Consider the following 115,343-nt stretch of genomic DNA (forward strand, 5'->3'; position numbering starts at 1 on the left):
GCGTTGGCTGCTCCCGTTTTATATGCTGGCAGCGGTATATTTTCTGCCACCGGTCGCAGGGCTTGATGGCAGTCTTATATGGCGTTTTATCAGCGAGGATATCTGGCCCCACGGTCTTAGACAGTGGCAACTCGGTGATTTGGGGTTAGGGGCAGCCCTGGTCGATACCCTGGGCTGGCTTCAAGGATTAATCCTGTCTCAGGCATTGCCGGGTATTATGGCAACGCTTGTACTTGCTTTGGGGGCGCTGGGGCTAACGCATTTGCTGGTGTGTTTTTTATTGCCCCTGGCTTATAAGCCCTTATCCGGCCGACTGGTGTCTGGCGCCAGCACGCTGTCGCTGCTGTTGATGCGTTCTATACCGGAATACATCCTGGCCTTTGTGTTTATGCTGCTGCTTGGCCCGTCGATGTTGCCCGCGATGTTGGCTTTGGCGCTGCACAATGCGGGGCTGATTTTATTTTTGACCGCGAGAAGCGCCAACCGCATGCCGCCGCGCGACGAAGATAAGGGCGGGCTCGATGGTTTTGGTTATCGGGTATTGCCTGCCATTTATCCGGGGATGATGGCGCTGCTGTTTTATCGATTTGAAGTGATCCTGCGGGAAACGGCCATTCTCGGCATGTTGGGTGTGGCAACACTTGGTTTTTATATTGACAGTAACTTTTCTGAAATTCGTTTTGCCGGAGCCATGGTGCTGATGGGAATAACAGCCATGGTGAATGTGTTGGTGGACGCCGCTGCCCGCCGGGCTCTGGGACAGGGGCGCCATAAAACTGAGCGATGCTGAGGCTGGTAAAGGGAAACTGAAACAGGATTAAGGGATTAGGGGAGGGGAATGACACGTCAGGAAAAATCGTCACTCCCGTTACCGAATTGACACGTTAACCGACAGGTCAAACTTTCTCCCTCCTTGAACGGATAGAGCCTGACGATAAGTCCCCTTTAAGTGACTAACGGTACAAGGTGCGCTGTCGTTTTTTAGCAATCAGCCCTTCAACGCTCCACACAGCAACGCCAACAAACAGGATCACCGCCGACATGATCGCAAGAAGGCGCAGCCAGGGGGCATCTGCCGCCAAACGCAGGCTGACATAATCAAAGGTTGCAACGCCCCACACCAACACCAGTGCCGCTGCCAACAGCAGTTGCAAAGCTCTCAAAGCCATCACCCGACCAAAGCACAGTAGCGGTGCCAGGGCAAAAGCGGCCGCAGCCAGATGATTTCCGTAACGTAAAAAGTGGGCGCCGGTTAATAAACAGGCCATTACAATCAGTATGATACGCCACCACATGGGATCACCTTTACAAATCAGTATGGAGTGTGACGCAAGCTTAACCCCATCCCTGTAAGGCGTCTTTAAGCTGCATCACATATCCATGATTTAAGCTGTTGCAAGTTTGCCGCTAGTTTGCGAGCAGCGCCTTAAGCTCATCTTTTTGGGCTTGACTGAGATTGGCATCCCCCAGCAAATCTTTCAGCATCTTGAAGCGTATTGCGCCTTCGTCCACAGAGAAATGGCGTAGCTCCACGGTGTTCTCATCTCCGGCGGCCTGATGCAGCACTATGGTACGGTGGCCATCGCCATCAAGCTCAATCTGCTGCACGCTGGACATGACAAGCGCCTCAATTTCTTCCCCCATTTTGGCGATATCGTCACCCATTTCTGTGAGTGCATGGCTGCGTGCTGTCATTTCATGCTCGCGGCTTTTGAGGGCCAAGGTGAGTGTCTTAAGTCGCTCACGCCCTTCATTGTCTATCACCCGGATCTTGCCATCGTTCAGCGACTTCAGCGTTTTGATGATGTCGGCCCGGGTATCGTCATCGAGCGAGGCAAGCTTGTTGTCTATCAGGGCTTCATCCTTGAGCTCATCGCCCTTGAGGGTAAAGCTGGTTTCCTCGCCGTCTTTCATGACACTGACAAAAACCTGATCAGGATGGGACTTTTTGATTTCGATTCTGTGGTGCATTACCTCAGACGCCTTGGCTGGTGTGGCCGTTTCCGGTTCGTCGGGAATACTGCTCGGTGCCGCCATGGCAGTAAAACACAGGGCTACTGTGAACGCAGTGAGCAGGCTCAGGGGGCGAAGGGCAGGTTTGTTCATTGCAAATTTCCTTATGATGCTATCAAGACGAGGTTGTGTATGGGGCTGGAGCCGGCTGCCTGTGAGGTTTCTGATCCAGTTCTGACCCATTGTTCCCTGATTAAGGCGAGAGTCATGCCAATCTGAATAAACCTCGTAAAATCATTGGTTTTATTCGAACTTTGTGTGTTCGTCCCCCAGTCAATTCCCCGATATGGGGAGCTGGGTTTACCCATATCGGGAAATGCCATCTGCCCGGAGCCGATAGCTGGACGTAACCGGCTCGCTGTATTAACTTATTTCATGATTTATATAGAAAAATATTTCGTCTCAGGTCACCGATAGAGCTCAGTAAAGCTGGCATCGAATTTGAATTGTTGAATTGGTTGTGCTTGATAAATCCGATACCCGTTTTCAACTCGTTATAGGGGGCGTATTTGCCCGGGGGTTAGTCAATGTCGATTCGACATTATTTATTTCTACTGTTTGGTGGCCTGATATTGCTGCTTGGACTGAGCCAGCTACTGATTGGTGAGGCCCTGAAACGGCAACTGGAGTCTGACTTGAGTGAGGACTCGGTGGCGCTGTCCCGTCAGTTGGTGGACATAGTCGTTGAGGATCTGGATGAAAACCTGCGATTTGTTACCAAAGCGCCTGAAGTGGCCGCGATTCCGGAAGAGGCTGAGCTTGCACTGACCATTGAGGACATTCGCCGACACGTGCCTTCTGAGGCGCAGCTCATTGAAATGCACCAGCATGAGCTCGAACGGGCCATGGCCGAGGTTGAGGCCATGATGGCAGAGCAGGAAAAAAATGAGGTGGCCGAGCAGCATCGCCAGCAAATACTGGCATCATTGAGTCGCGAGCTTGAGAAACTGGCCCGCACCCGTGAAAGCCTCGCCAAGGAATATCAGCAGGCACTGCACAAGTCTCTGAGCACCATAGAAATTCGCCCGGCAGTGCAAAATAGTGGCAAGGTCACCATCATACGTCAGCTGGACGGCGGCCGGGTAGAGCGCAAAAATATCGAGTTCAATCAAAGTAATGTGTCCGAGGCGCTGACACGTTTCCGGGAATGGATGTTTGCCCTTATCCTCACCAGCAGTTTCTTTGGGCTGGTGTTTGTGTATTGGCTGAGTCGTCGTGTCAGCGGCCCACTGAGCGAGCTCGCTGCGGGTCATCGTAAATTGGGCGAGGGACAGCTCGGTTACCGGGTGACCCCAAGGGGGGTGGATGAAATCAAAACCATGCTCGAAGGCTTTAATGCCATGAGTGAAAAACTGGCGCAGCTCAGTGCCCGTGAACAGCAAATGGCCAGTCAGCAGCACCTGGTGGAGCTTGGCGAAATCACCCGCGGTATCGCCCACAGTCTGCGTAATCCGCTGCATACCCTGGGGCTGCTTGCCGAAAACCAGAGTCACACTGACGATGCGGCGGCAAGAGCCGTGCAGCTTGGGCAAATACAGCAAAAAATTGCGATGATGGACAAGCACATACAATCCTTGCTGACCCTGTCATCCAACGAAGTGGACCGCAGCCGTCCCATTCCGGTCAATGCAGTGGTGCAGGACATCCTGCTGGAACTCTCGGTGGCAGGACTCAAGCCGCAACTCCATTTAACCGGGTTTGACCTGGAACACTGGTTGCCTGGTATGGAGTCGGAAATCCGCAGTATCCTGCATGCGGTTATCATTAATGCAGTAGAAGCCCAGGCTGACAGCGATACACCTTGGCTTGGCATTGATATGAAAGCAGCGCAGGGGGAGTTGCTCGTCACAGTAACAGACAAGGGTGTCGGTATGGATGAGCGCTTGATTGAACGGCTCGGCCAGCCCCATGTCACCACCAAACCCGAGGGCACGGGAATGGGGCTTTACATTGCCAGTAGGCTCTTGGCGAGCCATTATGGCGGCAGCCTGCACTTTGTGCGCCTCGATGAAGGCGGCAGCCGGGTTGTGGTGCATTTTAAACAGCAGGAGGCTTGATGGCGCTCAGTATTTTGGTGGTAGAGGATGAGCCCGGCCAGCGTGAGCTCATCGTGGGTATGCTCAAGACCGAAGGCTATCGACTGCGTGAGGCTGATTGTGTCGAGGCGGCCATCGTATCCATCAAGGCGGATACCCCGGATCTGGTGTTTTCAGACTGGAAGCTGGGGCAGCTCAGCGGTATGGATTTACTCAACTACGTTAAACGCGAGTTTCCCGACGTCGGCTTTATCATGGCCACCGCTTACGGCACCATCACCCATGCCGTGGATGCCATTCAGGCCGGGGCGGATGATTATCTCACCAAGCCCTATCAGCGCCAGGCGCTGCTGCTTGCCATCTCCAAGGTGGCGCGCTCACAAGCGCTCAGGAAAGAAAACAAGGCGCTGAGTCTGGCATTGTCAGAGCAGCAATCCCTGGTGGGGCTGGTGGGGAAGGCGCCCTGTATGCAAGGGGTGTTTGACCGTATAAGTCGCATCAGCGGCACGGATGCCACTGTGCTTATTGGCGGCGAGAGTGGTACCGGCAAGGAGCTGGCTGCCCGGGCGTTGCATCAACTGTCCCGCCGCGCGCACATGCCGTTTATTGCTATTAACTGTGGTGCCATCCCCGAAAACATCGCTGAAGCCGAGCTGTTTGGTGCCGAGAAGGGCGCCTTTACCGGCGCCACCGCGCTGAAGCTTGGCAAGCTGGAGGCGGCCCATGGCGGCACAGTATTTTTAGATGAAATCGGTGAGCTGCCTTTGCTTCAGCAAACCAAGCTGCTGCGATTTTTGCAGGAAGGTACCATCACCCGCGTGGGCGCCCAAAAAGAGTTGCAGCTGGATGTGAGGGTCATTGCCGCCACCCACAGGGACTTGCGTCTCGAAGTCGCCGAGGCCCGTTTTCGGGAAGATTTATTTTATCGTTTGAACGTGGTGCCTGTGCTGATGCCGCCGCTTCGGGAGCGCCGTGAGGACATAGGCCGTCTGGTGGAGCATTTCCTGAAACTCCATGCCAGTCAGTACGGATTTGACCAACCTAAAATCAGCCCCACTGCCTTGCGGTTTTTACTGGACTACCGCTGGCCGGGGAATGTGCGTGAACTGTCCAATCGTATCGAGCGCTTTGTGCTGCTTGGCGATGAAGCGGAATTAATGCAGGTAAGCGAGCATGCGTCCAAAGAACCGGGGCTGCAGCTGCCCGATGAAGGTATCGAGTGGGAGGCCTTTGAGGCCCGCTGTTTGTCTCAGGCTATGGCCCGCTTCGATGGTAACCGCACCAAGGCCGCTAAATGGCTGGGCATGAGCTATAAAGCCTTTTTGTACCGCCTGGAAAAGCACCGCCTGGTGTAGTGTCTGATGAGAATGCGCGAGACGGGTTAGCTTACACCCGGCTCGCTTCTCAAAGATACGTTTCGGTTCGGGAACTATGAATCCTGGCATCGGAAAACGAAAGCAGCTGTGCCGTGTTACCCCCAATATTCGGTGGCCAGTCCGTAGAGAATGGCCACGCTCACCATCAAAAAGAGCACTCCTGTTACCAGGTCAATAATCGGCCCCATTCGCACCAGCGTGCGTTGACTGCTGCCTTTGGTGAGCAGCACGGCGAGCAGACCAAACCAGGCGAAGGACAGGGTAAACATCAGCACCAACAACGCGATGCGGGTAGGGCCGTTTACGTCGGGGCCCACCATGGCAGAAAACAAGGTCAGGAAAAATACCAACGCCTTTGGATTCAATAAATTGGTGTAAAGTCCCAGGCGAAAGCCCTTTGCTGTGCTCAGCACCGGGTCTGGGTTATGTGGCACATCCGTTGGCGTTGATTCCGCCGAAAATGGCAGCTCCCTTCGCAATAAAAATTGCTTTCGCACCGACATCAACGCGCCCATCCCCATATATCCCAGGTAACTGGCGCCCAGCGCCTGCACAGTCCCAAACAGCCAGGGGGTAGTGTGGATAAGCAAGCTGAGGCCGGTGAGGCTGGCAAGGGTATGGGCCAAAATGGCCGCAGCAATGCCCAATGCGGTCATGATGGCAACCGTGCGGGTTTGATAGCGAGATACCTTGAGCATAATGGCAAAGTCCGGCCCCGGGCTTGCCAGTGCGATGGTATGAATGACGGCAATGCTGCCAAGCAGGGTAAAGTCCAACATCCGTTAATTCCTGATAGCGCGACGATAGGCGCTGGGTGACGTTAAAAAGGCCATGCGAAAGTGGCGAGTAAAGTGGCTAAGGTCGCTGAAGCCATGCTGATGGGCAATGTCGGTCAGCGAATTACCATCATTTTGCATCAGACTTTTTTTGGCCCGCTCAAGCCTTAGTCTTAGTTGCCATTGATGGGGACTGAGCCCGGTTTGAGCCCTGAAATGGCGTAGTAACCGGTAGCGACCGAGCCCTGTTGCATCCCCGAGAAGCTCAAGTGTCACCGGCTCTGGGGTGTCGGCCATCAGTGATTTTGCAAGACGAATTTCGCGGCTTAATCCGGCTTTGACAGTGCCTGTGTTGGTGACTTTTTCAGACTTGGAGCATTGTCCCAGCAGGCGTTGAAAGAAGTCCAGCAATGCGGTTTCTTCCAACAGGGGATTTTCGGCTTGATAAAGCAGCCGATGCAGGGACACAAAGGCCTGATAAAGCGCCATATCTTTACGCTTTGGCTGACAAAATCCACCAAAGCTTATGCCAAGCTCTGCGGCAAACCGGTCCAGATGCCATTGGGGCAGGGACAACACCAGCACTTCATAGCCCGTGTCTGTCGCCGCAATCCCATCGTGGCATTCGTCCGGGCTTAAGGTCGACAAATCCCCCCGGCAAAGGGTGTGTCCGGTACCCTTGTGATTGAACGCCTGAGCCCCGCGGATAACTGCGCCCAGGTGCAGGTCTTCATGGACATGACGACCAAAGTCAAAGCGTTGATAAGAGGCGCGACTGAGCTCAGCACCTGCCAGCGACTGACTTTGCCTGAAATCAATAATTTCCTGTTGCATCTGCCACCTGATATGAAACAATTTACCCCAGTTTACGGGGCGGTCCCGGCCGCGCGCTAGAAAAATATTGCAGCGGAGCCGGGCTTGGTTTGCGACAGCGGAGAGAAGTGTGAAAGGACAAATTTTGCGTGAAATGCGGGTACTCAAAGCCATTACGCCAGACTTTGAAGTGCAGCGCCGGGTAGCTTTTATCAAGGCCAAGCTGCGCGAAGCCCACAGCAAAACCCTGGTGTTGGGAATAAGTGGCGGGGTGGACTCATCGGTGGCCGGTCGTTTGTGTCAACTGGCAGTCAATGAGCTCAACCAGGAAACCGACAGCCAGCAATACCGTTTTATCGCGGTCCGTTTACCGTACCTGGTGCAAAAAGATGAGCACGAAGCGCAAATGGCCTGTGAATTTATTCAGCCGAGCAAACTGGTCACTGTGAACGTAGGCAGCGGCAGCGATGGCATACACACCGAAACCCTGACAGGGTTTAAAGCTGCGGGTCTTGAATTGCCTGAAGCCAGCAAGGTGGATTTTGTCAAAGGCAACGTCAAAGCCAGAATGCGCATGATTGCCCAGTATGAAATCGCCGGTCTCACCGGCGGCCTGGTGGTGGGAACTGACCACAGCGCCGAAAACATCACTGGTTTTTATACCAAGTGGGGTGATGGTGCCTGCGATCTGGCACCGCTCTTTGGCCTCAATAAGCGTCAGGTAAGACAGATTGCACGGTATCTCGGCGCTCCTGATGTGCTGGTGGTTAAGGCTCCCACTGCTGATCTGGAATGCCATCGTCCGGGTCTGGAAGACGAAGTGGCACTGGGACTGACCTACGACCAGATTGACGACTTTCTTGAAGGTAAAGAGGTGCCCAGGTCGGCGGAAGACAAGCTGATTGGTATTTATAAGGCTACCCAGCACAAGCGTCAGCCCATTCCTACCATCTACGACTGATGAAAAAAGCCGGCGTTTGCCGGCTTTTTTTTCTGGCATAAGGAAATCCGCCCATGAAAACCTTACTGCTGAGCACGTCAAAGCACTTTTTAATTGCCGTGGTTTACGGGACTTTGGGTGTGTGTATTACGGCCTTGGGATTTGGAGTGTGGTTTCTCAATAGCCGTCCTGACTTGGATATATGGCATACCACAGACTTACAGCATCGCTTTACCCGTCAGTCTGAGGTACGGGATTTTGCCGGATATCTGGCCCTTGAGGCGGCACTCAAGCAGGAAATCGGCACCCGTATTTATGCCAAAACAGCGGGGTTGGACTCGCCGGTGAACCGTTATGTAAAGGGGAGTTTATCTGCGCCCAGCCATTGGTCCCAGGATTGGAACTGGAGCTACGAGTGGCCGAATGCCGACGCCGATTATGGCGTACTACTGCTTCATGGCATGTCCGACTCTCCTTATGCCTTATCGAACCTCGCAGAAGATCTGAAACCTAATGCACATGTATTGGGTCTGCGATTGCCGGGCCATGGCACCTTGCCCTCGGGGTTAGTGCGGCTGGAGTGGCAGGATATGAGTGCGGCCGTCGCAATCGCGATACGCCACCTTAAAGCAGTGCTTGGTGAGCGGCCACTGTATATCGTGGGATTTTCCACCGGTGCTGCGTTGGCGCTGCATCACGAACTTGAGCGCATCGGGGCGGGTAAGACGCCAGACAGTGAGGCCATGGTCTTTTTGTCGCCTGCCATCGGGCTTGCGCCTGTGGCGCGCGGCGCATATTGGCAGGCACGTCTTGGTGAGTGGCTTGGACTGGAGAAGCTTGCCTGGAATGCGCTGGGGAGCGAGTACGACCCCTTCAAGTACGTGTCGTTTGCGGTAAATGCGGGGGATGTGGTGTATCGGCTGGCTCAGGAGAATCAGCGGCAACTGCAATTGTTAAGCCCCAGTCAAAAGGCTTTGCTGCCAACGCTACTGACCTTTCAATCAATGGCAGATGACACAGTGTCCAGTCGTGCCGTGGTTGAGTCGTTATATCTGAAATTAACTGAGTCCAGGCATCAGTTGGTGTTATACGATGTTAACCGTAGTCCAATAAATCAGCCGCTTACCCAGTGGGACCCAAGACCTGAGCTTGAGCGTTTGTACCGCTCGCCAGGTATGCAGGTCAGAGTCGGTGTGGTACAAAACCGAACCCTGGTCGATGGCAGTCATCCACTCTCGGTTGAGTTTAAACCTTTGGTGCCCCAGGGAGAGGCGATACCGCTGTCGCAGAGTTGGCCGATGAACGTGTACTCCCTATCCCACGTAGCGCTGCCATTTTCAAAGTCCGACAGCCTTTATGGCCAGGGCGTAGTGCCACACAAGGACAGGATCCAGATAGGTGCGGCGGCATCACGGGGTGAGCGAGGCATTTTTGCCGTCAGCGCTGATGAGATGCTGCGCCAGAAATGGAATCCGTTTTACGAATTTCAGTTATCAATAATCAATGATTTATTTAATGATCCTCTGCGGTCGAGCGAAGTAGGGAAAGCGCCTTAGCAGCGAGATTGTGAAAGACCACATCACCGGGATAAGTTGGGACGTTCAGTAACAAGGCCACAGCACATGACGCTGTGGCCTTTTAGTTATCAGCAGGTCTATGGCTTATGGTCCATGACCTGTTGTCTCGGTATTTCGTCATTAATCAGGGTACAGACCACCCGATTACGGCCCTCGGCTTTAGCCTGATAGAGGTTATCATCGGCGACTTTGAGCCAGGCTTCAAGAGTGTCGGAGAAGCTGGCATTGGCCACCGCGGCGCCGACCGAAACAGACAGGTGAATGGGCTCTTGGGCGCCGGGCAGAACCACAGGATGCCTTGCCAACTGCTCCCGCAGCAGGTTGAGGTGATGCTCAATCTTCAGTGCATTGGTCATTGGCAGGATCAGTAAAAATTCTTCTCCGCCATAACGGGCAACCAGATCAGAATCCCGTTTAAAGTGTTGTGTAAGCAGAATGGCTACCTGACGCAGACACTCATCCCCGGCCAGATGCCCGTGATTATCATTGATGGCTTTAAAAAAATCGAGATCCAGGATCACCACCGCGATGGCTTCACCACTGCGCTCACACATGGCTTGTAAAGGTGCAAATCCTGCCGTTGTATAGCGCCGGTTATATAAACCCGTCAGGGGGTCGCGCTCGGCAAGTGCCTGCAGTTTCTGATTGGCTTTTTCAAGTTCAAAGGTGCGAAAGGCAACCTTTTCTTCCAGCTCCAACTGATAGCTCAGCAATTGCTGCTGACTCGCTTTCAGGCTCTGATAGAGCGTCTGTACTTCGGCCGGGGCATCGGCGGGCAGTGGCTTGGATTGCTTACCGGGACTATTGAATTCATGGGCAATGGTTTCAAGGGGGCTGGTCAGCATCCGGCTTATCAAACGGGCCAGATAGAAGCTGAATCCCATGCTGATAATGAGCAGTATACAGGTGCGTAAAAACTGTGTTTCGGCCATTTGCATCAGTGGTGCGAAGGGCGTTAAGACCATGAGGCGCCAACCATTCGCCAATGGCTCCTGAGCATAGATATACTCGGGGTTGGGATTGGTTAAATCATGCAGGTTAATCAACTGCAAACTGGTGCGGTACTCAAGGCCACTCTCGGCGGACGCGAACTCGCTCAGTGCCGTAATATTCAGTGGCGCCGATGCATAAATCACCCGGTTGTTTTCGTCGGTGAGCAGCAGGTATTGTTCTGAATGATGGCGGTTTTGCTTGTCGATAAGCACAAATCGATTTAAATCAAGGGAGCCTTCCAGAATGCCTGACGGATGGCTCGGACGGCCTTGGCTGTATATTGGGGCACTGACAGCGACTATGGGGTCGCTGCCAAAACCCCGGCCCATAAATACCGGCGAAACAAAGGGAGTCTGGTTATAAAAGGCTTCCTTAAAGTAGTGGCGGTCGGCCACGCTGTATTCACCTTTTTTAATCGCTTCATCCATCATGCGTGCGGCTGGGCTCGCGGCCACGATATGGCCTCGTTCATTGGCAATCAACATGGTTAAAAAAGCAGGGTAACCATGGTTGAATAGAGTGAGCCAATGTTGCTGTTTCTCCGAGCCGCCATCCATCATCGACAGCCATTGGGCGCCCTGAGCGATGGCCCTCTGATGCTCCTGCAGGTAATCGAAGGTGAATTGCGACAAATGTAACGCATTGTTCTGGAGGTTCTTTTTGATCAGCAGCTGCTGGCGCTCAATAAAAAACTGATTGAACAACAGGGCGGCGATCAGCATTGCCAGAGAAATAAACAGAGTAAAGCTGTAGGTTAACTTATCGCTGAAACGTTCTGGAGTCTTCGGATGACTGATACCGCTCAGCGTCAGTTTAGGTAACATCAACAGCAACACGGCGCCCAAACCAATGTAAAACAAACCGTTGATTGCTTGTTTAAAGGCGATGAAGGGCAGGTGACTTACAGGCAACGAAGTTAACGTGAGGCCGTAAAGGTAAAACAGTGGGGTACCAATCAGCAGCCAGAAACCCACACCGGCATAAAGGGAGTAAATACCGCGTCTCGTGGCCATGGCCAACACCAGGGCCTCGAGGGGGAAGAGGACAAATACATGTGTAGTCCCCCAAATCATAAACAAGCCTGCTGCGCAGGACAGAGCCACGGCGACGGCATAGCGCGGTCCCAATACTACCGCGGCAATCACATAGGCAGCATTACCCAAAATCAGCTGTACATTGGCAAACAGGGGCAGCGGATATAGGTTCAGTAAGAAGCCGCAAAAAGCCAATATGATCGCAGTGCGTGGCGGCGATGCTGAAAAAAAATATGACAAGAATGATTCTCCAAAATCCGCCTGTATTATCGCCTTTACTTTAGAGTGTTAACGCTTTGTTCACAATCATTGGCAGCGTAAACCTATGAAAGTGAGGTTAAAATCGATGTTAGATAGGATGCTGATTAAATTGGAGAGAACGCTAAATGCAAAAAGGCCCAGCATTGCTGCTGAGCTTTTTTGTTGAATTTGGTCGGTATGAGAGGATTCGATGGTCCGACACTCGGCCGATGGCCCCTGACACCCCATTCGCTTTGGTTTCAATATGATGTCGAGAGCATCATTAAAGCAAAAAAGCCCAGCATTGCTGCTGAGCTTTTTTGTTGAATTTGGTCGGTATGAGAGGATTCGATGGTCCGACATTCGGCCGATGGCCCCTGACACCCCATCCGCTTTGGTTTCAATATGACGTCGAGAGCAGCACTAAAACAAAAAGGCCCAGCGTTGCTGCTGAGCCTTTTTGTTGAATTTGGTCGGTATGAGAGGATTCGATGGTCCGACACTCGGCCGATGGCCCCTGACACCCCATCCGCTTTGGTGTCAATATGACGTCAAGAGCATCATTAAAGCAAAAAAGCCCAGCATTGCTGCTGAGCTTTTTTGTTGAATTTGGTCGGTATGAGAGGATTCGATGGTCCGACACTCGGCCGATGGCCCCTGACACCCCATCCGCTTTGGTGTCAATATGACGTCAAGAGCATCATTAAAGCAAAAAAGCCCAGCGTTGCTGCTGAGCCTTTTTGTTGAATTTGGTCGGTATGAGAGGATTCGATGGTCCGACACTCGGCCGATGGCCCCTGACACCCCATCCGCTTTGGTGTCAATATGACGTCGAGAGCAGCACTAAAACAAAAAGGCCCAGCATTGCTGCTGAGCTTTTTTGTTGAATTTGGTCGGTATGAGAGGATTCGATGGTCCGACACTCGGTCGATGGCCCCTGACACCCCATCCGCTTTGGTTTCAATATGACGTCGAGAGCAGCACTAAAACAAAAAGGCCCAGCGTTGCTGCTGAGCCTTTTTGTTGAATTTGGTCGGTATGAGAGGATTCGATGGTCCGACACTCGGCCGATGGCCGCTGACACCCCATCCGCTTTGGTTTCAATATGACGTCGAGAGCAGCACTAAAGCAAAAAAGCCCAGCATTGCTGCTGAGCTTTTTTGTTGAATTTGGTCGGTATGAGAGGATTCGAACCTCCGACCCCTGACACCCCATGACAGTGCGCTACCGGGCTGCGCTACATACCGAATGTTTTGAGCGGCTTGCGCAGTTCTATGCCGTCTCAACGAGGCGAACTTTATCAAGAGCCGCCAAGCAGTGCAAGCCTTGATGACAACTATTTGGTTTGACTGCTTAGTTTGTGTCCTGCGCTGTCGTTTTGTCATCAATTACCGAGCAAAAGCCAGTTTTACTGGTGATAAAGTCGCCTGCCTTCACGCATAACCTGGATAAGATCCGGGGCACTTAATTTTTTGTTTAATCGGGTTTTAAAATCACTGCTGTAGATATCGTATTTGCCATGGCGGTCGATTACCGTGATTTCATCATCCTGATAAATGGCGAAGAATCGGTTATCACCCACATACACCCAGGGCTGCTCGCTTGGCATCAGCAGTTGGCGTCCTGCGCTGTAGTCTGTAATGGGATTGGTGCAGCCCAGCACCCGAGTCATCAGGGTGGGGGCCAGACCATGATGGCTGGTGGTGTAGTTAACCTGGGCCTGCTCACCGCCCGGCCAGTGAATAATCAAAGGCACGCGAACGCTTTGGGGGGACAAATCCCGTCTGGCTTCCGCCTCATTGCTGGTGAAGGCCTTGCCACTGGTTCCGGTGATTATCACCAGGGTATCGGCAGGCAGATGATTGATAAGGCTTTTAAGTTCGCTATCAATAAAATGCAGCGATTGACGGTATTGGCTGAAGAGCACCCGCTGAGCCGGTGCCATACCCTGAGGTGCCTTGATGGTTTCAATACCTGCAAAGCCCACCGGGGTGTCGTAAGTTTCCGGCGCGCCCAGATTCACCAGAGCAAACCAGGGCGACGTTTGTTGCTTGCGCCATTCCTCAAAGGCTTCACGGCTTTGAATATCGGCCAGCGCACGGGATTCACTGTCATCCATCAGGGCGGCGTCGAAGTCGTTAAAGAGTGCCAGTGGACGTGGGTTGATTTCATTTGAGGCAGGGCCAAAGCGCTTGAGGGCGTAGCCCGAGGTGACAAACCCCTGAGTTAACAAAGGTGATATGGTTTGGAAGTCGGGTGCTGCCATGTAACTGCCCTGAAGACCATAAAACAGGGAGAACATGCCGCTTTGGAACTGATTGCCACCGCTTAAATGTTTATCAAAGAGTTGATTATCAGTGCCGTAGTTGCTCAAAAATGGCATGGTTTGCGGATTAAGCATATCGGCCCTGAGGGCATCGACGGCCACAATCAGCACATTGGGCTTGTTTTGAGGTTTACAGCTTAAGGCATCAAGCGAATAACCCAGTTGCTGCTGCTCACCGAGTTTGGAGAGCCCGCCAGCGGAATCCAGCCCGTGTGACTCCATAAAGCTTTTTGCCGTAGCCGGATAAAACAGTGGATAAGCATCATCGTAGCGGGTGATGTCTTTCACCTTGGCGGCGTCGGCCCAAATGTGCACCAGATGACTGGCGATAAAACAGCTGCCCAATACCGCCGCTACTTTGCCACCGATGCGCCATTTTTCAATTTTTACAATGCGTTTCCACAGGAAATTGGCCGCTGTCAGCTCAAGCGCCAAAATCCCTATGGGCGTTACTATGTAGGAGGTGCCGCTGAGCAGTGAAGGCAAATCGGCCCAGGCCACATCGAAGGCAAAGGGTGACAGGTGCACGCCGTAATCGTCGTACACTATGGTGTCATAGAGCAGAATACACAGGCCCAGTGTGGCCACAGTAGCTGCCAGCCCCCTCAAAATTTTTGAGTAGGGCAGCAGCAGGGTGACGGGAAAAATCAGCAGCAGATAGAGTAAAAAGGCGAGAAAGGAAAACTGGCCTATGCTCGCCAATGCGAGATAGCCCCAGCCGGTCAGGGTCTCGGGAAGACCAACGGTTTCCAGATAACGACTGCCAACAATCAGTGCCAGAAAGCCATTGAACAGGGCAAACCAGTGGCCCCAGTTAACCAGTCGTGACACCTTGTCACGCTCCAGTTGTTGTTTCCTCTCAACCATTCCGTTCGCTCTTATACTTGGGACAGGTTAACACCTTGGTATCTTAAGCACTTTTCCCGTGTGGGTGCCAGCTTTATCAGGCTTTTGACACTGACTGATTCAGTGCCTTGGCAAACTGCTCGGCCACAGCGGCGCGGCTGGCAACAGGCACCTTGGTTTCCAGCAGGTGGCTGACGCAGTTGCCCAGTACCATCAGGCCAAGGTCGGTAGGTGCCTGATGTTTTTCCAGCACGGCCAGTACTTCTGCAATCAGGGTTTCCACTTGGGTATTGGTGTATTTAGATTGAATAGCCATAGTCAAAAAATGTTTCACAAAGGATTGGGTTAGCGGCATATAATACCGGATTTCCACGGCTATCACTATCAAGGCGTATGACGATTAAAGTAGAACAGGCAATCATCCATGAAATCGCCCAAACCCATGAGGGCCAGCTCAGCTGCCGTCTTCGCCCACAGCCACTGCTGAACAGTCAGGCGGTTGAGCTGATGCTGGAAGAGCTGCATCAGTCTTACACCAGCAAATCAGGCAAGGGATTCGGCTTTTTTGGCACCCATGGCAATGACGGCGAAGCCAACCCGGCCTTTGCAAACTGTCTGAAGGACTACCTCGATGGTGGCCTTGGCTTCGTTGAATTCACTGGCGTTGCCAGCAAGTTGCTGCAGGATGAACTCGGCAAATATGATTTCAGCCAGGGCGGTTTTTTACTGCTTGCATGCTACAGCCATATGGCAAGTGATTATTTGTTCGTCGCGCTGCTCAGTGCCAAGTCTTCCATGACGGTATTGGATGACATGGAGCTGACCCAGGTGAATCATCTGGACTTGAACAACATCCAGCTTGCCGCCCGCATCGATTTGACCGAATGGCAGGCCGATAAAGAAAGCCGTAAGTACATCTCCTTTATTCGCGGCCGTGCCGGACGCAAGGTGGCAGATTTCTTCCTCGACTTTATGGGCTGTGTCGAGGGCATTAATCCCAAGGCACAAAACAAGAGCCTGATGATTGCGGTTGAAGACTTTGTGGCCGGAAGCGAGCTGACCAAGGATGAGCGCCAGGCCTGTCGCGACAAGGTGTTCGAGTATTGCTCTGAGCGTTTCGACGCAGGTGCCGAAGTAGACATTAAAGATCTCGCCGATGAACTGGCTGACTCGGGCATGGACTCGTTTTATGATTTTGCCACCACAGGCAACTACGATCTGGAAGAAGAGTTCCCGGTAGACAAGTCTACGTTAAGGCAGCTTAAAAAATTCTCTGGTACCGGCGGCGGTGTTACCATCAGTTTCGATGGTCATCATCTGGGCGAGCGGGTGATTTATGACCCCATCTCAGACACCCTGCTGATTAAAGGTGTACCTGCCAACCTGAAAGATCAGCTCCATCGTCGCCTAAAGGGCGAATAAGCGCTAAAAGGCACTAAAGAAAGGCGACCCAGATGGTCGCCTTTTTATCTTAGCCTGATCTCAGTTCGTCTTGTTTGCTGCTTGTTGCCCGCATTTTACGTGCAGTTAAATTCAGATTACCTGCACCTTGGCAGTAAATCTGCTGTATTGCCCATGGCGGTTCTGTTGCTGGGCACTATACATCTGCTGTTTCGGCTTGCTGAAGGCCGACCCAACTGAACGAGCGCTCAATAAAGACCATGGCGTCCCGATTGACGCATTCACCGTGGGCGAGTATCAGCTGTTCAGGCTGCCAGCGGCGAAACTGCGCCACCGCTTCTTTCGCCTTGTGCCGTCCATTCATAAAAGATAAGCGCCAATCCAGCGGTGTTTTACCGTTTGGCGCCAGAATGCCTGTTATTCGGGCAAGTGGTCGCTGCCATGCATTGAAATGCCCCGGACTGAAATTTTCAATCAAATCGGTGACAATGAGAGTGCGTGAGCTTTTGTGAAAGAACACGGCTTCCTCCATCACTGGCGATCCTTTAAAAATGCATTGATCGATTTCACTTAGCCACTCGGCAGGTGCCTTGTCATTGAGGTCTGCATCAAAGTGCAGATGGCGGCATTTATTGGCTACGCCCGGGGCGGCAAAGGCCGTGGCCTCTGGCCAGCGAGTCTGCCAGGCGGCAATGTAGAGATGATGCAGTTTGTTGGGGGCAATCAGATAGGCCACTTCACCCAGTGCATTCACTTGACGGACCAACTCATCATTGAGCTCAATGGGGGAGTGCACCCAGAGCTTGTCATTTTTAAGCCGTACTATGGTCATGCGGGTGGTATAGGGCATGCCATAAAAGGACACCGCAGGACCATCAAACACAAAAATGTTGGCGCCGAAACTTTTCATGTCATCTCCTTTGACTGCATGGGATAGCCATCGGGATTGTACGCCGACCCGGGTAGAAGGGGCATAGGTGAATAGTGCGAGCTGTGGCCTTAGCATGCTGCAGAAGTACAAGCCGTTGGCGAGCGGCGTAAATTTAGCCCTGTTCAAGCCATTGAGACTCGCCGGGGGCGGATGAATTGTTTAGAATTGCAATTTGAGTGACCGCCTTTCGGCTCTTGCCCGTCAGGTGATGTTGCGGCCCGGCCGCTAATCAAGGCAGACTGTTTCTCTGCCCGGGAGTGTTATGCAACTTTTTGTTAAAGATTTAACCGTGCTCGATTTCTCCTACCTTTGCGCCAAGCGCGGCATGGTGGGAGAGAGCTGGATAGTGGATGTGGTCCTCGAAGGTGGACTGGACAGTCAAAACATGGTGCTGGATTTTGCCAAGGTAAAACGCACAATTAAAGACACCATCGACAGAGTGGCCGACCACCGGCTGCTTATCCCAACGGCCTCATCCAATGTACGCTGGCAGCAGCAGGGCGACAGAGTATGGATGGACTTCCACAGTGACGTTGGCAACATACATCTTGCCTGCCCAAGTCAGGCTTTTGCGCTGATTCCTGCGGAACATGTCGACTTTGAAGCCGTGAATGCCTTCCTCCGTAAGGCCCTGCGTGAAGCGCTGCCGGACAACGTCGATGGTATTCACCTTACCCTCAGAACCGAGTCCCTGAGTGGCCCCTTTTACCATTACAGTCATGGTCTTAAAAAGCACGATGGCAATTGCCAGCGTATCGCCCATGGCCATCGCAGCCCGGTGCAGATATTCGAAAATGGTGAAAGTGCCCCCGACTGGGATGCCTACTGGGCCAAGCGCTGGAAAGACATCTACCTGGGTACCGAAGAAGACGTAGTACCCGTGGCCGAGCTAGAGCTGTCGGCCCAATGCCGCATCGATGACAACTCCCACATAGGATTTCGTTACGAGGCGCCCCAGGGGGATTTCCAGCTTGCCATGCCCAGGGCGATTTGCGACATCATTCCCCACGATACAACGGTAGAGCTGCTGGCCGACTTTATGGCCAAGACTCTCGCTGATAAGGTGCCCGGCAGCCACTTTAAAGTCATTGCCTACGAAGGCATTGGCAAAGGTGCCATCGCCGCGGCTGAAATAGCCTCTAGTTGAACCAGTTAACCCAGTAAGATAAAGGATGTGCCGAATGATGAAGCCCTGGATTGCTGCCCTTTTACTGACACTCACCCCTGGCGCAATGGCGCAGATAGAGCTCAGTGGCAAGATGGAGCAGGGCTCGCTTATTCGTGGTAAGGTGCCCGCAGGCAGCAATGTCAGTTTGAACGGCAAGCCGTTGAGAGTGACCCCAGAGGGCGATTTCGCCTTTGGAATTGAGCGTGAAGGCGAGCTTAAGCAAACGCTCGATGTCGTATATCCCGATGGACTCACGGAGTTCAGGCCGCTGACCTTCGCCAAACGGGAATACCGGATTTCTGAAGTAAATGGGATCAGCCAAAAGATCATGAAGCCCGACCCCAAGGCGCAGGAGCGCGCAGCCAAAGACAGCGCCATGACCAAGGCCGCGCGGGCGACTGACTCGGATATCACCGCCTTTGCCAAGCCTTTTATCTGGCCTTTAACCGGCCGTATCTCGGGGGGCTATGGCAGTCAGCGGGTCTACAATGGCGTGCCCGGTAATCCGCACTTTGGGGTGGACGTGGCGGCCAAAACCGGCACTGTGGTGGTGGCGCCCGCAGATGGTGTGGTGACGCTGGCGGTACCGGACATGTTCTACTCAGGCGGCACCCTGATTATCGACCATGGCTATGGCGTAAGCTCGAGCTTCCTGCATTTGTCCAAGCTTTACTTGAATGTGGGGGACAGGGTAAAGCAGGGCGACAAGATTGCCGAAGTCGGTGCCACCGGACGTGCCAATGGCCCGCACCTTGATTGGCGCCTCAACTGGTATCAGATGCGCCTCGATCCGGCTAGTCTGGTGCCATCCATGAAAGAGGTGCTGGCCAGGAAGGACCCCGACAGGGCGGGTAAACAGTAAAGGTTATCGATGCGATAAAAAAACGCCGCAAATGAGTTGCGGCGTTTTTTATTGTCACTCTAAAACCACCTCCTATGGAGGTGGTGATCGTTCTAGTGGGGCTTTGCCCGTAGAATGCCCATGCTAAATACTCCCTCGGTTTGTTACCAGCAAATCAAGGAGTAAGTAGCATGAGCAGATATGAATCCGCGTCTCACGTGTTCTATCGCTGTCAGTATCACCTCGTTTGGACACCGAAGTACAGGTACAAAATCCTAAAAGGTAATCTTGGCAAAGAGCTTTATCGAAGTATCTATGTTTACTGCAACATGAAGAAATGCAGAGTCGTAGAACTGAATGTGCAGGAAGATCATGTTCATCTAGTAGTCAGAACTCCACCGAGTCTAAGCGTGTCGGACTTAATGGGTTTTGTAAAAGGAAGAACGGCAATCAGAATGTTTGCGAAATTTCCGTATTTGAGAAAGCAAAAGCTCTGGGGGAATCACTTTTGGCAAAGACGCTATTTTGTTGACTCGGTAGGAGCGAATGAAGAGATAATCCGCAGATATGTACGGCACCAAGAAAAGACAGCCAAAGAAGAAGAGAAACGGCAGATAGCATTGGGGCTAGAAGGTTAGTTTTTAAGCCCCCTTTTAGGGGGCCGTGTCAAAGCCACCTGCTATGCAGGTGGATTTTTACTTAACTGAATAGATGGCGGCTGTTGACCTTACTGCTGTGTCTGCATCCGTTGATGTAGAGTCGATACAAAGCACGGACTTTGCCTTGCATAAACACCAGCTAAATTGCTTTAAAAACAACAATAAAAGGCCAGTCTCCATCAATTTCATATCGCACTTCGCCGAAAAGGCAAGAACCAGAATGCTTTATGCTCATCATCTGCTCTTAACTTGTCTGACACCTTTACTGTGGATCAAGCCAAGGGCTGTAGCACGGCTCGCTGCTGACCGACTTGTTCCGACATCCGTTAAGAGAGCCGATACTCATAAAATACCTGGCTGTTTTCACCCTGGGATTGGGCGGTAAAGCCCAACTTTTCAAGCAATTTTGCTGATGCCGTATTGGTCTGCTCAACGCCGCCAACAAGGGTTAACCATGACTCTTTGTTGGCCGCTGCGCGAATGAATCCCTGCAGTAATTCAGTGGCCAGGCCTTTGCCCCAATACTCCTGTGCCAGCAAATAGCCGATGTGGGCATGGTGTTCGTTCTCTACGTGGATAAAGAGGAAACCTATTATTTCGCGCGTTTGGGCGTTGATCTGGAGTAACCGGCTGTCTCGCAACGTACGTTCAAGCCACATACTTGCCGAACCGGGAGATGCGACGCCGTGGAAGTAGGGGGGAAGATTTTCAACTACTGCCGGGGTTAAAATTGCGGGCACTCGCTCCAGTAAGTCGGAGCGTTCAGACCAAGCAACGCCATTGGTGATTTCAATCACGCTCAGTCTTTGAGTCTCAAAGGATATTGTCATGTTAACTGCCTGATTGGATGTAGATAATCACCCTGCAAAAACCGGATGATAATCGATTATGACCGATTATGATTGAGCCACGCTGGCTTTGCATCGTTTTGCATCGTTTTGCATCGTTTTGCATCGCTTTGCATCGGCTCCCGCAAGTGCCCTTATACCAGAATTGGGTCAGAGTGATGGATGGGGCCAGAGTCCTGAGTTGGGCATGGTTCGCCGGGAAATTGAGGTACGCAGCCAGAGTAACTGACTTAAGCGCTTTGGGCTGGACGTTTCTCAAAACCAATCACTTTGATGCAGCTTATGGCGTTGGCGGTTTGCCTCTATGTGCAGCTTATTTACCTCATTAAGTGCAAGAGGCATGAGAGGTATAACCCGCTTCAGTTGAGGGGAGTTTACTCCCTGGGAAAGGCATGTTTATCCGCTGCTCACCCGCTGAGAGGGTAAAAAAAGGCGCCGGGGGGCGCCTTTTTAACGGGTCACTGGCATTTGCAGACAGTGATTACTTGGTCAGGTCGATACGATACACAGCATAACCCAGCTCGTCTTTGCCGACCTTGGTCATGGGGCGCTGTTTGTTTTGCTCGATAAAGGCATCGGCCTTGCCGCTGTCCTGGGTTTCGAAACGCACATCCAGCGTCACAGCGCTATTGATGGTCACAAAATCCCAGTTGTAGTCGGCGGTAGGGTTAACCATGCCGTCGTACTTGCCGGTGGTTTCATTGTATTTTGACTCGGCGGTGATGTAGGCAGCCAGTGCTTCACGGTTGGTATCTGGCAGCTCCAGCACCACGTGGTCACTGCCGGTACCGGCAAACTTGCCACCGAAGGCGCGGTAGTTGTTGGAGGCAACAATGAACTCTTTGGTCAGCAGCTCTTCGCCACTGTATACCTTGCCATCGCTGTCTTTAAAGGCCAGATCCACAATACGATTGGCGTTTTCATTCACCACTTTGCAGTCACGGTCGAACTTGCTCGGTTGGGTGACGTCAATCTTGTAGGTCATGCCGTCCAGCACATCGAAGTTGTAGGTAGGGTGACCTGCCCAGTTGATGAGGAACTGCGGCTCGCTCTTGTTTGGGTCAATTTGGTTGAACTGATTGGCTGAGCACTCGAGCCAGTCTTTCAGCTCGGCGCCTGTCGCTTTTACCGCCACCATGGTGTTGGGGTAGAGGTAAAGGTCGGCGGCATTTTTAAAGGTTAACGCGCCCTTGTCCACCTGCACGTACTGGTCGGCATCTGAGGTAGTACCGTGGCGGCCACCGGCCTTGAAGGGGGCCGAGGCCGAAATAACCGGTAAGTGCGCGAGAGATGAGGGCAGCTTGGCCTTCACGTTGGCAATTTGCGCATCAGACACGATTTGCACCGTTGGGTCGTCCTGCACCAGGGTGAGGAAGCTGTACATGTCGGCGGCGGCCACACCAATGGGTTCATCCACAAAGGCGAGGGTGCCCTGATGCTCAAGCTCCACGGCATCGTGGATGTCTTTGTCGGCATCCACCAGTGGCGCCTTGTTGGCACCGTCATAGATGGGGCGTGCTTCAGTCTTTACATCGAGCACTGCCCACTTGCCGTCTTTGCGGGCCAGTTTGAAGTCGACCACACCAAGGTTATCGCCCCAGCGGCCGGGCATTACGGCGGCCACGCCGTTCAGCAGGCCTTTTTCAACGTCGGTATTGGGCAGGTCACTGTAACGTGCATCCGGGAAGATGGAGTGGCTGTGGCCAAACATGATGGCATTGATGCCCTCTACGCGGGTGAGGGCATAGGTGGCGTTTTCAGCCATGGGATCGCCCGGGTTTTCCACCGAGCCAATACCTGAGTGAGGAATAGCGATAATAATATCGGCCCCTTTGGCTTTCATTTCAGGCACGTACTTTTGCGCTGTTTCAAGGATGTCAGCAGGCTCAACCTTGCCGGTGAGGTTTTGTTTGTCCCACAGCATGATTTGCGGTGGTACAAAGCCGATATAGCCGATTTTAATGACGTGTTTATCGCCGTTTTGGTCGATAACTTCTTTTTCTTCAATCAGGTAAGGGGTGAACAGGTGCTCGCCCTTTTTGATGCCTTTCCAGCAGCCGTTATCGTCGGCGCAGTAGACGTTGGCGTTGATGTACGGGAACTCGGCACCGGCCAGGGATTTTTCGAGGAAATCCAGGCCATAGTTAAATTCATGGTTGCCGATGTTACCCACGCTGTATCCCAGCAGATTCATAGCCTTGTAAGCCGGGTGCACGGCGCCTTCGGCAATGCCGATTTTAGCCATATAGTCGCCCATGGGGCTGCCCTGCAGCAGGTCGCCGTTGTCTACCAGTACGTGGTTGGGGGCTTCATGGGCGGCAGCCTTGATAAGGCTGGCGGTGCGGGCCAGGCCTATGGTTGGATCTTCTTTGCCGCTGTAGTAGTTGAAGTCCATGATGTTGGTGTGCAGATCCGTGGTCTCCATCACCCGCAGGTCTACCAGCACCTCTTTTTCCACGTCGTTATTATCAGAGCCGCAGGCGCTGACGCCCAATGCAGCGGCAATGGTTACCGCCAACAGATGTTTTTGATTCATATCCGTATCTCTTGAAATGTTAACCCCGGGCGCGCCTCTGTGGGCACGCTCCATCATCCAACCCAGCGCAACGGCGTTGGGGTCGGGAAGAGTATCAGCTCTAGAGCTTGCAAAAATGTGACCGAAGCGTAGAAAGGGCGTATCAAATTGTGTCTTGTCTCACGGGTGCCGGTTTTCTGAACATATAACGATGGGCTTGGCGCAATCAGCGGTGAATAAAAAAGCGCCCCGGAGGGCGCTTTTAGTATGAGATTCAAACAACTGCCATTACAGCAGGCCGCGGCTCTTGAGCAGTGGCTCGATGCTGGCTTCCTTGCCACGGAATTCGCGGTACAGCTTCATCGGATCTTCGCTGCCGCCCTGAGACAGTACAGTGGCGCGAAATGCGTTGGCGGTATCCTGGTTGAAGATGCCCTTTTCGCGGAAGGCCTCAAAAGCATCCGCGCCGAGGATATCGGCCCAGATGTAGCCATAGTAACCGGCTGAGTAACCACCGGAGAAGATATGGCTGAAGTAGGTTGAGCGGTAACGCGGCGCAATTTCGTCAATCAGGCCCATCTTTTTGAGGCTGGCGGCTTCGAAAGCGGCGGCATCCTGCACTTCGCTGGTCTCAAGGGTGTGCCAGTCGAGGTCCAACTTGGTGGCGGCAAGGTATTCAACGGTGGCAAAGCCCTGATTGAACTTACTGGCGGCCTGGATTTTCTTGACCAGTTCATCGGGGATGACTTCACCGGTTTTGTAGTGTTTGGCAAACTGAGCCAGCACATCTGGCTGAGTCATCCAGTTTTCGGTCACCTGGGATGGAAACTCCACATAGTCCCTTGGTACCGAGGTGCCTGATTGAGCCTCGTACTCAACATTCGACAGCATACCGTGCAGGGCATGGCCAAACTCGTGGAACAGGGTGCTGGCTTCATCGAAGGTCAGCAGCGAAGGTTCAGACGCGGTTGGGCGCGGGTAGTTGAGCACGTTAACGATAATAGGCACCACACGCTCATCACCCAGGCCGCTCTGTGAGCGGTAAGCGTTCATCCAGGCGCCGCCACGCTTGGAGTCGCGGACGTAGTAGTCGCCAAGGAAAATGGCCAGCAGCTTACCGTCTTTATCGAACACTTCCCAGGTACGCACATCTTCATGGTACTTGGGCAGGTCATTACGTTCTTTAAATGTGAGGCCAAACAGTCGGTTGGCGGTATAGAACACGCCTTCGATGGTGGCATCGAGTGAGAAGTAGGGGCGGGTATCCTGTTCGTTAAAGCTGTACTTGGCGACGCGGATTTTGTCGGCGTAGTAATCCCAGTCCCATGGCGCCAGCTTGAAGTTACCACCTTCAGCATCAATCAGCTTTTGCATCTCTGCTACTTCAGACTTGGCCTGATTGATGGCAGCAGGCCATACCTTATCCAGCAGGGCGTAAACGTTGTCCGGGTTTTTCGCCGTGTTTTCTTCCAGCACGTAGTGGGCGTGGGTTTTATACCCCAGAAGCTGTGCACGCTCGGCGCGCAGGGCGGCAATTTCGGCCAGCGCCTTTTTGTTGTCGCGGGCATCGTTGTGATTGGCGCGCTCAACATAGGCTGTGTACAGCTGCTGGCGCAGTTCGCGGTTGTCGGCGTAGGTCAAAAACGGCGTGATGGATGGGCGTGAGGTGGTGAACACCCATTTGCCTTCTTTACCACGGCTCTTGGCGGTAGCGGCAGCCACATCAATCACACTCTGTGGCAGACCGGATAAATCGTCTTTGTTTTCCACCACCAGTTCAAAACTGTTGGTTTCGGCGAGGACATTGTCACCAAACTCCAGACTCAACTTGCCAATTTTTTCGTTCAGCTCACGCAGCTTGGCTTTGCCGGCCTCATCAAGGTTGGCACCGCCGCGGCTGAAGGCCTTGTAGGTGTCTTCCAGAAGGCGACTTTGGGCAGTATTCAGCCCAAGGGTTTCACGCTGCTCATACACGGCTTTTACCCGGGCAAACAGCTTGTCGTTGAGGAAGATATCGTCTCTGGCGGACGACAGCATGGGCGATACTTCCTTGGAGATTGCCTGCAGGCCGGGGGTGGTGTCGGCGGAGGTCAGGTTATAAAACACCGCAGAGACGCGTTTGATGAGTTTGCCGCTTTGCTCCATGGCTTCGATGGTGTTGGCGAAAGAGGGCGCGTCGGGATTGTCGATAATCGCCTGAATTTCAGCCTGTTGACGCTTGATGCCCTCTTCATAGGCAGGCAGGTAATGCGCCTCTTCGATTTTCTCGAAGGCCGGGATGTCCTGATAGGTATTGTAGGGTTCGAAGAAGGGGTTGACTGCGGTAATGGCTGCCTGCTCAGAACCCCCGGTGGTGGCTTCAACGACGGTAGCAGGCGTATTGGCGACCTCGGTCTGTTTGTTTTCGTCGTTGCCGCAGGCCGTGAGGCCCAGAGCCAGCGTCATGGCCACAACAAGCGGCTTGAGGGTTTGTCCCTTCATGGATCGTTTCCTGTATCGAGTGTGTGTGAGATGGCGGCGTGCTGTATGTTTGAATTTTGCGCCTAAGCAGTAAGATATTACCGTTTCAGGCGGCCGCCATCGGGCGTCAGCCCCTTGTGTAACATGTCAGCTTCTGGTCGCCAAGACCCTCGGCAAATTTGTTGTAACAAACCATGAGTAAATGGTTAATTCCTGTGCCTTGGGTGTGGCACACTGAGCCATCTACGCCGTTGGCGGGGCGAGCCGCGTGGCTCCTTTTTTAAAACCAAAAACCATCAATGCCGACAATGAACATGACAATGAAACCTGCCAATCCCTTTACTCTCAGCCGTCTGTCCGCCCTTATTCCCTTATTGCTCACTATCCCCGGCTGGGCCGCAGCGCCTTCACCGGATGCCCAAAGAGTGGCCGCGTATGCGGCGTCGCATTTCCAGCAGGCTCAAATCGATACCTTGAAAACCCTGGTCGGCTACGATACCCGTGCCCGTGACGGCCTGACGCCGGATACCGATCCTGTGTTTGCCGATTTTAAGCGGGCACTCGGGGTAAAAGCCCGGATGCTGGGGCTTGATGTGGAGGACAACGGCTACGTGATGCTGATAAGCCTGTCCCCGGAAGGCGCCGGGACAGATGTGAAAAAGGTTGGGGTGATCACCCACGGTGATGTGCAGCCTGCCGACCCCAGTCTGTGGCCCCAAAGCCCCTATGAATTGACCGAAACGGCCGATGGCAGGTTGGTAGGCCGCGGCGCGGAAGATGACAAAGGGCCTATCGCTACGGCGCTTTATGCCATGAAAGCCATCAAAGACAGCGGTATTGTGCTTAAGCGGCGCATCGAGCTGCTGGTCTACATGGCTGAAGAGTCGGACTGGGAGCCCTTGAAGGACTTTTTGAAAACATATGAGCCTGCCGATATCAATATCACCCTGGATGCCGAGTATCCCGTGGTGACGGGGGAGAAGGGGTGGAGTCAAATCAAGCTCAGCCTGCCCCGCGTCATGGTGAAAGTGGGCGCAGATACGCCGGTGCTAACATATTTCTCTGGCGGCAGCTTTGCCAGCCAAATTCCCCAGCAGGCCAGCGCCGTGATTCAAAACACCAATCCTGAACTGGTAGCCGCGCTCAAAGCCCGAGCCAAGACGTTGCCTATCAAGACTGACTTCATTGATGAGCCGCAAGGGCTCACAATCCATGCCACGGGCAAGGCGGCACATTCGTCCACACCGGAAGATGGCATCAATGCCGTGGCTTACCTCGCCGAGCTTCTCTCACCCACCGCAGATGGCGGCATCCCCGAGTGGCCCATGACCACGGCAGCGGTGACGGTGGATTTTTTACATTCGCTGGTGGGCACAGGGCTTTATGGAGAGCGCTTTGGCAAGCTTGGCTACAGCGATGAGTTTATGGGGCCCATGACACTGGCACCTACTCTTATCACCGAGGGTAAAGAGGGGACAGACGTGACCCTTAATCTGCGCCGTCCGGTGGGGCGCACCCCTGAAGCGCTGGATAAGCTGGCGATTGCAGCGATTCATGGCTGGCAGGATGCCAGGGGGACCCAGGTGGCTGATATAGAGACTTACTGGGGCACTCCCATGCTGATTGACGATGCTCCCCATCTGGAGACGCTGCTTGGGGTGTTTGGCCATTACACCAACACAGCGGGCCCCAAACCCATCGCCATTGGTGGCTCGACCAATGCCAAACTCTTCCCCAATGCCTTAAGCTTTGGCCCAGCCATGCCCGGGATGGAGTACACGGGGCACAGCGAGTACGAATTTATCACCAGGGATCAGCTTAAGCTGAACCTGGAAATGTACACAGCCGCGCTGGTGGAGTTGGCGATGCGCGAGTAATACAGCCTGCCGGTTTTCAGGAAGTAAAAAAGCGCCTCAAAGGCGCTTTTTTATTAAAGGTGCGATTCAACGCGCTTCAGTCCGCGTGTTTTAACGTACGTCAGTAACCCAGGGTTTCGCTGGCGCTTTGACGTGTGTCTGAGGCGCCATAGATGCCTTCTTCAGTCACCACAATTGACTGGGTCGAGCCCATGGCATGTTTGACGTTGACCTTGTGGCCCATGGATTCAAGCAGACGCCGGGTATCCACATTCAGGCTGCGCTCGGTGCGGATTTCATCGGGATACCACTGATGATGAATCCGCGGCGCAATGCTGGCCTCGGCGATGTTCAGGTCGTAATCCACCACGTTCATAATGATTTGCAGCACAGTATTGATGATACGTGAACCACCGGGGCTGCCTGTAACGATAAAGGGCTTGCCGTCTTTCATCACTATGGTGGGGCTCATGGATGACAGCGGCCGCTTTTGTGGTTCAACCGCATTGGCATCGCCACCGAGCAATCCGTAACCATTGGGACTGCCGGGTTTGGCGGCAAAATCATCCATCTCGTTGTTGAGGAGGATGCCGGTACCCCTGGCTACCATGCCTGAGCCGTAGCTGAAGTTCAGGGTATAGGTGTTCGATACCGCATTGCCCCATTTATCGACCACCGAATAGTGGGTAGTCTGGTCGCTCTCATAGGGGGCAAGTTTTCCGGGTTTGATGTCATCGGACGGGGTCGCCTTATTGGCCGCTATGGTCTTGGCAATCGCATCGCCATAGGCCTTGCTGGTCAGCGCCTGGACCGGCACGTTCACAAAGTCAGGGTCGCCCAGATACTCACTGCGATCGGCATAGGCGCGCTTCATGGTTTCGGCCATAAAGTGAATGCTTTGGGCACTGTTATGGCCAAGCTCGCCCATGGGGAAGTGCTCAAGCACATTGAGCATTTGAATGATGTGAATGCCACCTGAGCTTGGCGGTGGCATGGAGACGACTTCCAGCCCTCGGTAATTGCCACGCACCGGCTCGCGCTCCATCACCTTGTAGGCTTTTAGGTCGTCCAGGGTCATGATGCCACCGGCCTCCTGTACCGCAGCCACCAGTTTTTCGGCGGTTTCTCCTTCATAAAAGCCTTTGCTACCGGCCTTGCTGATGCGTTTTAAGCTCTCGGCCAAATCTTTTTGTACCAGACGCTGACCCACTGTTAGGTTTTGCCCCTCGTTGGGGTAAAAAACCTCTGCAGAAGTGGGCCATCTGGCAATCCAGTTTTGCAGTCCTGCCAAGGAGCTCGCCAGCTCGGCGGTGACTTCCACACCGTCTTGGGCGAGCTGTATCGCAGGGGCAATAACCTCCGAAAGGCTCATGGTGCCGTATTTTTTCAGTGCCAGTTCCATGCCCATTACTGTGCCGGGTACGCCCACAGCAAGCCCATGGCTGCGGCTCAACTCATCCACGGCATTGCCGGCTTCATCGAGGAACATATCGCGTTTTGAGGCTTTTGGAGCCGTTTCACGGTAATCGATGGCGATGGTTTTATTGTCTTTGGCCAGATGCACCAGCATAAAACCGCCGCCGCCGAGATTGCCGGCCCGGGGGAGGGTTACCGCCAGGGCAAAACCTACGGCAACAGCCGCATCCACGGCATTGCCGCCTTTTTTGAGGATATCCACGCCGATGCGGGTGGCCAGCGCTTCCTGACTTGAGACCATACCGTACTTGCCAAATATTGGCTGGGCGGTGGCCATTTCACTGAAGATGGCACTGTCATCCAAGGTGGGCTTGGTGGGCAGTTTGGCCTCTGCGGTAAATGTCGCTGCAAAGGGCAGGGCGATGGCAAGGGCGAGTGTCAGCCCTTTTAAGGTAAAGGCACCGGGCCGTGGTTTCATGTTGGATCCCCCAAAAACGTGTTCTTTGTGTTGTATTTTTTACATTTTATGAAGTTGTCACTGTGCCTGCTGCGGTTTGGCTTTGCAACGGTTTTTGTCTTCTTTCCCATGGCGAAAGCGGTCCAATCAGTCGCCAAAGGCAAGCCAAATACCCACAAACGCCATCAGGCTACCGGCAATTCGGTTAAGTAGTGTTAAGTTGTCGCCTCGGCTCAGCAGGGCTTTAAGACTCTTGCCGCCGCTGGCGTACAGCATTAAACAGGCAAACTCGGTGATAAGAATAATGGACAGCAGCGCCATTAACTGGGGTGCCATTGGGCGCTCTACACTGATAAAAGGCGGCAGCAGTGACACCATAAAGGCCCAGCCTTTGGGATTGGCCACGGCGGTCAAAAAGCCCTGACTGATAAGCGCCATGGGATGTGGGCTGGGGCCGGGCTCATTACTCAGCGCAAATTTACCGCGGGAGCGCCACAGATTAATGCCAAGGTAGACCAGATAAGCGCCACCTACGTATTTGAGGGCAGCAAAAAGTTGCGGGTAGTTGAGCATGATGGCGGCAACGCCGAGCACGGCCGCCAGTGCCACCAGGCCCACACCGACCAGTTCGCCCGCCATCATCCAAAGGCTTTTACGCACACCAATACTCATGCCCAGAGTCATGGCCAGTGTCATACACATGCCGGGGGTGATGGAGACAAATAAAAAGGTGGGAATAAATACGGCTAACAGGGTGAAGTCTGGCATGGATTCGAATTCTGATTTCAGGCAAAAATGCTCGGGCTAAGCAGTGTAATTGAAGCCAAGTGTAAGACACAAGTCACAATAAGGGCCGGGGACGCCAGGCAATGGTTTCAGTTCTCAGGTAAGCAAAAAGGCCGCACAGGGCGGCCTTTTTATATATAAAACCTTGGCAACGAGGATGATTTAAAGCACGCCGCGGCGGACCTGATCGCGCTCGATAGATTCAAACAGCGCCTTGAAGTTACCTTCACCGAAACCCAGGTTGTTCTTACGCTGGATGATTTCGATAAAGATAGGACCAAACAGGTTCTTGGTGAAAATCTGCAGCAGGTAGCCGTTTTCATCGCCATCCACCAGAATTTGGTGATGCTTGATGCGCTCACGGTCTTCGGTCACCTGGGGCAGTTTTTCGAAGATGGTGTCGTAGTATTCAGGGATAATGTCCAGTGTCGCAATGGACGAGCCTTCCATTGCATCCAGCGAGGCAACTATGTCACGGCTGCGGAACGCCAGGTGCTGAACGCCCGGGCCATTGTATTCACGCAGGTATTCGTCAATCTGGTTACGATCGTCGCCTTTACCTTCGTTGATAGGGATACAGAAGCTGCCATCCGGTGAACGCAGCGCGTAAGAAATCAGTGCAGTCTGGGAGCCCTTGATGTCGAAGTAGCGCACTTCGGTAAAGCCAAAAACGTCTTTATAGAAGTTTGACCACTGTTCCATGGTGCCCTTGTAGACGTTGTTGGTCAGATGGTCGACTTCCATAAAGCCTTTTTCCTGCACAATCACAGGCTCATCCAGATCAACAAAATCGGTGGCGTAGATGTTGTCATCACCGAAACGGTCGATGAAGTAAATCAGGCTGTCACCAATGCCGTAAATGGCTGGGTAGGGCAGGTCTTTCACGTCATCCGGGGCGGCCTTGGCGCCACGTTCAACCGCGTGCTTGTAGGCATATTCGGCATCTTCCACGCGCCAGCCCATGGAGGTGATGGCCGGGCCGTGAGACTTGGCAAAACCGGCCGAGAAACCGGCGCGGTCACGGTTCATCAAAAAGTTGATGTCGTTTTGCTGGTAGTAGTAGATGTCTTTTTCCTTGTGCTTTTTCAGCATGGAAAAGCCAAAGTCCAGAAAAACCTTGTGCATGAAGTCGTTATCTGGGGTGGCAAACTCGGTAAATTCGATGCCGAGCAGGCCCAGTGGATTGGTTTCGCTTGCCATTGTCTTGTCCTCTTTCAATGGATTGCTGCCTGGAATTGTTGTGATTAGTCTTCGAGCCAGGAGCGGTTGTAATCGGGTGCCATGCAGTTTTTCACGTGTTCGGTCAGCTGCAGTGGCGCAAAGGTGTCTACCATCACGGCGTACTCGTAGGTGTCCTTCTTGCCTATGGAGGCCTCGGTGCGGCCGGGTTGCGGGCCGTGGGCCACGCCTTTCTGGTGCAGGGTGATGTAACCGGCTTCAATGCCGGTGCGGCTCATAAAATCACCGTCGACGTAATAGAGCACTTCGTCACTGTCGATGTTGTTATGGTAGTACGGGGCCGGGATCGCCTGCGGGTGGAAATCATAGGGGCGCGGTACAAAGTTGCAGATAACGAAGTTTCTGGCCACAAACAGCAGGTGATCCGACGGCGGCAGGTGGATTTTACCCACCTTGGGCGCGTATTCGGTGATGTTGAAGGCCCAGGGATAGACAAAACCGTCCCAGCCCACCAAATCAAAGGGATGCCACTCCAGCTGAGTCAGTTGGTACTTATCGCCAAACTTACACACCAGCGGGAAGTTTCCGCGCTCAACCACGGCGTCTTTTAGCTCGGGGACGCGGATATCGCGCTCGCAGTAAGGGGCAGATTCCAGTAGCTGACCGTATTCGTTACGGAAATGCTTAGGGATCTCCACCATGGTGAAAGATTCAATCACGAACAGGCGTACATTGCTGTAATCGTTGAACTTCAGCTGATAAGTCGTGCCGCGCGGAATGACCAGATAGTCCCACTTCTTGACTTCAAGCTCGCCGTATTCAGACAAGAGCACGCCGTCGCCTTCGTGTACAAACACCACTTCATCGGCATAGGCGTTACGGTAAAACTCGTCGGTGTCGGCAGTCACCTTGGCGGTGTAGAGCGCGACATCTGCGTTAAAGAAAATCTTGTTGCGGGCAGAGAAGAAATTGCCTTCACCATCGGCCAGACGTGAGTCCAGCTTATAGTTCTGTACCAGCGAATCGACCCAGGTGTCGCCGTGGGTCAGTGACATAGGGGCCACTTCCAGCGCCTTGGTGGGCATATTGTGGTGGTACTTATTGGAATAGATGTTCGAAAACCCGTGGGTAGAGAACAGCTCTTCGCGGTAAAGCTCTCCATTTTCCTTGGCAAACGCGATATGGCGCTTGTGCGGGATCTGACCTTGCTTCACATAAAATGGCATTTGTTTTTATCCTCTATTGGGCTCGCAGTGGCCCATTTACCCGCCGAATTGGCGCTATATGTGATCTGGGTATCAATTTAGTTGCCGACTTGTACAAAAAAAAGAATAATTAATCGGTAATCATCATCTAAAAATTAGATGGTAAAGGTGGCGTTACGTTTTTGTTCATTGTCTGACCCGGGAGAGCGCCGATGCGCATCGATGTGGATGCCTTTAAGGTATTGGAAGTGCTGGTAGAAGAGGGCAGCTTTGCCAAGGCGGCGGAGCGGCTGCACAAGGCCCAGTCGGCGGTGAGTTACCAGATTAAAAAGCTTGAGCAGCATCTCGGCGTTAGCCTGTTATCCCGGGAGCAATACCGCGCAGAGCTCACCGCCGAAGGGCGGGTAATCCTCGCGGAAGGCCAGCGGCTGTTGTCGCACCTCGCCAATATCGAGCACCTGGCGAGCCGTTTCAGTGAGGGGTGGGAGCCCAAGCTGGAGCTGGTAATTGATGGCGCCTTGCCCATGGAGCCGATCATGACGGCGCTTAAACGTATGGCCGAGCATCAAATTCCCACCAAAATTCAGCTCAATATGGAGTTCCTTGGCGGGGTGCAGCACAGATTCGAGCGCGACAATGCCGATTTGATGCTGGTAAAAGACTATCGCACCGGCCCCTATTATTATGCCAAGCCATTGCCCGCCATCACCAGCGTGTTGCTGGCGGCCCCTCATCATCCGCTGGCGGGGCGTAAAGCCCTTACCCTCACCGAGCTGCAGCAACACGTAGAGCTGACCATTGAAGACTCATCGCCGGTCAAAACCTACCGTGATGAGCTGCAGTTTGGCGGTGACAAGGTATTTTATCTCTCTGGTTTTATTATGAAAAAGAACGCGCTGTTAAAAGGATTGGGTTTTGGTTGGATGCCCGACTTTTTGGTGCGCGATGAGCTTAAAGCGGGTCTGCTTACTGAAATCGACTTTGTGGGCGGTAGCCGTTACACCTTCGTGCCGCAGTTGGTCTCTACGCTGGAACGCCCCCTGGGCCGCGCCGGCAGGCTATTTACAGAACTGATATTGGAAGAATTTGCCAAAGAACCCATGGGGATACCAGAGGGGCTGGGTTAACACCTTACTTGAGTTGTTGACACAGTTGTTTACATTTCGGCTCTGACAAATGACATATTATGTCGTATGTTGAGCCACATCCGTAAAACGTCAGATGGGGAAAAGGATGATGAGACGTTGTCACGAAGTGGACTATGAAATTCGCGGCGAAAGCATGCAGCTGGTGGAAGTGGAGCTGGATCCCGGTGAAACCGTAATTGCCGAGGCCGGTGCCATGACTTACATGGAAGAGGGCATTCAGTTTGAGGCCCGCATGGGTGATGGCTCCCAGCCCGAATCCGGCTTTTTCGGCGCCCTGATGGGCGCTGGCAAGCGTATGCTTACCGGTGAGAGCCTGTTTATGACCCACTTTACCAACCAGGGGCATGGTAAGCGTAGGGTGGCGTTTTCAGCACCTTACCCCGGTACCTTGCTGGCGCTGGATATGGCCGAGCTTGGCGGCGAGCTGATTTTGCAAAAAGACAGTTTCCTCGCAGCAGCCTTGGGAACCCAAATCACCATGACCTTTAACAAGCGCCTGGGTACCGGTTTCTTTGGAGGTGAAGGTTTTATCATGCAAAAGCTCAAGGGTGATGGCATGGCCTTTGTTCACGCCGGTGGCACCCTTATCAAGAAGGAACTCAAGGGCGAGACGTTGCGGGTGGATACCGGCTGTTTGGTGGGCTTTACCCCCGGCATCGATTACGACATTCAGCGGGCCGGCTCGCTTAAGTCCATGGTATTTGGTGGTGAAGGTCTGTTTTTGGCTACCCTCAGTGGTCATGGCACTGTGTGGCTGCAAAGCCTGCCATTCTCCCGTATGGCCGATCGTATTATCGCCCATGCGCCGTCGGCGGGTGGTTCCAGCCGTGGTGAAGGTTCGGTGCTTGGCGGCCTTGGCCGCATGCTGGATGGCGATTGATAAATTAGGCTGGCAGTATCTTTGCCTGCCACAGCTGACATTAATCATAAAAAGGGAGCCTTTGGCTCCCTTTTTTACATCACAATGATGAACAGCAATATTACTCGTTGATAATATCGATAATTTTGCGGGTCTTATCGTGAATTTTAAACAAAGAATCATCGATACGTATGGTCACTTCACCGCCAATTCCGATAGGGCCAACCCGCACACCGCGTTCGTAAATGTCCAGATCCAGAATATCGCCGCGATGATACTTTTTCTGCCAACCAGGGGGCAGAGGTTCACCCTTGGCGACCTTCTTTTGCAGACCGGGCGGCAAGTCCTTCCCATCTGAGCGGTATTCATTGTAGGACTTGTCTTTATGATCCTTGTGCTCTTTATGGTCCTTGTCGTTTTTGGCCGTCGCACCTGTGCTGAGTGCTGTCGCCAGCATCAAAAACATCCATTTGTTTTTCATTGGACTCTCCTGAACCTCATTCGAGGTACGCGTTAAAGGGATTCACCAGCCATCTGGTGGATGAGTTGCCAATGGATTTCATCCACTGGCTGTATACTTAACCGCGATCCTTTTTGTACCAACAGCATATCGGTCAACCCTGGGTGACTCTTGATGGCTGTGAGGGTCACAGGTTTTGTAAATTCTTTCACAAAACGTATATCCAGTTGAAGCCAGCGGGGCGAATCAGGACTGGATTTGGGATCAAAATAATCCGACTCAGGATCCCAGGCACTGCTATCAGGGTAGACGTCGCTGGCGATTTCGGCGACGCCGACAATGGCAGGAACCTTGCAGCTGGAATGGTAGAAAAATACCCTGTCACCAACCTTCATGGCATCCCGCATAAAGTTGCGGGCCTGATAATTGCGGATCCCATGCCAGCCTTCTGTTTGCTGTGGCCTGGCGGCCAGATCTCGGATGCTGAATTCATCAGGCTCCGATTTCATTAACCAGTAGTTCATTGCACTTCCACTTTATTGCAAGAGTTGCCAGTGTAAGGCCAACTTGGCGCGCTGCAAAGGGCGGCAGCAATTCCCCGAATACAACGCGGGCAATCTTTCCACGCCTCGACTAGCTGTCTCATGCTCCGGCTGATGACGTTGCTATACTTGATTCTGAGTTTATTCAGAGGCTGCCCATATCGCCAAGACACACGTTATGCTGCCAAGACGACTGCTATCAAGTCCAATGCACTTGTTCAGGCCAATGTGGCTGGTGTTGATCCTGTCACTTGCCGGATTTGGCGTTGCCAACGGGGTAAACGCCACGGTCGTCAGGCTCACATCACTTAACTGGCCACCTTATTCGGGGCAAGGCCTGCCATCCGAAGGTGCTGCTGTGGCTGTGGCAAAGGCCGCTTTTGCCGCTATGGGTTATCAACTTGAGGTGGACTTTTATCCGTGGAGTCGGGCGGTGAAACTGGCCCACCAAAGCAATACACCCTACGTTGGGTATTTCCCCGAATACTACTTCGACACAGTGCAATTTGTGTTTTCCCATCCCATGGGCATGAGTCCATTGGGACTGCTTGAGCACAAGAGCCGTCCCATCAGTTGGGTGTCGGTTAAGGATCTTCGCAACTACCGGCTGGGGGTTGTACAGGATTATGTGAATACCGAAGAACTGGACAGGGCCATCGCCGATGACCTTCAGCCAGCTGAGCAGGTGACATCAGATGAGTTCAACATCAAAAAGGTCGCGGCGGGTCGTATTGATGCGGCCGTGATAGATGTTTACGTCATGCGCTATTTGCTTAAACAGAGCAGGCTACAGGGTGTGGCCGATAAAGTGCAAATTAACAGCCAGTTATTGGCAAACAAGAACCTTTATATTGCCTTTAAGAATACGCCGGAAGGTCATCGCTGGCAGGCCATTTTCAATGAAGGCCTGCAGCGAATTGATGCGGCAGAAATCATGGCAGATCACTTGCCGGAGTAAGAAACTCTTCACGCACGAGTAACGACTGTGCGTCCAATCGGGGTCAGGCTGAGCAGAGCCAATTTAAGGTGCTGTATGCCGAATGGAATGCCGATAATGGTGATAAAGCAGGCCAGTGCGTGGCCAATGTGACCAATGGCAAGCCAGATCCCAAACAGCAAAAACCATATAACGTTGCCCACCATGCCAAGGGGGCCTGTCCCCAAATCTTCCAGGCCGGTAAGCTCGCGGCGGGAGACATGGTCCTGTCCAAAGGGCCAAAACGCCATTTCACCAATTACGAAACAGGCTCGTCCGAAGGGAATGCCGATAATACTGATAAAGCACAGCACACCAGCAAGCCACCAGGCCAGCCCCATGACAAAGCCACCAAGTACAAACCACGCGATATTAAATATAAGCCTGAGCAGGGCCATATGTTCTCCTGTAAACGATGCGTCCATCTTCGATTGGTAAAAACTAAGCAAAATCAAGGCCATCTATTTATTTTTTTGAATATCAATGACATATTGATGTTTCTTGCTGCGGAGTTAGTGTGTTTCACCATACCGGTTGGTATAAATGACCAGCTGTAAGCTGAAACCCGGCTCAAGTCGCGTTAGACTTGGCATCTCTTGGTCACCCTTTCCCTCTCTGAGAAGCGCTTACCCATGCCCAGTCCCAGCCCAGTAGATCCCTTTTCCTTTTTTGGCCACAGTTTGTGGATTAAACGGGACGATTTATTGCCTGAACCCTTCAGTGGCAATAAGGGGCGTAAATTTGCCAGTTTGCTGGCTGACAGCTTTGATGGCGTGCAAACCCTGATTGGCTATGGTTCGCCCCAGTCCAATTCGCTTTATTCGCTGGCGGCGTTGGCGAGCAGGCGTGGCTGGCAACTGGAGTTCTATGTGGACCACATCGCCGCAAGCATCTATCGGGGGGAAGAGGGCAATTATGGCGGCGCGCTGGCACTTGGCGCCACGGTAATCACAGTACCAGAGCCAAATATCTCGCCCCGTGAATACATCGAGTCAATTCGCTTAAAGCAGATGGACGCTGACGCGTGTCTCTATGTGCCGGAAGGTGGACGATGCGCCCTCGCGCGCAGGGGTGTGCATACGCTTGGTCGCGAAATTGCGGATTGGGCAGCCGCCCGTGGCGTGGCTCATCTGAACGTGTTTCTGCCGTCCGGCACAGGCACCACGGCACTTTACCTCAGTGAGTATTTCCATCAGCAGCATTGTGATATCAGGGTGGTGACTTGCCCTGTGGTGGGGGATGGCGATTATCTTTTTGACCAGTTTGCTGAATTAAGTGCCGACAGTCACATTTACCCCGAGGTGGTTGGAGACGCCCATCATTACGCCAAACTCAAGCGTGATGAGCTGGAGATTTGGCTGGCTATGCGGCGCCAGGGGCTGGAATTTGAGTTGTTGTACGATCCTTGCGGGCTGCTGGTATTGAAGTCACTGCTGGATGCCAATGCAGAGGGAAACTGGCTGTACCTGCATCAGGGTGGGCTTAGGGGGAATGTGTCCATGTTGCCCCGCTATCGGCGCAAGTTTGCACAGTTATTCGAACGAGATGTCGCCTGAGCGGAAAGCACCTGTGAAATTGTGCTCTCTGCGCAGGCGTTGGGAGTATCGCTTGGGAAAGTGAGAGGAAAAGGGAAATTCCCAGCGAAATGTTACTTATTGCTGCTCAGCAGCCACTTCATGAATCTAAGCGCTTCGGTACGCTTCGAGAAGGTCCGCCTGTTCTTACCGTGCTTGTCGGTAAAGGCGATTGAGCTTTTATTGAGGGAGATGGAATCTACCGGAAATGCCACGCTGATTTCATGGCCATCTAATTTGTATGACATAAGCCACACTCCTTATTTCTTTGTCGCCATTTAAGGGCGAAATTAATCTAACTATAAAATATCCTTAGCAAAAATATGCAAAAGACGGTTGTGAGGACCACCGAGACTAGCGTATTGATGCCAGGTTTGCAAGTTAGCCGCCCCGATGAAGTCAATCTAAACCGTCTGACACGGGCGATTCAGTGCATTTGAACAGAGTAAGATGACGCTGGGATGACACAGAAAAGAAACTTACGCCCTCAGCGTTAATTACCGCAGTATTTGGCGGCAACAATCAATTCTGCCCCTCTAAAACCTTGGATGACAACACTGTGAAAATATTGTGCCGGTGATAATATCCAGAGGTTACCCGAGTGATGGAATCGTACTATGAAACGGATTTATCAGGTTTTTATCCTGTTTTGTTTTGCATTGTTCAGCAGTTTGAGCATGGCCAATTCGTCCCTGACCTTGATGCAGGCGCTGGATAAGTCCAGTGAGATAGAGGAGGTGCAAGCCCCGACGCCCGAGCAATACTCATACCGCGATCCTCTGTGGCGGGATACCCCCAGAGGTGCGTTACAGGGATTCTTGAAAGCGGCCTGGGATCAGGATTACGCCCGGGCTTCGGAGTACTTGGACTTGCGATTTTTGCCGGGCCGGATGAGCCCTGCTCAAGGGGAAAAGTATGCACGGGATCTGCAAGCCATTCTGGACCGTAACATCTGGATTGACCTGGGCACAGTGAATGACACGCCACAGGGCAATGAGCAGGATAATCTGCCAGCCTATCGCGATGCATTTGCCCGTATTCAGGTGGGTAACAAGGATGCGGTGTTTTTTCTGCAGCGCGTGCCTGATGCTGATATCGGCAGTATCTGGAAAATCTCCAATGCCACCATAGCCCAGGTGCCGACACTTTACGAAAAGCTGGGGTATGGACCTTGGGTAGAATGGTTTATTGCCCACGTGCCAGAGGGACGACTATTCAGGCTTAACCTTTGGGAATGGGCTTTTATGCTCACATTCCTGACGGCATCATTGTTGTTGGTGATCCCGGTTACCTGGATTGTGAAATGGCTGCTGCTGAGGACCCAATGGCAACACAAGGAGGAAACAGCCGCGATAGTCACAGGGCCACTGTGCTTTTTTATGGCTGTGATGCTCAATAAGGCGGCGATTCTACAAACGACCTTGCCGGTGATGACCAAAGAGCTTATCGATACCGGGGTGTTTTTAGTGCTGACATTGGTGTGGCTGCTCTGGTCGCTGATGGGACTCATGCAAAGTGTGCTCAAGGCACGCTGGACGGAAAAGGGCAGTAAGCAGGCCGCCTCACTGCTGCGGCCATTGACCAATTTCTTGCGCATTTTTATGTTGGCAATGGTGTCGCTGATTTGGTTGCAACATCTGGGTTTCAATGTGGGGGCGATTCTGGCGGGGATGGGTATTGGTGGCATCGCGTTGGCGCTGGCCTCCAAACAGTCCATCGAAAACTTTATTGGCACTGTGACCCTGTATTCATCTGCTCCGCTCAAAGTAGGTAACCTGTGTAAGCTGGGCAGTTTGCGGGGCACAGTGGAAGAGATTGGTCTGCGCTGTACCCGTATTCGCACCCTCGACCGGTCTGTGATCCATATTCCCAATGCCAAGCTGGCGGAAATGGAAATTGAAAACATCTCAGAGCGGGAAAAAATCCGCTTTAAAACCGATATCCGCCTGGATTACAACACCAGCGCCGAGCAAATCAAAAAAATCACAGAAGATATCAAAGTCTTGCTTGAAACTACTGATAAGGTTAACGAAAAGCCTCTGAGGGTCACCTTCAGCGGTTTTGGCTTGCACGGACTTGAAATCAATGTATTTGCCTATGTGGGTACTACGAGTTTGCCGACGTACCAACAGGTGGCACACGAGCTGAATCTCGGCATTATGGAAATCGTGGCCAAACACGGCTCCAAGGTGGTGCCGGCCATCGCGCCGGTAGCGCCTTAAGCTGACGTTTTCATAAGACGCCCGAATGCACTCATCGCCGTGGTGTGCTGGCTTGTGGCCAGGTAATAAGCGGTGCCAGCAAAAAGGTTTCAGCAATTAAAAGGTCGCCATTGGCGACCTTTTAATTGCTGAAACAGTAACCTGATTTTACCTCTGACTTATTGAGGCGCCCAGGACAGCCAATCTTCATGGGCCTCGGGATAAAGCACAAAGCGGCTGCCATTACCAAGCTGGTTACTGCCGGCCGTTGCAGCGCGGGTGGCTACACCAATGCCACCGGCCAGAATGGTTTCAAGTGAGCCTGTTTGCACCTTGGCGCCGGAGAAGAGACCGAACTCGACACTCACCCCTGAGAGATCAAAAAACACGCTGCTTGCGTTGACCAGGTGTCGGTACTCGGCGTTGATGTGGGCAAAAAGCTCAACCTGGCTGCCGCTGCTGTTGAGGGCAAAGCCGTCGATGGCACCGATGGCAACACCGCGATAGAAGATCTGGCTACCGGCTTTAAGTGAACCCAGGGATGGCCGCTCGAGTGTCAACTTGAGTGCATCTTCAGCCACATTGGCGTAGTGGGGGGCTCTGGTGGTTACGTTAAAGCGCTTTAGGCGGGCCCCTGTTTTACCCGGCAAAACGGAGATAAAGGGCCCGGTAAGTATGGCTTCCGGTGCCTTGATACCCTGCAAGGAAATCTGTACGTCTTCCAGCAGATAACGGCTGTCTTCACGGCAGAAGTTGTCGGCGTATTCGCCATAGAGGTATGCGTGTGCAACCAGCTCTGTTAAATCCGACGACAGCTTCACCTCAGTGACTTCGCCTATCTGGTGTCCCTGGTAGCGGATAGGTGCACCGGCGACCAAACGAGAGTCTGCGCTCATTAAAAGTTCAATCGGGTATGCCTGAGCCAGTGCAAGTGCTTCAGACTCATAAAGATGGCCTGGATTTTTTGCCTCGCCCTGTTGCAGCAGACCAATGGCGATGCCGCCGCTGATAAGGCCGGGCAGGGTAGCCACGTCTACTTTAAGGCCCTTTAAACTGGCATCCACAGAAATGGCACTGTGTTTCCAATAAAGTGTGTTGGGGCCAATAAGACGGTTAAAAGTGTTGTCGATGGCTAGTTCAATATTGAATGTATCCGTATCCGGCAGCCACTTCACCTGAGTCACTTCACCTATGTGCATCTTCTTGTAATAAACCGGGCTGGATACCTCAATACCAGCGCCTTCGATGCTTTGCAGCTTTACCTTGATGCGCTTGGCTGGCGCCTTGGCTGCCAGCGCCTCGTCATCTGATGCGTAGAGGTGCAGTTCATCAGTGTCTGAGAGTGCAGCGCCGCTGCCGCTGACCAGCCTGAGCGCACCATTCAGTAGGGTGGAGGTATCGCCGACAGCAAATTTCACCCCTTTGAGGGATGCATCGAGGCTTAGCGGAGATTCAGTGATCAGGTAGCTACCCTGAGTCAGCAAGCGTTTGAATTCAGGTTGTATGTCGGCCTGATACTCCACAGAACCCAAATCGTCAGCGAGTTTGACCCCAGTGACCTCACCGATGGGCAGATTACGGTAGCGTATTTCGGCACCAACCTGTGCACCCTGGCCTTTGTCGCTGCGAATAAGTACATGAGCTTTGTCGGCATACATAAAGTCAGGGGCCTTGTCCTCAAGAACATAGCTGGCCCGCATCTCTCCGTCACCGGGTAATACGGCAATCACATCGCCTGTAATAAGCCTGGCCGCATGCTTTATCCCGCCGAGAGACACCTCTGCGCCTTCACGCCAAAAGCGACTGTCCTTCCCGATTAAATGACCATGGGCCTGATTAACAAAGATACTCAGGCTGACGCCTGTGTCAGTGAGCTTGGTGTCGGTGACCTTACCGATTTCAAGGCCGCGATATACGACCACGCTACCCACATTGAGGCCATCGGCATTGGTTGTTGTCAGTTCCAGAGAGAAACCGCCAAGCGCATCAACTTCATTGCTGTGCAGCACGAAGCTGTCACCGTGGCTGGCGCTCATACCGGCATCGGAAGAGCTGAAGCTTATCCCCCCTGCAAGCAACGTCGCGAGGCTTTCGCTTTCAACCTTGATACCTTTCAGGGAGGCATCGATGCTCATACCCGAGACATTCCAGAAACGACTGTCTTTTTTCACCAGGTGAGCGTATTGCTCCTGAATAAAGGCGCCAATGATGATTCTTTGGCTGCCTTCGAGGCGGTAGCTTACGACGTTGCCCACTGGAATTTGCCTGAAATAGACACCCGATCCCACATCCAATGAACCGAGTCTGTCGGTGCTGAGCTCCACCAGTATGCCTTCGTTGCCGGGGGCCAATGGCGGGGCCTCTCTCAGAGCGTCAAAACGGGTCATGTTTTCGCCATCGCCTGGCTGAACCGCGATATAGTTTCCTGAGAATAGGGCATCGAGGCCGGACACCCCGGTAATGGAGGCCTTGGGTGATACCAACCAGAATTGGGTGTTTTCTTTCAGGTAAGGTGTTGAACGATAGTCCATCATCACTGTGACGTTGACGCCTTTGAGGTCTTCGTCCATGGCAATATCTGTGACCTTACCGACAGTCAGTCCCTGATATTTGACCAGGGTTTTGCCCACATCGATTCCGGAAGCGCTGGGGAAATGAATAAAAATTTCGACGCCGGACTCCCGAATACTCTTGATACCAAGCCAGGCCGCAAGGGCAAGTGCAACCAGAGGCAGGAGCCAAACCGGCGAGAACAGTTTCTTTTTGACTACCTTGGGTGCTTCAATATTTGTCATCTTCTAAGTCCAGTCGATCCCAGAGTAAACGCGTATCCAGTACCTTGGCCGCAAGCTGTGTCAGCAAAATCACCAAGGCAAATGCCGTCGCTGCCGGTGCGGGTTTGGCATCCAGCAATTGCCCCATATTCACCAGGGCAACAGTTAATGAAATTACAAATAAATCCAGCATGGACCAGCGGCCGATCCACTCAATAATGTGAAAGCCTGCCATCAGTCTGCGTTTGGACACCGGCAGGGAAAAACTGATGGCAGAGAGGTAGATGGCAAGGCCGATGATTTTCAGCCAGGGCACCAGAATACTCGCGGTAAAGACAATGATGGCAATAGGCAACATGTCAGAATGCACCAAATGCTTGATACCGCTGAATATAGTGTCGTGGGTCACTTTACCCTGATTCACCAGGGTCGTGATGGGGTAAACATTGGCGGGTATAAGTAAAATGGCGGCGGTGATAAGCAGTGCCCAGCTTTTTTGCACACTGGAGTAATCGCGAGCCTGGTTATGTGCTCCGCAGCGGCTGCAAGTCTGGGCATCTTCCGGATTGGTTTTCTTACATACCGGACAAAGACACAGGCCCATTTGTTTGCCGGTGGTCTGGACATTGTCAGTCATTCAGGCGGCTCCACATGTGCTCGATATTGTATTCCCGCTGCAAAAACAGGGTCACCAGAAACAGCATGGTGAACGAAAAGGTACCCACACCAAAATAAATATCTGAGAAGTCAGATAATTGAAATGCTGAAACCAAAAAACTAATCACATAAATTTCGAGCATGGTGAGCTGGCTGAATAATCCATGACGACGCAATAACCACTTATACAGATCCCTTTGCCACCCGGGGTTGAGTCCCATCTTGACCAGCAGGACCTGTGACAAGATTGACAGCAGCAATAACCCCGGGCCTATAACCGCGGCAACAAGCACGGCAATGCCCACCACCCAGTAGCCGAGATCCATGACCGCCATGGCGCCCTGAATGACGGTTGCGGTGCGCACCGAGCCTAAAAAATGTAATTCGAGAACGGGAAACAAATTGGCAGGTAAAAACAGTGCCAGTGCAGATACGCAGAGCGCCAACATCCCATTGATAGAGCAGAAGGGGGTGTCATACAGCGCTGTATGACAACGGGGGCACAGCGCCCTGACGCCACTGGGCAAGGCGCGGCGTCGCACGGCCAAATCACAGGCACGGCAGAGAATCACCGAATTGTCGATATCGTCATGATGCATAGAAGCGTATTGCAGATCCATGGATGACAGGTTCCCCAGCCGGGGTGATGCCTGATTCTGCCTCCCCTGGAGGCGGTTTCAGCGTACGAGTGTATCAGATCATGTTAAACACTTGCATCCCCTGAAAAAAACTGTGACACTCTGTCACTGTATAAATAAACAGTGTGAGGGCTATCATGGCGGTAATCACTCAATTTGTGGTGGTCAGAGATGGGGTTGAGAAGATGACATTTACATCGAAAAAGGAGGCGGATGCCTACGACAAGATGCTGGATATCGCTGACAGCCTGATCCCATTTATCGATAATGCTGAATGTGGACTCGATGAAGCGACAACTGAAAAGTTGGCCTTCTATTTTGCCACCCACAAAGATGATTTATCATCCCTGCTGAAGGGCACGTCCCCCAACGTGGCGACGGCACCGGTAAAAAAAGCAGCTCGCAAGGCTGCAGAGAATGACTGAATATCGGTAGGGAATTGCATGAAACACGCGTTTTACGACACCTTAAACCGCCAGGCTGAGGCCTTGCTGTCAGGCGAAGACGACCTGGTCGCCGCCATGGCTAACTTCTCGGCGCTTTTGAATGAACACATGGACGACCTGAATTGGGTCGGTTTCTATATTCGCCGTGAAGACACTTTGGTGCTGGGCCCCTTCCAGGGCAAGGTTGCCTGCACCCGTATTCCATGGGGTAAGGGCGTATGCGGTACGGCCGCCGCCACGGATACAACACAGCGAGTCGCCGATGTGCATCAGTTTGACGGTCATATTGCCTGCGACTCAGCTTCTAACTCTGAAATTGTGGTGCCGGTAAGGCATCAGGGCAGGGTAATTGCAGTGCTCGATATCGACAGTCCCAGTTTTTCCCGCTTCGATGAGACAGATCAGGCAGGGCTTGAGACCTTGGTGAGAACCCTGGAAAAGGCCTTGTTCGGTCAATAAGTCACCAGTTTTCGTCAAATCCCAGTCGCATTCGCCCAAGCGGTCACTATAATAGGCTGCTTGTGCGTCTGCCTCGGGATCATTTCCCGGCGAATAGTAAAAATTGTTAACAATAGTTATTAACGCTTTGGCAAGCGCCCGGAAGATGCTAATTTGTGTGTTGGCCCTCGGGCTAACGTATAGAGAATAACCTATGTCCTGCAATCGCTTGCAATAAACCGGGCATACATACCTAGTAACTGTGGAAGTAAAGATGGAATCAACAGAAAAGTTGACCGACACCAATGCGATTCTCGCGTATTTATATGAAACCTTTCCTTTGTGCTTTGTGGCCGAGGGTGAAACCAAGCCACTGAAAATTGGATTGTTTCAAGATTTGGCTGAAAGGTTGGCTGATGATTCTAAGGTCAGTAAAACACAATTGCGTGTTGCCCTGCGCCGCTACACCAGCAGCTGGCGCTATCTGAAGTGCATCAAAGCCGGTGCGGTCCGTGTTGATTTGGACGGCAACCCATGCGGTGAGCTGGAGCAGGAACACATTGACCACGCACAGGCTACACTGAAAGAAAGTCAGGACAAGGCAAAGGCCAAGCGTGCCGAGCGCAGCAAGGATGAGGGCGACGCTGCCGATAAAGCGCCTCGTAAGCCTAAACGTAAGCCCCAGCCTCAAGCACGTCGCGACGCCAAGCCCGCAGCCAAAGACAAGCCCAAAGCCGCACCCAAAGCGCCAGCCGTACCCATCAATCTGGTGCCTGCCAAGCTCGAAGAGCTCAAGGTGGCCCAGCGCGTTAACGTGAAATTGGGCATGTCACCTGTGGCCGGTTCAATTGTGGACATCAATAAGGGCGATGTGCATGTACAGCTGGACTCAGGCTTGACAGTGAAAGTCCGCGCCGAGTATATACTGCTGTAATTCATTGAAGTTTAAGGAGTAGCTTGTTGATGCGAAAACTATCTCTGGCGGTATCCATTGCCGGGATCCTGGTAGGATCTTCTGCGTGGGCCATAGCGCCTGCCATTCAAATCGATGAGCTGCCCTCTCTGGTGCAGGAGCCTCAGCACAAGGTGGCCTCCAAGCGGGTAGCGGATCTTTTTACCCGCTCACACTACCACAGGTTCAGCCTGGACGATGCCTTCTCCGAACAGATTTTCGACCGTTACCTTAAGCAGTTGGATTACCGTCGTAATGTGCTGACTCAAGCCGATGTGCAGAACTTCGAAAAGTATCGCCATCAGTTTGATGACATGCTCAAAAACGGCGATATGACAGGCGCCTACGACATGTTCGATCTGGCCCAAAAGCGCCGGTATGAAGGTTTTGTTTACGCGCTGAGTCTGCTAGATAAAGAAATGGACTTTTCTCAGGCGGGTGACAAGTACCAGTATGACCGTGAAGACGCTCCCTGGGCTAAGGACGAAGCCGAAATTCAGGAATTATGGCGTCAGCGCGTTAAATATGATGCGTTGAACCTTAAGTTGACCGGTAAAAACTGGACTGAAATCGTTGATGTGCTGCAAAAGCGCTACAACAACGCCATCAAACGCCTGGGCCAAACCCAGAGCGAAGATGTATTCCAGACAGTAATGAACGCGTTTTCACGCAGCATCGAGCCCCACACCAGCTATCTTTCCCCACGCAATGCCGAGCGTTTCCAGATGGAAATGAACCTCAGCCTCGAGGGCATTGGCGCTGTGTTGCAAATGGATGACGACTACACCGTTATCAAGAGCATGGTTGCAGGTGGCCCTGCTGCCAGCAGTGAAAAATTGTCCCCCGATGACCGCATCATAGGTGTAGGTCAGGAAGGTGGTGCCGTGGTGGACGTGATTGGCTGGCGTCTCGATGACGTAGTCGACCTTATCAAGGGCCCCAAAGGCAGCAAGGTCACCTTGCAAATTCTACCCAAGAAAGGTGGCTCCAACGCCAAACCAGTCGAAGTGACCCTGGTCAGGGATAAAATTCGCCTTGAAGATCGGGCTGCTACGTCCAAAGTGATTGAGCCCAACGAGGGGCAGTATGCCAACCGTAAGGTAGGCGTTATTCAGATCCCCGGTTTCTACATGAACCTGTCTCAGGATGTGGCTAAAGAGCTGCAAACCCTGAAAGAGGCGAAAGTAGAAGGTGTGATTATTGATCTGCGTGGCAATGGTGGTGGCGCCTTGACCGAAGCTGTGTTGCTGACAGGGCTCTTTATCGATATGGGGCCTGTGGTGCAGGTACGCGATGCCAATGGCCGCGTTTCCCAGCACAGAGACAACGATGGCAAGGTCACTTATTCAGGTCCCCTGACTGTGATGGTGGACCGTTACAGTGCTTCTGCGTCTGAAATTTTTGCGGCCGCCTTGCAGGACTACCAGCGTGCGCTGATTGTTGGTGAGTCAACCTTCGGTAAGGGCACAGTTCAGCAGCATAAGGGCCTGGCGCGCATATACGATCTGTATGAAAAGCCAGTTGGCCATGTGCAGTACACAATTCAGAAGTTTTACCGTATCAACGGTGGCAGCACCCAGCTTAAAGGGGTTACACCGGATATCCCGTTCCCCAGTGCCCTCGAGCCTGGAGAATACGGCGAGGCTGAAGAAGATAACGCACTGCCCTGGGATAAGGTACCTGTGGCCCAGTACAGCACGGTGGATGCTATCAGTGCCCCCCTCATTGCTGAACTGGATGCCAAACATCAGGGTCGCATCAAGTCAGATGTGGAATTTGGCTATATTTATCAGGATATTGCTGAATATAAAAAGCACCACGATGAAAAGTCTGTATCACTGGTGGAAAGTGAGCGCATTGCTGAGCGTGAAGCTGATGACAAGAAACAGCTCGATCGCACCAATGAACGCCGCACCCGCGCCGGCCTCGATAAGGTAGCGAGCCTGGATGATATCGAGAAAGATATCGAAGCGCCGGATCCACTGCTGGATGAAACTGCCTATATCACACTGGATCTGGTTGATGCGGGCAAACTTGCGGCAACCAGCAAGCACTGATTTCCGACTTTGATATAAAAAACGCGCTCCGGCGCGTTTTTTTTCAGGATAAGCCGTATCCTCTTCTTACCCATAGAATTTGTCGAACACACTCTTAAAGGACCTGACATGTCAGAATTACAGGCCAAGCATTTAAAAGATTATCAGTCTCCCGCTTTCACTATTTCCGAACTGGATATGTTGGTGGATTTGTACCCATCCAAGACACGCGTCATTGCCCGCAGCCAGGTGATCCGCTGCCGGGATAATGAAGCCCTGTTGCTTGATGGTGAAGGCCTTGAACTCAAATCAGTCAAGGTAAACAACGAAGCGTACCCATATCAGATTGTCGCGGGTCAGTTACGTCTGGAAGGGCTTCCTGCACACTTCGCACTTGAGATTGAAACCGAGATAGACCCGGTGGGCAATTCCAGCCTTGAGGGGCTGTACATGTCAGATGGCGCCTACTGTACCCAGTGCGAGGCCGAAGGCTTTCGTCGTATTACCTATTTCCCCGATAGGCCCGATGTGCTTGCCAAATACCGGGTGCGAATTGAAGCGCCCAAGACGGGTTTCCCATACCTTTTGAGTAACGGTAACAAGGTCGAAGCCGGTGCACTCGATGACGACCGCCATTATGTGGTGTGGGAAGACCCATTCCCGAAGCCAAGCTATTTGTTTGCCCTGGTTGCCGGTGATTTTGACTTGCTTCAAGACAGCTTTGTCACCCAGAGTGGCCGTCATGTGGCACTCGAAGTCTTCGTCGATAAAGGCAATTTACATAAGGCCCATCATGCGATGGCAAGCCTTAAAAAATCCATGGCGTGGGATGAAAGCCGCTTTGGTCTAGAGTACGATCTCGATATCTACATGATTGTAGCCGTTGACTTTTTCAACATGGGCGCCATGGAAAACAAGGGGCTCAACATTTTTAATACCAAGTATGTTCTTGCCGACATCGAAAGTGCAACGGACGATGACTTCCACGGTATTGAATCTGTGGTAGGGCATGAATACTTTCACAACTGGACCGGCAATCGTGTTACCTGTCGCGATTGGTTTCAGTTGAGCCTCAAAGAAGGTCTGACGGTGTTTCGCGATCAGGAGTTCAGCTCGGATGTTGGTTCCCGGGCGGTAAATCGTATTCAGGCGATTAAGGTCATTAAAAATCAGCAGTTTGCCGAAGACTCGGGCCCTATGGCCCATCCCATCCGCCCTCAAAGCGTGATTGAGATGAATAACTTTTATACGGTCACTGTGTACAACAAGGGTGCTGAAGTTATTCGAATGATGCATACCCTGCTGGGCGAAGCGGGTTTCCAGGCAGGTATGAAGCTGTATTTTCAGCGCCACGATGGTCAAGCCGTCACCTGTGATGATTTTGTCGGAGCCATGGAAGATGCCAGCGGCGTCGATTTGAGCCAGTTCCGTCTGTGGTATAACCAGGCTGGTACCCCAACGCTAAAAGTTTCAGACAGCTTTGATGCCAGAAGTGGAGAATACCGCCTGGTGGTTCTGCAGCAGTTGCCGCCTCAGGCGGGTGACGATGCGAAGCCCATGCACATTCCCTTTGATCTGGAACTTATCGGTGATGATGGCAAGTCGCTTTTAAACAAGGTGCTTGACGTTAAAGAAGCCCATAACGAATTTGTGTTTGAGGGACTCAGCACCAGGCCTGTACCGTCTCTGCTGCAAAACTTTTCGGCGCCGGTGAAGCTTGAGTACGACTTCACCACAGCGCAGCTTATCAGTTTGATGCGTAATGCAAGCTCGGAAGTCGCCCGCTGGGAAGCTTCGGTCAGCCTTATCAGCCGAGCCATTTGGGGCAATGTGAATGCCCTTGTTTCCGGCGGTGATATGGCGCTGGATACCCGTGTGGCCGATGCCTTCCGTGCTGTGCTGCTGGATGAGGAACTCGACCCCCAACTTGCCGCCGAAATTCTCAATATTCCATCTATCAATGCCTTGATTGAGCAGGTAGACAGCGTCAACTTCGATGCACTGGTCTCTGCCCGGGCCTTTGTGCTGGAAGAGCTGTCGGCCAATCTGGAAGACGAGCTGTTGGTTCGTTACAGAGAGCTTTATCACATCGACTCAGCGCCAGCGCGGGCCCTTAAGAATGCTTGCCTTGCCATGCTCGCCCGTGGTGGTTTGTGCCCCGAAGAGTTGGTCGAAAAGCAGTTTAATGAAAGCTGCAATATGACAGACTCGCTTGCAGCCCTTGGTGCTGCCATGGCTGGCGAGCTTGATTGCCAGGATAGCTTGCTTGAGCGGTTTGAGCAGCGCTGGGTCGACACGCCTCTGGTGATGGATAAGTGGTTTATGCTACAAGCCAGTCGTCAGGATGACGCTGTTCTTGGCCGTATCGATGCTCTGGTCAGCCATAAGGCATTCAGTCTCAATAACCCCAATCGTGTGCGCTCGTTGATTGGCTGCTTTGCGGCCAATAATCCAGTGCAATTCCACCGCGAAGATGGCGAGGGATATCGCTTGTTAACCCGTTATTTGAAGCAGCTCAACGGCGTAAACCCACAGGTCGCCGCGCGGATCATTACGCCACTCATTCAGTTCGGCAAATTTGATGAAGGCCGTAAGCAGAACATGAAAGCCTGCCTCGAGGAGCTGATTGGTATGCCTGAGTTATCACGTGATCTGTACGAAAAGGTATCGCGTGCATTGTCGCAGTAATTGTTAACCTTTATACGGTCAGTGCCTGTGTTATGACGTCTTTTGGGTGTAATGCACAGGTGCGCCGGATAAAGACATTGGTGTTGATTGGGGTATGGGGTCAAGGTGGCTCAGCCCCTTCATATTCGGAGTGCGAAATTGGAACTCTTTTTTCGACTTAATGTCGGCTTTAATGATTTTTTAAAATACTATCAAGGTGATGCAACCATGGTTGAAGTTAAAGACATTGAGGGCAGGGTACTTTGGATCAACGCCAGGCATTTTCGTCCCTATGTTACCCGCGACGGGATACAGGGACTTTTCCGCATGGAGCTCGATAAACAGGGCGAATTGCAGTTGTTACAAAAATTAGAGTAATAACTTAAAACGTTTGATTTATTCATCTTTGGCGAATTAGCGCATCCGCAAGCGCCTAAGCTATTGAAAAAAACTGACTAATCCTACCAGTTATAAGAGACATTTCGGGCAACTAAAAAAAATTCAAATTCACACCTTTCAGTTTGGCTGCCAATAGCACCTAAGTGCTCAATTCTTTAGAAAATTTTCTCCATACTCGCCTTGCCGTGAACACGCAATTGCTGTAACAATGGTGTTACCTGTAGGCTAACCACATGTTGGTTGCAATACCTATAAAAAAGAATCCAGCAGGTTACGGAGAGAAGCTAACATGAAAAGTGTTAAAAAGGGTTTTAACAAGACGGCGCTTTCTTTGGGGGTTGCGTCAGCCCTGAGTCTGGGAAGTATTCCTGCTCAGGCGGTATCGTTCGATTGGGGCGAAGTGCAAGGGTCTTTCGACTCGACCTTCACTCTTGGTGCCAGTTGGCGCGTGGAAAAACGCGACTGGGACGGCCAAATCGGTAAGGTAAATCACCCCAGATTTGATTGGTCCAACTATTCTGCATTTGGCAACACCAAGTACACCTCGGCGGAAATCTGGGCTCAACCCGGTTCATACTCAAGTAACAACGACTTGAGCAACTTACTCTATTCCCAGGGCGACACCACGTCTGAAATTTTCAAAGGTTTGCATGAACTGTCGCTGAAATACGAAAACTTCGGTCTTTTCGCCCGTGGCATGTATTTCTATGACCGTAAGCTAAACGACGGTGACTTCGGTTTTTCTGATCCCATCACAGGTAAAGAGTTCGATCCCTGTGCAGACAAACGCGCGAAGGAATTGCAGTGTAAGGACATCCGTCTGCTGGATGCCTTTGTTTATGCCAACTTTGACTTTAATGATGGCCAGAATCCGCTGACTGTTCGCGTCGGTAATCAGGTGGTCTCATGGGGCGAAAGTACGCTGATTGCCCACGGCATAGGTGTAATTAACCCGGTTGACCTGAACATCCTTAATGCACCCGGTGCGGAGCTCAAAGAGGCTTTCCGTCCACAGGGTATGGTGTGGGCGTCTCTGGGTGTGACAGAAAATCTCAGTCTGGAAGCCTTTTATCAGTATGACTGGCAGCCCATTTGGGTTCCAACACCGGGTTCGATTTTTGCCACCAACGACTTTGCCGGTTATGGCGGTTATCAGCAAAACGCCCAGCTTGGTTTTAACGCCAACCCGGATATCAATCTGGACTTCATTCAGGCCGAGTATGAAAAACTGGCACAAATGATTGTAGCCGGCGCCTTTTCATCTCCAGAAGGCACACAAAGTCTCATCCGTGCTGCACTGGCCTATCCAACCAAGGTAACCCTGATTCAGGACGAAGCCGAGGCGAGCGATGATGGTCAATATGGTATTAAGCTTGGGTACTACGCCCCTGAGCTGGGTGAAACCGAGTTTGGTCTTTACTATATGAACTACCACAGTCGTCGTCCGCTTATCAGCGGCACTGCGGCGAACTTCGACTTGGTTCCTCTGCTTACTGACATGACCACTGTTGGCATGAATGCCGGTAATATCGATCGCAACCTCATCCTCGGACTCGAAAGTTTCTCCAAGGCTCAGATTGTGTATCCGGAAGACATCCAGCTCTACGGTTTCAGCTTTAACACCCTGATTGGCGATACCTCGGTTGCCGGTGAAATTGCTCACCGTCAGGACGAGCCGCTGCAGATCGACGACGTGGAACTCCTGTTTGCCGCGATGCCGCAGCAGCTGGCGAATTCCAATGTGGTCGGCGGTGATTACAGCTACCTCGATGGTCTGTCTCAGTACACCTCTTACTTCAATAAAGATGTGAATCCAGGTGATTATGCCGAAGGCTTTATCCGAGTGGATACCACTCAGGCCCAGTTCACCCTGACACACCTCTTTGGCCCAACTCTGGGGACTGACAACCTGACCATGCTTGCGGAAGTGGGTGGCATCTGGATCCACGACATGCCATCACCTGACGAGCTTCGTCTCAATGGTCCTGGCACTGCCCGCAGCGGCGGTAAAGAAGGGTACGAAGCCATTATTCAGGTGCTGCACAATGGCCCTGAAACCAACCCATTCCCAACAGATTTTGCCTGGGGTTACCGTATTGTGGCCAAGGCCGACTACAACAACCTGTTTGCCGGTATCAACGTGTCGCCACGGGTTATCTGGTCACACGATGTTGACGGTATCACGCCAGATCCCCTGTTCCTGTTCACCGAGGGACGCAAGTCAGTGGCCGTGGGTATCAACTTTGACTACCAGAGCCGTTGGGGCGCCGATCTGTCTTACAACAGCTTCTTCGGTGGTGTAGGTACCACCAACGCCATGAGCGATCGCGATTATGTGTCGTTCAATATCAAGTATTCTATCTAAAGGACAATAACAATGAAGAAACTTGCGATATTGTCTGCAGCGGTAATGTTCGCCTTGGGTGGCGGCGCTGCAGTGGCGAAAGTCTCCGAGGCCGAAGCGGCCAAACTGGGTACCAGCCTGACTCCCATGGGCGGTGAAATGGCTGCCAGTGCCGATGGTTCCATCCCAGCGTGGAATGGCGGTATCACAGCCGCACCTGCCGGTTACAAAAAGGGCGACCACCATCCTGATCCTTATTCAGCCGACAAGGTTGAATACACTGTGACCAAGGCTAATCTGGAGCAGTACAAGAGTTTGTTGACCCCCGGTCAAATCAAGCTGTTTGAACTGTATCCCGACACTTTCAAAATGAACGTCTACAAAACCCAGCGCAGCGCATCTGCACCCCAGTGGGTGTACGATGCCACCAAGGCCAACGCATCCCGCGCCGAACTGGTTCAGGGTGGCAACGGTGTAGTGGGTGCCGCTGTGGGTATTCCATTCCCCATTCCACAAAACGGTCTTGAGGCTATCTGGAACCATATCCTGCGTTTCCGTGGCGTAGACATTGAAACCCAGCGTAACCAGGCTGCACCTGCCAAGGGCGGCGGTTATACCTTGGTTGAGTTGTCTGAGCAGCTGCGCTTTGAGTACTCACAGCCAGACATGACACCTGAAAAGCTTAAAGAAAACAACACGCTTGCACTTTTCAAGCAGGTTGTGACCCAGCCAGCCCGTTTGGCCGGTACCGCGCTTTTGGTGAAAGAAACCCTGGATCAGGAAGCTCTGCCTCGTCAGGCATGGACCTATAACACCGGGCAGCGCCGGGTGCGCAAGGCGCCCAACGTAGCCTTTGATACCCCGGGTACCGTATCCGACGGTCTGCGCACCACTGACGACTACGATATGTTCAACGGCTCTCCAAGCCGCTACAACTGGGAACTGGTGGGCAAAAAGGAAATCCTGATCCCGTACAACGACTACAAGTTGCACTCAGATAAGGTCAAGTACGACGATATCCTGACTCCGGGTCACATCAACCCTGATCTGGTGCGTTGGGAGAAGCACCGCGTATGGGAAGTGAAAGCGACCCTGAAAGACGGCATGCGCCACATCTACAAAACCCGCGTGTTCTTCCTGGATGAAGACTCATGGCAGGTGTCTGCCACCGACATGTACGACAACCGTGATGAACTCTACCGTGTGGCCTTTGCCCATGGCTTGAACTATTACGAAGTGCCTGCGCACTGGAGTACGCTGGAAGTGTTCCACGACCTGCAATCACGCCGTTATCTGGCCATTGGTCTGGATAATGAAGGCAGCATGTACGACTTCGATGCCAAGCTGTCTGCGTCCGACTTCACACCGGACGCACTGCGTCGTGAAGGCGTGCGTTAATTTTTATCAGCCAGTAAACCGGGGCGCATTCTGCGCCCCTAATTTTCAGCATTAGGATGTTTTTATGTTGCTGCGAGTCTTGTTGCCACTCTCTTTACTCTCCCTTGCCGCGATGTCTGCCCAGGCGGCAGATAGTCCGGGGCACCAGCTTCAACCCAATGCGATCAAGAGTCTGTTACTGGACGTTGTGAATGCGGGTGAATATTTGGTTGCTGTGGGTGAGCGAGGCCATGTTCTGCTGGGTAACGGCAGTTGGCAACAGGTTGAAACACCGACGGATGCGCAGCTCACCAAGGTTTTTTTCCTCAACAATCAGTTGGGATGGGCAGTAGGGCACGACGCCACTATTATTCATACCCAGGATGGCGGAAAGACCTGGAACAAACAATTCTCCGCCCCCGAGCGTGAACGCCCCTTTATGGATGTGTTGTTCGTGGATGACAAGCGCGGCTTCGCGGTAGGCGCCTATGGTCTTTTCTTTACTACCTTTGATGGTGGTAAACAGTGGCAGGAGGTTTTTCATCAGGAGCTACTGTTTGAAGAAGATCTGGCTTATTTGAACGAGCTTAAAGACACAGATCCCGAGGCCTATGCCATTGAACGGGCTTCTCTGCTGCCTCATTTTAACCGTTTGCTGCGTCTCAACGATGGTCGCTTGCTGATGGTGGGAGAGCTGGGGTTGGTGGCTGTATCAGACAACAACGGTGACAGCTTTACCCGCTTGCCATTTGATTATGAAGGCTCGATGTTCTCTGCCATTCAGCAGGGTGACAGTGTGTATGTGATGGGCCTCAGAGGCCATGTGTTTGAGGCCGGATTAGCCCTGGATGACTGGCAGCAACTCGATTTACCCGTCGAGTCCAGTATCAATGGCGCCCTTGCAGATGATAAAGGCACTATTTACTTTGTGGGTAACGCCGGTGTCATACTCAGTAAACCGGATGGTGAAGAGGTGTCTCTAGTGGCGCGCCGCCAGGGAGAAAACCTCGTTGCAGCGGCCAAAGACAGCCGCGGTAAAGTGTGGCTTGTGGGGGCCAAGGGCGTATTTGCGCTCGAGGATGCCCAGAAACATTAATCAATGCGTCTATAACGATAACAACAGGACCTAAGTGATGTTGGAAAGACTGGTCAATGGGTTTGAAAGTTTTCTCTTTCGCCATCGTGGTTGGGTAATCAGTATCTTTGTATTACTGACCGCCTTTTTAGGCTATCAGGCAAGCCAGCTGAAGATGGATGCGGCATTTGTCAAAAACATTCCCCTCAACCACAGCTACATGCAAACCTATCTCAAGCACCAAAAGGATTTTGGCGGTGCCAACTCGATTATGGTGGCCGTTGAGGATACCAGCGGGAATATCTTCAATCCGGTCTTTTTTGATGCACTGAAAAATGTGCACGACCAGCTGTTTTTTATCCCGGGTATCGAACGCTCTCAGGTGAAATCCCTGTTTTCTCCGTCGACCCGTTTTACTGAAGTAGTGGAAGATGGTTTTGCCGGTGGTCCGGTGATCCCGGCGGATTATGTTAACGACGACATTGGTCTGGCGGTGGTACGCGATAACATCGAAAAGGCGGGTATTGTTGGCCGTCTTATCGCCGAGGATTACAGCGCCGCCATGGTCTCAGCCCAGTTGATGGACTTTGACCCGCAAACCGGTGAGCCGCTGGATACCATCGCCCTTGCTGCCAAGCTGGAAAACGAACTGCGTGGTAAATATGAAACCGACACCATCAAGGTTCACATTATCGGTTTTGCCAAAATGGCCGGTGATGTGGCCGACGGTGCCAAGGGTGTACTGCTGTTCTTTTTGATAGCCATCGCCATTACGGCGGTCATGGTGTTCCTTTTCAGTCGTTCACTGGTGCTGACGCTGCTGCCCTTAAGTTGCAGTCTGATAGCCGTGGTGTGGCAGCTGGGTCTATTGACTGTAGTGGGCTTTGGGCTTGATCCCATGTCGATTCTGGTGCCGTTTTTGGTGTTTGCCATCGGTGTCAGCCACGGAGTACAAATCATTAACGCTGTGCGTCAGCGGGTGCTCGATGGTCAGCAAACCAAGGCCGCTGCGGCATCGGCATTCCGAAGCCTGCTGGTACCCGGTGGTGTGGCGCTGCTCTCCGACACGGTCGGCTTTATCACCCTGCTTGCCATCGATATCGGTATTATCCGGGAGCTGGCCATCTCGGCATCGCTCGGTGTTGCCGTGATCATTTTCACTAACCTGATTTTATTGCCAATTGTCATTTCCTTCTTTGAAATCAAAACGAAAGAAGGCAATGGCAGGGCGGAGCGCAGCAAGGCTTTCTGGCAGCCATTCTCGCGTTTTGCCGACATCCGCGTTGCCGCAGTCGTTTTGCTGGCCACTGCTGGCGTTTATGCACTGGGGCTGAAAGGTGCCAGTGAAATGAAAATAGGTGACTTGCAGGGCGGTGCGCCAGCGCTTCACGCCGATAGCCGCTACAACCAGGATACCTTTTTCATTACTGATCATTTCAGTATTACCACCGACGTGATGACCATCATCACCGAGGCCTATCCCGAGGCCTGTACCTACCACGATGCTCTGGAGCGCATCGGCGAGTTCGAGTGGCAGGTGGGCAATACGCCTGGGGTAGAGTCCACAGCCAGCCTTGCCTCCATTGCCCGCAAAGTGAATGCCGGTTTCAACGAAGGTAACCCCAAGTGGGAAGTGTTGCCCCGTAACACCTCAAGCCTGGTGCAAGCGGTGGGGCAAATCCCTACCACATCAGGTTTGTTGAATGGTGACTGCTCAGTGATGCCCGTGTATCTGTTCCTTAAAGATCACAAAGCCGAAACCATCGAAGCCGTTGTCGCCAAGGTAAAAGCCGTTTCGGCCGAACTGAACACCGATAAAATCCAGTTCAAGTTGGCATCCGGCCCGGTCGGGGTGATGGCCGCCACCAATGAGGCGGTCGCCGAGGCGCAAACGCCCATGATGCTCTATGTCTACGGCGCCGTGTTTGTGTTGTGTCTGGTGAGTTTCCGCTCGTTGAGGGCAACTATCGCGGTGATTTTGCCACTGTACGTGGTCTCAACGCTGGCGCAGGCACTGATGACAAAGCTGGAGATAGGTCTGGCAGTCAGCACCCTGCCTGTGATTGCGCTCGGTGTGGGTATAGGTGTGGATTATGGTATTTATATTCTGTCAACCATGGCGGTGAAACTGCGTGATGGCATGGCAGTACAGCAGGCATACCTGGAGGCATTACAGGAGCGGGGCAGTGCGGTCATCTTTACCGGGCTGACCCTGGCGATTGGGGTGAGTACCTGGTTTTTCTCGGCACTTAAGTTCCAGATGGACATGGGAATTTTGCTGACCTTTATGTTCCTGGTAAATATGCTTGGCGCCATAATTATTTTACCGGCGCTGACGGCTGTGTTCTGGCCCAATCGTCGATGAACATTGAATTCGGGGAGCCTGGCTCCCCGATTGTTTTAAACACTGAATTGCATACTTACTCTGGTTATCTGAATCCTTGTTCTTAACATTCCGTTAAAGTCCCGCCGTTACTGGATTTCCACAGGATCTACCACTAAAATTTTCCTCGAAAATCGCCCGCTTTAGTAATAAACTGCGCGCCATGACCTTGGTCACAAAATTCCGCCCGGGGTCATACGTCGGAAGCATCCATAAAATGAATAAAGCGCTGCCATAGACGCTTAAGGAAACAGCAACATGGCCTTGAAAGATGCAATGCCTTCAGTACTGCTCGAAAACGTAGTCAGTTTGATCCATTCCAAAGTCCCCAATTCACAAGCAAAGCAAGTTGAACAGTTCGCCACCTGCCTCTACGCCCATATGTCGAAGGACGATCTGCAGGCCCGCACCGACAGTGACCTCTACGGTGCCGTATTAAGCCTCTGGAACGCCCTTGGCAAGACCCCGGTTGGTGATACCCACGTTCGCGTATTCAACCCAACCCAGTCCAAACACGGTTGGCAGTCTTCTCACACCATCATCGAAGTGATCCAGCCCGATATGCCATTTTTGACCGATTCCCTCGGTATGGCGTTGAACCGTTTGGGGGTGACCACTCATATGATGCTGCATACGCCGCTGGCCATTGGCCGCAGCGATAAGGGCATCGACAGTGTGGGGTTTGTGAAAGATAGCCCTGAGAGTGACGACAAGGTTGCGATATTCCTGATTGAAATTGACCGTCAGAGCTCTGAAGCCGACTTGAAAAACCTGCTGGGCGAAGTTCAGTCGGTATTGACAGATGTACACGCCGCAGTGAAAGATTGGCAGGCCATGTCAGACAAGCTGACCGCCACCATCACCGAGCTGCCAAAGCAACCTTTCCCCGGTACCAAGGAAGAGCTGGACGAAGCAGTTGCCTTCCTGACTTACCTGAATAACCACCATTTCACTCTGCTGGGTTACCGTCAGTACGATCTCAAGCGAGTGGAAGGTGACATGGAGCTGGTGCCAAACCTGGAGTCCGGTCTGGGTCTGATGAACAAGCCCGGTAAGCACAAGCCCGATGCGCTGATGCTGTCGACTCTGTCGAACTCTGCCCGCAAAGAAGCCTTGGATCATTCCCTGCTTATCCTCACCAAGAGCAGCACCAAGAGCCGTGTACACCGTCCAGCCTATGTGGATTACATCGGTATCAAGCGTTTCGACAAGAAAGGCAATGTGGTTGGTGAAGACAGATTCATCGGTTTGTACGCATCGAACCTCTATAACCGCAGCCCCCGTGAAATCCCACTTCTGGCCCAAAAGGTACAGCGCGTGCTGGATAACTCGGGTCTGGTGCCTCGCTCACACGATTACAAGGCGCTGGTCAATATTCTCGAAAACCTGCCCCGTGATGAGATTATTCAAGCCAACGAACAGGAACTGTCTCAGGTTGCCCATGGTGTGCTTGAGATGCAGGACCGCGATAAGCTGAAGCTCTTTGTCCGCAAAGATGGTTTCGGCCGCTTCCTGTCTTGTCTGGTGTATGTATCCAAAGACAGATACAACACCAAGCTGCGTCAGGACACGCAGCGTATTCTGGCACAACACTTCCAAAGTAAAGAAGAAGTGGAATTTACCACCTATTTCTCTGAGTCAACGCTCGCCAGAACCCACTACATAGTAAAAGTCGATAACAATAATATGGATGTAGATGTGGCCGCCATTGAAAACAATCTGATTGAAGCCGCGCGCAGCTGGGAAGACAAGCTGTATAACTCACTGAACCATGCCATGGGTGAAGAGCAGGGCAACCGTCTGTCCAAGCGTTACCTGACAGCCTTCTCACGCTCATATAAAGAAGACGTGCTGCCAAACGCCGCCGTGGTGGATATCCAGCAGCTCGAAGCCCTGGATGAAGAGCACAAGCTTGGCATGCTGTTCTATCAACCACAGGAAGCTGCGCTCAACAGCAATAAGGTGCGCCTGAAGCTGTTCCATAAGGATGAGCCCATCCACTTGTCTGATGTGCTGCCAATGTTGGAAAACTTCGGCCTGCGCGTGATTAACGAACGCCCATACGAAGTGAAGACCCCGGACGGTGCCACTTTCTGGATCCTCGACTTCCTGATGATGGTCACCGGCGGCAACACCGAAAACCTCGCCGACAGCCAGGACAGATTCCAGACGGCACTGTCTCAGGTGTGGAACAAGAAGCTGGAAGACGATGGCTTTAACCGCCTGGTGCTGTCCACCGGTCTGGCTGGCCGCGAAGTGTCTATCCTGCGTGCCTATGCCAAGTACATGCGTCAGATTGACGCCACCTTCAGCCAGGCCTATATCGAGCAAACCTTTGCCCGTTATCCAGAGATAGCCGATTTGCTGGTGAAGATGTTCATCCGCAAGTTCAATCCAAAACTCAAGACCCGCACTCTGACCAAGTTCAAGGAACAACTGAACCTGCGTCTGGAAGATGTGGCGAGCCTGGATGATGACCGTATTATCCGCCGTTATCTGGATCTGATTAACGCCACAGTGCGTACCAACTTCTATCAGACCAAGGCTGATGGTGAGAATAAGGACTATGTGTCCTTCAAGTTCATCCCCAAGATGATCCCAGAGATGCCAAAGCCGCTGCCAGCGTTTGAAATCTTTGTGTACAGCCCAAGGGTAGAAGGCGTGCACCTGCGTGGTGGTAAGGTTGCCCGTGGTGGTCTGCGTTGGTCAGATCGCCGTGAAGACTTCCGCACCGAAGTGCTGGGGCTGGTAAAAGCCCAAAACGTGAAAAACACGGTAATCGTCCCTGTGGGTGCCAAGGGTGGTTTCGTTTGCAAACAGTCTCCCGTTGACGGCGGCCGTGAAGCCATTTTCACCGAAGGTCAGGAATGTTACCGCATCTTTATCCGCGGTCTGCTGGATGTTACCGACAACATCATCAACGGTGAAATTGTTCCGCCTGTGGATGTAGTGCGTCACGATGAAGACGATGCCTACCTGGTAGTGGCTGCCGACAAAGGCACAGCCACCTTCTCTGACATCGCCAACGCCATCTCCATCGAGTACAACCACTGGCTGGGTGATGCGTTCGCATCAGGCGGTTCAAACGGTTACGACCACAAGAAGATGGGTATCACCGCCAAGGGTGGCTGGGAATCTGTTAAGCGTCACTTCCGTGAAATCGGCATTGACTGCCAGACCACGGACTTTACCTGTTTGGGTATCGGTGACATGGCCGGTGACGTATTCGGTAACGGCATGCTGTTGTCGGAGCACACCTGTCTGGTGGCCGCATTCAACCACATGCACATCTTTATCGACCCGACTCCGGATGCCGCTGCCTCATTCAAAGAGCGTGAGCGCCTGTTCAACCTGCCACGTTCCAGCTGGGATGACTACAACCGTGAGCTGATCTCCAAGGGCGGCGGTATCTTCCTGCGCAGCGCCAAGTCCATCACCCTGAGCCCAGAGATGAAGCAGATGCTGGGCACAGACAAGGCCTCCATGAACCCAACTGAGCTGCTTAAAGAGCTGCTGAAGATGGAAGTGGACCTGATTTGGAACGGCGGTATCGGTACTTACGTTAAGTCTTCCCGCGAGACCAATGCTGAAGTGGGCGATCGTGCCAACGACGGTCTGCGTGTAAACGGTCGTGATGTACGCGCCAAAATCATCGGTGAAGGCGGTAACCTGGGTTGTACCCAGCTTGGTCGAATCGAATACGCCATGAACGGTGGCCGCATGAACACTGACTTCGTGGATAACGTGGGTGGCGTGGACTGTTCTGACAACGAAGTCAACATCAAGATTTTGCTCAATGCCATGGTGGCGGAAGGCGAGATGACCCTCAAGCAGCGTAACCGCTTGCTGGAGGAAATGACCGACGAAGTGAGCGAAATCGTTCTGCAGGACTGTAAAGACCAAACCCGTACCATCTCTGTCACTCAGGTACGTGGCGCCGAGCAGCTCAAAGAGCAAATTCGTTTCATCCATTATCTTGAGAAAGAAGGCAAGCTCGATCGCGCGTTGGAATTCCTGCCAACCGACGATGAACTGGCTGAGCGTTTGGCAGCGGGCAAGCCACTGACCCGTCCAGAGCTGTCAGTGCTGGTTGCATATGCCAAGATGGTGCTCAAGGAGCAGCTGCTTAAACCGGAAATCACCGAAGACAGCTTCCTGTCCAAACTGCTGGTGAGCTACTTCCCGCAGAAACTGCAGGAGCTGTATGCAGACAAGATGAATACGCACCCACTGCGTGGTGAAATCATCGCGACGTCACTGGCCAATGAGCTGGTGAATGACATGGGTCTTAACTTCGTGCAGCGTATGCAGGATGAGACTGGTGCCACAGTGGCCGAAGTTGCCATTTGCTACACTATGGCTCGCGAAGTCTTTGGTTTGGCAGAGCTTACCAAGGCCATTACGGCTCAAAACGTGGTAGTGCCTGCGGTAGTGCAAATGGAAATGCTGCATCAGCTGCGTCGTAATGTGCGCCGTGCCTGTCGTTGGTTCCTGCGTCATCGCAACCGCACAGTGGGCATCGAGCAAACCGTTGCCTTCTACAAGCCGGTATTCGAAGAACTCAAGGCCAACGTGAACAAGTACATGGTTGCCGAAGAGGTTGACGCCATCACTGCTGAAATCCATGCCCTTGAAAAAGAGCAGGTGTCCAGCGACGTGGCCAACGTCATTGCCAACATGAGCACGCTGTTCTCGGCACTGGACATTGCCCAGATTGCCCAGAACGAGAATAAGCCGGTAGCGCTTGTGGCAGAGACCTACTTCAAGTTGGGTGCCAAGGTAGAACTGCACTGGTTCCTCGAGCAGATCAGCGCCCAGCCGGTGGCCAACCACTGGCAGGCTCTGGCCCGGGCCGCCTTCCGTGAAGAACTGGATTGGCAGCAACGTGCTCTGAGCTCTGCAGTGCTGCGCACCTGTACTGACACTTGCAGCGCCGATGCCATTATTGAAGGCTGGATTGAAGCTAACCGAGTACTGCTGGAGCGCTGGTTCCACATGCTTGCGGACTTCAAGACAACGCAAAGCCATGAATTTGCCAAGTTCTCGGTGGCACTGCGTGAGCTGAACCTGTTGATCCTCCATTGCGAAGGTCACAGCTAAACGCTGAACGCCTCATCAAGCCCTGGCAAACGCCGGGGCTTTTTTTGGCCAAAAACACGGTGCTGCTGTACACTGTGCGCCTTACCCTGCAGGCAGCCTGGCCTTAGAACAAACAAACATTAAAATCCAAGGAGATCCAATGTTTTACAAAATCGCGCAGTCTATCATGTTCCAAATGGATCCTGAGCGAGCCCACAACCTGGCCATTGGCAGCCTCAAGCGAACCGCTAACACACCTATGACGGCGTTTTATGCTCAGTGCATTGCACCTAAACCTGTGACTTGCATGGGGATCATCTTTCCAAACCCTGTTGGGCTTGCCGCAGGTCTGGATAAAGACGGTGAGGCCATTGATGCCTTCCACGCCATGGGTTTTGGACATGTGGAAGTAGGGACAGTGACACCGCGTCCACAGCCTGGCAACGATCTGCCGCGTTTGTTCCGGTTAAAGCCGGCCAAGGGCATCATCAACCGCATGGGTTTTAACAATAAGGGCGTGGATAATCTGGTCGCGAACCTTAAGGCAAAGAAAACCGATATTCTGGTCGGTGTGAATATTGGTAAAAACAAAGATACACCGGTGGAAGAGGGTAAAAACGATTACCTCATCTGTATGGATAAGGTGTATCCCCATGCGGCCTATATTGCCGTGAATATTTCATCTCCCAACACGCCGGGTTTACGCACCCTGCAGTATGGCGATCTATTGGATGATCTCCTGTCGTCGCTTAAAGCCAAGCAAACTGAGCTGGCTGAGCAGCATGGCAAATATGTGCCCATTGCACTTAAAATTGCACCGGATCTGACCGATGAAGAAATTGCCAGTATTGCGACATCCTTAATCAAAAACCAATTTGATGCGGCAATTGCCACCAATACGACCTTGAGCCGTGATGGTGTTTCAGGATTGGCCAATGCAAATGAAACTGGTGGTCTATCAGGTAAGCCATTAACTGAATTATCGACCAAGGTGATCAAAAAATTGGCCGCCGAATTAAAAGGTGAGATCCCAATTATTGGTGTGGGTGGGATCAATTCATCTCAGGATGCACTGGCTAAATTTGATGCAGGTGCCACGCTTGTTCAAATATATTCAGGCTTTATCTATCAGGGTCCGAAATTAATAAAAGACATAGTGGCTTCTTATAGCGCAAAATAACAACAAAAGGATCGCGAAAGCGATCCTTTTTTCTTTTATTAGATCTGGTTTGATCGAAAATTGATCTGATTGATCTAACTAACGTGTTGTTAAGTAAGTCATATCAATAAAAAAAGATTTTGATATTGCGTAAATAATCATCTATGATGCGCTTGATAAACTTATTTACAGGTATACGTTATGTTATTAATGCCACATACGGATTGGCAATGGAGATATAACGATGCTTACGGTGTTTTAAGCGTTTCGTTAGGTTCGGAAATGGAATTTCTGACTCCTTACAAAGCCAAGCTCCTTATTCCGGACGCATTGGAAAATATGGAATTTAGCGTTGAACACGCCAAGTTCTATATTGACCTGCTCGACCGTGTGCAAAAGCGCCTGAAAATAACCGATGCTGCTGCAGTGCAAATAACGCTCAATGCCACTGCTGCACATTTTATGCTCAAGCCGCAGATGCCGAAATCCTGGTTTTTTGAAGCCAGTGACGTATGCGTATACGCGGACATGGGTAAGGTCTTCGAATTAAGATGTGCCGGTGAACGTCATTTAGTGATGGTGGTTGAAAATGGCCTGCAGGCCGCATTGGTGATGCTGCTGGGTAAAGAGTGCGATTTGGGGGATGGTAAACGTCTCGGCCAATTCGACACCATAAAAGTGATGCACAATCGCCTGCATGAACCAAGAATTAACCGGCAAACCGTTGCGGCATAATAGCGTGGTCTAAAGTCATCCACGCAAATCAGTACCCGCAAACCAAAATCGATAAAGGATGCCATGGGCATCCTTTTTCATTTCAGATTATTCCCGATTTACATCACATAACCTTTGTTACTGGTATCCTTAGGTTGCTATCGCCATAATAGGGCAAATGCATCAAGGAGAATCCTATGTCTATTCCTATGCTGGCGTTATTTATCCCGATATTGGCCATTACCTGTGGTTTTGTTCTGCAATTTATGCGTTTGCGGGAAAGGCAGCAGCTCCTCGGCAGCGAACACAAGGCCGAACTTGCCATACTTCACGGTGAAATCAATCAGCTCAAAAGCCGGATTGAAGTGCTGGAGAAGTTGGTAACAGATGAAGGGTTTGATCTTGAACGCGAAATCAACCGCATGAAAGGCGAATAGTATTCAACTCGGTATCCAGAACAGCTAATGCAGCTTAAACGAATGGGGTATGCCCAGACTAAAATTCGTCAGGGCCCGAACCACCGCGACGGTGAGCAAGTCACTTTCCTTGATGTTAAGCAGTTTTTCGGGCTGGGTCATGTCAGGGTCGGCAGTTGGGTTTCGTCTGAAGAGTCACTGATTGCCGCCAATATGGTGTTTGATGCCTTGGCCGATCTGGCGCTGGTGCTTGGCCTGCCGCCGAAAGTCATGGGACTCAGGGAGCGACTGAATCTGGCGTTTGGTCATGGTGGTCAGCAGGGGGTAATGGCCCATTATTCGCCGTCGGAGCGCACTTTGGCACTGGCCAAGCACGCAGGTGCCGGGGCTGTTGCGCACGAATTCTGGCATGCCTTTGACCATCATTTATCAGACACGGCCATGGACATTGGTCGCAGTCAAAAAGCACGTTTTGCCAGTGAACTTTGGCTTAATGACGTGCCCCTGCTTTGCCACCCGCTGAATGACAGGCTGGAGGCCCTGTTCCAGTCTGTGCTCCTGAGTGGCGATGGAGAGCATCCGAGTGACTATGTACGCCGCGCCATTCAATTGGATAAAACCTATGGCCGGCTTTATTTTTCCCATCCGTCTGAATTAATGGCGCGTGCCTTTGAGGCCGCCATCGAGTCTGAGGGCGACTTTGAGCAGGTAGATACCGACAGCGGTGAGATTCATCTTTTGCCCCTGATTAATCCTTATCTGGTCACTGGAACCCTTGAGGACATTAAAACCGAAAATAAGGGGGAATTGCTTCCCAAATTTGGCTCTTGGGGCGCTATGCCGCAGGGTGCTTTCCCCACGCCAATACACAGGCAAGCAATCATGAAGGCGATGGCGGGCTACTTCAGGCCCTTGGGCAGGGCACTTGCCAAAACCCTCAGCTGAACCGTGCTCAGTTGGGGGTTATATAAAGACCCAGAAAAGGACTTTGACAGCCATTATCAATGCCGTGTTAAAGTGAGCAGTGATAAGCCCCGCCGCAGATAGCGGCCCGGTTTTCTCAAAAATAAAAAAAGAAGACAAAGGATTGCGCTAATGTTACTCCCCATTTTAATGACGCTGTGCCCACAGTTGGCATCAGTGAAGCGTCAGCTCAACATGATTTTATTGCCAGGCACCCTTTGCCTGATTGCGCTGCTGAGTTGTTATGCCAGCGCCTTACAGGCTGAAGAATTACATCCGTCACTGGCGCGGATTAGTCTCGACAGCGAATGGCGCAGCGGCGCGTATCAAAGCCAGGGTGTCGATTATACCCCCGCCGCATCCTGGGTTGATCCACTGGACCTCATGGTTCCAGAGACCATGCCTGACGATCAAATCCGTGACGGTCTCTATAATCTGGTGGTCGATAACCAATACAAGGTGGATGCCGACGGTAAGAAAGTGCAGTTCAGCCATTATGCCGATGTGGTGACTGCACCCAAGGGACTTGAGTCCGTATCGCAAATTCAGATTGAATTTGACCCCAACTATCAGCGGCTACAACTGCACTCTATCTGGGTGCACAGGGCTGGTGAGCTTATCGATAAGAGTCTGGATGCCGACTTTCAGCTTGCCCGCAGTCAAAACACAGACGATCTGATGTACGACGGCAGTATGGTTGCGACCTGGGTTCTTAAAGACATTCGGGTTGGCGACATACTGGAATACAGCTACAGTCGGCTCGGCAGCAACCCGGTATTTGAAGGGCGCTTTTTCGGTGCCCGCAGTTTGCAATGGAGTGTACCTGTTGCCCGTCAGCAGCTGCGCATACTGTGGGGCAAACCTAAGCCGCTGAACATTAAAGTGGAAAACAGCGAACTGCAGTTTACAAGTACGCGGCTTGGTACTCAGACAGACTACCGCTTACAAGTGGAACATATGCCTACCATCACTGCGTCGAGTGATGCAGCCCCCTGGTATAACCCCTTTGCCAAAGCCTATTTCTCTGAAACGAATTCCTGGAAGCAGGTAGTAGACTGGGGCTTGCCTCTCTTTAGCCGTCAGCAGCAAGTGAATGAAGACATCACGATGCTGGCCAGACAGATAACGGCCAAACACGACTCGAAAGCTGAACAACTGGTCGCCGCACTGTCCCTGGTGCAAGAAAATGTGCGCTATCTGGGGCTGGAGATGGGTAGCAACAGCCACTTCCCCTCGGCCGCCGGTGACACCCTCAGCCGCCGTTATGGCGACTGTAAAGATAAGGCAGTGCTGTTGGTCACTCTGCTTGGAGAGCTCGGCGTTGAGGCATCTCCTGCACTTGTGAATACCGACACGGGCAAAATGTTGCCTGCCATGCTGCCATCAGCAGACCGCTTTAACCACGCAATTGTGCGTGCCAGTCTTAATGGCAATAACTATTGGCTGGATCCGACATTGATGGATCAGGGTGATGCTCTGGAACACTTATATCAGCCGGATTATGGTTTTGCCCTGGTGCTGAGCGAAGACAGCCAAGAATTGGTTTCCATGGCGTCTGGTGCCAGTGGCAGTCGCATCCGTTTTACTGAAGAGTATGATTTCTCTGAAGGCATAAGCGGGGTGGGGAAGGCTAACATCAGTACCTTATATCAGGGGGACGAAGCACGGCGGATGCGTGGTCGCATTGCTTCAGAAGGATTAAAGGCACTGTCGGAACAATATGCCGGGTACTATGGCAAGCAATTTAAGGGACTTGAAGCGATAAGGCCCCTCGATGTGTTGGACGACAAGGCCACCGGTGAGGTGCGCCTGGAGGAGGCCTATCATTTGCCTGCACCCTGGCAGGCCGATGACGATGGCGGCTACACGGTGTATGTGTATGAATCGCAAATCTCCCCCTATCTGACCTTGCCTCAGGGACATGGTCGCAGGGAGTTGGCCCTGAAACATCCTCTGCAAATTGAAGGAACAATCCGACTTAAGTTTCGTGCCAATGACTGGCAGTTTGATGCCGCTGTGAGGGAAGAATCCAATCCCTTCTTCGACTTCCACTACAGCGTGGCCTTTGATAAAGAGTCCAACCTCCTGACCCTGGCGTATCGTTATCAAAGCAATACCGACCGGGTACCGGCAGACAGAGTTGATGAGTATATTGCCGCCCTGAAGAAAGTCGCCGATACCGACAGTTACGGCATCATCGATTACAACAGTGAAGTAAAAGATGCGGTGACTCAGGAAGCCGATGCCAGCGATGATGATACGAATATGGCGTTGATTGTCCTCAGTGCGGGCTTTGTTGCGCTTTGTGCCATAGGTTTTGCCATGGCAAGTTGGCTGATTGACGATGGCCATAAAGCAAGCAGCCGTTACTATCCGGTATCACCACTCAAAGCTTTGCTGCTGTCACTGCTTACTTTTGGCCTTTACCCCTGCTATTGGGCCTACAAGAACTGGCAATATGTGCAGAACGAGCTTGAGCCTGGCATCTGGCCCATGGCCAGGGCTATCTTTGCGCCGCTTTGGTATTACCACCTATACCTGTCGTTGGCGAATAGCGGCGATGAAGACAAACGACGCTGGCTCATCCCTGGTTGGCTGGCAGTCCTTTTTATGATCCTTTATATCGGTGTTTCTGCAACCAAAAAGCTTCACGGCATGACAGTGTTATCACTGCTTGTTCCGGCTCTGGTCATTTTACCTCTAATCACCTACATCAATAGGCTCAATGGCCATAACGAGGCCTATGTTTACAATAGTCGCTGGCGCTGGCGCCATTGGCTGCTGACAGTGGCAACACTGCCACTTTTGCTTTTCGTGTTGGCACAGGAGGCAGGGTTCACCGCCTCTGACAGGGTTGTCGCAGGCAGCGATTTATGGCAGCGGGACATCAAGTTTATGAAGCGCAAAGCCATCATTGCCGCCAACGAGAACCCGGTGCTCTTCTATTCGGATGATTGGCTAAGCAACCAGAGTGATGGTAATGGCTTTACCGATGCCAGGATATTCTCTTACTGGCGTGAAGACGGTGTCTTTTACCAGGAAACAGTGCCATTTGAAGCGGTAAAAAATATCGAGGTGAACTTTGCCAAAGGTGACGAATTAACGACTACCATCACTGTATATCGGGATGATGGCAGTCACTTTTTACTGTTTGCGGCCACGGAGGCCAGAAAGGATAGGCAGTTTGTGCGTGAACTTCTGGAGCGTTGGCGCAGGATAAGGCCCCAGGGTTCAGATAACAACGGAGAGCAGGAACAATGACTCAGGTCGTCATCACAGGGGCAAATCGAGGTATTGGTCTTGCGTTGACCCAACTCTATTTGGATGCAGACTGTGATGTGGCGGCGTGCTGCCGACACCCGGAAGAAGCAAATGCGCTGCATGCCTTGATGGATAAGCACGAAGGGCTGGAACTCTTTGAGCTCGACGTGAGTTCAAGTGATGCGATTGCCTCTCTGGGAGAGGCGCTTAAAGGTCGCCCCATCCACCGATTAATCAATAATGCCGGTTATTACGGCCCCAAAGGCGTTAGCCTGGGTAATTCACCTGAAGATGAATGGCAGGCGATGTTTTCCATTAACTGCATTGGACCGCTCAAGTTGGTTGAATCGTTAACCGAGGGGTTATGCCAAGGGCAGGGCATTATTGCCAATCTGAGCTCAAAGATGGGCAGTATGGCAGACAACAGCAGTGGTGGGGCTTATCTGTATCGCTCGGTCAAAGCCGCCCAAAACGCGGTCACCAAGTCTCTTGCAATTGATTTGGCGCCTTACGGGGTAAAAGCGGTAGCTTTGCACCCGGGGTGGGTTAAAACTGCCATGGGTGGACCAAATGCCCTGATTGATACTCAAACCTCTGCAGCGGGCTTATACAGGGTGATTGAAGGGTTGACCTCTGCCCAAAGTGGTGGATTTTTTGATTATCAGGGAAACATTATTCCGTGGTAATCAGTCCATCTCATTGATGTTAATCATGTTCTAAACTTGAGTCCTCCCTTTGCCTGTGTCAGACTCAAGTTTGATTCACAAAAGCATAACATTAATAGGGAGGCAACATGACGCCTGTGTCTAAGATGATGACGAGATCATCATGGATAACATCACTTACGCTCGCCGCGGTATTGGGGCTCGTTTTGCCCAGTGCCATTGCCAATGAATTTCGCAGCGGCCCGGTTATTCAGGGCTACGGTGAGGTGGCCAGCCGGGTTAAGCAAACCTACCCTATACCCAAGGATCAACGCTTTAAAGTGGTCTTTGACTTGGCGGCTCAAAGTGAAGAGGGCAAGATAAATCGTACCATGGATAGCCTGGCACGTTTTATCAACATGCATGCTGCAGCAGGGGTTGATCCCAACAATATTCAGCTTGCCCTGGTGGTCCATGGCAAGGCGGTGTTTGACGTACTGTCTGACGATGCGCATTTCAAAAAGCTCGCCCGTGGCAATGCCCAGGCAAAGCTGCTCAAGGCGCTCATGGATAACGGCGTTCGGGTTATGGTATGTGGCCAAACGGCTGCCCATTTGGGCGTAGATAACAACATGCTGCTCCCGGGAGTCGAAATGTCCCTGTCAGCCATGTCGGCCCATGCAATACTCGCGCAGCAGGGTTATAGTCAGAATCCATTCTGAGGAATGACCAAATTACAGAACACCGGCTTTTGCCGGTGTTTTATTTTGTGGCAAAGATAAAAACGGCGAACGCGGGATCGCCTAAGGCGCCCTAAAAGAAATGCCTAAGGAAGGTGCGAATAAGTCCCGTGCTTGCTCTGCTTGAGCTTAAAGTGGATAGCTGCAAGGCGCAGTTCGCAGCGAATGGCCTTAGTCCTTCGCAAGAGCTGTAACGTGGCAGATACCGCTGTAAGCCACGCCCTACGGGGCTATGATAGTAACGCCATGTCGGCGTTATTCAACTTCACCATGTCTTGACATGTCGTCGCTATCAAAGCCAGAGCTGTGCGAGGACTTGTTCGCATCTTCCCTAAGCTTTGTTAGCTGGTAACAATAGAAAACAGCATAGAATTTGTGGCGTTTTCAATGGTGTTAATCGCTGGAAAGCAGATTAATTGATTGGTATGGGTGAAAGGGGAGAAGAGAAGGAATCCAAGAAGTGGTTGCGCGAGCCGGATCAGTACTGGGTATCCGCCGATGACCTTCGACTCTTTTTTGGACAGTGCGCCCGACGAGCTAATATGCCGCGTCCGATTCAGTGCATCAGTGTTGATTTATAATTGAGGATTTGGTTGCGGGGCCGGGTTAGCAATGGGTATACGCCGACGACCTTCGACTCTTTTTAGAGAGTGAGCCCGGCGAGCTAATATACTGCGTCCGATTCAGTGCAATCAGTGGTGATTTGTAGCTTAGGAATTGGTTGCGGGAGCCGGATTTGAACCGACGACCTTCGGGTTATGAGCCCGACGAGCTACCATGCTGCTCCATCCCGCGTCCGATTTGTGCGCAATCAGTTTTAATTCGTAGTTGAGGAATTGGTTGCGGGAGCCGGATTTGAACCGACGACCTTCGGGTTATGAGCCCGACGAGCTACCATGCTGCTCCATCCCGCGTCCGATTTGTGCGCAATCAGTTTTAATTCGTAATTGAGGAATTGGTTGCGGGAGCCGGATTTGAACCGACGACCTTCGGGTTATGAGCCCGACGAGCTACCATGCTGCTCCATCCCGCGTCCGATTTTTTACTTCAATTGAGAGGCTGTTTCAGCCCTCTGCGTCGAAGCGGGGCGAACTATAACTATCCTGTAATCCAATTACAAGGGAAATTCCCGCTTTTGTGTTTGACTGCCCAAATATCCTGCGATGTGGGGTTAAATTGACCCAATGTTTGCTCTGTAGAGGAATAACGGCTGCCGTGTGGTCAAAAAGGCGGCGCAAATCCAAGATTGCTTATCTTTTAAAGTGTCGAGCGGGTATAATATGCCCTTTGATTTTTCTGCAGGCGTAACTCCCCATGTTTAACTTTTTTGCAGCCGCCCCAAAGGGCTTTGAATATGCACTTGCCAAAGAATTGGAAACCCTTGGCGCAGAGAACGTGCGCGAAAGCGTCGCCGGCGTGTATTTCAGTGCCTCGTTGGCGCAAGGCTACCAGATTACCCTGTGGACACGTTTGGCCAGCCGTATCGTTCTGATCCTTTTCACCGGTGAGTGCCAGAGCGCTGAGCAACTCTACAATGCGGCTTACACCATTGATTGGCCATCGCACTTCAGCAATCGCAGTACCTTCAGCATCGATTTTCACGGTACCGGCGGCTTTATCAATAACAGCCAGTTTGGTGCACTGAAAATCAAAGATGCTGTAGTCGACAGATTCCGTGATGACGATTTAAGTCGCCCGGATGTGGTTAAAGGCCATCCGGACATGCGTATCGACGCCCACTATGGCCGCGGTAAAATTACCATCGGGATTAACTTTTCCGGCGCGGCGCTGCACCAGCGTGGCTATCGCGGCAATACCGGCGAAGCGCCATTGAAAGAAAACCTTGCCGCCAACATGTTGTATCGCAGTGGTTGGGCCGACAATCCGGTTACCTTGCTGGACCCTTTCTGCGGCAGTGGCACTGTGCTGATTGAGGCTGCATTGATGGCCTGTGATATTGCGCCGGGCCTGATGCGAGAACGATTTGGCTTTGAACACTGGCGCAGACACGACCAGGCCCTCTGGCAACAGGTAATCGAGGAAGCCAAGGCCCGTGCTTCTCTGGGTAAAACCCGATGTCAGCTTAAGTTTTATGGCTCGGATATAGACTCGCGGGTTGTAGCGCTTGCCAAACGCAATGCCAACAGTGCCGGTGTGTTTGACTTTATCGACTTTAAAGTGGCCAATGCCCTTAATCTGGAGCCGCCGGTGGCAGAGGGTATGGTGTTGACCAACCCGCCTTATGGTGAGCGCCTGGGGAATGTCACCAGCTTGCTGCAGCTCTACTTCCAGCTTGGTGAAAAGTTCAAGCAGAGCTACGGTGGCTGGAAGCTCGGTTTGCTTTGCAGCGATATGGAGTTGGTATCTTCGCTAAAGCTCAAAGCCGACAAACAGATGAAGATGTACAACGGGGCTCTGGAATGCGCCTTTAATCTGTATACCCTGCATGCCACCAGTACCCGTCGTGATATTCCTGTGGATACCACGGGCCAGGGCGGCGAGATTGCCGCGCCTTTTGCCAATCGTTTGAAGAAAAACCTCAAGCAGCTGGAAAAATGGGCCAAGCGAGAAGGCATCGACAGTTACCGTCTGTACGACGCCGATATCCCCGAATACAACGTCGCCGTCGACCGATACCTGGATTACGTGGTAGTGCAGGAATATGCGGCGCCTTCAGCCATTCCTGAAGCTGTCACCAAAAGACGCCTCACCGATGTGCTGCTCGCCTTGCCACGTGCGCTTGGTATAGACCCGGACAAGATAGTGCTTAAAACCCGTGAGCGTCAGAAGGGCACCAATCAGTACCAAAAATTGGATGGTGAAAAGCTTGAGCTTGTGACCACCGAGTATGGCTGCAGCTTCAAGCTGAACCTCACCGACTATCTGGACACTGGACTGTTTCTCGACCACCGACTGACCCGTAAACTGGTGGGAGAAAAGGCCAAAAACAGAGATGTGCTTAACCTCTTTGCCTATACGGGCAGCGCGTCTGTGCACGCCGGTAAGGGCGGTGCCAAATCTGTCACTACAGTGGATATGTCCAATACCTATCTCAACTGGGCCAAAGACAACTTTATGTTGAACGGCCTGATTGGACGCCAGTATCAGTTTGAACAGGCAGACTGCCTACAGTGGATCCGTGATTGCGAAAGGCAGTTTGACCTGATTTTTATCGACCCGCCCACCTTCTCAAACTCGAAGAGGATGGAAGACTCTTTCGATGTACAGCGTGACCACGTGGATTTGCTGGCATCCCTGAAAAAGCTGTTGCGTCCGGGGGGGGAAATTGTGTTCTCCAACAATAAACGCAAGTTCAAAATGGATATGGAAGCCCTCGCGGCGGCTGGCCTCAAGGCGGTAAACATTGACGATAAGGTGTTGCCAATGGACTACGCCCGTAATCCGCAAATCCATAACTGCTGGGTTGTGACCCATGGCTGAGTTTGTGTTGTACCACACCGATGGTTGTCATCTTTGCCATTTGGCCGAGGCGCTGCTGCAAGAGGCCGGCGTGACCTACCTGATGGTGGATATTTGTGATGATGAGTTGCTTGCAGAGCGTTATGGGGTGCGCATCCCGGTGCTTTTACGTAAGCAGGATGGCGCCGAGCTAGGCTGGCCGTTTGAACTTGTCGATGTAACCTCTTTTACAGGAGTCTGATGTGAGTCTTGTTCGTATCACCAATGGCTCTTTGGCCTATGGCTATGTTCCTTTATTGAAAAACGCCGATCTCAGCATCGAAGCCGGCGAGCGAGTGTGTATTGTGGGCCGTAACGGTGCCGGTAAGTCCAGCCTGCTCAAAATTCTGGATGGCGAAGTTCATCTGGACGACGGCGAGCTGAACCTGGCAACAGACGTGCGTATCAGCCGCTTGCAGCAAGACCCACCAAAGGCGGAATCGGGCAGTGTTTACAGCTACATCTCCCAGGGCCTGAAAGAAGCCGGCGAAGTGCTTGAGCGCTACCATCAGCTGTCCCACGACCTGGCCACCGCCGATGATACAATGCAAGCGCGCATGCTCAAGGAAATGGAAACATTGCAGGCAAAGCTTGACCATTTGAATGGCTGGCAACTGGATACCCGAATTCAGGCCCACTGTGTACGCCTTGGTCTGGACCCCGATAAGCCGCTCAGCGAACTTTCCGGCGGTTGGCAGCGAAAAGTCGCCCTGGCCAGAGCGCTGGTGAGCGAGCCTGAGCTGTTGCTGCTCGATGAGCCAACCAACCATTTGGATATCGACACCATCGAGTGGCTCGAGCAGTTTTTGCTGAGCTACAAGGGGGCCATCGTCTTTATCAGTCACGACCGTGGCTTTATCAATCGCATGGCGACCCGAATACTGGATTTGGACCGTGGCGTCGTCACATCCTGGCCCGGCACCTATCAGGCGTATCTGGAAGGCAAGGCCGAATGGCTCAGACACGAAGCTGAAGCCAACGCCCAGTTTGATAAAAAACTGGCAGAGGAGGAAGTGTGGATACGTCAGGGTATTAAGGCGCGGCGCACCCGTAACGAAGGCAGGGTGAGGGCACTTAAGGCGCTGCGTATGGAGCGCTCAGAGCGGCTCAATCGCCAGGGGAACGTTCGCATGAACGTGGCCGAGGGCGAACGCAGTGGCAAGCTGGTATTTGATGTAAGCGAGCTGAATTACAACCTGGCGGACAAAGATCTGGTGCGGGATTTTTCGGTGAGCGTGATGCGCGGCGACCGAATTGCACTGATAGGTCCCAATGGCTGCGGCAAGTCGACTCTCATTAAGCTGCTGATAGGCCAACTCGAGCCTCAGTCCGGTAACATCAAAACCGGTACCAAACTGGAAGTTGCGTATTTTGACCAATACCGCGAAAACCTCGACGAAGAGAAAACCGTTGAAGAAAACGTGGGGGATGGCAAGCAGACGGTAACCGTCAATGGCCGCGATCGCCATATACTGAGCTACCTGCAGGACTTTTTGTTTTCACCAGCACGGGCCCGCACTCCGGTAAAAGCCCTCTCCGGTGGTGAGAAAAACCGTCTGCTGCTGGCCAGGCTGCTGCTGCGTCCTGCCAACCTTATCATTCTCGATGAGCCCACCAACGACCTGGACATCGAAACCCTGGAGCTGCTCGAGTCCATGTTGACCGAATACGATGGCACCCTGCTTATCGTGAGCCATGACAGGGCCTTTATCGACAATACCGTCACCAGTAGCTGGTGGTTTACCGGCAATGGCCGCTGGGCCGAATATGTGGGCGGTTATCAGGATGCTGTTGACCAGGGTGCACGATTCTATACCGGAGCGGCGGAACCTGAAGGGCAAAAGAGTGTCCAAGCTCAGGCGCCTGTGGTAAAACAGCAAGCTGATGTAAAAACACAAAAGAAACTCTCTTATAAGTTGCAGCGGGAGCTGGACAGCCTGCCTGAACTGATGGAAGCCCTTGAGGCCGAGATTGCGGCACTGCAACAGGAAGTGAATCAGCCGGAGTTTTATGCTCAGGCACAGGATACGGTTAACGCGCGGCTGGCATTGCTGGGCGAAAAAGAACAGCAATTGGACGTTTACTTCGAGCGTTGGGAAGAACTCGAGTCAATGAAGTAAACCAATGATAATTATGGGAAGTTATTAATGAAGTTACAGTTGGAAAAGGCATTGTCCCTGGTGGCTGTTGGTGTGCTCGGGGTACTTGGAAGTGCTCAGGCCGCGCCGGTTTACGAAATTAAAAACCTCGAGAACTACGATCTTCGAGGCACCCTGGAAGGAACCCGCAACGGTTACGCCATGGGCGTTAACGAAAATGATGAATTAGTGGGGATCTCCAAGGGCCGCAAGAAGCTGTCCACTGACGACGTCGAAGGCGGCATCATCGACAGTGACGATGGGATTGCCGATGAAGAGCAGATCACCTATTCAGTGCTGCTGCCCATTGTGGCCAACAACTTTACCTTCAGTGCGGCGGCAAATGGTGCCACCGGTGCCTGGGTGCCTACCTTTGAAAGCATCAATGGCACCACAGACCCCAAAGATACGGACACCAGTGTTCCTGAAACCATCAACTCCATTGATACCTTCTACTATGGTATTTCAGATGACGGTGTGAAAGTGGGGGCCACCACTGCACCTCAGAAGACCCTCGAATATACCGGCAGCATCGAAGATCAGGAGTTTTGGTACTTCCGTGACTTCGAGCTGCGTGGCGTTGCCAAAACGACCAGTGGTGATGTCGCTCTGCCACCGCCTTATGTGGAATACACCAGCACCAAAGAAGGCGAATCGGACAAAAAGGTTTACGTGGGTGGAACGTCCGCGGCCACTGCGATATCGGGAAATTTAGTTACCGGTTATGCCAGTACCGATATCAGTCGCTATGGCGGTGAGCGCGTACAGGCCTGTCTTGACAATGCCAGCACAGAAGGCGCATTGCCGGTTGATGTATGTGTTCAGATTGAGCAATACCCCAACTCCACCGGTACCCGTAACGTTCAGTATCAGACCCGCGCCTATGTGTGGCAGCTGGATAATGACACTGTGACAGGTACGGCCTTGCCATTGGGGCTTACTCCCGCTGCTGACTCAACCTTTACTTACACAGCGCAGGGCCTTGGCATCAACGCCGAGGGAACTGTGGTGGGGCGCTCCCATGTGAACCGTAACGGCGATGAAGATTATTTCCGCATGGACGCCGCCTACTGGACTCGTAAACAGGATGGCAGTTATGACTATCACTGGGTACCAGTAATCAACGTAGATGACGTGCACAGTTCACTGGCCTACGATATCAACGATAACGGTATTTTGGTGGGCTCTTATCGCAGTTACATTCAGGGTTATCTGCGTGACAAGTTCTTCTACCTGGATACCAAGGCGACCGATGCCAAGCCGGTTGTGCCGAACGATTTTTACAGCACATTGTCGGATCTCTCCAGCCGCGCCAAGAGCATTAACAACAAGGGCCAGGTGGTTGGTTACATAGAAACCACCCACGAGAAAGAAAAGCCACGTCCCAAGGCCGGTTTCCTGTTTGATATGAATGCCAAAGAGGGTGGGGAGTTCTCCAACCTCAACAACCTGCTGACCTGTGAGTCCAAAGGCTTCGAACAGGGCTCGGATGGCAACTGGCAACGTCATCAGGTTGAAGTGGTGGATGGCAGCGGCAAAACCTTAACCTACAGCGCCGATATACAGGTTGTTGAAGCCAACAGCATCAATGAAGCCGGTGTGATTGTCGGCACTGCTTTTGTGCGCAAGCCGGTTTATAAGGTCGACGAAAACGGTCTGCCCGTTGTCGAAAATGGCAAGTTTGTATTTGAACTCGACGGTAACGGTAATCCTGTGACGTCTTACTTGCCGCGTGCCGTGGTGCTTGAGCCTGCAGGGACTGGTGCCATAGCTTGTACTGAGGTAGACGAAAACACGGGTGGCGAGAAATATGAGCGCCAGGGCGCCGCCAGTTTGTTCGCTTTGCTGTTATTGCCTCTGGTTTGGCTCCGTCGCCGGGTACGCTAAAACCCGTAAAAAAAATGAGGGGCCGGTAGGCCCCTTTTTTCTTCACTGTCTCAATAGCTTAATATTTACTCGGTAAAATCGAGTGTTTTTTTGATTGATCTCGTCTCTGAAAAGTTCTATTTCTACAGGTGAAGCTGTTGCTTCTTGTTTATGTAGAACAGAGGACGCTTGCATGAAGAGACAAAAAAGAGATCGCTTGGACAGAGCTTTTGCTAAGGGCTTTCAGGCCGGAGTGGGTGGTCGTTCAAAGGAGATGTGCCCCTATTCCAATCTTGATTCGCGCTCACAATGGCTGGGAGGCTGGCGCGAGGGGGTAGATGGCCGAATAACCGGACTCTTTACCAAGTAATCACCTAATGCAGCTACTTGCCCTCCCTCAAAAGAGGGCATTTTTGTACCCGTCAATCAGGGGCTGAGTGTTTCAGGCAGTTTGTATACTTTTTAGAAGCAATAGATGCGTTTAGCCCTGTAAAGCAGATACCTGCAGATACAAACAAAAACACCGGCCTTAGCCGGTGTTTTTGATTATGGTCTTTATCAGAAGGTAGAGGTGTCAGTAAACACGCCCACTTTCAAATCGGTGGCGGAATAGATTTCACGACCGTCCACTTCCAGGGTCGCATCGGCAATACCCATCACCAGCTTGCGGTGGATGGTGCGCTTGATGTTGAGCTTGTAAGTGACTTTCTTGGCACCTGGCAGTACCTGACCGGTAAATTTCACTTCACCTACACCCAGTGCACGACCTTTGCCCTGAGCCCCTTCCCACGCAAGGAAGAAGCCGACCAGCTGCCACATGGCATCGAGGCCAAGACAACCTGGCATTACGGGGTCTTCTACGAAGTGGCAACCAAAGAACCAGAGATCCGGATCAATATCCAGCTCTGCTACGATTTCTCCTTTGCCGAAGGTGCCGCCATTGTCGTTAATGGTTACGACGCGATCGATCATCAGCATGTTGTCTACGGGCAGACGGGGAGAATTTTTGCCAAGAAGCTCGCCATGGCCACAGGCGATCAGTTCTTCTTTGGTGTAGCTGTTTGCTTTAGTCATTGTAATAGTTACCACTCCATCATTAAGAGTGCCAAAGATTAGCGAACACCTGTACGCCAAACAAGTCCAACCACCGATTTAGGCTCTGGAAAATGGCCATTTTGCGAGCAGAGAAGCAAAGAACCCCTCTGGTTCGTCCAGAGGCTCATCACCCGCCAGTTTATCCAATCTGGTCTGAACCAGGCCATAGAGCGTATTCTCAGGGAAGTTATGCTCTTCATCGGCCTTGCCAGCAGGTAGCGCCATCAACATCTCTACCGCTTCGTCCATGTGCGCGACCTGATAGATGTGGAACAGTCCCTTGGATACGGCGTCTATCACTTTTTTATCGAGGTTCAGCTGCAACATGTTGGCCCTGGGGATGATGACCCCTTGTTCGCCCGTGAGACCTCGACGTTCACACAGATTGAAAAAGCCTTCAATTTTCTCGTTAACACCGCCAATTGCCTGCACATTGCCAAACTGGTCGAGCGCACCTGTTACGGCAAGTGATTGTTTTATTGGCTGCTCTGCAATAGCAGACATTAAACAGCAATACTCCGCAAGGGAGGCGCTATCGCCATCAATCTCCTGATATGACTGCTCGAATACTATGTTGGCATTCAGGTGAAGCGGTGCATCACGACCAAAAATACGATACAGGCAAGCTGAAAGGATCATCATGCCTTTCGCATGGATATTGCCGCCGAGTTCTGATTTGCGTTCAATATCGGCGACTTCACCGTCACCATAGTGCACAGTTGCGGTTATTCGTGCTGGCTCACCATAGGCATAGTCAACACTGTCGATAACAGTGAGGCCATTAATCTGGCCAATCATTTCTCCGTCAGTGGGGAGGTTGATAAAACTGTCATCGAAACTCTGGGCAGAGAAGCGTTCTGAGCTGTTGTGACGGCGGGTAAGTTGCTTAATGGCCTTGTCGATGGCATTCGCATCCAGTCTGCCAGAGCGACCATATACTGCGGCCTGGGCGAACAGTTGTACCAAGTCCTGACCAGAGAGTGACAGACGCTGCTGATGTTCACATTCTCTTGCTGCAAAGTTGAAGAGGGGAGCCATTGCGGAGTCGTCAAGTTGGTAGCCGCCTTCGTGAGCGAGGGCTTTTAACCAAAGACCATACTCTTTTTCGGACTTGACCGTCAGATTGAGCTCGTGGGCCATTTCACCCAGCAGGGGAAAATGGCGGCTGAAGCTGCTGTCATGGGCGCGCAGTTCAGAATACTGCAGTGCACTGCCAACCAGGATGATGGTCGATTGCAGCGGGATGTTCATGTCTTTACCAACGCGGTAGTAGCCTTTGTCGAGCACGTCCAACAAGACTTGCCACAGGCCTTCCCGGCGATAGAGTGCTTCTACGCAGATAAAGATATAGGGATAACTGGCGAGGGCTCCGGGGCGGTATTGTGCCTTGCCGTTGCTGTCTTCAACCATGTTGCCCAATAAATCGGCGCGCTTTATCTGGTGCCCCAGCACGGTGAAAAATCCATGCTCGCGGGCGAGTGAGCCGTGCTCGCCTTGGCGGGCGGTTTCCCAAACCAGTTGAGTGCCGGCTTCGTGACGTCGCGCAACCAGCTCTCTTGGCGGGACTGGTGCCGCTTGTGCCAGCGCTTTAAACAATGACTCCCGGTGCACGCCTGGAAAATCGGCCAAAAATAAGTGCTGGGATGGAATTTGACTTGCCAGGGTGAAAGCGTCAAGGAGTCTGTCCTGACATAGCAGCAAATGTCCGAGACCGGGATTGTCTGGCAGGCCAGTGGGAAGATGAAAGGCAGGGCTAAGCCGCTCAGCGGCAATCAAAGATGGGTGCATAAAAGTTGTTGAAAAATCATCGTTGGGCGGATTTTAGCATATCCTTGCCGCTTGTTATCAGTCTCTTGTGAGCCCGAAACGAGGGTTATTTCTGCTTTGCTGTACAAAAACAGATCCATTTGGATAAAGCCTAAGCAATCGATTGTTTTTTTGATAAAAGAGGTTTACAGCTCGCGGTCTCAGGGCTATTATGCGTCTCGTTCGGAGGGGTGGCAGAGTGGTTTAATGCACCGGTCTTGAAAACCGGCGTGGGTTTATAGCCCACCCAGGGTTCAAATCCCTGCTCCTCCGCCATATTAAGAAAAGGCGCTGTCTCTGGACAGCGCCTTTTCGCTTTTAACGTCTCCATTATTTTATTGCACACGCCTCACGCATTGACCCAGTACAGACTGCCTGTGTCGCCTTATCGTCCAAGGGCAGCGTTCCCGGCTTTATGGTTTGTTCATTGATGGCCTATCAGAGCGTTCTGCGTTAATGGGGCATGTTTGGTCTGCGTTGCTGTGCAAGGTTTTCTGTCAAATGTTTATCGTTATGAACTTATTGGCGAAATCTCTACCATAATCACTTGTTCTTGCTGCTGAAATGAGCAATCGACACAAATTTGCAAAATTGGGGTTTACAGCCCAGAGGCTCACGGATATTATGCGTCTCGTTCGGAGGGGTGGCAGAGTGGTTTAATGCACCGGTCTTGAAAACCGGCGTGGGTTTATAGCCCACCCAGGGTTCAAATCCCTGCTCCTCCGCCATATTAAGAAAAGGCGCTGTCTCAGGACAGCGCCTTTTTGCTTTCGGCGAATCGGGGCCTTTATACCCGGCTACAATCCGGCCTACAGCAGCGTTATAAACAACCATAGCTATGTCGGTGTCAGTCTGTTGGGCCTTATGGCAAAGCATCTGATTTATTGCATAATAATCCTTTCATTTCCCAGTGCCAAATGCACCGGAATGCTTTGCCAGTCACCTATAATTTGGGATAAATTAACGCTGCTGGGCGCAAGGAGCGTGGCCAGCTACGTAAAAACAAAAATAAACAGGGTGGTGCAACTTGATTTCTGTATATTTGGTCGACGATCACGAGTTGGTTCGTACCGGGATCCGCAGGATCCTGGAAGATGAGCGGGGTATCAAGGTTGTGGGTGAGGCGCCTGATGGTGAAACCGCTGTCAGCTGGTCCAAACAGAATGAAGCTGACGTCGTACTGATGGACATGAATATGCCCGGTATCGGCGGTATCGAAGCAACCCGTAAAATTCTGCGTTATCAGCCTCACGCACGCATTATTGTGTTATCCATGCACACTGAAGATCCTTTCCCGACCAAGGTCATGCAGGCAGGGGCGTTTGGTTATCTCACCAAGGGAGCCAAGCCACCGGAAGTGCTGCAAGCTATCCGTCAGGTTGCCTGTGGGCAGCGTTATCTCTCGCCTGAAATTGCCCAGCAGATGGCCTTGAGCCAACTGACTCAGACAGACGAAAATCCATTCAAGCAGGTATCAGAGCGCGAACTGCAAATCGCGATGATGATTATCAACAGCATGAAGGTGAACGATATTGCCGAGCAGTTGAATTTGAGCCCCAAGACGGTGAACAGCTACCGCTATCGCCTATTTGCCAAATTAGGCATCAGCAGTGACGTTGAACTGACCCGTTTGGCTATTCGACATAAGATTATTGATCCCGGCAAGTTTTAAGCGTGTTTGACCATAAAGCCTTTTTAAAAACGGTTTCCAGTGCCAGTGGCGTCTACCGCATGTATGACGCTGCGGCTGAGGTTATCTATGTAGGAAAGGCAAAAGATCTGAAAAAGCGGCTGTCGTCCTATTTCCGGACGAATCTGCCCAATATCAAGACCCAGGCTTTGGTTTCCAACATCGCCAACATCGATGTCACCCTTACCCACAGTGAGACCGAAGCATTAATCCTGGAAAATGATTACATCAAGCAGTACATGCCCAAATACAATGTGCTGCTCAGAGATGATAAATCCTACCCCTATATTTTGCTCAGTGGCCATAAACATCCCAGACTGGCCTACCACAGAGGCGCCCAGCGGGAGAAAGGGGAGTACTTTGGGCCGTACCCCAATGGCGGCGCCGTGCGTGAAAGCCTCAATCTGATGCAAAAGCTGTTTCCCATCCGCCAGTGTGAAGATGCCTACTACCGCGCCCGCTCACGTCCCTGTCTGCAGTATCAAATTGGCCGCTGTTCGGCGCCCTGCGTCGGCAAAATTTCCGATGAGGACTACGACGAGCAGGTAAGGCTGGCAACCCTGTTCCTCAGAGGAAAGGACCAACAGGTTATCGCCAGTTTGGTCGGCAAAATGGAAGCCGCAGCACTGGCGATGGAATACGAGGCTGCAGCGCGCTATCGTGACCAAATTCAGGCGCTGCGCAAGGTTGCTGAGCAGCAAAATGTCTCAGGACAGCAGGGGGATATGGATGTTATCGGGGTGAATTACGCCTCAGGTATTGCCTGTTTTCATATCCTGTTTATCCGCGAAGGCAAGATTTTTGGCAGTCGCAGTTATTTCCCTGCGGTGCCTGATGCCACTGAGCTTGGCGAAGTGTTACGTGCCTTTATGCTGCAATTCTATTTGGGAAATGAGGCGCACCGCAGCATTCCCAAGGAAGTCTTACTTGGCGAAGAGTTCGAAGATCTCCATGAGCTTGAAGCCGCCATGCAGGATTCACTCGGTCACAGGCTTGAAATCAAAACCAAGGTGAGGGCAGATAGGGCCGCGTTTTTACGCCTGGCCAATACCAATGCCGCCAATGCCGTTGTGACCAAGCTGGCACATAAAAGCACGGTTGAGCAGCGTATGGAACTCCTGGAGGAAGTGCTGGGCCTTGGCGCACCCATACAACGCATGGAGTGTTTTGATATCAGTCACACCATGGGGGAAAGCACCGTTGCCTCCTGCGTGGTCTTTAACCGTGAAGGCCCCAATAAGGGGGAGTATCGTCGCTACAATATAAGCGGCATTACAGGGGGGGACGACTACGCGGCCATGGCTCAGGCGCTTTCCCGTCGGTTTGATAAGATTGAACGCACCGGCAAGGTGCCCGATGTGCTTTTTATCGACGGCGGCCTGGGGCAGCTGCGAGCTGCCATGACGATAGTCAACGACAAGTTTGCCGAACTTGACCGGCAACCGCTGCTTGTTGGGGTTGCAAAAGGGGAGAGCAGAAAGCCTGGGCTTGAAACCCTCATCTTTGGTGGCAGTGAGGCCGAGTTTTCGTTGGAGTCCGATAATCCCGCGCTGCACCTCATCCAGCATATTCGCGATGAGTCCCACCGCTTTGCCATTACCGGCCACAGGGCGAAAAGGCAGCAAACCCGAAATACCTCGACTCTGGAGTCAATTCCCGGAATTGGTCCCAAACGACGCAAGGCACTTCTGCAATATCTCGGCGGATTACAGCAAGTTAAAAATGCCAGTGTCGCCGAGCTTGCGAAGGTGCCCGGGATCAGCGCAGAAATGGCGCAAACTATCCACGACGCATTGCGGGGGTGACAAAAATCAGGCAAGATTGGCGCTGCTTTCGAACTCCCAGGGTTTCCCATGCCGTTTAATTTACCCATTGCCTTGACCTTATTCCGACTGTTTTTGTTACCGGTCTTTGTGGTGATTTTTTACCTTCCTTATACCTGGACACCCTTTGCGGCCGCCTTCGTCTTTTGGCTTGCGGCCATCACTGACGCTCTCGATGGTTATGCGGCCCGTAAACTGGGACAACTGACGCGTTTTGGTGCCTTTTTGGACCCCGTTGCTGACAAGGTCATGGTAGTGACAGCATTGGTGCTTTTGGTCGCCGACTACAATAGCCCCTGGATGACCCTGCCGGCGCTTTTTATGATTGGCCGGGAAATTGTTATCTCCGCACTGCGTGAATGGATGGCCGAAATTGGCAAGCGTGGTGCTGTCGCCGTTTCATGGATTGGCAAGTACAAAACGGCCGCACAAATGGTGGCAATCATTGGTCTTATTTGGAAACCAAACACATTCTTGGTGGATTTGGCCTTTGGACTTTTCTACTTGGCCGCCATTTTGACCTTCTGGTCAATGATGAGTTACATCCTGGCTGCCTGGAAAGATCTGACCTCTGAGTAAAGAATCAGCCATGATTGTGCGCGTTTAATACAGGTCGTTTATTTAGTGCGCATACGATATCTTCACTGAAAATAAGCATTTGACAGTGGGGGTGAAATCGGTAGAATGCCAATCCGCAGTCAGGGGAAACTTTGAGTGCAAACGCTTAACAGCAAAAACGCGACATTAGCTCAGTCAGATAGGAAGTAGCGATGCCTCCGCCTTGATTGAAGTTAAGGACGCAAAAATGCGACATTAGCTCAGTTGGTAGAGCGATACCTTGCCAAGGTATAGGTCATCGGTTCGAACCCGATATGTCGCTCCAAACTTCCTCCCCGGAAGCTTGGGACAAGATGGCGCGATGGCAGAATGGCTATGCTGCGGATTGCAAATCCGTCGATCTCGGTTCGACTCCGGGTCGCGCCTCCACTTTTCGATAACTTCCATAAGCGAAGCATCGACACTTTGCCCGAGTGGTGGAATCGGTAGACACAAGGGATTTAAAATCCCTCGACGGTAACGTCGTGACGGTTCAAGTCCGTCCTCGGGTACCATTCAAATACAGCAATATCCCCTTTACTCAGTTCAAACATCCAAGTGGCCTTTTGATGTGCGCCTGTTTTGGTGCAGACCGGTATTCATACCCTTTTGTTTTATCCCGCCTTTACTCCAAACTTTTTAAGTTATCTTCCGTATTGCGCCATGAAATGGAAGTATAGTCCATGCATGGGAGCAGTCTGAAAGCTGCAGACGCTTGTTGTAGCGTGGTAATTCGGCGTGAAAAAGGAATTTGAACTGGATGCGCATATTTAATTGGCGGTTATTGGGTTTGTGCCTGTTGATCGTACAGCCAGGATGGAGTCTTGAGTTAACTCCAGCTTCTTCTGAGTTTTCGTCTGCACAATATACTCAGGAAACCTGCATCCTGATTGTCAGTGAAAGGGATAGTCTCACACCCGGAAGTGAAAGATATCTTGAGCTTGATGACAGCTTCAGTCGGCACTGTCAATTGCCGATTGAACAGCCCAGAAAGTCTGGATTACCCAGCGTAGCAGAAGCGCAGCCACACCTGAGTTCACCCACATCAAAACAGCTTCGCGCTGTACCCCGTCTCGATATTCAAACTCCCACTGCAAACGATATGTCGGCGCGGTCCTCCAGGCTCGGGCGGGATAATATAACGAGCATTCAGCCTGGCGATATTGATAAGCCGCTGTTGTCGATAACTGCCCATAAAACCGTGGGCGGCAAGTTTAGGGAAGCGTATACGGACTCTGGGGCGCAGATATACTTGTGGTGGTTATTGGTATTGCCAGTGCTGATGTTGCTATATGTATTTCCACGTTGTTCCAGAGACAATGCCAGGGTGAGGGGCGCTGCAGGTGAACAGGCGATTGCTGCCCTTATCAAGTCACATTACCGCGGGGAGCGTTATGGCCTGTTCACCAATGTGTTAGTGCCATTAGCTGATGGTGGCACCACGGAAGTGGATTTACTCTTAATCACCCAATCTCATGTTCTGGCAATAGAAAGTAAACATTATCGTGGTTGGATATTTGGCAGTAGCCGGGCACGCAGCTGGCGACAGGTATTGCATGGCAAACACTATGCATTTCAAAACCCCATACACCAAAATTTCGGTCACTGTGAAGCACTGAAAAAGGTGTTGCAGGTGGATAAGGTTCACTCGCTGGTGGTGTTTGGACCCGATGCCAGCTTCAAAACGTCCTTGCCCCAAGGGGTTATATTGCTATCGGGTATGCTGGCTTACCTGAACATGTTGGATGCTGAGCCGGCATCGCTTGCGAAGGCCGATGTTGTACGCTGCATTGCTCTTGCTGAAGAACTGATGCTGAGCTCAGGCGAAGCCGCGCAGCGTGCTCATATAGATTATGTTCGCTCAGAGTATGAGGTGCCGTTGGCCAACAACAAATCGCAAATGGGCCTATCAGCCCGCGATTAGCTGCTTAAGAGCTGGCGCAGGTTTAAAACTTGGTTGGTTGAACCCAGCGACCTCCATCAATTCCCCTGTCTTGGGGTTGCGTACCTGACGGGGCAGGTGGTAGCGCAGTTCGAAGGTGCCGAACTGAGGCAGATAGAGGGTTTCTCCTTCTTCCAGAGCTTGACGAATCGATGCCAGAATTTGCTCAAGCTGGCGTTTGGCTTCGGGTTGGCTGACGCCTGTGGTGTTGGCGATGAACTTTGTCAGTGTGGCTTTGTTCATGGGCGCTCCATGGACCTCAAAGAAAGATCTGTAAAAAAGCGGTCAGTTATAGCAGCTTGAAAATGATCTTCAAGCGCAAAACATTGATCCTTGGCCGGTTGCTGGCTTTCTGTGCGAGAAGTCAGTCAGCAGTGGTATGACAGGCGCAGATCCAGCTGCCATGATTAAGACAAGGCATGGATGAATGCGCCTGCGGGAGTCATCATGGCAAGAGTCTATTGGATCTTTTTACTGTCCCTGGTCACCTCGGCCGCACTGGGCACGCAGGGCAGTTACAGTCGTCAATTGATGCGTGACCAGGCCAGCTTGCTTATTTTGGCTGAGCCCTCACTCGAGATTGAACTAAGCCCTTTGCTACGGAATTTCGACACGGACAGCAAGTCTCTTGAGCGGGACTATCTTAAGCTGAAAAATGCCTGGCACCAGCTGGGTGTGCATTCAAGCCCGGGGGATATGGACCAGAGCGGCAAGATGGGTGCCAACCGGAGTGAAACCGTCGAATCGGCTCATCATCAAAATGCAACACAGGATCTCAACTCAAGACTAATAGCCCTCGAGCCCAACGACCGATTCCTCAATACCATGAACCGCTTGCGGCACTTGCTGTGGTTAGCCGAACAACCCTGGCAACCCATAGTGCTGAACGGTTTGCTCAGGCCAGGTGATTCGCATACTGAGGTGGTGGCAATTGCAAAGCGGCTATGGTTGCTTGGGGATATGGAGACTGAACCTGGTTATGCTCTTTCCCGCTATGATGATGAAGTGGCACAGGGGGTGAAGGCATTTCAGCATCGACACGGGCTAAAACAAGATGCGGTGATTGGTCCTAAAACCCTCTATTGGTTGAACCTTGCACCCGATACGAGAGCGGCACGGTTAGCCAGAGACTATCTATTGCAGAGCCGCGAGCGGCAAACGCTACCGTCAACCTATGTGCTGGTCAATATTCCCGCCTTTGATTTGGAGCTGGTCGATGACGGTGAGGCACTCATGCACTCACGGGTAATCGTTGGTAAACCCAGCCGTAAAACGCCCTTTATTCAAAGTGAAATAAGCGCTGTGGTGGTGAATCCCTCCTGGCGCGTGCCCCGGCGCTTGATGCGCCTTGATGTGCTGCCAAAGGTACGTAAAGATGGCAGCTATCTCTCTCGAAAGGGCTTTATTGTCTGGAGCAGGGAAGGTGAGGAAGTGAAGGAAACGGACGACTTTTTCCAAAGTGCGGCAGCGGGAAAGTTCCCTTACTTGCTGGAGCAACGTCCAGGTCCGGACAATGCGTTGGGACGGTTTAAACTGCACTTTGCCAACGAAGATAATGTCTATTTGCACGACACCCCGGATAAACATTTGTTTGATGAACCGATGCGGGCATTGTCGTCGGGTTGTGTCAGGGTTGAGAAAATAAACGAATTGTCGGCATGGCTTGCCAATGGCCGCCTTGCTGATCCGCGTCGCTGGCAACAAACCTTGCAAACGCCACAAACCACCCGCTGGTTTACCCTCAAAGAACGGCTACCTGTCCATTTTGTCTACTGGACCAGTTGGGTCGACGCCGAAGGTAAGGCGCAATTCAGGGAAGACATCTACGGAATTGCGCAAAATAATCAAATTCTTGCCGCCAAATAGCCGCAACGCCCCAATAAATAGCTGCAGTTTTCAAATGGGACGGATTTTGATCTCGGTCATACTTTATGCGTTAGAAAGCTTGATCATATAAGCCTTTCGTTATATTTTCTGGCTGTTTTGACCAAAAATAATACAAAGGTGACTGAGTGACAAAATTCTCTCCTGCTCGCAGGCAGTTAATGCTTGGGCTGGGAAGCATGGCAATGTTTTCTGTAATTTCATCGCCGGCGATGGCCAGCCGTTCTACCCAAGGCAGCAGGATGCTGAGTATGTTTAACCGCCACACCCAGGAAGAAGGTCAGGGAGCTTATTGGGTTGATGGTAAATATCAAAAAGAGATTTTGACCGACTTTGATCATCTTTTGCGTGATCATCGAGCAAATATTGCAGCACCAATGGATAAGCGATTGTATGACCTGCTTTTTCATTTGCAGGAAAACCTAAAAACCAAGGATACAATCCACATTATTTCCGGTTACCGCTCACCGCAGACCAATGCTATGTTGGCTAAAAAAAGTGGGGGAGTGGCCAAGAAAAGCTTGCATATGGAAGGCAAGGCCATCGACATTGCCATACCGGGGATCCGTCTGGACCGACTGAGAGATGCCGCCAAAGAACTTAAGCTGGGTGGCGTTGGTTACTATCCCCAGTCTGGGTTTGTGCATGTGGACGTGGGGCGTGTGCGCAGCTGGTAACGGTTTTACACCAGGCGTCCAGTTCACTCAGCAGTACGCCATAGTCAGATAACAGAGAGCAACACCCGGTCCTGAGGCCTGATTGCTCTCTGTTCATTTGCCAGTCCGACAAGGTGGCCGCAAGTCTACAGTAGAATTGGCGCAGTGAAGAGGGCCTGTTTCTGCCTGCTAAACGACGGGTCAGGCTGTCCAGTTCACTTGTACAGGCGATGGCTTCTGCCAACAGCAAGTCCATGGTGTCATTGGTGATCACCAGGGTATCGAACTTGCACTCCAATCGATTCATTAAGGCATCCAACAAATAAAAGCTGCCTTGCCACTGACGCATTAAATCGTTGACGCCAGTATTATTTGTGACCATGGTGAGTCTCCAGAAGCCAATCCGTTGCAGCGTAACAGCGGCGCCATGGATGAAATGTGAACAAGATCACAGGCCAACTCTTGATAACCATAAGATTTTCCATGCAGTTACAATTGCAAACTTTGTTTAGCAATTTGTCTGCAGAGGCGCCTAAGTACAGTCTTGCCTTGCCCGGTGTGGGTTGCTGTGTTAGTATGCGCGCGCTTCGTGTTTGACGGAGCCAGTGTGATTTGGTTGGTCGAAAATCAATTTGCGCTGTAACTTTCTGATATGAGTGATAAAAACATGTCTTACACAATTCCTGCACAAACCCGCACTGAGATCGGGAAAGGTTCGAGCCGCCGCCTGCGTCGTGAGGGTAAAGTTCCTGCTGTTATCTACGGTGTTGGCAAAGAGCCAGTATCCATCGTTTTTGACCACAAGGACATCATCAACATCCAGGCCAACGATGATTTCTACACCAGCGTTCTGACCATCGTTCTGGACGGCAAAGAAGTAAACGTACGCGCTCAGGCTATGCAGCGTCACGTGTTCAAGCCAATGATTGACCACGTAGACTTCGTTTACGCTTAATCATTACGCTTTGCCGGAAAAAGCGCCCAATGGGCGCTTTTTTTGTGTCTGCAGCGTTGGGGTTAACATTTCAGCCCATATTGCACTGTGTGATTGTCTATCAAGAGAAGAGGGCGAACCTCAGGGGGGGCGACATCCAAGACCAAGTGGCAACACTCTGGTTGCCACCCTATGGCCAAGGTGCGCAGGCTAACGCTAGAGGTCGAAGCTGTAATAGATATCCAGCGACTGGCCAACGGTTCCAGACACAGTTTCCAGATACAGCTGCGACAGCAGATAGTACCTGACCGTCATTTCGTAGCCTGGATTAAACACTCCCACGCCATACTTCACCATCAGGTTTTCTCCTATGTAGCCACTGATGGCAACCCTTCCTTCATCATTGGTATCCAGCTGTACGTTGGAGAAGCCAAATTTTTCGACAAGGGATGTCGCCGTGCTGCCAATGTTGCCAATGGCCCCCCCCGACAGGGATGAACTCAGCGACAGTGCCGCTCCCATCATCAACGCATTGTTGTCGCCGCTGCCGTTGCTGGCAAAGCCTTTACCTTTGAGAATGTAAGACAGGATCTCCGCCTGTTCTTTTGATGGATTGGAGAACAGGGTTACCTCGGGCGCCATACCTGTACCCGTGATCCTGACACCGGCAATCAGGTCCTCGTCTTTTATCTCACGAATGGCCTCAATGTTGAGGTTAGGTAGCTGCGGAGGGCCGACAAACTGAACTTCCCCCTTGGGGATCTTCAGGGTTTGACCCATAAACTTGTAGCTGCCACTGAGCACCTTTACGTCACCGAAAAGTAAAGGAGGTTTGAAGGCTTGTTGCTGTAATCGCAGGGTACCGTCGAGTCTGCCTTTAAGGCCCATGCCTTCAATTTTAACCTGATCGCCAACCCGAATATTGAGATCGGCCGTCACACCGTAAGGACTGGTCTTTTGTTCAGCTTCAGCAATGGAGTCATCAAATACCACATCAGGGGATACGGCGACCCCACCTTCTGCAAGCTGCACTATTTTGATGTTTCCGGTTGGAATATTGACGCTGCCCTTGAGATCCAACATGGCCGCATCAAAAGTAAGAGTCACATCGGGTGATACGTCGAGTAATGCCATGGGCGGCACTATTACCGCCAGTTTGTCGCCTTTCACGGCCAATTCACCACTGAATTGACCATCGGGCCAGGCGAGGGAGCCCTCGATGCCCCCTTTACCGTCGCCCATCACCCAGCTGCCATTGAGGCTGGCCTGTTGGCCCGCAAAAGCCAGCAGCATGTCAACATCGCTTATCAGAGTGGGGTTGGCACTGGCGGAAAATGCCCCATTGGCCAGCGCAAGGTTGCCACTGACCTCAGGCGACATCAGGGTACCGGCCAGTGTGAGCTCGCTGCTTATCTCACCTTGGAGGGTATCCAGCTGGGGTAAAAACTCTCTCAGCGCTTCGAGTTGTATCCGGTCAAGATGAATATATCCGCCCAGCGCCCGGTCGGGTGTCACAGCAATTTCGACGCGGCTATCCAGCGTTGCGAGCCGGGAGGAGCGCAGGTTCAAATCTGCGGTCAGCGTTTCGGGACTGAGACTGGCTTTGGCTGACAGCGCTTCAAAGCCCACTTCCACTACTTTGCCTTTGGGTCTTAACAGTGTGACTGAGCCGGGCTCGAACACCAGGCTCAGTTCACCTGCCGGCTTGCGTTTGGGGCTCCAATCTACAGCGGCGTCGAGGCTGGCTTTGCCTTTCCAGTCCATGTTTGTTGGCAGCAGCTTATCTATAATGGCCCCGGGCTCTCCCCGGAAACTGATGGCCACATCACCGGTACTGCCCAGTGTGGCAGGTCTCGGCAGACAAAGCGCATTGTTACCTTGGGTAAAACAAGCCTCGTTCAGGGTACCGCTGTTACTGGCGAGTTCCCAGGTCAGGTGCAAATCCTGAGATAAGCCCCAGTCACCAAACTCGCTGCCGAGATCAAAGCGGGTGACGCTTGCCTCGATCAGCTGCGTTTTTTCATCAAACTGGCTTTCCACCACAGTATCGAGGCGGATATCGCCAAAGCTTTCTGCCCGCAGTTTTTGTTTGTTGATATCGCCCTTGGCACCCAGGGTAACCGACTCAAGTTTGCGACTGCCAAGCTGTAAGGCACTCCCTTTCAGCGACAGGGCAAATTCATGCTTGGCGAACGGTTGGTACAAGCCCTTTATCGCGAGTGACTCAAGCTGGGTTGTACCAAATTTAATTGCTTCGCCCTGGGCTTGCAGGTTCACCAAAGGATCTTTGTTGCTACCGCTAACATCCAGATTGGCCATAAACTTGCCGTTCAGACCTTCGGCCAGAAGCGATAAATCTGGAGCCAGAATAAGGCCTTGCAGATCCCAGTCGTCTTCAACATTGCCGTTAAGGGTCAGTTTGGCGCCCATGGCAGTTAATAAAAAGTCCTGTGCACTGAGGTGCAGTTTCTCATTAACTGTTACATCGCCCGTCAGGGTGACTGGAAAACCCGCCAGTTCGCCGTGAATATCCGCTTGGGAAAGGCTGATTTGCCACTGGTTTTTGACTGTGCCGCGTGTTTCAAAGGTGCCACTGGTTTCAAAGGCGCCATCAAGGCTGCCCTTGGGTAAGGTCACGCCTTCCGGCAGCACAAGGGCAGAGGGTGTGAGCTTGTCAAAGCTGACACCCGCTCGCCAGTCCAGGCCGTCGGCATAATTCAGTGTGCCACTGAGATGAATATTTCCAGGCTCACCAGACACTGCGGCTTCCGTTATTTCAAGAGACTGCGCCTGATGACTGAGTACGGCGTTAAGCAAAAGCGGGGTATGAAACGGGGTAATGACATTGCCATTGATACTCGCCTGCTGGGCATTCAGGTTACCGCTTGCCACTACCGAGAGCTCCTGACCCTGGTATTCTGGCGCCTGCAGCGGCCAACCCACATTTGCCTTGCTCAGGGTAAGCGTAAAGGGCACTTCAGGATTTGTCAGGGCCGCCCCGGCATCCAGCTCAAAATTCAGGGTACCCTTAGCCTGCACCTTCAGGGTGAGCTGTGACAGGTTGCCGTTGACGTCGAGTTGCAATTGTTGCTCGCCGATATCGGGAAAACGTGACGGCGAGTGGGTGTTGACATTGAGCTTAAGTGCCATGGGATAGTCCGCAGACAAATCCACAGTACCTTTCAACTCCAACTCGGCTTCAGGGTGTTCGAGCTTAAGCTCCTGCAGCGTAAGTGCACTGCCTTCGAAATCCGCTCCCAGCAGCAGGCGACTTATCACTTCGTCCTCACCAAGAATGGCAAGGTGAGTGTCAGTCAGATCAGCTTTCAGCAATTGCAGGTTCATGGGCAAGGCGATGGTCGGCAAGCTGGCAAGGGGCCAGCTTCCTTCTGTCGGCGCTGCGCTGTCCATGGCAGTGTTATCGGACGTGATGGTACTGCCTTGAGCCCCGGTATCTGCCTCGCCCGGTATGGGAATGAACACCTGTAAGCCACGGCTTTGTAGCTCGTCGACTTTTAGCCCATCCTCCTGCCACTTGGCAGCCGCCATCAGGTAATCGGCACCAAATTTCATGGTATCGACGCGTACATCGACTGACGTTAATTGCGCCTTATCCAGGGAGATACTGAAGGGCAAAATCAGCTTTTCAGTCGCGGGTGCGGGCTCGCTTTCACCTTTGGGGAGTTTGTCAGTTTCTATTACCAGGGCTAAGCCGTCGAGCGACAGATTTTGCACACACAGGCCTTTGGCAAGCAGGCAGGATGGCTGCCATTCCACCAGCAGCGCTTTGCCTTCAACGGCAATTCCATCCATGGACCAGCGTATATCACTCAAAGCCAGGTCACGGTTAATAGTGCCGCTGACATAGCTGGCGCTGAAATTGGGCACCAGACTTGCGGCAAGACTTACCGCGATACGCGCACCAAAGGGGGTACCCAGCACCAACGCCAGCAGCACAAGGAAGAGCAGCGGGATATAAACAACCAATCGGGTAACAAGCTTGAACAGCGGCCAGGGGTGGTACCAAGGCAATACCTTTGTTACCGGCTTGGGCGTGTTTGGGGAGTCAGAACCCATTGACGGCGTGGTTTGATTCATATCCTGGCTCATAGTTCGCTTCCCATAGTCAGGTGTATACGCCACGAGCGCTCCAGCGTATCTGTCTCGGTCAGGCCTACGCCCAAATCGAGTTTGATTGGGCCTATGGGGGAAATCCAGTGTACGCCGCCACCAACCGATACCACGGGTTCAAACTTGTCCTTATCAAACGCGTTACCGGCATCAACAAAGGAGCCCAAACGCCACGATGGCGTCAGATAATATTGATATTCCAGGCTGCCGACTGCGAGGTAGCGACCACCTATGACTTCACGGGCGATTTGCCCATCATCATTGGTGAACTCGATATAGGGACCAATTTCCTGAAATGCATAACCGCGAATACTCTGATCGCCGCCGGTGAAATACCTCAGGGACGGTGGCACCAGTGCCAGATCGCCATCGCTCACCAGGTTCAGACCAAAATCGGCTCTGGCGACGAGGCGATGCTTGGTAAAGAAGGTGTCAATCCATTTGAATTTGGCTTGAAAGCGGCTTAAACGCGTGGCGGAGCCCAGGCTGGGGTCGGCATAGTCAACACTGTAAGACTGACGGTAACCCCACTTGGGGTCGAGTGTCGCATCCCCCCTGACCGTATTGGACAGACTAAATCCGGCCAGCAGGAAAGACGGGGAATAATCGGTATCAAACTGGGTGTAGCTCTCGCGGATAAAGTCCAGCGAATACCCCATCAACCAGCCATCGCCCAGAGACTGCTGCCTGAGTACCCCCAGCAATTGCTTGCTGGACTCCAACTGACCTGTGTTTCTGAAATCCAGATCTTCGGGTTCATATACCTGGGTCACGCCGTATTTATCCCGCAGCAGACCGAGTCTCAGTTTTAATTGATCGTCCAGCGGATGGGTGAGGGGAATGGTATAGGTGGTTAAAAATTTGGGACGGTCGGGCGACCACTCGATACTGGTTTCCTGAGAGTGGCCGTGGCTGTTAATTTGTGGCGTGCGCCAGGTCACCCTGACCCTGGGCTCGAAGGTACTGTCGCTGCTCGAGCCTATATCGCCACCCAAACCCAGCTCGATGGAATGATCCGGACGATTATCCAGTTCAACTTTAATGGGAATTTCCCCGTTCTCGGCCTTATCAAGCTGTGGCAATACCTTGGTTGAGCGAAAATAACCGGTCTCCTGCAAGCGGCTGTTCAGCGCCGACAGCCGACGGGTTGCATAAGGGCTTTGGTGCTCAAAGGGAATGAGTCTATCCAGAAAGCCCTCATCCAGGGTGTGGCCCTCAAAGCTGACATCGCCAAGGCGATATCGGGCGCTGGAATCAAAATGCAGGCTGATGGTAGCGCGATTCTCATCGCGGTTTACCCGGATTTCTGCCTTGGTGTATTTGCCATCAAAGTAGCCCCGGGACAGCGCGATGGCGCCAAGCTCGGCTTTAAGATTTTCATAGTTGCCGTGATTGAGCACCTGACCCGGCCTCAGGCTGACGCCATCAAGCCAGGTGTCAAAGGCGGCGTCATTCAGCATTTCACCGGCAAAGCGGATGTCCACCCAATCGATACGGGTTGGCTCACCGGGAGAGACAGTCAGTGTCAGCTCCCACGGACCTTTATCATGGCGAATGAGGTTTTGGTTGAGCTCACCGTGGTAATAGCCCACTGATTGCAGAGCAGCGTCAACGCTGTCCTGCACATTAAACAGGAAGGCACGCCTTTGTACCTCGGACTCCGGCAGGGAACCCAGGTGTGCACGGATATTTTTTTCGAGCGCTTCATCTACGCCGCTGACATTTATCCGCAGTAAAGGATCGTTTGCTGCACTGACAGGCAGGGCGCCAAACAGGGCTGCGGCTGTCAGAGGATATAAAAATTTCACTTTCAAAGGCGCAAAAGTCCCGGATTGCAGTTGTTACTCCATTGGTTTTTATTGTCGCTGTATCCTGCATGCCCGGCAAGGCGGGATTGTGTTTGGCGCGCGAAATCGTTAAAAAGAACACACAGTTGTCACACTAAAGCAGAATAAGATGAACAAGTATCCCGCGATATTCACAGCCCTTTTTAGTCTTGGAGTAGTCATGACCCCGGCGTCAGCACAAGAAAATCCCTTTGGCATCGCCATTCATGGCGGGGCCGGTACCATTTCCAAGGCCAGGCTGACGGACGAGCAGGAGCAGGCCTACCGCGACAAATTGGAAGAAGCGGTAAACGCCGGTCACAAAATTCTGGCCAAGGGCGGCGACAGTCTGGACGCGGTCAAGGCTGCTATCAATATTCTTGAAGACAGCCCGCTGTTTAATGCCGGTATGGGCGCCGTGTACACCTTTGACGGTACCCATGAACTCGATGCGTCCATCATGGATGGCAACACCATGAATGCCGGTGCCGTGGCCGGAGTTAAGCACATCAAAAACCCCATCGATTTAGCGTTGGTGGTGATGAATAAATCTGATCACGTGATGCTCTCCGGTGTCGGCGCAGAAGAATTTGCCCTGACCCAGGGAATGCCTCTTGTGCCAGCCAACACCTTCGATACCGACAGCCGTTACCAGCAGCTCCTGGATGCCAAAGCAAAAATTAACGCCGCCGAAAGCGCTGCCAAAGACTTCCATGCATCGGCCACCAGCCTCGACCTTGACTACAAGTTCGGCACCGTGGGCGCGGTTGCACTGGACAAAAACGGCAACCTGGCAGCCGGGACCTCGACCGGGGGGATGACGGCCAAGCGTTTTGGTCGTATTGGTGACTCCCCGGTTATCGGTGCAGGAACTTATGCCGAGAATGGTGTGTGCGCGGTATCTGCTACCGGCCATGGCGAATACTTCATTCGCTATCATGTGGCGGCCGACATTTGTGCACGGATGAAGTATCAGCAAAAAAATGTCATTCAGGCATCAGATGAGGTGATTAACCAGCGTCTGGTGGAGGCTGGCGGCAGTGGAGGCATTATCGCGATTGATGCCCAGGGCAATGTGGCGACGCCCTTTAATACTGAGGGCATGTACCGTGCAAGCCGGGTAAATAAGGACGCTCCCTTGATCATGATTTGGCGCGATAAATAACAGATTGATGCAATCGAATCCCTCGGCAGGCAATCACCGCAGTTTTTTCCTACACTTGGAAGGTAACAACTGACAGGGGAATGCAATGGATTCAATTAAAGTCAGGGAGCATATGGACAGGCAAGCCGTATTGCTCAAACCTGATATGACGCTTGCCACGGCCGTAGAGCTGTTGTTGGAAAACAAAAAAAATGGGGCACCCGTGGTAGATAATGACAAGCATCTGGTGGGCTTTTTATCCCAGCAGGACTGTTTGGCCACCATGCTCAAAAGCAGCTATCACTGTGATTTAACAGCAACCGTGGCGGATGTGATGCGCACCGATGTGCTGCAGGTATCGCCAGATGACAGCGTCCTGCGGCTGGCCGAGCAAATGACAGGCGCCAAGCCCAAAATCTACCCCGTGGTGGATAACGGCAAGGTGATTGGCATTATCAACCGGACTCACGTGCTGGCTGCGATGAATGTCTATATGCAGCAATGCTATCTGGCACCGGCCTGATTGTTTGATGTTATCCGCTTAAAAAGCCCTGCCAGTCAGGGCTTTTTTCATACCCAAATGCCGCACTTCTTGTTAGGATCCCTGGTCTTTGTTTCAGGCAATGGAAACCGGTTTTGAGCGCTGCAAGACACTCTCTCTCCCGTGCATATTTACAACAATGTTATCAATCGGATGTAGCCCGTATTCGTCGTGAACTCAGAGACATAGAACGTCTCGGAGATGAGACTGCCAAGGCCGCTGCATTCGAGCGGCTGGCCGAGCGGGCCGAGGCGGCCAAAGCCAAGGTGGACGCCAGGCTAAGCGCGCGTCCACGGATCCACTATCCCGATAATCTGCCGGTCTCGCAAAAGCGTGATGACATCGCCGAGGCCATCGCCAAGCATCAGGTGGTGATCGTTGCCGGTGAAACGGGCTCTGGCAAAACCACTCAGTTGCCGAAAATCTGTCTTGAGCTTGGCCGGGGAAGTCGTGGCCTGATTGGCCACACCCAGCCACGTCGTCTGGCCGCCCGCAGTGTGGCGACCCGGGTCGCAGACGAGCTGCAAAGCCCATTGGGCGAAGCCGTTGGCTTTAAGGTGCGCTTTGCGGACGCCATCAATGAAAACAGCTATATCAAGCTGATGACCGACGGTATCCTGCTGGCGGAACTGTCGTCAGATAAGTATTTGAATCAATACGATACCCTTATCATTGACGAAGCGCACGAGCGTAGCCTCAACATCGACTTTATCCTGGGTTACTTAAAGCAGCTTCTGCCGAGGCGCCCGGATCTCAAGGTTATCATCACCTCTGCCACCATCGATGTTGACCGGTTTTCAACGCATTTTGACAAGGCTCCCGTGATTGAGGTGTCGGGGCGCACCTACCCGGTGGAAACCCGCTACCGGCCGCTGGTGAAGGATGACGAGCCGGATCTGGATTTAATGGACGGAATCTTTGAAGCCGTCGACGAGCTGATGGCAGAAGGCCCGGGCGATATCCTGATTTTTATGAACGGTGAGCGGGAAATCCGTGACACCGCCGAGCAGCTCTCCCGCAGGCAGTACCGCGATACCGAGGTATTGCCGCTTTACGCGCGCCTGTCCTACGGTGAGCAGTCCAAGGTGTTCAAGTCCCACACCGGCAGGCGAATCGTGCTGGCCACCAACGTGGCCGAAACCTCGCTTACTGTGCCCGGTATTCGTTACGTGATTGACCCGGGCACGGCTCGCATCAGCCGTTACAGCTATCGCACCAAGGTGCAGCGTCTTCCTATCGAACCTATCAGTCAGGCCAGTGCCAATCAGCGTCAGGGACGTTGTGGCCGGGTAGGGCCGGGTATTTGTATTCGTCTCTATGAAGAGACGGATTTTCTGTCGCGGCCGGAATTTACCGATCCGGAAATTCTGCGCACCAATCTGGCGTCTGTCATCCTGCAGATGCTGGCTATTGGCCTGGGCGACATCAAGGGCTTCCCCTTTATTCAGCCCCCCGATGAGCGCCATATCAAAGACGGCTTTTTGCTGCTGGAAGAACTCCAGGCCATCAAGCTCAAGAAGGGTTTGCCGCAGATGACGCCTCTTGGGCGCAAGCTTGCCCATGTGCCGCTTGACCCCCGTCTTGCCCGTATGGTCATTGAGGCCGCCGACAGAGGCGCCTTGCATGAAGCCCTTGTGGTCACCTCTGCATTGTCCATTCAGGATCCGCGGGAGCGTCCACTTGAGAAAAAGCAGGCTGCAGATGAAGCCCACAGCCGCTTTGCCGACAAAGACTCGGACTTTGTGTCCTTGCTGAATTTGTGGAACTACATCAAGGAGCAGCAAAAGGCACTCTCCGCCAGTCAGTTCCGCAAATTGTGCAAGCAGGAATATCTGGCCTATCTCAGGGTGCGGGAGTGGCAGGACTTGTACACCCAGGTGCGCCAGAGTGTTCACGAGCTGAAACTCAAACTGAATAGTGTGCCGGCGGACTACGATAGCCTGCACCGCGCGCTCTTGTCGGGTCTTTTGAGTCATGTTGGTTTTAAAGACAACAACAATGAATATCTGGGCGCCCGCAATCGCCGCTTTTATGTATTCCCGGGCTCGCCGTTGGCGAAGAAAGGCCCCAAATGGATAGTGGCGGCGGAGCTTACTGAAACCAGCCGTTTGTTTGCCCGTGGCTGCGCCAAAATCGAGCCCGAGTGGCTCGAGGAACTTGCCGCGCATCTTATTAAGAAGCAGCACAACGAGCCCCAATTCGAAGCCAATCAGGGCGCCGTGGTGGCGTTTGAAAACCAGGTGCTATACGGGCTTACTGTTGTGAATCGCCGTAAGGTGCAGTACGGTCCCATCAATGCCATTGAAGCGCGGGAAATCTTTATCCGCAGTGCCTTGGCTGAAGGTCAGCTCAAAACCCGGGAAGCTTTCTTCCTCCATAACCAAAAACTGCTGGAAGAAGTGGAGTCGCTCGAACACAAGTCCCGTCGCCGTGACATTCTGGTTGATGAGCAGGTGCTGTTCGACTTTTACAATGAGCGACTGCCGGAAGGCATCTACAATGCGCCCAAGCTTTTCAGCTGGTGGAAAGAGGCCAGACGTAAGCAGCCGGAGCTTTTAAACTTCAATGAAGACATGCTCTATGCCCGTCAAACGGGGCACATCTCCAAGTTGGACTTTCCCGATGTATGGCATCAGGGCAACTTAAGCTTTGCCCTGAGTTACCATTTCGAGCCCGGCGCAGAGGATGATGGGGTCAGTGTCCATATTCCGGTGGCGCTTCTCAATCAGGTCGAAGACAGTGGCTTTGACTTTTTGGTGCCCGGCCTTCGGGAAGAAAAATGCATCGCACTGATTAAGTCACTGCCCAAATCACTGAGGCGTAACTTTGTACCGGCCCCGGATTATGCCCGCGCGGCAGTTCAGGCTATGTCACTGGATTTGCCGCTTCTTGAATCCCTTTCCAAGCAATTACTGCGCATGACGGGCACCCGTGTAAGCGGTGAAGACTTTGTGTTGACTGAGCTGCCTAAACATCTGTTGATGCATTTTAAAATCGAAGATGACCACGGCAAGCTGGTGGGCGAGGGTCGGGATCTCGATGCCCTTAAGGCGAGTTTGCAGGGCGTTGTGGCCAAGGCTATCCGTCAGGTTGCCAAGTCCGGCATTGAGCAAGCCGGGCTGACAGAGTGGAGCATCGATGATTTACCGGCGCAGTTTCAGCGCAAAAAAGGCAACTATGAAGTCAAAGCCTTCCCCGCGTTGGTGGACGAAAAAGAGTCGGTGGCGGTTAAGCTGTTTGATGATGAGCACCAGGCGCAGAAAGCCCATGCCCAGGGCGTGCGTCGTTTGCTGCTTATCAATATCCCATCGCCGGTAAAACATCTCCAGCAGGCGCTGCCCAACAAGGCCAAGCTGGCCATGTACTTTAATCCCTTTGGCCAGGTACAGCTGCTCATTGAAGACATCATAGATGCTGCTGTGGCGCAGATTTTGGACGAGCAGCGGCTTGAAGTACGTACCAAGGCCGGCTTTGATGTTGCAAGGGATGCGGTACGTGCCGACTTAAACAGCGTAGCTGAGCAAATCTCCCTCAAGGTGGAGCAAATTCTTACGCTGCACAATCAAATCAAAAAACGTCTCAAGGGCAAAATAAGCCTGGATATCGCCTTTGCAATGAGCGACATCCAGACGCAGCTTGACCGATTGGTATACAAGGGGTTTGTTGCCGACTGTGGTCACGCAAGACTGAGCGACATTATCCGCTTTTTAAAAGCCATAGAGCATCGATTGGAGAAGCTGCCAGTGGATCCGGTGCGTGACAAGTTGCAGTTGCTGTCCATCCACAAGGTGGAGCAGGCGTTGGAGGCCCAGCTTGCCAAGGTGCCAAAAAGCCAACCCGTACCTGAGCATCTGTTGGAGGCACGTTGGTTGATTGAAGAGCTCAGGGTGTCTTTGTTCGCTCAGGTGCTGGGAACCTCAGTGCCTATCTCAGAAAAACGGGTGTTGCTGCACATTCAGCAATAGGCTGGTGTGTCCCCCCTAATCTGGGTTTCGCTCCCACAAAGGTGCTGCAAACACAGGCAGTACCTCCCCATTGTGAATACCGGGCTGTGATCTTCATCACGGCCCGTTTTTTATCTGCCTACCTCTTTGTAAATATTTTTCAAAAATCGGTCGTTTGACGCTGGTCAATTGGCGCTTTTTTAGCCTAGTTTTAGCAAAGGCTGAATAGCAATATCCTGCATATAAGATAAAAAGCAATCGAACTAAGCGCTTGAAAACCATGACCCCCCTAAAAATACATAGAAATAGATGATCTGGATCAAGCGGCAATCTTTTTACCGATTTAGGGGTATACAGTTCGTTAACATTGAACGCGTATGATCGAAATCGAAAGAGAAGCTGCGCTGACTGAATGAAGTAACGATGCAGCCAACATGGGGCAATGCCCGAGGCCGATGGAGGAAACATGAGTTCCGATCCCAAACAAGATGAAAAGAGTCTGGAGCTGAAGATCTTTGTCTTTCTGACCGTATTTTTGGCGCCGCTCCTGGCAGTAGGCCTGGTGTCTGCTCTGGGGTTCGCCATTTGGATCAGCCAGATATTCACCGGTCCACCGGGTGCGGGTTGAACCCGGTTCCAAACAGAATTTATCAATATAACTGGAATGTCCTATGAGCAATGAACTCCACGTTTCCAGCCTGATAGTGCAGGTGTTGCCAGAAAAAATGGCCGAAGTCCGCGGGCTAATTCTGCAAATGCCCGGTGCCGAGTTGTCGGTGAATAACGAGGTCAAGTTGGTGGTGGTGTTGGAGGGCAACTCCCAGAAAGAATTGCTGGCCGGAATCGAAGCCATTAACGCCCTGCCGGGCGTGATGTCGGCCACCATGGTTTATCACCAGAGCGAAGTGCTGGAAGAGGATGAGCAATGAAAATGAACAGACGTGAATTTATGAAGGCCAATGCCGCACTGGCAGCGGCCAGTGTGGCCGGGCTGGCCTTGCCGACTTCGGCAAGTAATCTCATCACCAGCTCAGAGCAAACCAAGCTGGATTGGAACAAGGCGCCTTGCCGCTTCTGCGGTACCGGCTGCTCAGTGATGGTGGCCACCCGTGACGGACGCGTCGTGGCGACCCACGGCGATGCCAACAGCGAAGTTAACCGCGGCCTCAACTGCATCAAGGGCTACTTCCTGTCCAAAATCATGTACGGTAAAGACCGCCTGCAAACTCCCATGCTGCGTATGACCAACGGTCAATACGACAAGCATGGCGAATTTACGCCCATCAGCTGGGACAGCGCCTTCGATATCATGGCCGAAAAGTGGAAAGCCACCATCAAAGCCAAGGGCCCGACTGCCATCGGTATGTTCGGTTCAGGCCAGTGGACCGTGTGGGAAGGCTATGCCGCCTCCAAACTGATGAAAGCCGGTTTCGGGTCAAACAACATCGACCCCAATGCCCGTCACTGTATGGCCTCTGCCGTAGTGGGCTTTATGCGCACCTTCGGTATGGATGAGCCCATGGGCTGTTACAACGATATGGAAGCTGCCGACGCCTTTGTGCTGTGGGGCTCCAACATGGCCGAAATGCACCCCATTTTGTGGAGCCGCGTGACAGACCGTCGCCTGAGCGCGCCCCACGTTAAAGTTGCTGTGCTGTCTACCTTTGAGCACCGCTCCTTTGAACTTGCCGACTTGCCTGTGGTCTTCACACCACAATCCGATCTGGCCATTCTCAACTTTATCGCCAACTACATCATCCAAAACGACATGGTGAACCATGACTTCGTCAAGAAGCATGTGAACTTCCGTCAGGGTGTGACTGACATTGGTTACGGTCTGCGTCCGACCCACCCATTGCAGCAAAAGGCGAAAAACGTTGCCACGGCAGGGGATTCGAGCCCCATCGATTTCGCTGCGTTCAAGGACTTCGTGTCAGAGTACACGTTGGAAAAAACGGCCCAGATGTCCGGCGTTGCTGAAGACAAGCTGGTGGAACTTGCCAAGTTGTATGCCGATCCCAACACCAAGGTCACGTCTTTCTGGACCATGGGTGTCAACCAGCATACCCGCGGCGTGTGGTGTAACAACCTGATTTACAACATCCATCTGCTCACAGGCAAGATCTCTACTCCCGGTAACAGCCCCTTCTCGCTGACCGGTCAACCCTCAGCCTGTGGTACGGCCCGCGAAGTGGGTACCTTTGCCCACCGTCTGCCAGCCGACATGGTGGTGATGAACCCTGAGCACCGTGCCTACGCTGAAAAAGTGTGGAAGATCCCTGCCGGTATCATTCCGCCCAAGCCTGGTTATCACGCGGTTGAACAAAACCGCCGCCTGAAAGACGGTGATCTCAACGTCTACTGGGTGCAGGTAAACAACAACATGCAGGCTGCGCCTAACATGATGGAAGAAACCTTGCCCGGTTACCGTAATCCAGACAACTTCATCGTTGTGTCGGATGCGTACCCAACCGTGACCACCCAGGCGGCCGACCTGATTCTGCCTACTGCCATGTGGGTGGAAAAAGAGGGTGCCTACGGTAACGCTGAACGTCGGACCCAGTTCTGGCACCAGCTGGTCAAAGCGCCGGGCGAGTCACGCTCAGATCTGTGGCAGTTGATGGAGTTCTCCAAGCGCTTTACCACCGACGAAGTCTGGCCAAAAGACGTGCTGGCGGCGAATCCGTCTTACAAGGGCAAAACCCTGTATGACGTGCTCTACAAGAATGGTCATGTAGACAAATTCCCGCTCACCGATCGCGATGCCAAGTACGCCAACGATGAAGCCGAGTACTTTGGTTTCTACGTACAGAAGGGGTTGTTTGAAGAGTACGCCGAGTTTGGCCGCGGTCACGGACACGATTTGGCTCCCTTCGACATGTACCACGAAGCCCATGGTCTGCGTTGGCCTGTCGTCGACGGCAAAGAAACCCTGTGGCGCTACCGCGAAGGTTCAGACCCTTATGTCAAGCCTGGCAAGGGCTTTGAGTTCTACGGTAAGCCCGATGGCAAAGCGGTGATTTTCGCGCTGCCCTACGAGCCACCTGCAGAGTCGCCCGATGCTGAATACGATATGTGGCTCTCAACCGGCCGTGTACTTGAACATTGGCACTCAGGCTCCATGACCCAGCGTGTACCAGAGCTTTATCGCGCCTTCCCGGATGCCGTGTGTTTTATGCACCCTGACGATGCCAAGGCCCGTGGTTTACGCCGCGGCGATGAGGTCAAGGTCGTGTCCCGTCGTGGTGAAATTCTTACCCGTGTCGAGACCCGTGGCCGTAACAAGCCGCCAAAAGGCCTGGTGTTTGTTCCCTGGTTTGATGCCAGTCAGCTCATCAACAAGGTCACCCTGGATGCGACAGATCCCCTGTCCAAACAGACCGACTTCAAGAAGTGTGCTGTCAAAGTGTTGAAGGCTTGAGGAGACAAACCATGAAAACAATGAAAACACTCTCTGCGCTTGCTCTGGTTGCCTTCGCCTGTCTGGCCAATGCCAGCACAGTCACAGATGAGAAAATTGCCACCTTGCGTCAGGCGCCGCTGAATGTGGAAGTGACACCGCCAGCCATGCAGCAGGTCATGAACAAAGACGTAAAGCAGGCCCGTAACTACCCGATGCAGCCCCCCGTCATTCCCCACAAGATTGATGGGTATCAGCTGGATCTGAAGGTAAACAAGTGTATGTCGTGCCACGCCCGTACCCGTACCGGTGAGTCTCAGGCTCCCATGGTCAGCGTGACTCACTACATGGACAGGGATAATAACTTCCTGGCCGATCTGTCACCACGCCGTTATTTCTGCGTGCAGTGCCATGTGCCTCAGCTGGATGCCAAGCCACTGGTTGACAACGAGTTTATTGACATTGATCACCTGCTCAAGGCGGATCAGGTCAAGGCTAAACACTAGGAGTCACTATGTGGGAAAAGCTTAAAAAAGTATGGCGAACCCTCAGGAAGCCCAGTGTGCATTACAGCCTTGGTTTCCTGACCCTTGGAGGCTTTGTGGCCGGTATCATCTTCTGGGGGGGCTTTAACACCGCCCTGGAAGCCACCAACCAGGAGGCTTTCTGTATCGGTTGTCACGAGATGGAAAACAACGTCTATGAAGAGCTGAAGACGACTATCCACTTCACCAACCGAAGCGGCGTGCGTGCAACCTGTCCGGATTGCCACGTGCCGCACAACTGGACCGATAAGATTGCCCGTAAGATGCAGGCATCGAAAGAGGTGTGGGGTAAGGTGTTTGGTACCATCAACACCCGTGAGAAGTTCGAGGCCAAGCGCCGTGAGCTGGCAGAGCATGAATGGGCGCGTTTAAAGGCGAATGACTCGCTGGAATGCCGAAACTGCCACAACTTTGACTACATGGACTTTACCCGTCAGTCACCGAGGGCGTCGCAAATGCACTCGACCTCACTGGCCAGCGGCGAAAAGACCTGTATCGATTGTCACAAGGGGATTGCGCATCACCTGCCTGACATGTCCGGTGTCAAAGGCTGGTAAGCGTCTCTGTGCAAAACAAAAAACCGTGGCTTGCCACGGTTTTTTATTGTCAGCAGATTTAAAGGCGCGTCACACAGCGGCTTAGGCCCATAAAAAAGCCCGGCTCTGGCCGGGCTGTCGGTTTTTATCAAGACTTAACGGGCGTTGGTGCTCTCAAAAATCTTGTCAGCGGAGGCAGCCACAAAGCCTGGGTACAGGCGGCCATCTTCTAATGGGAAGCGGCGGGCAAACTCATAAAAACAGCTTGGCACCATACGCTTGCCATCAGTGAATTCCACCACGGCTTCGTCGGCGAGGGTCGAAGACTGCTTGAGCTTCACCTCTTCGCTGCCCTTGATTTCACCGCCGGAGGTGTTGAGTGCAAAACCTGCGGCCTTGAGGGCATCATTCACGGAGGCCAGGGTTTCGTAGTTTTTCAGCGCATTTACCGATACGGTGAAGTGGTTGGCGCGAAATCCCCACACAGAAACCCAGGCGGCGTACTCGCTTTCCTTGAGCAGAGTTTCGTAGGTGGCCTGGTCGATGCTCCAGTGACGACCTGAGTAGAGGAAGTTATCGGCAGTCACGGCGGCCGCATCGATTTGCTCGACCAGCTTGTGCACTGTGGCCTGCAGCTCAGGAGAGCATTTTTCCAACAGCAGCTCAGAGATAAACACCTTGGGCTGAGTGGCATCCGGGTGCTCGAAGTGCTTGGCATAGAGCTTTTTGGCTTCGAAGTGGTATTCGCCGCTCTCTACATAGCCCAGGGCCAGAAAATGGGCGGCCAGTTTTTCCAGGTTAATCTTCTCGATATTAAAGGTACGCAGGGCGATATGGTCGTTTTGCACGTCATCCTGCTGAGTCGAGCCAAGCAGGGCATGAATTTTCTGTGCAGAGGGCGTTACTGACACATAGTCCTGCCAAAGGTTGGAGAAGAGTTCATTAATCTGGGTGTGCATATTACTAATCCTGATACAAAGTAGGGTGTGTTAAATACTGAGGCCCGGGCTCAGACTGGCAGGCAGGCTGACGCTGCTGGCTTCCACTGAGGAGACGGGGTAGGCGCAGTAATCGGCCGCGTAGAAGGCGCTGGCCCTGTGGTTACCGCTGGCGCCAATGCCGCCAAATGGCGCGGCACTGGAGGCACCTGTAATGGGTTTGTTCCAATTCACGATTCCTGCGCGAATGCGGCGGAAGAAGTGGTCATAATCCGCTTCATTATCGGCCAGCAATCCAGCCGACAGGCCAAACGCAGTGTTATTGGCTTCGTCAATGGCGGCATCGAAGTCATCGTAGCGGTAGACCTTGAGCAGCGGACCAAAGTGTTCTTCGTCCGGCAGGGCTTTGACGTGGGTGACATCAATAATACCGGGCGTGACGAAGCCAAGGGCAAGGTCAGGTTGCTTAAGCTCCAGCAGTGAAATGCCGCCAAGAGACTGGATATCGGTTTGCGCCTTCACCATGGCCGCCGCCGCTTTGGCGCTGATCATGGCACCATAAAAGGGTTGGTTTTCGGCAAAGGGTTCATCTACGCGAATTTGACGGCTGGCCTCAATCAGCTTGGCCAGGATGGCATCGCCATTGGCGTCTTTCTTAATGAAAAGACGTCTGGCGCAGGTGCAGCGCTGACCGCTGGAGATAAAGGCCGATTGGATGATGTCATGTACAGCGGCATTCACATTGGCCACATCTTTGACGATGAGCGGGTTATTTCCGCCCATTTCCAGCGCCAAAATTTTTCCCGGCTGACCGGCATACTGCTGATGCAGCAAATGACCCGTGTTGGAGCTGCCGGTAAAGAAGAGCCCGTCGATGCCGGGGTGCCCAGCGAGCGCTTTGCCGGTTTCCACTTCGCCTTGCAGCAGGTTAATCACACCTGCGGGCAAGCCTGCTTTTTGCCACAGCTCCACCGTAAACTGGGCCACTTTAGGGGTCAGCTCCGAGGGTTTGAACAGTACAGTGTTCCCGGCGATCAGCGCAGGCACTATATGGCCGTTAGGCAGGTGCCCCGGGAAGTTATAAGGCCCAAATACCGCCACCACGCCGTGGGGCTTATGGCGGATAAAAGCACGGGCACCGGGCATGGGGTTTTCCACTGTGCCGGTGCGTTCGCTGTGGGCTCTGATGGATATCGCGATTTTGCCAGTCATGGCCGCAACTTCGGTGCGGCTCTCCCACAGTGCCTTGCCGGTTTCTTCAGCAATGAGGCGTGCCATGGCTTCGCTGTGTTCACCAAGTTGAGCGCCAAAGGCTTCAATAATGGCCAAACGCTCGGCCAGGGGCATGGCTGACCAGTTGTAAAAGGCGCTGCGGGCGGCCTTAACGGCGGTATCGACCTGCTCGGCATTGGCGCCGTTACCACACCAGATAACCTCTCCATTGGCCGGATTAATCGACTCAAAGCCTTTACCGTGGCCGGGTTGCCACTGTCCACCAATAAACTGACAGCTTGACGGATTATTGATCACTGAGCTCATTTGGCCCCCTTGTCCAGATTTAAGTAACGCACCAAATCGCCCTCGGCGACATTGAGCACATCGGCCATGGCCGGGCTCATCAGTATGCTGTGGGTTTCGGGTTCGAGACGACACTCGTCGCTGACGGTGGCGCGAAATGCCTTGCTGTCGCAGTTGCACACTGCCAGATGAAACTCACCTTTGTGCTCGGCCGGGTTTTGGCTTATCACCACCTTGACCCTGTGGCTCTGGCGCACCGACTTGATTTGCTTAAGCTGGGCTTCCACCGTGGGGCCAGCATCGAACAGATCCACATAGCCACGATGCATAAAACCTTCGTTTTCCAAAAGCTTAAGGGCAGGAACTGTGTTTTCATGCACCTGGCCTATGGTGTTTCGGGCCGCTTCGGGCAACAAATCAACGTAGATGGGATAGCGGGGCATCAGGTCGGCAATAAACCCCTTGTTGCCCACGCCAATCAGGTAATCGGCCTTGGAAAACTCCATATTGAAGAAGGTTTCCCTAAGCCAGCCCCAAAATGGGGGCTGACCGTTTTCATCGGCGGCGCCGCGCATCTCGGCAATTACCAGCTGGGAAAAACGTTTGGGGTGCTCGGCCATAAACATAAAGCGTACCTTGGACAGGAAGCGGCCATTGAGGCCCACCCGGTAAGGCTCACGCAAAAACAGGGTGCAGATTTCAGTCACGCCTGTGTAATCATTGCCCAGGGTAAGGACTTCCACCGGATTGAAAATATCCAGCTCCTTACACTGATGCACCACGGTACTCTTGTGGAAGTGGTACAGCGGGCTGCCCAGGCCAACCGAGGCCTCGATACCAGAAGCGCCAAGGATTTCGCCCGTGTCTGTGTCTTCCAGCACAAACAGATAACCCTGATCGCCAGGCGCATCGATATCGGCGGCAAAGCTCTCTTCCGAGTGCGCTATTTTGTGGGTCAGTTTTCGCTCGCAAAGGGGCAGGGAGGTAAAACCTGCTCCGGATTCCCGCGCCATGGTCATCAGCGCCTGGAAATCCGAACCCTGTATAGGACGGATAAGTAACATAATTCGGTTCTCTTGGTCTGTGTGGAAGGCGAAAGGGCAAAGCCCCATCGCCTGTTCGCACAAATGCCTAAGGCGGTTTAACCGGCGTTAAGCCTGGCAACCAATTTGGCGATGGCGGCGTCGAAACGCGCCAGGCCTTCCCGAACGTCTGCCTCAGGAATGATAAGAGAAGGGGCAAAACGCACCACGTTTTGACCGGCCATCAGCAGGAGCACGCCTTCTTCAGCGGCGGCCAGCATAAAGTCACGGGCTTTACCGGCGTAATCCGCATTAAGCGCAGCGCCCAGCAGCAGACCCTTACCACGCACTTCGGTGAATACCTGATACTTGTCGTTGATGGCATTGAGGCCATCACGGAACAGCTGTTCGCGCTCTTTCACGCCATTCAGTACTTCCGGGGTATTTACTGTGGTGAATGCGGCAAGGCCAACGGCACAGGCCAGCGGGTTACCGCCGTAGGTGCTGCCGTGGGTGCCTACAACCAGATGCTTTGCCAGTTCAGTGGTGGTCAACATGGCGCCAATGGGGAAACCACCGCCAAGGGCCTTGGCTGTGGTCAGTACATCCGGGGTAACGCCCAGGCCCATATAGGCATAAAGCTCGCCGGTGCGGCCGACGCCGGTTTGTACTTCATCGAATACCAGCAGTGCATTGTGCTGGTCACACAGCTCACGTACGCCCTTGATGAACTCAGGGGTTGGGTTGATGATGCCGCCTTCGCCCTGCAGCGGCTCCAGTACCACGGCGCAGGTACGATCTGAAATCAGCGCCTTCAGGCTGTCGAGATTGTTGTATTCGGCATGGTCGATATCGGCTGGCTTGGGGCCAAAACCATCGGAGTAGGCAGGCTGGCCACCCACGGATACGGTAAACAGGGTGCGGCCATGGAAGCCTTGTTTGAAGGCGATGATCTGTGACTTATCAGCGCCAAACTTGTTCAATGCCACGCGGCGAACCAGCTTCAGGGCAGCCTCGTTGGCTTCGGCGCCTGAGTTGGCAAAGTAGACCTTCTCGGCAAAGGTGTTATCAACCAAGTGTTTGGCCAGCATCAGCGCTGGCTCGTTGGTCATGGTGTTGGACAGGTGCCACAGTTTTTGTGCCTGCTCGGTGAGGGCAGACACCAGGGCTGGGTGACAATGGCCCAGACAGTTCACGGCAATGCCACCGGCGAAATCGATAAACTCGCGGCCTTGCTGATCCCACAGGCGTGACCCCAGGCCCTTTACCGGAATGATAGGGGATGGCGCGTAGTTGGGAACCATCACTTCATCGAATAAACTTCTGTTGATATGCATGCAAAGCCTCTGTTTTTGTATTGTTTTATCGTCGGGCTCAAGGCCCTTTCTTTAGTTATCCCTGTATTATATTGAGCAGAAGTTGCAATTTGCAGCAGCGTTATTAACAATATGTTCAATGTGATGTGCAAAATAACGGAATGATTTATCAAAATGATAAGCAAAGAGGACGAGCGGCTACTGGCGCTGCTGAAAAACAATGCCCGGATCAGCGTATCGGATCTGGCCCGTGCACTGGATTTATCCCGCTCCACGGTGCAGACCCGTATCGCGCGGCTGGAGCAAACCGGCGTGATAAAGGGTTATGGGGTTGAGCTTGGCGACACCTACACCAGTCACCTGGTATCGGCCCATGTGGCCATTAAGGTGAAGCAGAAATTCACCACCAAAACCAATGTGGAATTAAAGAAGATGCACATGATCAGTGAGCTCTATGCCATCAGCGGCGAGTACGATCTGATTGCGGTGGTGCAGGCGCAAACCACGGAGCAGCTCAGTCACCTGCTGGATGATATCGGCAACCTCGATGGGGTAGAACGCACCACCTCGTCGGTGATTCTGGAAACCAAGTTCAAGCGTTGATGGCGGTTCTATACCCAGACGAGAGAGCTGTTTGGTGGCTTTACCAACAGATTTTACGGACTATTCTGGCCATTGATTAATGACGGCGTTTTATCTCATCAATCAGCGCCGTTGCCAGCGGCGTTGCGGCATTGCTCTTTGACGTGATGAGCACCACAGGAATTTGGTAGGAGTATTTCTCGGGCAAAATCGCTTTGAAAAGGCCCTTATCGACCCAGTGGCTGGCGTAGTGCTCCGGCAGGTAGCCGATAAACTTGCCCGAGAGGATGAGATGAGCAATGCCTTCATCGTGGTAGGCGGTGGCGGTGTTCTGATAGTTCAAATCGTCGTTACGCATCTCTTTGTCGCGCATGTAGTTACTGGTGATTACCTCGGCGTTTTGCAGCAGCGCTGGCACCTTGTCTGGCAGGCAATCAAACAGGGGATGACCCACACCGCAATACAGGTAGTTGGTTTCATTATGCAGCGGATGGTAATCGAGCCCGCGCAGATGATGACGACTGACCCCAATGCCGACCAAAGAGCGGCCGTTGACCACCGAGGTTTCTACCTCCCGCGCCTCACACACGTTGATATCAAACTGGATATGGTTGCTTTTAGCCTTGAGCGCCGCAATCACCCCGGCAATGTCGCAGCGCGGGTCACTTACCAGGGTATCAATCACCGCAATGCTGACCCGGCCGGCCAGCTCCTGCTTGGCACTGGCTACGGTGGATGCAAAGGCATCGCAGTGCTGCAACAGCTCAAGCGATGCCTGATAGGTCACCCGACCAGACTCTGTCAGTTCAAAGCCGCTGCGGCCACGCTTGCACAGTTTAATGCCGAGGCGCACCTCCAAATCTGACAGGTGAGCGCTGATGGTGGAGCGGCCAATATTGAGCCGTGATTCGGCTGCCGACAGGCCGCCGCACTCCACGATGGCGACAAATATCCTCAGCAGTTTTAAATCGACGTCATGAACCTGCACTTATGCTTTCCTGTGGTGGCTGTCTATCGAATGCTGCTCAGTTGCAAACAAACCTGCCAGACAATAGTTCGATAAACTCGGAATGAATTACGGTTATTGTGCATTTATAAAACTTCAGCGACAAGCTAGCATGGGGGCAATAGGGGTAAACCTCCGGTTTTGCCCACAAATAAAAAAGATAAAACAAATTGTTAGGAGCCAAAGATGCGTTTTAGATATGGTGTTGACCATCTCACTCTCGAAACCGTAAACGGCATTGCCAACGGCAGTATTCAGGCAGAGCTGTGCCAGCAAGCCATCGACAAGATCAACGCCAGCCGCCATAACGTGGATGTGATGGCCGCATCCGACAAGGCCATTTACGGCATTAACACCGGCTTTGGCCCCCTGTGCGATACCCAGATTTCCCCTGCCGAAACCCACCTGCTGCAAAAGAACCTGCTGATCACCCACGCCGTGGGCGTAGGTGAACCGATTGCCAAATCCATCTCCAAGCTGATGCTTATCACCAAGGTGCATGCACTCAGTCAGGGCTTTTCGGGTATTCGTCTCGACGTGGTTGAGCGTATGTTGGCCTTTATCGCCCTTGACTTGATCCCTGTGGTACCGGAGCAGGGCTCTGTGGGCGCATCCGGCGATTTGGCGCCGCTGTCGCATCTGTTTTTGCCGCTGCTCGGCGAAGGTGAATTCTGGCAGGGCGATAAGATAGTGCCTGCCCGTGAGGCGCTTAAGGCCCATGGCCTTGAGCCGCTTGAACTGCACGCCAAAGAAGGCCTGGCGCTGATTAACGGTACCCAGTTTATTTTGTCCCACGCCATCACAGCGCTGACCAAGATGGGCTATTTGCTGGATTTGGCCGACCTGGCCGGAGCCATGAGCATTGAAGGCATGCAGGGTAGCCAGTCGCCGTTTCGCGCCGAGCTGCACGAAATCCGCCCCTTCGCCGGTAACATCGAAGTGGCCGCCCGTATGCGCAGCTTCTTCAAAGACTCTGAGAACATGGCTTCTCACGAAGATTGCGATCGGGTGCAGGACCCATACTCGTTGCGCTGTATCCCGCAGGTTCACGGCGCCTCGCGTAACGCTTACAACCATTTGAAAGAGCTGGCCGAAATTGAAATGAACTCGGTCACCGACAACCCGATTGTCATCAGTGCAGAAGAGGCCATTTCCGGCGGTGGTTTCCATGGTCAGCCACTGGCCATGGTACTGGATTACACCTCCATTGCTGCGGCTGAGCTGGGTAACATTTCAGACCGCCGCTGCTATTTGCTGCTCGAAGGCCTGCATGGGTTGCCGCGTCTGCTCACCACCTCGGGTGGTCTTAACTCTGGCATGATGATCCCTCAGTACGTGACCGCAGCGCTGGTTACCGAAAACAAGTCCCTGTGCTTCCCGCCGTCAGCCG

General features: G+C 52.6%; 87 protein-coding genes and 9 tRNA genes (2 of these 96 running past the window's edge). 60 read left to right on the forward strand and 36 right to left on the reverse strand.

The genetic code is table 11. From position 1 onward, the window contains the following. Positions 1–790 carry the 3' portion of a PhnE/PtxC family ABC transporter permease gene (locus tag SAMA_RS08055; protein ID WP_011759660.1) on the forward strand. Its footprint begins 710 nt before the window's first position, so 790 of the gene's 1,500 nt are visible here — the last part of the coding sequence; its start codon lies off the left edge, out of view; its stop codon occupies positions 788–790. Positions 791–953: 163 nt separating this feature from the next. Here SAMA_RS08055 and SAMA_RS08060 read toward each other — a convergent pair whose 3' ends face one another. Continuing rightward, positions 954–1,295, reverse strand: coding sequence for a hypothetical protein (locus SAMA_RS08060; RefSeq protein WP_011759661.1), 342 nt, complete (start codon positions 1,293–1,295; stop codon positions 954–956). A gap of 112 nt (positions 1,296–1,407) precedes the next feature. Further along, positions 1,408–2,106 (reverse strand): hypothetical protein, encoded by a 699-nt coding sequence (locus SAMA_RS08065; RefSeq protein ID WP_041409732.1) that lies wholly within the window; start codon positions 2,104–2,106, stop codon positions 1,408–1,410. A 434-nt stretch (positions 2,107–2,540) separates the two neighbouring features. Between SAMA_RS08065 and SAMA_RS08070 the strand changes: the two genes are divergently transcribed. Beyond that, the gene (locus SAMA_RS08070; protein ID WP_011759663.1) at positions 2,541–4,070 is read left to right on the forward strand and encodes a sensor histidine kinase; all 1,530 of its coding nucleotides are present in this window, start codon (positions 2,541–2,543) and stop codon (positions 4,068–4,070) included. Next, complete coding sequence (locus SAMA_RS08075) at positions 4,070–5,404, forward strand: sigma-54-dependent transcriptional regulator (RefSeq protein WP_011759664.1); 1,335 nt, start codon at positions 4,070–4,072, stop codon at positions 5,402–5,404. Before SAMA_RS08070 ends, SAMA_RS08075 begins: the two co-directional genes overlap by 1 nt. Before the next feature lie 116 nt (positions 5,405–5,520). Here SAMA_RS08075 and SAMA_RS08080 read toward each other — a convergent pair whose 3' ends face one another. Together SAMA_RS08080 and SAMA_RS19595 are read right to left on the reverse strand one after the other, a co-directional pair. After that, positions 5,521–6,204, reverse strand: a complete 684-nt coding sequence (locus SAMA_RS08080) for a LysE family translocator (RefSeq protein WP_011759665.1) — start codon at positions 6,202–6,204, stop codon at positions 5,521–5,523. Positions 6,205–6,207: 3 nt separating this feature from the next. Next, positions 6,208–7,035 (reverse strand): AraC family transcriptional regulator, encoded by an 828-nt coding sequence (locus SAMA_RS19595; protein WP_011759666.1) that lies wholly within the window; start codon positions 7,033–7,035, stop codon positions 6,208–6,210. 109 nt (positions 7,036–7,144) lie between these two features. Between SAMA_RS19595 and nadE the strand changes: the two genes are divergently transcribed. After that, on the forward strand, positions 7,145–7,975 hold the full coding sequence (nadE, locus tag SAMA_RS08090) for an ammonia-dependent NAD(+) synthetase (protein ID WP_011759667.1): 831 nt from the start codon (positions 7,145–7,147) through the stop codon (positions 7,973–7,975). A 53-nt stretch (positions 7,976–8,028) separates the two neighbouring features. After that, a complete protein-coding gene (locus tag SAMA_RS08095; RefSeq protein ID WP_011759668.1) occupies positions 8,029–9,510 on the forward strand; it encodes an alpha/beta hydrolase in 1,482 nt (493 codons plus the stop codon). Positions 9,511–9,608: 98 nt separating this feature from the next. On the opposite strand, the gene SAMA_RS08100 is transcribed toward SAMA_RS08095, so the two are convergent. From SAMA_RS08100 to SAMA_RS08115, 4 genes are all read right to left on the reverse strand, one after another. Continuing rightward, positions 9,609–11,798, reverse strand: coding sequence for a diguanylate cyclase (locus tag SAMA_RS08100; RefSeq protein WP_011759669.1), 2,190 nt, complete (start codon positions 11,796–11,798; stop codon positions 9,609–9,611). A 1,170-nt stretch (positions 11,799–12,968) separates the two neighbouring features. After that, positions 12,969–13,045 (reverse strand) — tRNA-Pro (locus tag SAMA_RS08105). Positions 13,046–13,206: 161 nt separating this feature from the next. Further along, on the reverse strand, positions 13,207–14,991 hold the full coding sequence (locus tag SAMA_RS08110; RefSeq protein WP_011759670.1) for a DUF3413 domain-containing protein: 1,785 nt from the start codon (positions 14,989–14,991) through the stop codon (positions 13,207–13,209). A 76-nt stretch (positions 14,992–15,067) separates the two neighbouring features. Next, the gene (locus tag SAMA_RS08115; protein WP_011759671.1) at positions 15,068–15,286 is read right to left on the reverse strand and encodes a YejL family protein; all 219 of its coding nucleotides are present in this window, start codon (positions 15,284–15,286) and stop codon (positions 15,068–15,070) included. Positions 15,287–15,363: 77 nt separating this feature from the next. On the opposite strand from SAMA_RS08115, the gene yejK reads away from it, so the two are divergent. Then, positions 15,364–16,392, forward strand: a complete 1,029-nt coding sequence (gene yejK, locus SAMA_RS08120) for a nucleoid-associated protein YejK (protein ID WP_011759672.1) — start codon at positions 15,364–15,366, stop codon at positions 16,390–16,392. A gap of 175 nt (positions 16,393–16,567) precedes the next feature. Here yejK and SAMA_RS08125 read toward each other — a convergent pair whose 3' ends face one another. Then, a complete protein-coding gene (locus SAMA_RS08125; RefSeq protein ID WP_011759673.1) occupies positions 16,568–17,281 on the reverse strand; it encodes a DUF4336 domain-containing protein in 714 nt (237 codons plus the stop codon). A gap of 283 nt (positions 17,282–17,564) precedes the next feature. Between SAMA_RS08125 and SAMA_RS08130 the strand changes: the two genes are divergently transcribed. The 3 genes from SAMA_RS08130 (at position 17,565) to tnpA (ending at position 19,949) form a co-directional block, all read left to right on the forward strand. Next, the gene (locus SAMA_RS08130) at positions 17,565–18,449 is read left to right on the forward strand and encodes a 6-carboxytetrahydropterin synthase (RefSeq protein WP_011759674.1); all 885 of its coding nucleotides are present in this window, start codon (positions 17,565–17,567) and stop codon (positions 18,447–18,449) included. A gap of 37 nt (positions 18,450–18,486) precedes the next feature. Further along, positions 18,487–19,332, forward strand: a complete 846-nt coding sequence (locus tag SAMA_RS08135; protein ID WP_408640223.1) for a M23 family metallopeptidase — start codon at positions 18,487–18,489, stop codon at positions 19,330–19,332. Between the two features lie 170 nt (positions 19,333–19,502). After that, positions 19,503–19,949 carry an IS200/IS605-like element ISSham1 family transposase gene (tnpA, locus tag SAMA_RS08140; RefSeq protein WP_011759676.1) on the forward strand — a complete coding sequence of 149 codons (447 nt, stop codon included), beginning with the start codon at positions 19,503–19,505 and terminating at the stop codon, positions 19,947–19,949. 347 nt (positions 19,950–20,296) lie between these two features. Here the strand turns inward: tnpA and SAMA_RS08145 are convergent, their stop codons facing one another. The 3 genes from SAMA_RS08145 to SAMA_RS08155 all read right to left on the reverse strand — a co-directional run bounded on the left by SAMA_RS08145 (position 20,297) and on the right by SAMA_RS08155 (position 25,814). Continuing rightward, positions 20,297–20,800, reverse strand: coding sequence for a GNAT family N-acetyltransferase (locus SAMA_RS08145; protein WP_011759677.1), 504 nt, complete (start codon positions 20,798–20,800; stop codon positions 20,297–20,299). A 499-nt stretch (positions 20,801–21,299) separates the two neighbouring features. Next, positions 21,300–23,354: a bifunctional 2',3'-cyclic-nucleotide 2'-phosphodiesterase/3'-nucleotidase gene (locus SAMA_RS08150; RefSeq protein WP_041409734.1), complete on the reverse strand. Its 2,055-nt coding sequence runs from the start codon at positions 23,352–23,354 to the stop codon at positions 21,300–21,302. Between the two features lie 267 nt (positions 23,355–23,621). Beyond that, complete coding sequence (locus SAMA_RS08155) at positions 23,622–25,814, reverse strand: M3 family metallopeptidase (protein WP_011759679.1); 2,193 nt, start codon at positions 25,812–25,814, stop codon at positions 23,622–23,624. A gap of 299 nt (positions 25,815–26,113) precedes the next feature. Here SAMA_RS08155 and SAMA_RS08160 point away from each other — a divergent pair, with 299 nt between their 5' ends. Further along, positions 26,114–27,670 (forward strand): dipeptidase, encoded by a 1,557-nt coding sequence (locus tag SAMA_RS08160; RefSeq protein ID WP_041409735.1) that lies wholly within the window; start codon positions 26,114–26,116, stop codon positions 27,668–27,670. 100 nt (positions 27,671–27,770) lie between these two features. Here the strand turns inward: SAMA_RS08160 and ggt are convergent, their stop codons facing one another. The 4 genes from ggt to SAMA_RS08180 form a co-directional block, all read right to left on the reverse strand. After that, positions 27,771–29,543, reverse strand: coding sequence for a gamma-glutamyltransferase (gene ggt, locus SAMA_RS08165; RefSeq protein WP_011759681.1), 1,773 nt, complete (start codon positions 29,541–29,543; stop codon positions 27,771–27,773). A 126-nt stretch (positions 29,544–29,669) separates the two neighbouring features. Further along, positions 29,670–30,290 (reverse strand): LysE family translocator, encoded by a 621-nt coding sequence (locus SAMA_RS08170; protein WP_011759682.1) that lies wholly within the window; start codon positions 30,288–30,290, stop codon positions 29,670–29,672. A 180-nt stretch (positions 30,291–30,470) separates the two neighbouring features. After that, a complete protein-coding gene (gene hppD, locus SAMA_RS08175) occupies positions 30,471–31,508 on the reverse strand; it encodes a 4-hydroxyphenylpyruvate dioxygenase (RefSeq protein ID WP_011759683.1) in 1,038 nt (345 codons plus the stop codon). Between the two features lie 44 nt (positions 31,509–31,552). Then, a complete protein-coding gene (locus tag SAMA_RS08180; protein ID WP_011759684.1) occupies positions 31,553–32,713 on the reverse strand; it encodes a homogentisate 1,2-dioxygenase in 1,161 nt (386 codons plus the stop codon). A gap of 191 nt (positions 32,714–32,904) precedes the next feature. On the opposite strand from SAMA_RS08180, the gene SAMA_RS08185 reads away from it, so the two are divergent. Beyond that, positions 32,905–33,819, forward strand: a complete 915-nt coding sequence (locus tag SAMA_RS08185) for a LysR family transcriptional regulator (RefSeq protein WP_011759685.1) — start codon at positions 32,905–32,907, stop codon at positions 33,817–33,819. 106 nt (positions 33,820–33,925) lie between these two features. After that, complete coding sequence (locus SAMA_RS08190) at positions 33,926–34,720, forward strand: TIGR00266 family protein (RefSeq protein ID WP_011759686.1); 795 nt, start codon at positions 33,926–33,928, stop codon at positions 34,718–34,720. A 100-nt stretch (positions 34,721–34,820) separates the two neighbouring features. On the opposite strand, the gene SAMA_RS08195 is transcribed toward SAMA_RS08190, so the two are convergent. Both SAMA_RS08195 and SAMA_RS08200 read right to left on the reverse strand, forming a co-directional pair. Further along, on the reverse strand, positions 34,821–35,180 hold the full coding sequence (locus tag SAMA_RS08195; RefSeq protein ID WP_011759687.1) for a hypothetical protein: 360 nt from the start codon (positions 35,178–35,180) through the stop codon (positions 34,821–34,823). 32 nt (positions 35,181–35,212) lie between these two features. Further along, on the reverse strand, positions 35,213–35,683 hold the full coding sequence (locus tag SAMA_RS08200) for an EVE domain-containing protein (RefSeq protein ID WP_011759688.1): 471 nt from the start codon (positions 35,681–35,683) through the stop codon (positions 35,213–35,215). A 226-nt stretch (positions 35,684–35,909) separates the two neighbouring features. On the opposite strand from SAMA_RS08200, the gene SAMA_RS08205 reads away from it, so the two are divergent. Then, positions 35,910–36,659: a substrate-binding periplasmic protein gene (locus SAMA_RS08205; RefSeq protein WP_041409736.1), complete on the forward strand. Its 750-nt coding sequence runs from the start codon at positions 35,910–35,912 to the stop codon at positions 36,657–36,659. Positions 36,660–36,667: 8 nt separating this feature from the next. Here SAMA_RS08205 and SAMA_RS08210 read toward each other — a convergent pair whose 3' ends face one another. After that, entirely contained in the window at positions 36,668–37,075 is a 408-nt protein-coding gene (locus SAMA_RS08210; protein ID WP_011759690.1) for a YccF domain-containing protein, read from the reverse strand. Positions 37,076–37,309: 234 nt separating this feature from the next. Between SAMA_RS08210 and SAMA_RS08215 the strand changes: the two genes are divergently transcribed. Beyond that, on the forward strand, positions 37,310–38,233 hold the full coding sequence (locus SAMA_RS08215; RefSeq protein WP_011759691.1) for a pyridoxal-phosphate dependent enzyme: 924 nt from the start codon (positions 37,310–37,312) through the stop codon (positions 38,231–38,233). A gap of 92 nt (positions 38,234–38,325) precedes the next feature. On the opposite strand, the gene SAMA_RS19510 is transcribed toward SAMA_RS08215, so the two are convergent. Next, positions 38,326–38,499, reverse strand: coding sequence for a hypothetical protein (locus SAMA_RS19510; RefSeq protein ID WP_086015245.1), 174 nt, complete (start codon positions 38,497–38,499; stop codon positions 38,326–38,328). 369 nt (positions 38,500–38,868) lie between these two features. Between SAMA_RS19510 and SAMA_RS08220 the strand changes: the two genes are divergently transcribed. Then, positions 38,869–40,473: a mechanosensitive ion channel family protein gene (locus SAMA_RS08220; protein WP_011759693.1), complete on the forward strand. Its 1,605-nt coding sequence runs from the start codon at positions 38,869–38,871 to the stop codon at positions 40,471–40,473. A 158-nt stretch (positions 40,474–40,631) separates the two neighbouring features. Here SAMA_RS08220 and SAMA_RS08225 read toward each other — a convergent pair whose 3' ends face one another. The 3 genes from SAMA_RS08225 to SAMA_RS08235 are packed head-to-tail and all read right to left on the reverse strand — an operon-like array spanning position 40,632 to position 44,503. After that, positions 40,632–43,247 (reverse strand): MlaD family protein, encoded by a 2,616-nt coding sequence (locus tag SAMA_RS08225; RefSeq protein ID WP_011759694.1) that lies wholly within the window; start codon positions 43,245–43,247, stop codon positions 40,632–40,634. Continuing rightward, entirely contained in the window at positions 43,234–43,863 is a 630-nt protein-coding gene (locus SAMA_RS08230) for a paraquat-inducible protein A (protein WP_011759695.1), read from the reverse strand. The genes SAMA_RS08225 and SAMA_RS08230 overlap by 14 nt, the downstream gene beginning before the upstream one ends. Next, positions 43,856–44,503, reverse strand: a complete 648-nt coding sequence (locus tag SAMA_RS08235; RefSeq protein ID WP_011759696.1) for a paraquat-inducible protein A — start codon at positions 44,501–44,503, stop codon at positions 43,856–43,858. The genes SAMA_RS08230 and SAMA_RS08235 overlap by 8 nt, the downstream gene beginning before the upstream one ends. Positions 44,504–44,658: 155 nt before the next feature. Between SAMA_RS08235 and SAMA_RS08240 the strand changes: the two genes are divergently transcribed. The 18 genes from SAMA_RS08240 to SAMA_RS08325 all read left to right on the forward strand — a co-directional run bounded on the left by SAMA_RS08240 (position 44,659) and on the right by SAMA_RS08325 (position 71,596). Next, the gene (locus SAMA_RS08240; RefSeq protein WP_011759697.1) at positions 44,659–44,946 is read left to right on the forward strand and encodes a YebG family protein; all 288 of its coding nucleotides are present in this window, start codon (positions 44,659–44,661) and stop codon (positions 44,944–44,946) included. An 18-nt stretch (positions 44,947–44,964) separates the two neighbouring features. Beyond that, complete coding sequence (locus tag SAMA_RS08245; RefSeq protein WP_011759698.1) at positions 44,965–45,426, forward strand: GAF domain-containing protein; 462 nt, start codon at positions 44,965–44,967, stop codon at positions 45,424–45,426. 253 nt (positions 45,427–45,679) lie between these two features. Next, on the forward strand, positions 45,680–46,339 hold the full coding sequence (gene proQ, locus SAMA_RS08250; RefSeq protein ID WP_011759699.1) for an RNA chaperone ProQ: 660 nt from the start codon (positions 45,680–45,682) through the stop codon (positions 46,337–46,339). 29 nt (positions 46,340–46,368) lie between these two features. Next, on the forward strand, positions 46,369–48,414 hold the full coding sequence (gene prc, locus SAMA_RS08255) for a carboxy terminal-processing peptidase (RefSeq protein WP_011759700.1): 2,046 nt from the start codon (positions 46,369–46,371) through the stop codon (positions 48,412–48,414). Positions 48,415–48,522: 108 nt separating this feature from the next. After that, positions 48,523–51,081, forward strand: a complete 2,559-nt coding sequence (gene pepN, locus SAMA_RS08260) for an aminopeptidase N (protein ID WP_011759701.1) — start codon at positions 48,523–48,525, stop codon at positions 51,079–51,081. 138 nt (positions 51,082–51,219) lie between these two features. Beyond that, complete coding sequence (locus SAMA_RS08265; RefSeq protein WP_041409737.1) at positions 51,220–51,438, forward strand: DUF2835 domain-containing protein; 219 nt, start codon at positions 51,220–51,222, stop codon at positions 51,436–51,438. A gap of 310 nt (positions 51,439–51,748) precedes the next feature. Then, complete coding sequence (locus SAMA_RS08270; RefSeq protein WP_011759703.1) at positions 51,749–53,824, forward strand: DUF1302 domain-containing protein; 2,076 nt, start codon at positions 51,749–51,751, stop codon at positions 53,822–53,824. A gap of 12 nt (positions 53,825–53,836) precedes the next feature. After that, entirely contained in the window at positions 53,837–55,201 is a 1,365-nt protein-coding gene (locus SAMA_RS08275) for a DUF1329 domain-containing protein (RefSeq protein ID WP_011759704.1), read from the forward strand. A 64-nt stretch (positions 55,202–55,265) separates the two neighbouring features. Next, a complete protein-coding gene (locus SAMA_RS08280) occupies positions 55,266–56,276 on the forward strand; it encodes a WD40/YVTN/BNR-like repeat-containing protein (RefSeq protein WP_011759705.1) in 1,011 nt (336 codons plus the stop codon). A 37-nt stretch (positions 56,277–56,313) separates the two neighbouring features. After that, the gene (locus tag SAMA_RS08285) at positions 56,314–58,620 is read left to right on the forward strand and encodes an efflux RND transporter permease subunit (protein WP_011759706.1); all 2,307 of its coding nucleotides are present in this window, start codon (positions 56,314–56,316) and stop codon (positions 58,618–58,620) included. A 276-nt stretch (positions 58,621–58,896) separates the two neighbouring features. Next, entirely contained in the window at positions 58,897–63,738 is a 4,842-nt protein-coding gene (locus SAMA_RS08290) for an NAD-glutamate dehydrogenase (RefSeq protein WP_011759707.1), read from the forward strand. A gap of 139 nt (positions 63,739–63,877) precedes the next feature. Further along, positions 63,878–64,897, forward strand: coding sequence for a quinone-dependent dihydroorotate dehydrogenase (pyrD, locus tag SAMA_RS08295; protein WP_011759708.1), 1,020 nt, complete (start codon positions 63,878–63,880; stop codon positions 64,895–64,897). A gap of 180 nt (positions 64,898–65,077) precedes the next feature. Then, positions 65,078–65,611, forward strand: coding sequence for a cell division protein ZapC (locus tag SAMA_RS08300; RefSeq protein WP_011759709.1), 534 nt, complete (start codon positions 65,078–65,080; stop codon positions 65,609–65,611). Positions 65,612–65,787: 176 nt separating this feature from the next. After that, positions 65,788–66,027: a hypothetical protein gene (locus SAMA_RS08305; protein ID WP_011759710.1), complete on the forward strand. Its 240-nt coding sequence runs from the start codon at positions 65,788–65,790 to the stop codon at positions 66,025–66,027. 42 nt (positions 66,028–66,069) lie between these two features. Next, the gene (locus SAMA_RS08310; RefSeq protein ID WP_041410271.1) at positions 66,070–66,951 is read left to right on the forward strand and encodes a CLCA_X family protein; all 882 of its coding nucleotides are present in this window, start codon (positions 66,070–66,072) and stop codon (positions 66,949–66,951) included. A gap of 150 nt (positions 66,952–67,101) precedes the next feature. Further along, positions 67,102–70,230 carry a DUF3857 domain-containing transglutaminase family protein gene (locus SAMA_RS08315; protein ID WP_011759712.1) on the forward strand — a complete coding sequence of 1,043 codons (3,129 nt, stop codon included), beginning with the start codon at positions 67,102–67,104 and terminating at the stop codon, positions 70,228–70,230. Then, complete coding sequence (locus tag SAMA_RS08320) at positions 70,227–70,916, forward strand: SDR family oxidoreductase (protein WP_011759713.1); 690 nt, start codon at positions 70,227–70,229, stop codon at positions 70,914–70,916. The genes SAMA_RS08315 and SAMA_RS08320 overlap by 4 nt, the downstream gene beginning before the upstream one ends. 107 nt (positions 70,917–71,023) lie before the next feature. Next, on the forward strand, positions 71,024–71,596 hold the full coding sequence (locus tag SAMA_RS08325) for a DsrE family protein (protein ID WP_011759714.1): 573 nt from the start codon (positions 71,024–71,026) through the stop codon (positions 71,594–71,596). Positions 71,597–72,332: 736 nt separating this feature from the next. Here SAMA_RS08325 and SAMA_RS08330 read toward each other — a convergent pair. From SAMA_RS08330 to SAMA_RS08340, 3 genes are all read right to left on the reverse strand, one after another. Further along, positions 72,333–72,409: transfer RNA gene (locus tag SAMA_RS08330), tRNA-Met, on the reverse strand. Positions 72,410–72,451: 42 nt separating this feature from the next. Continuing rightward, positions 72,452–72,528 (reverse strand) — tRNA-Met (locus SAMA_RS08335). 42 nt (positions 72,529–72,570) lie between these two features. After that, a tRNA-Met gene (locus SAMA_RS08340) sits at positions 72,571–72,647 on the reverse strand. 281 nt (positions 72,648–72,928) lie between these two features. Here SAMA_RS08340 and rlmKL point away from each other — a divergent pair. The 5 genes from rlmKL (at position 72,929) to rmf (ending at position 79,447) form a co-directional block, all read left to right on the forward strand. Next, a complete protein-coding gene (gene rlmKL / locus SAMA_RS08345) occupies positions 72,929–75,055 on the forward strand; it encodes a bifunctional 23S rRNA (guanine(2069)-N(7))-methyltransferase RlmK/23S rRNA (guanine(2445)-N(2))-methyltransferase RlmL (RefSeq protein ID WP_011759715.1) in 2,127 nt (708 codons plus the stop codon). Further along, entirely contained in the window at positions 75,048–75,275 is a 228-nt protein-coding gene (locus tag SAMA_RS08350) for a glutaredoxin family protein (protein WP_011759716.1), read from the forward strand. The genes rlmKL and SAMA_RS08350 overlap by 8 nt, the downstream gene beginning before the upstream one ends. A 1-nt stretch (position 75,276) precedes the next feature. After that, entirely contained in the window at positions 75,277–77,193 is a 1,917-nt protein-coding gene (locus SAMA_RS08355) for an ABC transporter ATP-binding protein (protein WP_011759717.1), read from the forward strand. Between the two features lie 27 nt (positions 77,194–77,220). Beyond that, positions 77,221–79,098, forward strand: coding sequence for a DUF3466 family protein (locus tag SAMA_RS08360; RefSeq protein WP_011759718.1), 1,878 nt, complete (start codon positions 77,221–77,223; stop codon positions 79,096–79,098). 172 nt (positions 79,099–79,270) lie between these two features. After that, positions 79,271–79,447, forward strand: a complete 177-nt coding sequence (rmf, locus tag SAMA_RS19375) for a ribosome modulation factor (protein ID WP_011759719.1) — start codon at positions 79,271–79,273, stop codon at positions 79,445–79,447. Between the two features lie 188 nt (positions 79,448–79,635). Here rmf and fabA read toward each other — a convergent pair whose 3' ends face one another. After that, on the reverse strand, positions 79,636–80,151 hold the full coding sequence (fabA, locus tag SAMA_RS08365; RefSeq protein ID WP_011759720.1) for a bifunctional 3-hydroxydecanoyl-ACP dehydratase/trans-2-decenoyl-ACP isomerase: 516 nt from the start codon (positions 80,149–80,151) through the stop codon (positions 79,636–79,638). Between the two features lie 78 nt (positions 80,152–80,229). Continuing rightward, positions 80,230–81,960 (reverse strand): S16 family serine protease, encoded by a 1,731-nt coding sequence (locus tag SAMA_RS08370; RefSeq protein ID WP_011759721.1) that lies wholly within the window; start codon positions 81,958–81,960, stop codon positions 80,230–80,232. A gap of 203 nt (positions 81,961–82,163) precedes the next feature. Here SAMA_RS08370 and SAMA_RS08375 point away from each other — a divergent pair. The 9 genes from SAMA_RS08375 (at position 82,164) to SAMA_RS19145 (ending at position 88,012) form a co-directional block, all read left to right on the forward strand. Further along, a tRNA-Ser gene (locus SAMA_RS08375) sits at positions 82,164–82,254 on the forward strand. 361 nt (positions 82,255–82,615) lie between these two features. After that, positions 82,616–82,706 (forward strand) — tRNA-Ser (locus tag SAMA_RS08380). 299 nt (positions 82,707–83,005) lie between these two features. Continuing rightward, entirely contained in the window at positions 83,006–83,650 is a 645-nt protein-coding gene (gene uvrY, locus SAMA_RS08385) for a UvrY/SirA/GacA family response regulator transcription factor (protein ID WP_011759722.1), read from the forward strand. 2 nt (positions 83,651–83,652) lie between these two features. Then, on the forward strand, positions 83,653–85,473 hold the full coding sequence (gene uvrC, locus SAMA_RS08390) for an excinuclease ABC subunit UvrC (RefSeq protein ID WP_011759723.1): 1,821 nt from the start codon (positions 83,653–83,655) through the stop codon (positions 85,471–85,473). Positions 85,474–85,521: 48 nt separating this feature from the next. Further along, positions 85,522–86,070, forward strand: a complete 549-nt coding sequence (gene pgsA / locus SAMA_RS08395; RefSeq protein ID WP_011759724.1) for a CDP-diacylglycerol--glycerol-3-phosphate 3-phosphatidyltransferase — start codon at positions 85,522–85,524, stop codon at positions 86,068–86,070. A 228-nt stretch (positions 86,071–86,298) separates the two neighbouring features. After that, positions 86,299–86,374, forward strand: a tRNA-Gly gene (locus SAMA_RS08400). Between the two features lie 30 nt (positions 86,375–86,404). Further along, positions 86,405–86,478 (forward strand) — tRNA-Cys (locus SAMA_RS08405). A 38-nt stretch (positions 86,479–86,516) separates the two neighbouring features. Further along, a tRNA-Leu gene (locus tag SAMA_RS08410) sits at positions 86,517–86,603 on the forward strand. A gap of 245 nt (positions 86,604–86,848) precedes the next feature. Continuing rightward, complete coding sequence (locus tag SAMA_RS19145) at positions 86,849–88,012, forward strand: nuclease-related domain-containing protein (RefSeq protein WP_011759725.1); 1,164 nt, start codon at positions 86,849–86,851, stop codon at positions 88,010–88,012. On the opposite strand, the gene SAMA_RS08420 is transcribed toward SAMA_RS19145, so the two are convergent. Further along, the gene (locus tag SAMA_RS08420) at positions 87,998–88,273 is read right to left on the reverse strand and encodes an HU family DNA-binding protein (protein WP_011759726.1); all 276 of its coding nucleotides are present in this window, start codon (positions 88,271–88,273) and stop codon (positions 87,998–88,000) included. The genes SAMA_RS19145 and SAMA_RS08420 overlap by 15 nt on opposite strands. 204 nt (positions 88,274–88,477) lie before the next feature. On the opposite strand from SAMA_RS08420, the gene SAMA_RS08425 reads away from it, so the two are divergent. From SAMA_RS08425 to rplY, 3 genes are all read left to right on the forward strand, one after another. After that, the gene (locus tag SAMA_RS08425; protein ID WP_011759727.1) at positions 88,478–89,896 is read left to right on the forward strand and encodes a L,D-transpeptidase family protein; all 1,419 of its coding nucleotides are present in this window, start codon (positions 88,478–88,480) and stop codon (positions 89,894–89,896) included. Positions 89,897–90,042: 146 nt separating this feature from the next. Further along, the gene (locus SAMA_RS08430) at positions 90,043–90,591 is read left to right on the forward strand and encodes a DUF882 domain-containing protein (protein WP_041409741.1); all 549 of its coding nucleotides are present in this window, start codon (positions 90,043–90,045) and stop codon (positions 90,589–90,591) included. Positions 90,592–91,237: 646 nt separating this feature from the next. Beyond that, positions 91,238–91,525, forward strand: coding sequence for a 50S ribosomal protein L25 (gene rplY / locus SAMA_RS08435; RefSeq protein WP_011759729.1), 288 nt, complete (start codon positions 91,238–91,240; stop codon positions 91,523–91,525). 195 nt (positions 91,526–91,720) lie between these two features. Here the strand turns inward: rplY and tamB are convergent, their stop codons facing one another. After that, on the reverse strand, positions 91,721–95,614 hold the full coding sequence (gene tamB / locus SAMA_RS08440) for an autotransporter assembly complex protein TamB (protein WP_011759730.1): 3,894 nt from the start codon (positions 95,612–95,614) through the stop codon (positions 91,721–91,723). Next, positions 95,611–97,449, reverse strand: a complete 1,839-nt coding sequence (locus SAMA_RS08445; RefSeq protein WP_011759731.1) for an autotransporter assembly complex protein TamA — start codon at positions 97,447–97,449, stop codon at positions 95,611–95,613. The genes tamB and SAMA_RS08445 overlap by 4 nt, the downstream gene beginning before the upstream one ends. Positions 97,450–97,642: 193 nt before the next feature. Here SAMA_RS08445 and SAMA_RS08450 point away from each other — a divergent pair, with 193 nt between their 5' ends. The 8 genes from SAMA_RS08450 (at position 97,643) to SAMA_RS08485 (ending at position 107,592) form a co-directional block, all read left to right on the forward strand. Next, on the forward strand, positions 97,643–98,626 hold the full coding sequence (locus tag SAMA_RS08450; RefSeq protein ID WP_011759732.1) for an isoaspartyl peptidase/L-asparaginase family protein: 984 nt from the start codon (positions 97,643–97,645) through the stop codon (positions 98,624–98,626). Positions 98,627–98,711: 85 nt separating this feature from the next. After that, the gene (locus tag SAMA_RS08455) at positions 98,712–99,128 is read left to right on the forward strand and encodes a CBS domain-containing protein (RefSeq protein ID WP_011759733.1); all 417 of its coding nucleotides are present in this window, start codon (positions 98,712–98,714) and stop codon (positions 99,126–99,128) included. A 113-nt stretch (positions 99,129–99,241) separates the two neighbouring features. Continuing rightward, complete coding sequence (gene hrpA / locus SAMA_RS08460; protein WP_011759734.1) at positions 99,242–103,111, forward strand: ATP-dependent RNA helicase HrpA; 3,870 nt, start codon at positions 99,242–99,244, stop codon at positions 103,109–103,111. A 445-nt stretch (positions 103,112–103,556) separates the two neighbouring features. Then, complete coding sequence (locus SAMA_RS08465; protein ID WP_041409746.1) at positions 103,557–103,718, forward strand: periplasmic nitrate reductase, NapE protein; 162 nt, start codon at positions 103,557–103,559, stop codon at positions 103,716–103,718. A 43-nt stretch (positions 103,719–103,761) separates the two neighbouring features. Next, a complete protein-coding gene (locus SAMA_RS08470; RefSeq protein WP_041409749.1) occupies positions 103,762–104,019 on the forward strand; it encodes a chaperone NapD in 258 nt (85 codons plus the stop codon). A gap of 2 nt (positions 104,020–104,021) precedes the next feature. After that, positions 104,022–106,511 carry a nitrate reductase catalytic subunit NapA gene (gene napA / locus SAMA_RS08475; protein WP_041410281.1) on the forward strand — a complete coding sequence of 830 codons (2,490 nt, stop codon included), beginning with the start codon at positions 104,022–104,024 and terminating at the stop codon, positions 106,509–106,511. An 11-nt stretch (positions 106,512–106,522) separates the two neighbouring features. Next, positions 106,523–106,996 (forward strand): nitrate reductase cytochrome c-type subunit, encoded by a 474-nt coding sequence (locus tag SAMA_RS08480; protein ID WP_011759738.1) that lies wholly within the window; start codon positions 106,523–106,525, stop codon positions 106,994–106,996. 8 nt (positions 106,997–107,004) lie between these two features. Continuing rightward, the gene (locus SAMA_RS08485) at positions 107,005–107,592 is read left to right on the forward strand and encodes a cytochrome c3 family protein (RefSeq protein WP_011759739.1); all 588 of its coding nucleotides are present in this window, start codon (positions 107,005–107,007) and stop codon (positions 107,590–107,592) included. A 134-nt stretch (positions 107,593–107,726) separates the two neighbouring features. Here the strand turns inward: SAMA_RS08485 and SAMA_RS08490 are convergent, their stop codons facing one another. The 4 genes from SAMA_RS08490 to SAMA_RS08505 form a co-directional block, all read right to left on the reverse strand. Further along, positions 107,727–108,530 (reverse strand): DUF1338 domain-containing protein, encoded by an 804-nt coding sequence (locus SAMA_RS08490; RefSeq protein WP_011759740.1) that lies wholly within the window; start codon positions 108,528–108,530, stop codon positions 107,727–107,729. 30 nt (positions 108,531–108,560) lie between these two features. Next, complete coding sequence (gene astD / locus SAMA_RS08495) at positions 108,561–110,048, reverse strand: succinylglutamate-semialdehyde dehydrogenase (protein ID WP_011759741.1); 1,488 nt, start codon at positions 110,046–110,048, stop codon at positions 108,561–108,563. Next, a complete protein-coding gene (astA, locus tag SAMA_RS08500) occupies positions 110,045–111,091 on the reverse strand; it encodes an arginine N-succinyltransferase (protein ID WP_011759742.1) in 1,047 nt (348 codons plus the stop codon). Before astA ends, astD begins: the two co-directional genes overlap by 4 nt. Positions 111,092–111,168: 77 nt before the next feature. After that, the gene (locus SAMA_RS08505) at positions 111,169–112,386 is read right to left on the reverse strand and encodes an aspartate aminotransferase family protein (protein ID WP_011759743.1); all 1,218 of its coding nucleotides are present in this window, start codon (positions 112,384–112,386) and stop codon (positions 111,169–111,171) included. Between the two features lie 153 nt (positions 112,387–112,539). Between SAMA_RS08505 and SAMA_RS08510 the strand changes: the two genes are divergently transcribed. Beyond that, entirely contained in the window at positions 112,540–112,968 is a 429-nt protein-coding gene (locus SAMA_RS08510; RefSeq protein ID WP_011759744.1) for an Lrp/AsnC family transcriptional regulator, read from the forward strand. A 76-nt stretch (positions 112,969–113,044) separates the two neighbouring features. On the opposite strand, the gene SAMA_RS08515 is transcribed toward SAMA_RS08510, so the two are convergent. Beyond that, on the reverse strand, positions 113,045–113,935 hold the full coding sequence (locus SAMA_RS08515) for a LysR family transcriptional regulator (RefSeq protein ID WP_011759745.1): 891 nt from the start codon (positions 113,933–113,935) through the stop codon (positions 113,045–113,047). A gap of 204 nt (positions 113,936–114,139) precedes the next feature. Here SAMA_RS08515 and hutH point away from each other — a divergent pair, with 204 nt between their 5' ends. Further along, a protein-coding gene (gene hutH, locus SAMA_RS08520) for a histidine ammonia-lyase (protein ID WP_011759746.1) crosses the window boundary here: on the forward strand, positions 114,140–115,343 show its 5' portion. Its footprint extends 290 nt past the window's final position; only the first 1,204 of its 1,494 coding nucleotides appear in the window; it begins with the start codon at positions 114,140–114,142; its stop codon lies off the right edge, out of view.

The organism is Shewanella amazonensis SB2B, from assembly GCF_000015245.1.
Classification (GTDB): domain Bacteria; phylum Pseudomonadota; class Gammaproteobacteria; order Enterobacterales; family Shewanellaceae; genus Shewanella; species Shewanella amazonensis.

What these genes read in the sequence shown, in the direction of transcription:
- SAMA_RS08210 (WP_011759690.1), bottom strand. Translation starts at nt 37,075, where the DNA reads ATGGCCCTGCTCAGGCTTATATTTAATATCGCGTGGTTTGTACTTGGT.
- SAMA_RS08490 (WP_011759740.1), bottom strand. Translation starts at nt 108,530, where the DNA reads ATGCACACCCAGATTAATGAACTCTTCTCCAACCTTTGGCAGGACTAT.
- SAMA_RS08305 (WP_011759710.1), top strand. Translation starts at nt 65,788, where the DNA reads ATGTCTATTCCTATGCTGGCGTTATTTATCCCGATATTGGCCATTACC.
- SAMA_RS08285 (WP_011759706.1), top strand. Translation starts at nt 56,314, where the DNA reads ATGTTGGAAAGACTGGTCAATGGGTTTGAAAGTTTTCTCTTTCGCCAT.
- SAMA_RS19145 (WP_011759725.1), top strand. Translation starts at nt 86,849, where the DNA reads ATGCGCATATTTAATTGGCGGTTATTGGGTTTGTGCCTGTTGATCGTA.
- pgsA (WP_011759724.1), top strand. Translation starts at nt 85,522, where the DNA reads ATGCCGTTTAATTTACCCATTGCCTTGACCTTATTCCGACTGTTTTTG.
- SAMA_RS08070 (WP_011759663.1), top strand. Translation starts at nt 2,541, where the DNA reads ATGTCGATTCGACATTATTTATTTCTACTGTTTGGTGGCCTGATATTG.
- SAMA_RS08195 (WP_011759687.1), bottom strand. Translation starts at nt 35,180, where the DNA reads ATGAAAAACAAATGGATGTTTTTGATGCTGGCGACAGCACTCAGCACA.
- rlmKL (WP_011759715.1), top strand. Translation starts at nt 72,929, where the DNA reads ATGTTTAACTTTTTTGCAGCCGCCCCAAAGGGCTTTGAATATGCACTT.
- SAMA_RS08300 (WP_011759709.1), top strand. Translation starts at nt 65,078, where the DNA reads ATGTTATTAATGCCACATACGGATTGGCAATGGAGATATAACGATGCT.
- SAMA_RS08510 (WP_011759744.1), top strand. Translation starts at nt 112,540, where the DNA reads ATGATAAGCAAAGAGGACGAGCGGCTACTGGCGCTGCTGAAAAACAAT.
- SAMA_RS08075 (WP_011759664.1), top strand. Translation starts at nt 4,070, where the DNA reads ATGGCGCTCAGTATTTTGGTGGTAGAGGATGAGCCCGGCCAGCGTGAG.
- SAMA_RS08160 (WP_041409735.1), top strand. Translation starts at nt 26,114, where the DNA reads ATGAAACCTGCCAATCCCTTTACTCTCAGCCGTCTGTCCGCCCTTATT.
- SAMA_RS08480 (WP_011759738.1), top strand. Translation starts at nt 106,523, where the DNA reads ATGAAAACAATGAAAACACTCTCTGCGCTTGCTCTGGTTGCCTTCGCC.
- SAMA_RS08425 (WP_011759727.1), top strand. Translation starts at nt 88,478, where the DNA reads ATGGCAAGAGTCTATTGGATCTTTTTACTGTCCCTGGTCACCTCGGCC.
- SAMA_RS08290 (WP_011759707.1), top strand. Translation starts at nt 58,897, where the DNA reads ATGGCCTTGAAAGATGCAATGCCTTCAGTACTGCTCGAAAACGTAGTC.
- SAMA_RS08180 (WP_011759684.1), bottom strand. Translation starts at nt 32,713, where the DNA reads ATGCCATTTTATGTGAAGCAAGGTCAGATCCCGCACAAGCGCCATATC.
- SAMA_RS08280 (WP_011759705.1), top strand. Translation starts at nt 55,266, where the DNA reads ATGTTGCTGCGAGTCTTGTTGCCACTCTCTTTACTCTCCCTTGCCGCG.
- SAMA_RS08470 (WP_041409749.1), top strand. Translation starts at nt 103,762, where the DNA reads ATGAGCAATGAACTCCACGTTTCCAGCCTGATAGTGCAGGTGTTGCCA.
- SAMA_RS08080 (WP_011759665.1), bottom strand. Translation starts at nt 6,204, where the DNA reads ATGTTGGACTTTACCCTGCTTGGCAGCATTGCCGTCATTCATACCATC.
- SAMA_RS08170 (WP_011759682.1), bottom strand. Translation starts at nt 30,290, where the DNA reads ATGCCAGACTTCACCCTGTTAGCCGTATTTATTCCCACCTTTTTATTT.
- SAMA_RS08310 (WP_041410271.1), top strand. Translation starts at nt 66,070, where the DNA reads ATGGGGTATGCCCAGACTAAAATTCGTCAGGGCCCGAACCACCGCGAC.
- SAMA_RS08245 (WP_011759698.1), top strand. Translation starts at nt 44,965, where the DNA reads ATGAAACACGCGTTTTACGACACCTTAAACCGCCAGGCTGAGGCCTTG.
- SAMA_RS08325 (WP_011759714.1), top strand. Translation starts at nt 71,024, where the DNA reads ATGACGCCTGTGTCTAAGATGATGACGAGATCATCATGGATAACATCA.
- SAMA_RS08270 (WP_011759703.1), top strand. Translation starts at nt 51,749, where the DNA reads ATGAAAAGTGTTAAAAAGGGTTTTAACAAGACGGCGCTTTCTTTGGGG.
- SAMA_RS08505 (WP_011759743.1), bottom strand. Translation starts at nt 112,386, where the DNA reads ATGCATATCAACAGAAGTTTATTCGATGAAGTGATGGTTCCCAACTAC.
- SAMA_RS08060 (WP_011759661.1), bottom strand. Translation starts at nt 1,295, where the DNA reads ATGTGGTGGCGTATCATACTGATTGTAATGGCCTGTTTATTAACCGGC.
- napA (WP_041410281.1), top strand. Translation starts at nt 104,022, where the DNA reads ATGAACAGACGTGAATTTATGAAGGCCAATGCCGCACTGGCAGCGGCC.
- SAMA_RS08115 (WP_011759671.1), bottom strand. Translation starts at nt 15,286, where the DNA reads ATGGCTATTCAATCTAAATACACCAATACCCAAGTGGAAACCCTGATT.
- SAMA_RS08110 (WP_011759670.1), bottom strand. Translation starts at nt 14,991, where the DNA reads ATGGTTGAGAGGAAACAACAACTGGAGCGTGACAAGGTGTCACGACTG.
- hppD (WP_011759683.1), bottom strand. Translation starts at nt 31,508, where the DNA reads ATGGCAAGCGAAACCAATCCACTGGGCCTGCTCGGCATCGAATTTACC.
- SAMA_RS08465 (WP_041409746.1), top strand. Translation starts at nt 103,557, where the DNA reads ATGAGTTCCGATCCCAAACAAGATGAAAAGAGTCTGGAGCTGAAGATC.
- astA (WP_011759742.1), bottom strand. Translation starts at nt 111,091, where the DNA reads ATGTTACTTATCCGTCCTATACAGGGTTCGGATTTCCAGGCGCTGATG.
- pyrD (WP_011759708.1), top strand. Translation starts at nt 63,878, where the DNA reads ATGTTTTACAAAATCGCGCAGTCTATCATGTTCCAAATGGATCCTGAG.
- SAMA_RS08135 (WP_408640223.1), top strand. Translation starts at nt 18,487, where the DNA reads ATGAAGCCCTGGATTGCTGCCCTTTTACTGACACTCACCCCTGGCGCA.
- ggt (WP_011759681.1), bottom strand. Translation starts at nt 29,543, where the DNA reads ATGAAACCACGGCCCGGTGCCTTTACCTTAAAAGGGCTGACACTCGCC.
- astD (WP_011759741.1), bottom strand. Translation starts at nt 110,048, where the DNA reads ATGAGCTCAGTGATCAATAATCCGTCAAGCTGTCAGTTTATTGGTGGA.
- proQ (WP_011759699.1), top strand. Translation starts at nt 45,680, where the DNA reads ATGGAATCAACAGAAAAGTTGACCGACACCAATGCGATTCTCGCGTAT.
- SAMA_RS08065 (WP_041409732.1), bottom strand. Translation starts at nt 2,106, where the DNA reads ATGAACAAACCTGCCCTTCGCCCCCTGAGCCTGCTCACTGCGTTCACA.
- SAMA_RS19595 (WP_011759666.1), bottom strand. Translation starts at nt 7,035, where the DNA reads ATGCAACAGGAAATTATTGATTTCAGGCAAAGTCAGTCGCTGGCAGGT.
- SAMA_RS08485 (WP_011759739.1), top strand. Translation starts at nt 107,005, where the DNA reads ATGTGGGAAAAGCTTAAAAAAGTATGGCGAACCCTCAGGAAGCCCAGT.
- SAMA_RS08190 (WP_011759686.1), top strand. Translation starts at nt 33,926, where the DNA reads ATGATGAGACGTTGTCACGAAGTGGACTATGAAATTCGCGGCGAAAGC.
- SAMA_RS08150 (WP_041409734.1), bottom strand. Translation starts at nt 23,354, where the DNA reads ATGAATCAAAAACATCTGTTGGCGGTAACCATTGCCGCTGCATTGGGC.
- prc (WP_011759700.1), top strand. Translation starts at nt 46,369, where the DNA reads ATGCGAAAACTATCTCTGGCGGTATCCATTGCCGGGATCCTGGTAGGA.
- yejK (WP_011759672.1), top strand. Translation starts at nt 15,364, where the DNA reads ATGACGATTAAAGTAGAACAGGCAATCATCCATGAAATCGCCCAAACC.
- rmf (WP_011759719.1), top strand. Translation starts at nt 79,271, where the DNA reads ATGAAGAGACAAAAAAGAGATCGCTTGGACAGAGCTTTTGCTAAGGGC.
- SAMA_RS08235 (WP_011759696.1), bottom strand. Translation starts at nt 44,503, where the DNA reads ATGGATCTGCAATACGCTTCTATGCATCATGACGATATCGACAATTCG.
- SAMA_RS08420 (WP_011759726.1), bottom strand. Translation starts at nt 88,273, where the DNA reads ATGAACAAAGCCACACTGACAAAGTTCATCGCCAACACCACAGGCGTC.
- rplY (WP_011759729.1), top strand. Translation starts at nt 91,238, where the DNA reads ATGTCTTACACAATTCCTGCACAAACCCGCACTGAGATCGGGAAAGGT.
- SAMA_RS08130 (WP_011759674.1), top strand. Translation starts at nt 17,565, where the DNA reads ATGCAACTTTTTGTTAAAGATTTAACCGTGCTCGATTTCTCCTACCTT.
- SAMA_RS08455 (WP_011759733.1), top strand. Translation starts at nt 98,712, where the DNA reads ATGGATTCAATTAAAGTCAGGGAGCATATGGACAGGCAAGCCGTATTG.
- SAMA_RS08125 (WP_011759673.1), bottom strand. Translation starts at nt 17,281, where the DNA reads ATGAAAAGTTTCGGCGCCAACATTTTTGTGTTTGATGGTCCTGCGGTG.
- tamB (WP_011759730.1), bottom strand. Translation starts at nt 95,614, where the DNA reads ATGAGCCAGGATATGAATCAAACCACGCCGTCAATGGGTTCTGACTCC.
- SAMA_RS08230 (WP_011759695.1), bottom strand. Translation starts at nt 43,863, where the DNA reads ATGACTGACAATGTCCAGACCACCGGCAAACAAATGGGCCTGTGTCTT.
- pepN (WP_011759701.1), top strand. Translation starts at nt 48,523, where the DNA reads ATGTCAGAATTACAGGCCAAGCATTTAAAAGATTATCAGTCTCCCGCT.
- SAMA_RS08205 (WP_041409736.1), top strand. Translation starts at nt 35,910, where the DNA reads ATGCACTTGTTCAGGCCAATGTGGCTGGTGTTGATCCTGTCACTTGCC.
- SAMA_RS08320 (WP_011759713.1), top strand. Translation starts at nt 70,227, where the DNA reads ATGACTCAGGTCGTCATCACAGGGGCAAATCGAGGTATTGGTCTTGCG.
- SAMA_RS08185 (WP_011759685.1), top strand. Translation starts at nt 32,905, where the DNA reads ATGCGCATCGATGTGGATGCCTTTAAGGTATTGGAAGTGCTGGTAGAA.
- SAMA_RS19510 (WP_086015245.1), bottom strand. Translation starts at nt 38,499, where the DNA reads ATGTCATACAAATTAGATGGCCATGAAATCAGCGTGGCATTTCCGGTA.
- SAMA_RS08370 (WP_011759721.1), bottom strand. Translation starts at nt 81,960, where the DNA reads ATGCACCCATCTTTGATTGCCGCTGAGCGGCTTAGCCCTGCCTTTCAT.
- fabA (WP_011759720.1), bottom strand. Translation starts at nt 80,151, where the DNA reads ATGACTAAAGCAAACAGCTACACCAAAGAAGAACTGATCGCCTGTGGC.
- SAMA_RS08095 (WP_011759668.1), top strand. Translation starts at nt 8,029, where the DNA reads ATGAAAACCTTACTGCTGAGCACGTCAAAGCACTTTTTAATTGCCGTG.
- SAMA_RS08315 (WP_011759712.1), top strand. Translation starts at nt 67,102, where the DNA reads ATGTTACTCCCCATTTTAATGACGCTGTGCCCACAGTTGGCATCAGTG.
- SAMA_RS08350 (WP_011759716.1), top strand. Translation starts at nt 75,048, where the DNA reads ATGGCTGAGTTTGTGTTGTACCACACCGATGGTTGTCATCTTTGCCAT.
- SAMA_RS08275 (WP_011759704.1), top strand. Translation starts at nt 53,837, where the DNA reads ATGAAGAAACTTGCGATATTGTCTGCAGCGGTAATGTTCGCCTTGGGT.
- tnpA (WP_011759676.1), top strand. Translation starts at nt 19,503, where the DNA reads ATGAGCAGATATGAATCCGCGTCTCACGTGTTCTATCGCTGTCAGTAT.
- SAMA_RS08145 (WP_011759677.1), bottom strand. Translation starts at nt 20,800, where the DNA reads ATGACAATATCCTTTGAGACTCAAAGACTGAGCGTGATTGAAATCACC.
- SAMA_RS08215 (WP_011759691.1), top strand. Translation starts at nt 37,310, where the DNA reads ATGCCCAGTCCCAGCCCAGTAGATCCCTTTTCCTTTTTTGGCCACAGT.
- SAMA_RS08450 (WP_011759732.1), top strand. Translation starts at nt 97,643, where the DNA reads ATGACCCCGGCGTCAGCACAAGAAAATCCCTTTGGCATCGCCATTCAT.
- SAMA_RS08200 (WP_011759688.1), bottom strand. Translation starts at nt 35,683, where the DNA reads ATGAACTACTGGTTAATGAAATCGGAGCCTGATGAATTCAGCATCCGA.
- SAMA_RS08240 (WP_011759697.1), top strand. Translation starts at nt 44,659, where the DNA reads ATGGCGGTAATCACTCAATTTGTGGTGGTCAGAGATGGGGTTGAGAAG.
- SAMA_RS08360 (WP_011759718.1), top strand. Translation starts at nt 77,221, where the DNA reads ATGAAGTTACAGTTGGAAAAGGCATTGTCCCTGGTGGCTGTTGGTGTG.
- SAMA_RS08225 (WP_011759694.1), bottom strand. Translation starts at nt 43,247, where the DNA reads ATGACAAATATTGAAGCACCCAAGGTAGTCAAAAAGAAACTGTTCTCG.
- SAMA_RS08220 (WP_011759693.1), top strand. Translation starts at nt 38,869, where the DNA reads ATGAAACGGATTTATCAGGTTTTTATCCTGTTTTGTTTTGCATTGTTC.
- SAMA_RS08155 (WP_011759679.1), bottom strand. Translation starts at nt 25,814, where the DNA reads ATGAAGGGACAAACCCTCAAGCCGCTTGTTGTGGCCATGACGCTGGCT.